The sequence below is a fragment of the Micromonospora yongxingensis genome (assembly GCF_052601155.1).
The window spans coordinates 173,015-288,357 of sequence record NZ_JBQXEO010000005.1 but is presented as its reverse complement, the minus strand read 5'-3'; the positions used below and the strand labels follow the sequence as shown (position 1 = coordinate 288,357).

Sequence of the window (115,343 nt, the reverse complement as noted above, 5' to 3'; positions counted from 1 at the left end):
GGCGTCGTAGCGGGCCGCGTCGAGGGCGTGGTGTTGGCGCCACAGTAGGGCGCCGGCGAGGGCGAGGCCGGCGAGGATCCCGCCGACGGTGGTGACGATCGTGTGCAGGATGGGAGACACTGGTGTCGCTCCTTTTCTCGGAAGGAGCACCGGGGGCGGGCGTGAGTCACCAAACTTCGACGCCTGCCCTCGGGCTACAGGGGACAGACGCCGGTCACTGGCCGCTGGTGGGGGCGAGCTGGAAGGTGGCCGGGCGTTCCACGGTTTGGATGACCTTCCCGGCGATGACGAGCTTGGCCAGGGCGTTGGCGGCCGCTCCCGCGCTGGCCTTCGCCGCACCCGTGCCGGCGTTCGCGGCGTCGACCAGCCTGCACAGCTCGCCAACCTTGTACTGCCGGTCCGGGTGGGCTTCGAGAACGTCCAGAACCGCCCCCCGCAGCGACCCGCCGACTCGCCGCGCATTGGCCGGTCGGGCCTCGGCCTGCGGTGTCTCAACGATCTCGCCACCGTTCGGCTCCAGATCCCGGGTCAGGTCGGCCGAGGGTTTACCGGCGCTGTCGATATCAGCGGAAGTGGGCGTGGCGGCGTCGTCGGTTGGCGACGCGACGGGCTCGACCTCCACCGCCGGCTCGTTGTGGTCGCCGTCCCCTGCCTGCTGATCATCGGGCGCTGCGGCCGGCGGGCAGTCCCCGTTGCCGCTGCGCTCGTCCAGCGTCTCCAGCTCAACGCTGGGGTGGGGCTCACCGGGGTCGGCAGGACGTTGCCCGCCGGATTCGCCGGTCGTGGCGGTGGCGGCGCGGCCGGCAGCGGTCAGCCGCCACAGCGCGCGCCCGTCGTCGGTGCGCAACCGCTCCACCTGCCCCGAGCCTTCCCAGGCGCGCAGCTTCGGGGTGGTCGTGGAATAGCCGAGCCCTGCGTGCTCCGCAACTGCCGTCGCGGTGGCCTCGCCGAGTTCGGCGAGCGCGGCCAGCACTTTGATCATGCTGTGCGCGGGGACGGGCTCCTGTGACGTGTCGGTCATCGGCGTGTCCTTTCTCGTGAGTAGTGGCGCCGGGTTGAGGGCCGTGCACTGATCCACGCTTCGAGCGGGGCGGTGATCAAGTGCAAGGACCGGATCTCGGGACGCCGGACGTCTCTCGCCTGGCTGCCGGCTCGCCTCTATCGGCCGACAACCAGCGCGGTTGAGCACGTGCGTGCAGGGCATCCCAGGCACGGCCGTGCGGCCGCGGGCGGGAGTGCCCGGCAGCGCGGGTGGCCGGGCAAAGGCCAGGTCGTGCGGGCGTCAGGCGTCAGCAGGGGGTGTCCGCCGGCTCGTGTGCGGGCCGTCGGAGGCGATGGAGAGGATCTGGCGAGCGCGACCGGCCAGCGCGGTCAAGCCCAGACGCATCCGGGATCGGGCCGGCATCCGGGTGGATTCGCTGTCGTGCCAGAACCACAGGTGGGCGCCGACGCTGTAGTAGCCGTCGCGGTCGGGATAGCAGCGGTCGACCACATCGAGGCGGATCCGGTCGCCGGTGTCGTACTCCTCGAGCAGGAGGAGCGTGCTCCCGTTGAAGCGCAGCCGCGGGTACTCCCCGGGCATGCTGTCGAACCGCCACGGGCCGTCGAGGTCCGCGGCGATGCGTCGGGCGGTGGGCGCGTCGAAGCGGCAAACAAGACCGTCGTTGGCGGTGGTGTAACCGTCGGCGACCAGCGCGGGGTAGCCCCAGTCGCCGACCCGCGACGAGGTGACCATCCGGGGACGCCACCGGGCCTCGGGTGCGGCGATGTCGTCGCGGTGGTCCAGGACCTGCACGCTGCCGGCGTGCAGGACCTCGCCGGGGCGAGTGTGGGGGTGGAGGAGCAGCCAGTGGTGGTCGAGGTCCCGCCCGCCGCGCAGGACGTCGATCAGCCGCCGGCGGTTGGAGTCTTGATGTCGCAGGGGCAGGAAGGCGCTGAAGGTCGGGGTGGGGGTGCGGGCGACGGTGGGGCGCCACGAAGCGCTGTGGACGCTCTGGTGCTCGCCGTGTGCGTCATGCCATGCGGGGATGCCGTTGGAGCGCAGCACGCCGGTGCCGGTGGTGTAGGTCAGGGTCAGTGCCGGCCCGTTGGATCCGCCGGCAGCGGCTTGGGCGCCGGTGAGGCGGTGGGTGGGGCAGGCGAGGGCGTGTTCTGCCAGGGGCAGGACGTCCTCCAGTCGGAACCACAGTCGGGTGGACATCAGCTTGGGTGCCTTCTGTCGATGGGGCGGGAAGAGGAACAGAGCGGCCTGTCGCAGGCCGAGCTGGGTGGGCACCCCGAGCCCGGGGTGCCCGGCGTGCTGTGTGTTCTCGCGCAGCGGCTATCGGCTCCCAGCCGGCAGTCGTAGAGGGGGCGATCGTGATGCGGTGTGCCGTGCGTCTGCGGCGTGGGGCGCTGTCTGCCGGTACGTGGCCGGCGGCTGCGCCAGCGCCCTTTGAAGGGGGCCCGGACGTGTCGCAGGATCGTGTTCCTCGCCCCTGGGCCCCGGTTCGGGCGGTGTGCGGGCCTCAGCCTGCTGCTTCAGCTGAGAGCAGCGGTGAGACGGCGGCGGTCAGCGGTGCGGGCAGGACCGGTGTTGCGCGCCGACGCAGCGGGGTGATCGGCGGGCAGCGCACGGGGTGAGCGGGTGTTACAGGGCGACGGCGATCAGCCGCTGGCTGGGCTCGACGGTGTCGAGGTAGCGCAGGGCCTGCTCGAGGTAGGTCACCCGGTGGGTGAGGGCGTCGCTGGCTGGGGACAGCTTGCGGCCGTCGGCGGTGAGCAGGGCGTCGCCGGCGATGGCGCTGGTGGCGCTGTAGTCCTGGTAGGCCATCTGGCCTGCCTGGTACATCTCCAGCTCTCCGACGCTCGGCTGTCCGGTGCCGGGGCTGGCGGCGGCGTGCATCCGCATCGCGTTCACGCGGGGTTGTGCGTGGAAGTCCGCCGCGGCGGCGTGGAGGGTGTACCTGTCGGGGTCGGCGAGGTGGCGGGCTTCGAACACCGGCCACGGGGTGGCCGGGCGGGTGCCGTGCACGGTCTGCTGCCAGATCTGGTAGCGGATGCCGGCGCCGACACCCGCGGCGTGGCGCATGCCTTGCAGGTCGAGCAGCTTGACCGGCCCACCGGCGCAGGCCGGCGGGCGGCCCTTGCGCAGGCCGACCATCTGGTGCCGCTGCCACAGACGCAGCGCGGGGACAGCCCAGAACAGCGGCTGCAGGGTGCCGGTGACACCGAAGTGCTCATCGAGGTGGTGGGCGGTGAGCGCCTCGGCAGGCAGTTCGTCGGGCAGGCACACGATGATCGTCTGGATGGTGGGGGCCGGCGTGACGGTTGGCCGTGGTGCGTTTGGGGTTGCCCGGGTGGGGGTCGGCCTGGTCGCCGGGGTCGTGGTGGCCTTGGCGGGGGCCGGCTTCGCCGGGAGGGCGGGCACGCGGCTGCCGTGACGGGTCAGCGCAGTGCCGTTGACGGTGTTGGCCATCGGTGAGGACCTCCTTCGTGCGGGCGCGCTGCGGGCGCGCAGGACGACCGGCCCACCGGGTACATGGGTCGGGTCAGGGAGTAAGAGACGAGGTGCTGCAGGTGGTGCGGTTGGTTGGTGCGACCGTCAGTGTCGCCGCGCGGTGCGCGTGCCGACCGGCCGGAGAGGCGGGTGGGCGTCGTGCACCGGTGGGTGCGGCGAGGGATCCCTGAGGTGGGACCGAACCGGGTGGAGCGATATGAGTGTGGTGTTGCCGACGAAGGTAGCGGCCGGCTCTCACAGCGCCTGCCGAGCGAATGTGCGCGGCGCAGGGGTGGTGACCTGCGCTGTGAGAGGTTTCGGCCCGCCGTGAGTGGGTGGATGCCGGTGGCGCTGTGAGAAGCGCCGGCACTCACAGATGATCTTGTTGTCTGACAGACACGGTTGGTGACGGCGTTCCTCGCAGCGGCGAACACGTCGCCGCAGGCCTCTGACCTGCCCCGTGAGGGTCTCGCCCGGAGGCCGCCTTCTTGTCGGGTCGGACCCGGGGCACGGGGTCCATGCGGGCCGCGGCTGGGTTGCCTGCCGCGGGACATCCCAGGTGCGGGTCGCTGGGCTTACGGCTCGTCGTCTGGGGCGGGGTCGCCGAGTCCGGCCAGGTCGATCAGGCGCCGTGGGGCGTCGCTGTCGCCGTGTACGAGCCACACCGCCTCGGCCGGGCTGGTCTCGTCGTCGATGCTGTCGCGGGCGGCGGTGGCCACCGGCACCCCGAGGCGTGCCTGGGCCAGCAGCTGGTGCAGGTGCCGTTCGCGGGCGGCGGTGGGCAGCCAGAACAGCACCGGCCAGGCGGGGCCGCCCTCGGCGACGTGCGCGCCGTACCCCGTCAGTTTCTTCAGGAGCACCCGGTGCCGCTCGCCGCCGGAGTCGTGTTCGAGGAAGAACGCCACCCGCCGGCCGTCCTGGGCGAACACGCCGTGTCCGTCGGGCCGGACGGGCGAAACCAGGGCGGTGCGGAACGTGCCCGGTTGCGCGCAGCGCTGCGCCGACCACCACCGTTCGAGCCTTGCCTCTGGTCGGCTGCGGGCGTAGCCGGCCAGGTCGGTGAAGAACTGGTTGACGCCCAGGTCGTGGTCCAGGGTGCGGCTGGTGGCGATGCGGCGAAGCGCGTCGACCGTTATACCGCGCCGTGGCGGCGGCTCACCGCGGCTGGCTGCGACGAACTCCGCGCCCAGCTGGTCGAGCACGTAGTGCCAGGGGAACGATCCGCCGCCGGGGCGCAGCGGCCGGAACCCGTCCACCAGGGCCAGCCGGTGCAGTCTCAGCAGGCGGCGTTGAGCGAAGTCCAGCGACCCGAACAGCGCGTGAGCGATCTGGAAGGTCGTGAGGACGCGGTGGTCGGCCAGCCAGTCCAGCAGGAGCTGGTCACGGTCGGTGAGCTGGGCGCGGACACGCAGGACGCGGTCGCCGCTAGCACGCATGGTGACCACCCCTACAGGAGGAGACCCGGAGGGTCATTCCGGTCGGCGCCGTGGTTGCCGCACACCGGGGTGGTGCTGCGCCTTCGGCGGTGCGCAGCCGTGGGTGTGGGTGTCCGTCTGAAGACCGACCAGGACACCGACCCCAGCACCCGCTGCGGCACCGACGCCAAGCCCTCCCCGGCGCCACCGGCGCCCCACCCGGCTTTGACAGAGCCCGGAGACCACGCGAGGCTGGAAACCTGCCGCTTGCGCAGTTACCATCCGCCGTCCCGCCGCGACTACCTGCGGCGCAAGGGGAGCTGGTTCGCGGTGCCCGTGTGTCGGGCGGGTCCGATTCGTGGTGCATGGTCGGGTGGACCAGCGTCCCGAGCGGGCCGACGGCCCGGAGGTGCCGCGCGTCGCCGTCGTTGATGTCGACAAACCGGCTGACCGCCTCGGTTAGGTGCGGGGTAGCCGGGCGCAGCCGGGCGGATCGGGCTGAGGAAATCAGGGTTCGGGTGGTCTGGCCGGTCGGAGGCAGGTGGTGCCGTGTGGGCCAGGCTGAGATCTGACGGTAGCGCAGGATGCGCCTGCACGATTGGTCGAGATGGTCGCGCGTGCGTGACCTGAACACGAGGGAACTCCCTGAGGGGTAGGAAAGCCGATCCCTCCTGTCGGAGGGTGTCGGGACCTGGCGGCGACTGGTGGTCTCCGGTCCGTCTGCGGCGCTGACAGGCGCCCCGCTTGGGGACCTCGCAGCGCCGACCATGGGTGGTACCCGGCAGGGTCAGGGTTTGCTGGCCATGCCGCGGGTGCCTCTAGCGGTGCTGCGAGCGTCCTTTCCAGAGCGGGAGTACTGCTCGACGAGGGCGTCCATGGCGCTGGTGTCTTGCACAGGCACCGACGCCGCCGCGACCTGCCGGATAGCGGTGGCTTCCCCGACCACGGGCTTGGGTGGGCGAGTGCGCATCGTGAACGCCGCGGTCTGCCGGCCGTCAGCGACGAGACGGGCGACCGCGGTGTAGGCATCCAGGTGGGCCAGGTCATGCTCGTCGAGCTCGGGCAGGGTGTGCCGGGCCAGGACGCGGGCGTCTTCCGGCGCGCAGGAGAAATACACCTTGTTGCGGGCGTTCGCGGACGCGGCGGCGAGCAGGTCACGCGGGAACTGCGCCAGGTCCTGGTGGGACAGGACCAGGGACAGCCGGTACTTACGGGCCTCGGCGAGCATCGAGTCGAGGCTGTTGGCGAGGGTGAGGAAGTTGTGCGCCTCGTCGATGATCAACGTGGCGTCGCGCCGCTTCTCCGGGGCGATCTTCGCCCGGGCGATGGCCGCCTGCCACACCTGCGCGAGGACGAAGGAGCCGAGCAGCTTGCTCGTGTCCTCCCCGAGGGTGCCCTTCGGGATGCGGACCAGCAGAACTCCGCCGTCGAGGACCTCGCCCATGTCGAAACTGGAATGGGGGTAGCGCATGGTGCGCTTGACGAAGTCCCGTAGGAGGAACGCCCGCAGGCGGGCAAGGACAGGTCCGATGACCTGGGAGCGCAGGGCGGGGTTGAGCTCGTCGTACCACTGCCAGAACCCGGACAGCCCGGCCGGATCCTCAAGGTCGACGGTCATCGCCGAGCGGTACTGCGCCGAGTTCAACAACGGTGGAATGTGTTGGAGGGTGACATTGGCGTGACGCAGCAGGGTCAGGCAGGCCACCCGCATCACGTCGTCCATCCGCGGCCCCCACGCCTTGGCGAAGATGTTCCCGAAGATCGACACCAGGTTGTCGACCACGAGGTCGGGGTCGTCCCCGGACAGCGGGTTGAGCGTCGGCGGGTTGGGCTGGTCCGGGTCGAACAACACCACCCGGTCCGCCACGGACACGGGAAGCCGGTCGAGGATGTCCAGGACCATGTCCCCGTGCGGGTCAATCACCACCGTGCCCCGGCCGGCGATGATGTCATCGACGGCCATGTTGACCAGCAGCGTCGTCTTCCCGGAACCGGTCGACCCGACCACGTGCATGTGGTATCTGGCATCGGGCACTGACAGCGCCACGCCGTGGCCGCCGACCTCGGCGTCGCCGAGCACCTTCACGCCGCGCCCACCGGTGGGCACCGCGACCGGCGCGGGCATCGGCTTCGCCCGGGCCCGGTCCAGGCCGGGCACCGCCAGGTCCTGCGGCAGCGCGGCGAGCGCGGCCAGCTCCGGAGTCGAGGTGAGGAACCCCGCTCCGAGGCGGCGACCGGCCAGGACCGCGACCGGCGACGGCATGCGAGCCCGGTGGCCGAGTCGGTTGCGGCCGGCGTAGACGGCGAAGCTGGAGGCGACCGCGTTCGCCACGGCCCGCAGGCGACCCCGCGGGTCAGAGCCGCTTCGCTGGCTGTCCTTCGCCACCGCGTAGCGGATGCCGGTCTGCCACAGCGGGTGTGAGGTCTTGTCCAGGATCGCCCGCACATCGCGCTGCACCCCCGGATCGCGGCGGGCCGCGGGCTGGGCACCGCGGCCCGCGCCGCCGGTGCGCCCCGGCAGGAACAGCTCGATCAGCCACAGCAACGGTGCCGCCGGATTGACCGCAGCGACGGCGGTCTTGCCGTCGCGCATCCGTCCGGCCGCCCGCCGCGCCCTGGCGGCGCGCCGCGGCGTGGCGGGGCGGGCCAGGACCTGCACGCAGGCGTGCTCGTCGGCCTTGAGCTGCGAACCGGCGGACATCAGCGCCCGCAACGGGTCGTTGTCATGGTCGGTGGCGAAGGGAAACCACTCGGCGGCGGTGGGCAGCAGATGCCCGCCCACCGCCGAGCGCACCTGCAGCGGGATCGGCGGCGACGCGTCGTCGGTGCTCGTGGCCGCACCCTGCCACGCGGCCCGCACCGCCGCCTCCGCCGCCCCCACCGGCACCGTGCCCGGCACCCACAGCGATATCAGCAGCCGCCGGCCGGTCCACGTGTACTGCCACACCACGTGTGGGCTGCCGTAGAGCAGGCGCCGACGCCGCGACGGGGTGAGTATGCCGGCGAGGTTGGCCCACAGGGCGGCGGCGCCGTGCGGGTCCACCTCGGGCGGCGGGGCGATCGTCACGACGCGGGCGCGGTCGGCGTGCCGGCGGTGCCGCCACACCTCGAGCAGGTTGCGCGCCGCGACGTAGACGACCACCGCGGCGGCGGCCACCGCGAGCAGCCACGGCCGCTGTACCGCCCACCCGCCGACGTCAACGATCCACCCGCCGGGCCCGGTCGGGGGTGCCACGAACTCGGCGCCCGGCCCGGAAGGGCTGGGCGCCGGTGTCGGTGCGCTCAGGATGATGGTGTCTGGGGGTCTCACAGGTGGTCCTCCTCGTCGTCGAGGTCGGCCAGGTCCGCCGGCCGGGTCGTGCACAGCAGGTGCTCCCTGTCGGAGGAGATGGCTTCCAAGCTGCTGCGGTTGGTGCCGGAGATGACCAGGCCTTGTCCGACGCCGGCGGCGAGGAGCAGCCGCCGTTCCCCGGCGGTGAGGCCGAACGCGTCGCCGATCGCGTCGATGGCCTGTGGGGCCTGCTTGAGCAGCACCTGGGTGGCGGCGTTGGCGACCACGGCATGGCCGAGGTCGGTGCCCAGGACGTCGGCGACGTCCTGGGTGATGACGGTCAGCCCGGCGTGGCGCTTGCGGGCGGCTTTGGACATGCGGAACAGGAACCGGGCGCCTTCGCCGTCTCGCATGAGCAGCCACGCCTCGTCGACCACGACGAGCCGGCGGGTGGACAGCCGTGCCCGGCCGGGCGCGTCAACGTCGCGCCAGATGGAGTCGAGGGCGAGCAGCGTGCCGACGGTGCGCAGTTCATCGGGCAGATGCCGCAGGGACCACACGACCAGGTGCCCGTCGGGGCGGGTGGTGGTCGGCCCGTTGAACAGGTCGGAGAAGGACCCTTCTACCCAGGGGGCGAGCCGGGCGGCGAGCTGCTGCGCCGCGGTGTCGGCGTCGGCGCGCAGGGTCGCGGCGAGGTCGCGCAGCAGCGGAGCCGGCCGGTGGTGCGTGGCCGGATCGGCGGTGATGCCGGCCTGCCGGTAGACGGCCAGGATCGCCCGGTCCAACGCGGCGCGTTCAGCCGGCGGCGGCTGCTGCCCCAACAGCACGCCGATCAGTGTGTGCAGGAACAAGCCGCGGCGGGTCAGGACGTCCGGGCGGGTGTCCCCAGCCGGCAGGTCGAGCGGGTTGACCTTCACCCCCGCGACGCCGAGGCGCACGATGGCCCCGCCGACAGCGTCGGCCAGGCGCAGGTATTCGTCCTCGGGGTCGATGACGGCGATGTGCACCCCGTCGTAGAGGTTGCGCAGGATCTCCAGCTTGACGAAGTAGCTTTTCCCGGCGCCGGAGCGGGCCAGGACAACGGAGTTGTGGTTCTCCTGCGCCCACCGGTCCCACCACACGACGCCGCCGGAGTCCGGGTTGACGCCGTAGAGCACCCCGCCCTCCGCTGGCGGATCGCCGGGCAGCGGCGCCGGCAGGTCAGCGCTGGCGAGGGGGAACGCGGCGGCCAGGGCCTGGGTGTCCATGGTGCGCCGCATCTGCAGGGAGTCCGTCGCCAGGGGCAGGGTGGTGGTCCACCCGGCGAAATGCCGCCACGTCGCGGGCTGGACCTCGATCAGGGTGGACGCGGCGGCGGCCCGGACCTGCGCGCACGCGTCGAGGAGCTCGGCCTCCGTGCGGGCGTGCACGGTCAGGTACAGCCCGACCCGGAACAGCTTCGCCGCTCCGCGTGCGAGACGTTCGGCGAGATCAGCGGCGTCGTCGGCGGCGGCCTCCACATACGGGTCAGCAAGCTTGCCCCGCTCACTATCGGCCCGTCGGCTCGACTCGAACCGGGCGCGCTGGTCGCGTAGCCGCGACGCCGCCACAGGCGCCGGCAGCGGGTCGATGTGCAGGGCCAGGTCGAGCCGGCCCGGCCAGGACAGCAGCGGCTCCAGCCAGGCCGGGCCGACCTCGGCCGGGTAGCCGGTGACCACGAGGGTGGCGGCGTAGCCGTCACCCACTCGTAGCATCCGCGGGGTGACCTCCACCGAGGCCGGGGCGACCGTCGCCGCCACACCCCCCGCGGCGCGCATCGCCAACGCGTCCGCCCGTCGTCGAGCCGTCAAGCCGGTCCAATTCATGATCGATCCCTTCGGAGTGAGGTGTTCCGGCTGCCGGCTACGGGGCCGCTGATGACGGTGTCGGGGCTGGCGAGGCCACCAGGCCTAGGCTGCCGGTACGGGTCCGCTGCGGCGGCGATCGCGGCGGTGACCGCCGCCCCGTCAAGCGCGCGGGTGGTGACCCCCAGCCCGGACAGGGCCCGCACGGTGTCGTCGGCGCGGCGGCGAGCGGCATTCTCTCCCCGCTCCCCGGTGCCGGTTTGGGTGACGATGAGGACCTGTCGGCGCAGCGGATCCCGCCGCTTGGCGAGCTGGTCGAGGAACCGGGCGTGGTCGGCCGCCGCGTCCACGAGGGCCGGGTGCGGGAGGCCGTCCGCCGTCTGCGCCAACTTGCGGGCGTGGGAGTGCAGGTCGACCGGCTGCGCGGACACGACGATTTGCGTCGGCGTCGACAGGCTGTTGAGCCACCGGCCGAAGGTGTCGACCAGCGCGGCCTGCTCGTCCGGGGTTCGCAGGGCGAGGTTGACGTTGGTGGCGGCGACCATCGCGGCGCGGCTGCCGCCGAGGCGGATCTCCCCGCTGTCGGCGATCGCGTCGGCGGGCAGCTTCAACGGCGCGGGCAGCACCACGGGTCTCTTCGGGGCTTGCACCCAGTCCGGTGTCTTCGACGTCGTGTCGGTGGTCGACAGCGCTCGCGGTGCGCGCGAGTGCCGCACGGCGGCGAGCAGCCACACGTCCAGGGGCAGCCCGTCGCGGCAGCCCACGGCGATGCCGAACACCAGCCCACCCATGACGACAGCGGCGCCGAGCAGCACCGGCGCCGGCAGCAGGTCGTGTAGGGCCCGCCAGGCGCCGTAGAAGGCGAGGGCGGCGACGGCGAGGATGGCCAGCTGCCGGAACGTGAGCCCGTAAAGCACCTTGTCGGGCGCGTCGACGTCGGCGGGCATCCGCGCCCGCCCCGGCTCTGTGTCCCGGTCGCGCCCGCTCATCGGGTCACCCCTCGGATCCGGCCCAGGCCGGGTATCGACCGGGTGACCTGCTGCACCACGATCACCCGCACCGCCGCGCCGAGCATGTTCGCGCCCCCGCCACCGCCGCTGGTGGAGACGAAGCGGCCCATCAGGGCGGGCACTCGCAGCGTGGTCCACAGCATGACCATGACCACGAACAGGTTGATCACCCCGCCCGGCTCCACCGGCAGCCCGAGCACGGGCAGCAGGTGCTCCGGGTCGGTGAGCATCCACTGCCCGGCGTAGAGGGTGAACCCCTGCACCACCGGCACCGCGAGGATGCCGGCGTAGGAGCGCCACCACAGCCGGGCGATCGGATCGGTCTGCGGCAACGCGTGACAGGCCAGGGCCAGGGGGGCGAACGCGGTCAGCACCAGCACGACGGCGAACCTGACGATCACACTGAACGCGGTGCTCGCGAGCAGGACCGCGATGATGGCCACGCAGACGACGAACAGCAGCACCGCGGTCTTGTCCTGCCCGACGGTGATGTGAGCCTTGATCGCTCGCAGCGCACCGTCGCTGTCACCCTCGTCGGTGGTCAGGGCGGCGGTGAGGGCATTGGCGAGGTCGATGAGCGTGCCGCACCACAGCTGCGAGAAGTGAGCGGCAACGAAGCCGACGATCAACCGGGGTATGAGGTCCTTGACGGTGTAGCGGGAGCCCTCGCTGCCGCCAGCGGTCATGGTGAGCACGCCGGCGGCGACGAACGCCAGGACGAACACAGTGTCCACGACGAGGACCGAACGGCCGGTCAACGCCTGCACCTGCGGCAGCGCGGTGACGTTCGGGGTGACCAGCAGCGCGCTGCTGATCACCCCGATCAGCGCGTCCAGACAGGCCAGGATTGCCGCCGCCATCCAGTCGAGGATCTGATCGAGCAGCCAACCCATTGTCAGCCTCCGACGATGCCCTGGACGATGTCCAACAGCACCGGTGCGAGGACGGCCAGGCCGTAGCCGACCAGGGCGTTCTTCAGTGCGCCCTTGGCCTTGTCGACCTGGACGGGGTCGCCGCCGGCGGTGGCCCAGTACAGACCGGCCAGGACGAGGAACAGGGTGGCCAGGGCGGCGAGGATGCCCATCAGCCACGTCTGCAGGTTGCCGATCACGACCGGCAGAGAGTTCGCCGCCAGGTACACCGGCTCGCCGGTGCCGGCGAACGCGGCCGTGGGCACGGCCAGGAACACGACGATCGCGGCCGCCACGGCGGCGGCCCGTCCGGTGAAGCGGATGACGCAATGCTGGGGGAGGGCACGCAGGCGTGCCGGGACGCGGGACATGACTAGGTCACCTCCGGCCCCGCCGCCGTCACCAGGGGTGAAGCGGCGGGGCGCTAGTGGGCGGTCAAGGGGGACCGCCGTCGGGCGCGGATGACGGGACGTGCCACGAGTCGCACTGGCCTCGGGAGGAGCTCGTCCTCCCATGCGGGTTGCGGTGTTCGATGAGGTGTCAGCGCACCAAGCACTGCGCGGCACCCGAGGCGTCCAGCTCGCGGCGCGGCCCGACGATGTCCGGGCCCGACGGCGGGCGAAACCTTCGCGTGCCCGGGCTCAGCCGGGGCGTGAAGAGTTCCACCCTCAAACCCGCATTTGTGTGCTCTGGCGAACACGGTTCCCGCTCACAGCGGCTCACAGCGCCGCCCAGATGACTTCCACCGCAGGTCACAGCGGGGTTTCCGCTCCGCGATGTGGAACCGGTCTCCCGGGGCAAGCCCCCTTGTGGCTTCGGCGCAGAGTAAAGGGCCTGCGCCTAGAGCCGCTGTGAGTGCTTGTGAGCGTCCAGGGCCTACCAGCTGACCCGTTGTCTGTCCGGAAGTACGGGGCGCAGCGAAGGTCCGGGCGGTGAGGCGGACAGATCCGGTTCGACGAGGACCGAACAGCGGTGGACCCCGACACCGTGGTCGGGGTCCATCGTGGGTCAAGGATCGACCAGCCGAACGTCCTCGCCCGCGGGCGGTGTCACCGGCGAGGACGTTCACGGGGGAATGTGGCGGCACCGCCTTGACGCGGTGCGCAGCGGTGATTCAGGCGGCGAGGGCAGCCGTCGCGGGCGCCGTCAGCTTGCTTGCGGTGCGGCGGCTGGCCGTGGCGCGGCCGGTGCGGGTGGCGGCGCGGTGCTCGGCTTGACCGGCGAGCTCGCGGGCCGCCTGCTGACTGGTGACCCCGGTGAGCAGCCCGCTGGCGAGGGCGTCGGTGAGGCGGGTGTCGATGCGTCCCAGCCGCATGCGCAGCGCGTCGACGGTGATGCCGAGGCGCGCGGCGACCGGTTCGATCGCCCGCCTCCCGAGCCGGATGTCGATGTAGGGCTGCTCGTCCTCCCGGTCGAGGATGCCCAGGCCGACCGCCCGTTGGATGAGCAGGTCCGGGTGCCCGTAGGGCAGGGTGGGGGTGCGGGGACCGGTGACGTGGTCGACGTTGTCCACCGGCGTGTACTCGCCGGCCTGTTGGCGCAGGGCGTAGCCGGCCCGAAACGCCGCCCGACACAACGCCGCGTACGGGGCGCTGCGGGACACGTCGACCCGGTCGCGCAGCGCGGTCAGGAAGCCGGTGAGGACCTCTGCCCCGATGTCGTCCGGGTCGCCGGCATAGCCGGCGCACAGGTGATTGGCGTAGCGGCGCAGCGCCGGCATCGCCATCCCGACCGCGGCGATCACCCATGCAGGCCCGTCAAGGCGGGCGCGGCGCACCAGGTCCCGCCACACCTCGTCGCGCGCCATGTAGGCGCGCGGGTGCGCCAGGAGCCAGTCCCGCAGCGCCGGCAGTGTCACGACACCGCCGGGCAGGCCGGTGACACAGTCGTACATGTCAAGGTCGAGTGTCATCGGTTCGGGGTCGCAGGTCAGTGCCGCGAACGCGGCCTCGGCAGCCTCCAGCGGGGAGGCAGGCCAGTCGATGTCAGAGGCGGTCATGTCACAACCCTCCACGTCAACGAAGATCGTCGAATGGCGCCGTGGTGGGGTGTCGCGGCGCCGGGCAGGGGCCGATTACGACACGAGCGCCTCACAAGGCCCTGACAGCGCAGGTCGCGCCGCCTCTGACATTGCCGCGTCGGCGGTGCAGCAATCTCTGATACGCGAACTCTGACATCGACCGTCATCGCTGACAGCAGTGCGTGAGGCGGCCCGTGAGCTGTAGTGGGACATCGCGACTCCGGCCATGGCGTCGACTCTCCGTGCCCGGCGGGGAGGTGTCCGCCGACCGATGGCGGCGACGATGACAACGCCGACGATGACACTCACAGCCGCTCACAAGCGCTCACCACGACCTGCGTCAGGCCACAGTGACACGGTCGCACGCCGCAATGTCACACCGGTCGCCCGTTGATGTCATCGCGGCGTCTACCGCTGTCAGGACGGGCAGGCATCGGGGCGGTGTCACCGGGGATGTCATCGGCGGCGATGTCATGACGCGGCCAGCGACGCCGCCGCCCGCACCTCCCGCGGCAGAGGCTGAGATGTCATAGGTAACCAGCTATGCCACGGGTGCGGGTGTCCCTCATGAGGTGCAGGCCGACGGAGTCCTGCTTGTCCGGCGACCTGTACGTCGACCGTCTGGCGGCGACGGATGACCATGTCAAGTGATCTCCTCCTCCCGGTTGACCCCCAAGGCCCTGTACGGGAGCATGCGGTGACGGGCAGCGGAGTCCGTCGATGCGATCGGTCACGGGGGTCGGGCTCGTGGGCACAAGATGCGTGGGGGTGACGCGGGCCCGGGCGGCGACGGCGGCATTGCTCGTCTTGCTCTGCGCCGCTTGCACCAGCGGGCACGAGACACCCCGACGGCCAGGTAATATCGGTGCGACGAGCGCGACGGCCAAGCCCTCCCCGTCTGCCGAAGCTGACCGGTATCAGATCCTGCGCCGACCGTGGGCCATCGCCCCTCCGACCGCCGGGGAACGCTGCCCGGTCACCCGGAACCGCGAGCAACCCGATCCGCGACTGGCTCCCCTGTGGGGGACCGGCCAGGCCAGGCCAGCCCTGGCCCCAGGCGGCGTCCTCGACTACCGCGACGCGGGGGACTGGAGAGACAACACCTGGGGCGGGGCGAAGATCCTGTGGGCCGTCGACCCGACGGTGACCGGCTTGGTGCTGATCCGCGGCAAGCGGCTCGATGGCCCGGGCGAACTGGCCTTCGAGGATCCCGCCATACCGGAGCTACGTATCGATGCCGACAAGTACCAGGGGCTGTCCGGGGGGTGGAAGGACTATCCGAGCTTCACCCGGCTGCGGGCGCCCGGGTGCTACGTCTACCAGATCGATACGGCGCAAGGTACGTCGACAATCGTCTTCACCGCCCGCGGCCCACGTGTGTAATGGGGCCGCCTCCCCCGGCAGCGGCAGTTGACCATCACCTATCACCTGCCCAACGAATGTGGCGGTGTGCGTCTGCCTCGGTACAGGACCGGGCCAGAGCGAAGCTGGTGCTGGGCTCCATCACCGATGAACACCCGTACATCGAGCTGATCTGGGCCGACGGCGGATACGCCAACAGCGTCGAGGCCAGCCTCATCGACTGGGCCGACCAGGAACTGGGCATCCGGCTGGAGATCGTCAAACACAACGACGACGTCAAAGGGTTCCAGGTCCTGCCGCGCCGCTGGGTGGTGGAAAGGTCATCTACCTGTCGTGGGGCGAGATCGATGACACCGGCACGTTCACGATGTTCCGGCGGGCCACACTGCGGCTCGACGGTGTTGACGCCACCACCGCGCATGCTGCGGCCGCTGCCGGCAGCCTGACGGCGAGGCCCGGGCTCACCGACGCCAAAGGACAACCTCTGCGCGCCGCCGTCCGGCCGCCGAAGGTCACCTGGTCCACCACCTAGCTTCCACGCTGGTGCCGACCACACAGCACACGGGGACGGCGAGATTCATCGGGTCTGTCGATGATCGGGGCAGAACAGACCGGGGCAACTCTGGTGGGACAACCGCTGGGCTGGGCCAGCTTAGCTGCGACACGCCCAACCTCACCCCTACGCGAATCGGGGCGGTGTGAGCGGCTGTGAGTCGCTGTGAGAACGGGGGGCGTTCGCCAGAGCACACAAACACGGGTTTGAGGGTGTCAGCGCACTGCCCGCGCGGCGCGGAGCCGACATCACATGAGCGAGCACACGCCGCAGCACCACGACCCCACCCGCCCCGTCACCCCGGACCACTCCGGCGCCGACCCGACCCTGACCGACCTCGTGGCCGGCGACCCGCCGGTTCCGATCACCGTGTGGCGTACCGCCCGCACGGCCGCCGACACCGGCCGCACCATCGGCGCCCGTCTGGCCTACCGCCTCGTGGCCGCCTACAGCCGCCCCGGTGACACGGTCGTCGACTGCACCGATGACCACGCCCTCGGCGCTGCCTGCCTGGTCGGGCGACGCCGGCACCACCCCGGCTGGTTCACCGAAGGACCGAGCTTTCTCATCGGCCCCGCCACCCGACAGGCCGACCCGGACCCGTCGGACGAACAGGACGACAACGGTGACGTGCCGGAAATGGGCGCCTGGTTCGGTGACGACCTCACCGACCCGTCCGACGCCGACCCGGCCAACGGCGCCTCACCGGAGGCAACCGGCCTGGTAGTCGCCTCCTGGCCCTTGGACGCGAACGAGGCCACGAACCGGGTGCGGCTGGCCCGTCTGCTGACGGCCTGCGCCCGGCTGCTACGCCCCGGCGGCTGCCTCGTGCTCATCGTCGCGGTCCCCGCCGGCACGATCGCCACCCCGGAGGACTTCAGCCCTCTCGCCACCGAGGCGGCAAACGTCGGACTGGGCTACCTGCAGCACATCGTCGCGGTCACCGCCGACACCGATGCCGACGCGTTCGTCTACCACGTCACCGACGAGGAGCTCCTCGCCCTCGCCCGCGACACCTCCGGGCAGCAGTGGACGCTCACGCACCACCGCGTCCACGCCGACCTATTCGTGTTCACCACCGGGTCCGCCACCGGGCCGTCGGCGCGGCGTCGCCGGGAGAGCGGTGAGCGCCGTGGTTGAGCATCCCACCACCCACGGGCCCGACGAGCCGGCACCGCCGGATGCCAGTGGCGGCCGGCACCGCGCCGCCGCCGGCGGGCGTCGCGCCTACGAGGGTCGGCACCGCGAGGACGAGGGACAGCAGCACAGCATGGCCGGGCCCGAGGGTCTATCGGTGTGGGCGACCGCCCAGCGCACCGGACCGGTGCAACGCCGAGGCCGCTACGTGCCCGAATCGGTCAAGCACCCGGCACGGATGCTGCCCGCGATCGCCGCCCACGCCGTCACCGCTTACACCCACCCCGGGGACCTGGTGCTCGACCCGATGTGCGGCATCGGCACCACCCTGGTGGAGGCCGTTCACGCCGGCCGCGACGCCATCGGCGTGGAGTACGAGTCCCGCTGGTCGGACATCGCCGACGCCAACATCACCCACGCCCACGCTCAGGGAGCCACCGGCAGGGCAGCGGTGATACGCGGCGACGCGACCCGAATCCTGTCGCTGGTTCCCGCCGCCCTCGCCGGCCAGGTGGCGCTGGTGGTGACCTCACCGCCGTACGGGCCGACCGTCCACGGCCTCGTCCGTCCCGGCGCGGACGGGGTGGCGAAGTTCGACAACGCCTACAACGACGGCACTGACCGAGGCAACCTCGCCTACCGCGACCTCACCGGCCTCGCCGACGGCTTCGCCCAGATCCTGGCCGGCTGCCACGCCCTGCTGCGCCCCGGCGGCGTCGTCGTGGTCACTGCCCGGCCGTGGCGCAAGAACGGCCAGCTGGTCGACCTGCCGTCCGCGGTGATCGGGGCGGGCATCCGCGCCGGCCTCACCCCGGTCGACCGGTGCGTCGCCCTGCTGGCCGCTGTCCGCGACGGGCAGCTCGTCGCCCGACCGTCGTTCTTCCAGCTCCAGCAGGTCCGCCGCGCCCGCACCGCGGGCACGCCGATGCACCTGATCGCCCACGAGGACGTCCTCGTGTTCACCAAGACACCGAACGCCGTGAGTTCCGGCGAACCCAAGTGCTCTCACGGCGAATCCCGGTGCCCTGGCGATCGGCGCCGTGTGGGCACAGGGGCGCCACCTGAGTGCAAGGGGCCGGCCGGGTGAGCGTCGGTGAGAAGTTCGCGGGCGTTGACCACGGCCCGCCCCGCACCCAACCCAGACAGACCGCCACGGCAAACCGGTCCTCGCACCACCTTCGTGGATTGGCTCATGGGCCTCCCGCCGTCGTGGGTCACCGAACCCACTCTCGGACTGCCGCGCACCGCGGCACTGCGCGTGCTGGGCAACGGCGTCGTCCCCGCCCAAGCCGCAGCCGCAGCCGCACTACGAATCCCGCTCTGTCCCCACCGCCACACCTGATGACCTGCAGGGCCGCTCCGCCTCTAGCTGCAGCGGCCCGTGTCGACGCAGAAGAGGCCGGTATGCCTCCGGCACCCAGCTGCGTGCGGGGTCCTCGCAGAAACCGGGACCCCGCACGCACGGAGCCGACCGATTCCTTCACGCACCACGGCCACCGAGCCGCCTTCAGCCTGAGGAGTTCTCGTTGCCCTCCAACCGCCACGGTCCCACATCGATCCGGCTTGGCTCGTGACGCTGCTGCCACAACCGTGCCCGGTCAAGTAGCGGCAGGCTGCGGCCGTGTTGGCCGACGGTGGGAGGCCATCGATCCTCCCCAACCACATCAACCGGCAGGCCCGGCTGGCCGGCGTGCGGTGGTATCGGCGGCCTCCTTGAACACCTGGCGCAGACGCCTGATCGGTGGCACGCCTGACACGCCGGTGTCGTCCCGGTAGAGCCGGCACGCCATCCCCGGACGGCAGCCGGGTTCGGCAAACGGGTCCCGGCCGTCGATCAGGACGCTGGGTGAGCCGAGGAAGCCAAGCCGCTCGGCCTCGGCCCCGCTGGTAACCACCCGAGTGGTGATCGGCACCGTCGACAGGCCCACCTCGTCCAGCGCTCGGCGCAGCCTTAGAGCGGCAGGCCCTTCGTTCGGGCAGTCCTCGACGACCAGCAGCTGTACCTCCACCCGCCCATCGTGCCCTTCCGTCGGCGGGTCGGCCAATACTCCGGCAGCCGCGACAACCTTGGCAGGTCAGGGCATGCGGGGGTTTGATCCGACGGGGTCCCACCGCAGCGCGGTCGCTGTACACAGCTGCAGCAGGTGGTCGATTCGCCGCCGCCTCGGGCAAGGTGCGGCAGCTGATCTGGGTGACTCCCACGACCAGCGCGCCGTCCAGCAGCACCCTTAGCGTGACTGAGAGGGAATACGCGAGATGTCCGGGTACGCGGTTGAGAGTCGCCTCGGCCAGCTACCTTTCCGCGTTGCGGATCAGCGGGTTGGGCTCGTGGTGGGACGAGTGTGGGGGAGCAGGTCGCCGCGGGCGTGGTCGGGTATGTCGCGGTCGGTGTGGTCGGCGTGAAAGAGCGCCTCGGCGAGCAGAGCCTGCACGTGGACGTCCGCGGCGGAGTAGTAGACGAAGGTGCCTTCGCGGCGTCCCCGTACCAGTCCAGCGAGGCGTAACTTGGCCAGGTGCTGGCTGACGGCAGTGGGGGCGGCACCGACTAGCTCGGCGAGGCATGCCACCGACGACTCACCCTGCAGCAGGGCCCAGAGGATCTTGATGCGGGTCGGGTCTGCAAGTAGCCGGAAGCCCTCGGCTGCGAGGTGGACCTGCTCGTCGTTGGGCATCTGAAAATCCGGCAGCGACGTGTGCACCCGCCCAGCCTAGCCCTAACTCCTTGGCTGCCTTCCTAGCTGATTAAGTATCTGCGAAGTCATGCAGGTAACTTGTGTGGCGTGACGCTGACGATCGACACCACCCCGGGCGCGACGTCCACCGCGCGCGTGCCTCAACGGTGGAGTGCCCGGCTGTGGTCCCTCACCGAAGTGCGGTGGGCGGCCGCTGCCACCGTGCTGTTCGCCCTAGGTGCCGTCGCGCAGCTCGCACACGCCCCGGCGCTCCTGTGGTGGACGCTGTACCTCGCCTGCTACGCGGTCGGCGGGTGGGAGCCGGCGCTGGCCGGGTTGCGGGCACTGCGCGAAAAGACTCTGGACGTGGATCTGCTGATGATCGTGGCGGCGATCGGCGCGGCCGGCATCGGGCAGGTATTCGACGGGGCGCTGCTGATCGTCATCTTCGCCACCTCCGGCGCGCTGGAGGCGTTCGCCACGGCGCGGACCGCCGACTCGGTCCGCGCGCTGCTCGACCTCGCCCCCGAACGGGCCACTCGGGTCCACGACGACGGCGCCGAGGACAGCGTCGACGCCGCGGACCTGACCGTCGATGACCTGATCCGGGTCCGCCCGGGGGAGCGTATCGGCGCCGATGCCCTCGTGGTCGACGGCGCGAGCGACGTCGACCAGGCCAGCATCACCGGCGAACCGTTGCCGGTAGCCAAGCAGCCCGGAGACGAGGTGTACGCCGGCACCGTCAACGGCGCGGGCACACTGCTCGCCCGGGTGCATCGCCCGGCCACGGAGTCAGTTGTCGCCCGCATCGTCGCCCTGGTCGAGGAGGCATCAGCGACCAAGGCCCGCACCCAGCTCTTCATTGAAAAACTGGAGCAGCGCTACTCGCTTGGCGTGGTCGTGGCAACCCTCGCCTTGTTCGCCGTCCCCTTGGCGCTCGGCGCGGCGCTGCAGCCGACGTTGCTCCGGGCGATGACCTTCATGATCGTCGCGTCACCGTGCGCGGTGGTGCTGGCGACCATGCCGCCGCTGCTGTCGGCCATCGCCCTCGCCGGCCGGCACGGCGTGCTGGTCAAGTCCGCCGTGGTCATGGAACAGCTCGCTGACACCGACATCGTGGCCTTCGACAAGACCGGCACCCTCACCGAGGGCACCCCCCGCATTGCGGAGATTCACCTCGTCCCCGGCGGCGACCACACCGAGGACACCCTGCTGCGACTGGCCGCAGCCGCCGAGCATCCCAGCGAACACCCCCTGGCAGCCGCCGTGCTCGCCGCCGCCCGTGACCGGGAACTGACCGTCCCTGCCGTCCACGACTTCGTCTCCACCCCGGGCCGAGGTGTCACCGCCACCGTCGACGGGCGACGGATACAGGTGGGCAGCCCGTCCCTGCTCGATCACCTTGCACACGACTCGCAGACGCGGGCCTTGGTCGACACCGCGCAGGCCGGGGGTCGTACTGCAGTGGTGGTGATCGTGGATGACGTGCCCGCCGGGGTGCTGGCCCTCGCCGACCGGGTCCGTCCGCAAGCCGCGGCCACGGTAACCGCATTGACCGCGCTCACCGGTGCGACGCCGGTGTTGCTCACCGGCGATAGCCCCGGCGCGGCCGGTCGCCTCGCCGCCGAGGCCGGCATCACCGATGTCTACGCGGGCCTGCTGCCCGCTGACAAGGTCGCGCGCGTACGCGCCCTGCAACGCGACGGGCGGCGAGTCCTGCTGGTCGGCGACGGCGTCAACGACGCCCCCGCCCTCGCCACCGCCGACACCGGCGTGGCCATGGGCCAGCACGGCTCGGACCTTGCGCTGCAGACCGCCGACGCGGTTCTGGTCCGCGATGACCTGCCTACCCTGCCCGCCGTCATAGCTCTGTCCCGCCGCGCCCGTCGACTGGTCACCGCCAATCTCGTCATCGCCGGCACGTTCATCACCGTGCTGGTCGCCTGGGACCTCTTCGGCCACCTGCCGCTGCCCCTCGGTGTCGCCGGGCACGAGGGCTCCACCATCATCGTCGGACTCAACGGCTTGCGGCTGCTGCACTCCCGCGCCTGGCACCGCGGCCAGAATGGCCGGTCAGCCGCAGCGCCGGACGGGAGAGGCCGGCGGCTAGGCCCTGCAGCCTGACCGTAGGCCGGGCTGCTGCGGCAACAGCACGGCTACGCCGCCCGGGGTTGATTACGCAGCCCGCCACTTCGCACAGGCGGCCGCCCTGCCGCCCAATGGGTCCGACCGCAGGAGCGCTGCTCGCCAAGGTGCAGTCCGGAGTGACCGTCGAAATTGTCGGCGCTACCGGCGGCGTCGAACCTGATTTGGTCCCTCTGCTCGCCAACGCGAAGGAACGAGTGATCCCTACCGCGACCACCGTCGGTGGCGGCATCCTGCGAGCCGTCGGCGCCGGACGAGAGACCATCGGCTACGTCAGCAACCGGGGGACACCTGCCTGCGCATGACCGTCTTCCGGTCGGACAGATCGAGGCCATCGTAAGGTAGAACAACTCCGATGGGATGTCATCTCCCTTCCGTTTGGCTGCTTCGGCGCGCACCGATACGCCGATACCAGGGGACCGCGACGATCATGACCACCAGTCCGACGGCAGCGCCGAGGCCAAGGCCGGTCAGCAGCGACATCGACGACTTCTTTTCGTCGGGGGTGACCAGGCGGCCGACGGAAGCATTCGGAGAGAGAGCGAAGCCCCAGTCGAGCAGGGCTATCGCCTCCCCCAGACTCCCCAACGGCGCGGTCTCCGCCCCGAGCAAGGTCACCGCGAGCCGTCGACCGTTGCGTTCGGCCACACCGACGTACGTCTGCCGGGCCAGTTGGGTGAAGCCGGTCTTCCCGCCCAGCATTCCCTGGTACCGGTCGAGCAGGGTGTTGTCGTTGTCGATCTCCAAGGCCGGCGTTCCCGGTTGTGCCGGTACCGTCGCCACCCTGGTTTGCATGTATCGCCGGAAGTCCTCCCGGGCGAAGGTGGTGCGCGCGATGAGTGCGAGGTCATACGCGCTTGTGTACTGATCGGGGCCGTCCAGGCCCGACGGCGTCGCCGCGTGGGTCTGATTCGCGCGCAGCCGACGCGCTTCGGCGTTCATTGCGTCGACTCCGCCCTGCCTACCGGCGCCGCCTCCGCCAACGCGGGCCAGCACGTTGGCCGCGTCGTTTCCCGACCTGAGCAAGAGCCCCAGCCACAGGCTCTCGACCGAATACCTGCCGCCCTCGACCACACCCATCAACGAACTGCCCGGATCGAGATCCTGCAGATCCTCCCGTTTCACCTCGACGACCTCCGCTGGGTCGAGGCGGGGCATCAAGGCGGCCACCAGGAGCAGCTTCTGAACGCTGGCTGGCGTTCGGCGCTCGTGCGGGCCACAGCCGCCGAGGACCTCACCACTGTTGAGATCCGCCACGAGCCACGAGGTGGCGGTCACGCCCGGCGGCGTCGGTACGTCTGGAGGGCTGGCCAAGCCGGATGTGGCCAGCGCATCCCCTCCGACTTTCCGCTCGGCGGCATCAACAGGTGGTGGAGACGGTGTGTCTGGCGGTTGCATCGGCGGCTCAACGGCCGGGCATGGGACGGCCGCCGCGGCTGCCGCCCGCATTGGTGGCATGACCGCCGCGGCGGGCACCACCAAAGCGGCACTCAACGTCATCGCTGCCACGCGCCAGGTAGTCACGTAAATGCACGGTAATCGTCATCAGAGTGCGTGCGGTCAAGTTTGCGAAAGTGATCCCGACGGCAGTGAGAATTGCTGCAGTCGCAGCCGGAGAATGGGCCTTTGGTCTAACTCATGTCCGATCACAGGCCAATTCTGCTGGCAGGGTCACCCCGGCTGGTATATCCCGTCACAGGCGTTCGCAGTCGGTTACACCCTCTTGCTCGCCCGCCGATCTGGGCATCCTATTGCGGCGTCATCGCGGCGGCCAGTCCGATTGATGTCATCCTGGCGCTCCCTGCCCTGCCTGGCGCCGCGCTAGGAGGAAGACGCAGCTTATAGGTGGGACGAACCCGGCCCGGGGTTCGAGCGCGAAGGGTGGCCGGGCTGGGCGAAAAACGCCGGCACCATCGTCCTGCAAGACCAAGGCGGGCATAGGAGGACAGTAAGTTCATTCTTCATCCACGAGGCGACTTCGGGGAAATGCTGCCCATTGCCGGGCACCTGAATCTTCCGAAAATCGGTCTACTATCGCCGGCTCGTAGAGAGAATGTGGCGAAGGGAAGTCATAACTGGGGGGACGCATCATGGAGTTGAGGCAGCGACTGACACTGTTGGCGGTAACCATCGCAGCCACACCGTTGGTCCTCGGCGGGTGCACCACCGAGCGTAAGTCGGGTGCCGGATCGGCCCCGGGGCGGGCAGCGCCGCCGGAGTTGACCGTCACACCTTCCGACGGTACGCGGGAAGTGCCGATCAGTGCCGAGGTGGGGACGGCCGTGAAGGGTGGGCGGATCAGCGCTGTACGGATCAGCGACGACAAGGGGACGCAGATCAAGGCGGAGCCTCGGGAGGACAGGTTGGCCTGGGTTCCGAGCAGGCCGTTGCAGCCCCGGCGTACCTATACCGCCGAGGTCACCGCGACCGGCGATTCCGGGCAGATCACCACCCGGAAGACGACCTTCACGACGATGCCGAAACCCACCAAACCGACGATCACCAGCACGCTCTACTTCACTGGCAATCGGATCTACGGCACGGCCATGCCGGTAACCGTCGCGTTCGATCCGCCCATCGCCAAGGAAGCCCGAGCGGATGTGCAGCGCCGCCTGTTCGTGAAGACGAATCCGCCTCAGCCGGGTGCCTGGTCCTGGGTGGAGGATGGCAGTCAGGTCTACTACAGGGCCCCCGATTTCTGGCGACCAGGCACCACGATCGACGTCCGGACCGGCCTGGAGGGCTTGCCCATCGGTAAAGACCGAGTCGGCGACGCGGACCGAAGCGCCACCTCCGAGATCGGCCGGCAGGTGTCCCTGGAAGTCGACAACGCCACCAAGCAGATGTCGGTCATGCAGGACGGCAAGCTGATTCGCAAGATCCCGGTCAGCCTCGGCAAGCCGAGCACGCCGACGTCCAGCGGCAAGATGGTGATCATGGAGAAGCACCAGTACGCGACGTTCGATACCCGGGGCGAACCGAACGGGGGCTACGTGGTCGACGTTGAGGATGCCCAGCGGCTCACCTGGGGCGGTGAGTTCATTCACGGGGCGCCGTGGTCCGAGGGGGACCAGGGGAAAACCAACGTGTCGCACGGCTGCACCAACGTCTCCGCTGCCGCGGCCGACTGGCTGATGGGCGTCACCCAGGTCGGAGACCTGGTCACCTTTAAGGGCACCGAGGTGCAATTGCAGCCGGGCAACGGCTGGACGGCCTGGAACGTCAGCTGGGACGAGTTCGTCAAGGGCAGCGCACTGCCCGTGCCCGCAGGGCTCCAGCCGGCCCCGGCGCAGGTGCCGCACCCGGGCGCCGTGGCTGGTGGATCGCCGGCCCCGGCCCCGTCCGTCACCGGCGACTGATCCGGTCCTGTCCTACACGCGTGCCGGATCGTCGGTGGCGAGCCGGCCCCCTTGTCTCTCGTCATGCGAGGACGTCCACTCCATAAGAGCCGTGACGGGGGCCGTGTTACGGCATGGGAATGCGGACGTGGTCCCTGTGGTCGGACGGGCCACTGTAGGGCTTTGAGCCCGCAGCCGGAAACCAGATCTGCCGGTACCAGGTGGCCTGCCGCGTTAGTGCCGTGACACACCCTGTCGCAATCATGGGGCAGGCAGTCTCGGAAGGCCGGCGACGGTGGCGGATGCCAGGAAGGGCAGCTCTAGGGGATTGCGGTGGGGGTCTTGTCGGTCGAGGCCGACGCAGCGAGCATCCGTGCGAACAATTGGGCCTTACGGGGGCCGGCCATGCCGCTCGCGCTGAACTGGCGGGTGGTGCCGTCGGTGCATTCGACGGTCACGGTGACTCGACCGTCGAGGGCGTCACTGCGGGCGAAGGTGACGTGAGCGGCACTCAGGCTTCCTGCGGATCGACGCTCGGCGCGCCAGATAAGAGCTCCTGCTACGGCGGTACCAATAGCGCCGGCGACGGCGACAGTCACGGTGGCGCCAATCAGCCACAGGCCAACCCGTCCATCGACGGCCCGCGTAACGCCGTTGGCGACCGTCGCAAGGCCCATCCCGACCAATACCGACCCGGCGGACCAACGCAGCAGACGTCGCCACCGCGACGCGGTCAAGGTGATAACGACTGTCCTGTCGATCAGGCGCAGGCTGACGGTCTGGCCCGAGTCCACGGTAACGGGGAACACCTTCACCCCGATACGGTATGTCATCACCTGTGACGGTCACTCGGTTGCGACGCTATTGTGGCGGTATGCCAGCTTGGTTCAGACCGCAGTGGCTGCTCGGCCACATAGTCGTCGCTGTGGTCGCGGTGGCGTGCCTGCATCTGGGCTGGTGGCAGTGGCAGCACGCGCAGCTGGGCAACGGTGCCAGTTACGGTTACGCGGCGCAGTGGCCGCTGTTCGCTGCCTTCGGGGTGTTCTTCTGGACCCGCGTGGTGCGAGAGCGCGTGAACCGCGCTGCCCGCCCGCCTGCGGCGGATTCCTTGCAGGTCACAGTGGCCGTCGGGCCTTCCTGGTCGTTTCATCGCGGGGAAACAGAGGCAGGCCCGGTGGCGCGACTAGCGCCGACCGCCGACGTCGCGCAGCAGGACGAGGACGACTGGGACGTCGCCGCGTACATGCACAGACTGCGGTGGCTCAACGTCGACTCGCGCCGGCGCCTGTCGGACTATCCCGGCTTCGACGGCCACTGACCCCGGCCGCGCGATGTCGGTGGCGGGCCGGTCTTGGCGGACAGCCGTCGGTGCCAGGTTGGCGACGCTGCCGGGCACCGCGCCGTCGCATACGAGCACCGGCACCGGTCCCGTCAGTGCGTCCGACGCGAGTCGGAGCGTCGTTCGGGTTGGAGTCCGGCAGTGCCCATCGAAGCCATCTGGTGAGCTGGGGAACCGCGCCGGACCGGGACGCCTGCGTGGCCGCTGCCCCTTCAAACTCGTAGTAGCTGTCGCCAGCTTGATTTAAGAGGCGGTGGCCTGGGCATTGGGGTGCCGATTGGCTCAACGGCAAGGAGAACCGGCAATGTCTGGTCCCTAAAGGCCAGCCCCATATCGCCCGAAAGGCTGAGTTAGTGGATCAACCTAGAGACCTCGGCATCCTGCCCCGTTTCGTGCTGACTTCTGCCCTCTAGCGATCGAGGGGTGATTTGCCGGTCTGGCGTGGCTTCTTCCCGGGTCCCCCGGAGCGGCCCTGAGACTCCCGTTGTGGCACGGCAAAGTGTGAGCACGGCCACTCGATCACCGTGGGTAACGGCACGTGCGCCTGTCTAGCCTCGTCGAATGCGTAACGACGGCAACCTCGACGACCCGCGCGGCCTCGGCGGCCCGGCTGTCCGTTCGGACGATAACCCCCCAGCCAATCAGCCAGCCAGTGTCTCCCGGCGCTGGCTCCCCGCCGGGTCCCTGCGTACCCGCCTCAGCCACTTCAGTAACCCCTTTGCCGCCCGACGCGGTCGGACCCGGATGGCGGTGGCCACCGGTGCCGTGTGCTGCCTCGGCCTGGCCGGTGTCGCTGTCATTGGTGCAAGCCCGGCCGGCGAGTCCTTCACCCCCGACCAGCGAGCGGAGATCGCCCAGCGGGCGGAAGCGGACGCCGCCTCCCGTGGGCGGGGCCGAGAGTCCGCCGCCCCCGTCACCGAAAGCCCCACCGCGGAAAGCCGCGAAAGCTCCGCTTTGCCGACGGCCAAGCCCACCCCCAAGGCGAAGGCGACGTCGAAGCCGAAGCCGAAGCGAGTCGTTCCGGTCGCGGGGCTGGACCAGGCCCAGATGAACAACGCGAAGATGATCGTGCGTGCCGGCGAGGAGATGGATGTGCCGCGCCGAGCGTTGGTGATCGCGGTGGCCACGGCGATGCAGGAGAGCAACCTTTACAACTACGCCAGCGGAGTGCTGCCCGAGTCGCAGAACTACCCACACCAGGCCATCGGCTGGGACCACGACTCCGTCGGGCTCTTCCAGCAGCGGCCCAGCACCGGCTGGGGTGCGGTGGGGGATCTCATGAAGCCGGAGTATGCGACCCGGCAGTTCCTTAGCGCACTGCTGGCGATTCCGGGTTGGCAGGACCTCCCGCTGACCGTCGCGGCCCAGTCCGTGCAGGTGTCGGCGTTCGGGTGGCTGTACGCCCAGCACGAGTGGCGTGCCAACCAGGTGGTGAACGCCATCCACGCCTGACCGCGGCTGCTGACGCCGGGCTCCTCAACGCACAGGGAACGTGTTGTCGGGGAACGTTTGCGTCGCTATCGATTTCGGCGGTTGCGGGCCGTGAAGTCCGGTAGGCGAGCGTGGCGATCCCAGCCTCAGCGGTAAGCGATGTGACTGGGCCGAACCAGCGCACCGGGTGGTCAATGGTCACCGTCTGGTCGGGCAAGACGATCATGCTGTCCTTGCGGACACCGCCGCCGACAACGGCGAGGGTGTGTCCGTGCAGGTGCATGGGTGGAACCTAATGTCGGTCGCCACGATCGTGGTGGCGCTCAACGCTCAGCTGCTGCGGCGGGTCCGCCTGACCCCGCTGCCTCGAAAAGGACGTGACGGCGGCCCAGCCTGGGCCGCCGTGACACTCTTCAGACCATCCATGAATGCGCCACTGAGCGCCGGACCGCTGCCGGTTCGGGTGTCGAGGGTCAGTAGATGGGCGAGGGTCACGACAGCGAGTTAGAGCCGCTGGGTGGCCCTGCCGCGTACCCGCCGCGCTTCAGCCGGCCCGGCACAGGTGCCGCACCTGGCCGGCAAGTTGCCAGCGCCCGCCCCGTTGATCATCGGCCGCTGACCGGGCCGTATGCGACAAGGACGCGCCAACCGGCGTGCCGTCCCGTGCTCGCCCGCGGCTGAGGCTAGAGCAATGACACATGCACGTGGTCGGTGTGGTTTGACGGTCCGCTGTAGGACTTCCAGCCGGTTGCCGGGAACCAGATCTGCCGGTTCCAGATCACGTAGTACACGCCGAGCCGGTCGGCGTTGCGGATCAGGAACGCGGCGAGGTTGTTCCCGTACATCCGGGTGTCCTTACTGCGCCAAGGGCTGAAGCCGCTGTTCTGCAGCGACCAGTCGCAGGCGAGGCCCTTGGGGTGCTCCCACGGACCGCCCGGCCGGTAGCAGCCGACGAACCGGTTGAAGCCGGCCCGCTTAACCTCCTTGTACATGTGCAGCGTGCGTGGTGTGACGCAGCCGGCGGTGGTGGGGTCCTTCTCGCTGCACCTCTCGGACTTCCAGTCGCCGTCGGAGGTGCGGCCAGGGGCGATCCGGGCAACCGGCGAGGTGGCCGACACCAGGCCACCGGTGAAGCCCTGCCCGCCCACGAGCGCGAGCGCCTTCTCCGCCTCGCGCTTGTCCCGGGCCATGTCATTGGTGAGCTTCTGCTGCTCACGCACCTCGGCGTCGAGCCCCAGCTTCGCCTGCTCGGCGCGGGTCTTGACGACGTTAACCTCGGCGAGCTGCTTCGCATTGACCATGTTCAGCTCGTCCAGCGCGACAGCACGCTGGACGAACGAATCAGGGGCGTTGCTGTCCAGCAGAATGGCGGCCGCACCGAGCCGGCCAGTTCGGTAGGACTGCATGGCGATATGACTCACCTGCGGCCTCAAGGCGTCCAGCTCCGCCTGGGCGCGGTCGACTTGCAGCGCGAGCTCAAGCTGGCGCTTCCTGGACTTCTCCAGCTTCGCCTTGGCCCGGGTGTAGGCGCGGTTCGCTCCCTCGATGACATCGGTGAGCAGCCGCGGCTCACCGTCATCCTCGTGACCCGATGGCGTCGGCGTCGAAGGTGCAGCCGTCGCCGGGACAGGGCCGGTGACGATGGCGAGAACGGTCAGGGTGGCCACCACCGGTGTCATCCAGCGGCGCAGTCGTGCCGTCACAGGTTTCCTTCCGACTGGTCAGCGTTCTCATGATCAGGTGCGTCACGGATGATGGCCGGTATCACCATTCAATATTCCGGCGTCCTCGAGGGTCGAGGCCGCTCGGCGTCGGGTCGCTGCCTGGACCGGCTCGCCCATCGGTGGGATCACCCCCGCTGAGCGCCTCGAGCGCGACGTTCCGCCTCGACGGCCACGCGTTTCCGTGCCGTTTTTTCGGGATACGAGATTGTGGAATGTTTCCACTATCGGCGGCGTCGACTGCGGGGTTGCGCCCAGCCGTGGTGACCAGCGCCGCCAGTGCGGTGGTCAGCGGTACGGCGGCGATCAGTCCGAGTGTGGCGACCGCGCTGCGGACGATCTCCTGGGCCAGGAACTCGCTGGTGAGGATCTGGCTCACCGACCGGGAGTCGGCGGTGAGCAGGAGCAGTAGCGGCAGCGAGGCGCCCGCATACGCCAGCACGATGGTGTTGACGGTGGAGGCGATGTGGGCCCGGCCGACCCGGGTCGCCGCACGATAGAGCTGCAGCCGGGACAGTGCCGGGTTGGCGTGCGCAAGCTCGGTGACCGTGGCCGCCTGGGTGACCGTGACGTCGTCGAGCACCCCGAGGGAGCCGATGATGATCCCGGCCAGCAGCAGGCCGTGCAGGTCGACGTCGGCCTGGAACATCGACAGGCTGGTGGCCTCCTCACTGCCATACCCGGTCAGGTGGGCGGCGGCGGTGGCCAGGGTGCCAAGCAGGCCGGTCAGCACCAGGCTGCCCAGCGTGCCGAGCACCGCCACCGACGTCTGCGCGGTGACGCCGTGGGTCAGGTACAGCACCACGAACATGATCAGGGCCGAGCCGGTGACTGCGATCAGCAACGGCGAGCCGCCAGCGGAGATGCCGGGCACGACGAAGGCGAGCAGGATCGCGAAGGTCGCCCCCAGCCCGGCTAGCGCCGCTAGCCCCCGCAGCCGTCCGAACGCCACGATCGCGGCCGCAAAGAGCGCCACCAGCCAGATCAGCGGCTTGCCGCGCTGGTGCTCGGCGATGTTGTAGGTGCTCACCGTCGGGTCGGCCGGGTCCGTCAGTTGAACAATGACGATCGCATCCCCGACCGCAACTTCGGGAGCGCCCGGGCCAGACGGCACGGGCATCTCCACCTGATTTCCGGTGTCCGGCCCCTGCTCGACCTGGACGGTGACCGTTCCGCACGGCCCGTCCTGCGCGGTCGGGCTGCCCTCCGGGACCTCTGACACTGGCGGGCAGGGTTCCGTCACGACCTTCGTGACCGTGCCGTGGTAACGGGGAACCGGGTCACTTTGCTCCCCGTCGGGGGTATCGCGCGGCCAGAGCACCAGGGTGGCGATCACGGTGATGACGAAGAGGGGGACCACCGTCGCGACGAGGATCCGTCGCACCCGCGGGGTGGACGGGGCGGCACGGCTGTGGTCAGCACCCACTGTGAGTCTCCCAACGGTCGAGGCGGCCGGTGTCGTCGGCGACTGGCCTGATTCCTGGTTGGAGTGCCTACCTCGACGCGCTGGGCATCACCTGTAGCGGCACTCCAGGCGCCATCACGCACGGCGACCGAGAAGTGCGCTACTCCTGCGCCGTCAAGCAAGAGCGCCAGGGTGTGTCGGTGTGGGCCGCTTGCCGACGATGGCCCCGTGGCACCAACCCGCTGCGACACGTCATCCTCGGATGCACTCCATCCCCCGTCCATTGCACCGCCTACTATCAGTAGATAGTAGGCGGCAGGAGGGTCGATCCGCGGCGGGGGTGGCACCCATCGTTGCCGACGGAGATGGCATCACCGGGCGAGCATCGTCCTCTGCTTCCAACCGTGCTTCCGGCTGTCCTCGCGCTACGCCTGCTACTGGCAGCTCGGCGGCCGGCGGAACTCTCTGCCGCACCTGACCTTCGGGTGGATATGCGCACATCGACCCTCCCGGACGGGCATGCTCCTAATGATCAGGAGGAGGCGACATGTATGCGGGAGCCGCCGCGATGGCACTGGTGGCGATTGTCTTCGTCGCCGGGTTGTACGGCCTGCACCGCCTGCTCGCCCTCGCGCCCGATCCCCTCGCGGTGCTGCCGTTCCAGTCCGGATGGAGGCCCGAGGAACACGCGTTGTCCCGGTACCACGTCCGGTGGTACCTCTCGACCCTGTTGTTTCTCGCATTCGACGTGGAAATGCTCTTCATGTACCCCTGGGCGGTCGTCGTTGCCGAGATGGGCGCCACGGCAATCGTCGAAATGTTCCTCTTCCTCGGTGCGGTTTTCGTCGCGGTGGTGTGGGCCTGGAGGGAGGGGGCTCTGCGGTGGGTCTGAGCAACGCCTTGGCCAGGTACGCGGTTAACCACGCCCACGTTCTCCTCGTGGAGGCGCCGGGACACTGGCTGACGCGCGCCGCAGCCGAGCAGCAACTCCTTGCCCGGGGCTGGCTGTTCGCCTCGTCGCCCGCGGACGCGGACGTGCTGGCACTCTGCGGCACCCCGGGCCCAGAGATAGCAGCGATCGCCGCAAGGCTGTGGGAGCAGTTGCCCGGGCCACGCGCCCGGGTCCAGATCGATGCACCGCACCTCGCGGCGGCGGCGTTTGAAAGTGCCGCCACCAAGCTCCTCGATGTGACCCTGCAGCGCGACGACAGCCAGGGCCGATCGGCCACGCCCAATGGCGAACGGCACCGTGACAACGAGTCGGAGGGGCACGACGGCGGCCACGACCACGGCGGCCACGGCACTCATGTCGGCAAGGGCGAGATGGACGGCGGTCACGCTGAACACAGCGCAATGGACCATGGTGGGTCCAGCGGTCATGGCGAAAGTGGCGATCACGGTGGCATGGGCCACGGCATGGACATGGGCCACGCCGACATGGGTCACGGCGCCACGAGTCACGGCGGCATGGATATGGCGCCGGCCGGGATCCCGATGGCCCACGGAGGCGAGGACCGCGACGGCCTAGAGCTGGACGTCCTGCACCTTCGTCTGGGTCCGGTGCTGCCGTACTGGCCGACGGGTCTTGTCCTACGCTGCTCGTTGCAGGGCGACCTCATCGTCCACGCAGAGGTCACCCTGGTCGACGCCCAACACGCGCGCCACCACGCTGGCGTGAGGTGCGCTCACCATCGTGCGGCGCGCCGCTGCGACAACGCCGCAGGACTGCTCGCCCTCAGTGGCTGGGAGGACGCGGCCGGCCGTGCCCGGCGTCTGCGTGACTGGCTGTTGAGCGACGGGGACCGGGGGACGACGGCCCGGGACCTCGACCGGCTGCATCGCCGCATCAAGCGTTCATGGCTGCTGCGGTGGTCGCTGCGAGGAGTCGGTTACCTTTCTGCGGCTGACGTCGCGCGTCTGGATTTGCCCGGCCATCTGCGCGGAGACACCCACGACCGCCTCCTTTCGATGATCCAGCGAGCGGCCGATGACATCGCCGGCTCCGCCGACGCGAGCAGCGACGCCAGCGAGCACGTGCCGATCGTCAAGATCGGTGACGTGGTGCAGGGGCTAGACATCGCCACTGCGCGGTTGGTCGTCGCCAGCCTTGACCTCGACCCGCAGCCGGCGGCGAGCGCGGTGGCGCATGCCTGACTCGACCGTCACGACGGTCTCCGCCGGGTGGGCACTCGCTGCGGCAGCGATCTTGGGTCTCCTCGTGGCCTTCGCCGCGGTCCTTGACGGGCTTTTCTCGGCGCGGACAGCGGGCGCCGGGCCGTCGGGGATGACCCGACCGCTGGGAGAGACGGCCCGGCTCGTACGGCAGCGACGCAGAACGACTGTCGCGGCCGACACGTTGCTGTGGCGGATCGGCAGTTCCGGCCTGCTGTTCATGGCGTTGATGATCGTCACGGTCGTGCCCCTGGGGCAGTGGACGCTGTTCGACCTCGACGTGGGGGTGGTGTGGTTCAACGCGATGGACGTCCTGGCCTGGGCGTTCGTGTGGCTGACCGGGTGGGGCGCCAACTCCACGCACTCGCTGATCGGGGGCTACCGCTTCCTGGCGCACGGACTGGCCTATGAACTCCCGCTGATGTTCGCGCTCGTGGCGCCAGCGGTCGCCGCATCGAGTCTCAACGTGGGGACGGTTGCGGCAGCGCAGGCGGACCTGTGGTTCGTGGTGTGGATGCCCGTCGCGTTTCTGGTCTTCTGCACTGGTGTCGTCGCGATCGCGGTCTGGGGACCGTTCACGCCAGCGCTGGGCTCCGACATCGCCGGCGGCGTCACCACGGAGTTGTCCGGCGTCGACCGGCTGGTGTTCGAGGGCGGACGCTACGCCTTACTGGCCGCGGGAGCCGCCTTCGCCGTGCCGATGTTCCTGGGAGGCGGCAACGGTCCGCTGCTACCCGGCTGGGTCTGGGTGCTGGTAAAGACGAGCGCCCTGCTCGCCGTCCTTGTATGGCTGCGCCGCCGGCTGCCCGCTGTCCGGCCGGACCTGTTCATGGAGGTCGGGTGGGTGGTGCTCCTACCCGCCGTGCTTGTCCAGGACCTCCTCGTCGCCGTCGTCGTAGTGTGGAGAACCTGATGATCACCGCCATCTCGTTCTGGGTGCTCGCCGTCGTCGCCGTGCTCAGCGGGGCCGCCGTTTTCTGGGTCAACTCGATGGCCCGGGCCAGCTACTCGCTCGCGCTGTCGTTCATCGCGGTCGGGGTGCAGGTGCTGCTGCTGCAGCAGAACTACATCGGTGTGGTGACGATCCTGATGATGGTGATGGAGATGGCCGTGATGGCCGTCTACATGGTGATGTTCATGGGCATGAACCCGGCGCTGATGCCGATGAGCATGGTCCACGACAAGCGACAGGCCTTGGCGGTCGCCGTCGGTGTGTTTGTCGCCCTGACCGCTGGGGTGCTGCTCGTTCCGTGGCCGGCCCGCCGCGGCGCCCCTGCCGAGGACGTGACGGCCGCGCTCGGTGAGGAGCTGATGGGCCCGAAGATGCTGGCGATGATCACTGTCGGCGTGGTCATGGCGGTCACCATCGTGGCTGGCGTGGTGCTGGCAGCGCACCGCACCCGCTACGACCGCTTCGGTGACGACCTGCGCCGCCGTCCCGCCCACGACCCACAACCGGGTGGGGTCGGCCGATGACCCTGCAGACCGTGCTGCTGGTGGCGGCGGCCCTGTTCAGCGTGGGCCTGTACGGCGCGCTGTCCCAGCAGGTCGTGGTGATGGTGATGATGGGTCTCGAGCTGATGCTCAACGGCCTCATCCTGGCCGCCGCCGGCTTCTGGTGGTTTCTCGCCCCGGATCCATCCGGCCAGGTGCTGCTGTTGGTGATCATCGCGGCGATGACCGTGGAGATGGCGATGGGCTTCGCGGTGGCCACCCTGCTGCACCGGGTACGCCGGGTCGATATGACCGACATGGCCGCGGACCTGTCCGGATGAGGGACCTCGCGCAGGTGTGCCTGTGGCTGCTGGTGGTCCTGCCGGCAGGCGTCGGTGCGCTGCTCGCCGCCGCCCGACGGGCGAACCGAATCGCCATTCCCATCTCCTTGGCGACCGCCACCACGATGGTGGGCCTGTCCGCGGTGGTGGCAGCCGACCGCCCGGCGGTGTCGGTGCCCTTCCTGGCCGGCACCGACCTCGCGCTGGCCGTGGACGGGCTCGCTGCCCTGATCCTGCCCACGCTCACCGTGGTGACCCTGCTGGTGCTGCTCGCCTCGACCGGGGAAATCCACGAGTCGACCGCCCGGTTCCACGGGCTGATGCTGATCTTCGCCGGGGCGGTCGCGTTCACCGCGGCGGCGGCGACACTGCCGGCGCTGCTGCTGGCGTGGGAGATCATGGGTGCCGCGTCGTACGCGTTGATCGGATTCCGGTGGCGCGACGAGGACCGGATGTCAGCCGGCCTCACCGCATTCCTCACTACCCGCGCCGCCGACCTGGGCCTCTACGCCGCCGCCGGGGCAGCGCTCGCCGGCGGCGCGGGCCTGGCCCTGGCAAACCTGTCGCAGAGCAGCCCGGGATGGCGCCACGTGATCGCCGCCGGCATCCTGGTCGCCGCATTGGGCAAGGCCGCGCAGCTGCCGTTCTCGTTCTGGCTCTCCCGGGCGATGGCCGGCCCGAGCGCGGTGAGCGCCCTGCTGCACTCGGCAGCCATGGTGGCGATGGGAGGCTACCTGCTGCTGCGGGTCCAGCCCCTGCTCGCCGCCACCGGGTGGGCGGGCCCGGTGACCACCGGGTTCGGTGCCGCGACCGCGCTGCTGCTCGCAGCGGTGGCGGTGGCGCAGCGCGACCTCAAGCAGCTTCTGGCCGCCTCCACCGCCGCCCAACTCGGTTTCGTGGTGATGGCCGCTGGCGCCGGAACGGTCGCCGGCGGCGCCGCGCACCTCGTCGCGCACGCCGCGACCAAGGCGCTGCTGTTCCTGGCCGCCGGGGTGTGGCTGACCGCGTTGGGCACCAAGCGGCTCGCCGGCCTGCGCGGGGTCGTCGGGCGGTGGCGGCTGGTCGGCTGGTCGGCCACGGTCGGTGCGCTCGCTCTCGCGGGGATCGCACCGCTGTCGCTGTGGGCGACCAAGGACGCCGTCCTCACCGCCGTCGGCGAGCAGTCGCCCTGGCTGTATGCCATCGGCCTCGCCGCGTCGGCGCTATCCGCGGCCTACGCCGCGAAGATCCTCGTCGTCATCTGGCCGCGGGTACGCGCCGACCGCCGGGCCGAAGTGGAAGCCCACGTCGACGAGGATGAGCGGGGCAACCGGCGCGTGACGCTGCTGCAGCGAGTACCTCTGGTGCTGCTGGCGGTGGGCGCCGCGTACGCCGGTCTGCTGGCGCTCCCACCGCTCGCCAGCACCGTCGTCCGAGCCGTCGGCCAGGCCGGCGGCTCTTACGTCTCCGTCCGGGAGTTGGTCGTGTCAGCGGCAGTCACCCTCGCCGTCCTGCTGGTGGTCCTCGCCCGCCGACGGCTGCCCGAGCCACGCTGGGCGCTGCGCTGGATGGGGCTGCAGTCGGCCGCGTCAGCGCTCGTGACGCGCCCCACGCTGCGCTGCGCCAATGCCCTGGCCCGGTTCGACGACCGGGTCCTGGACCGTGCAATCACCGGCGCCGCTCGGGCCGTGGTGTCGCTGAGCCGTCGCGCCGCCCGCTTCGACGACCGGGTTGTTGACCATGCCGTGACATCAACCTCCGAACTGTCGATGCGGGTCGCGGCGCGCGCGGCCCGGGCCGATGACCGGTGGCTCGACGATGCTGTGGAACACCTGGCCACCAGGGTGCGTCGGCTGGGCCGGCTGGCCCGCCGGCCGCAGACCGGCCAACTGCACCAGTACTACCTGCAAGCCGTCGTGGTCCTCCTCGTCGGCGTCGTCCTCCTCGTGACGTTGGGGTGAGCCTTGCTCAGCGTGATCATTTTCCTGCCCCTCGTCGCCGGTCTGATCCTGGCCGTCCTCCCGCGGCTGAGCGACCGGATCGCCCGCTGGGCGTGGGTGGCGGTCACCGCCGTCGACCTCGCGCTGATCGTCGGGCTCTGGCTGCGCTACGACACCCCGGCACCCGGCGGCCTGGCGTTTGAGGAGCAGGCGGCATGGATTCCCGGCGTCAACAGCAGCTATCACCTGGGCGTCGACGGCCTGTCCCTACCGCTGGTCGCGATGACCGCGGTGATCTTTCTGGCCTGCGCGGTGTACGCGCTGCGCAACCGTCACCGCCCGCGCGGGCAAGCCGCCCTGTTCCTCTTCCTGCAGAGCGTCAGCCTCGGTCTGTTCATCGCCGCCGACCTGATCCTCTTCTTCGTCTTCTTCGACCTGTCCATCGTCGGCATGTACTTCGTGATCGCCGGATGGGGCCACGGCGACCCGGGGCGCTCGGCGATGAAGTTCTTCCTCTACACGTTCCTCGGCTCGCTGGCGCTACTCGTCGGGTTCATCGGCCTGTACGTCGCCGCCGATCCGCACACCTTCGACATGCCGGCGCTGGCCGCGGCCACGCCGTTGGCCGGGCGGCCCCTCGCCGGGGGGCTGGTGCTCGCCGCGATCCTGGTCGGCCTGGCGGTGAAGACTCCCACGGTTCCCTTCCACACCTGGCTGCCGCCGGCACACACCGACGCCCCCGCCGTCGGCTCGGCGGTGCTGGCCGGGGTGCTGCTGAAGATGGGCACCTACGGCTTCGTGCGCATCGCCATGCCGATGTTGTCCCAGTCGTGGCGCGCCTGGGCCTGGGTGATCATCGTCGTTGGCGTGGTGTCGGTGCTCTACGGGGCGCTCGTCGCCCTGGCCCAGACCAACATCAAACGCATGATCGCGTACACGTCGGTCAACCACATGGGCTACATCGTCCTCGCCGTCGGCGTCGCGGGCCTGGTGGCCACCGACACTGCGCAGGCCCGGACGATCGCGGTGACCGGCGCGGTCACTCAGATGGTCAGCCACGGCCTGATCACCGCCGCGCTGTTCCTGCTCACCGGCGTCCTACGAGACCGCGCCGCCAGCTACGACATGCGGGAGTACGGCGGACTCGCCGCCACAGCACCGAGCTTCGCGGCGCTGTTCGCCGTTGGCGCCTTCGCCTCCCTGGGCTTGCCGGCGTTCACCGGCTTCATCGCCGAGTTCCAGATCTTCACCGGCAGCGTCGCCGCCGCCCCAGCCACCGCCGTGGCGATCCTCGGCATCCTGATCACCGCCGCGCTGTTCCTGCGCGCGCTGCAACGCGTCTTCACCGGCGACACCCAGGGCCATTCGGTCGGCTTCACCGACCTGCACCCCGCCGAGGTGTGGTCGGTCGGCCCTCTGCTGCTGCTCTCCCTGCTGTTCGGCGTTCTGCCGCGTCCGCTGCTCGACGTCATCGAACCCGCCGCCGCCAGCGTCGTCGACCTCGTCGGGAGGTAGCCGGTGGAGACGGAGATGATGCGGCCGCTGTTGCTGCTGCCCGAGATGCTGCTCGTCGTCGGAGCGCTCACCGCTCTGCTCGGTGGCTCGTTCGTCCCCCGACACCAGCAGTGGATGATTCGGGTCCTCACCGTCGGCGTCCTCCTCGCGGTCATCGTCACCGCCGCAATAGGGATGGCCGGGCCTGCACGGACCGCCTTCGACGACAGTTACACCGTCGACACCGCCACCGGCGTGGCCCGGATCCTCGCCTCGGCCGCGACGCTGCTGGTGCTCATGCTGGCCGCCGACGAGATCGCCGGAACGGCACGGGAGAGCGAGACCTGCGCGCTACTGCTCTTCGGCGCCGCGGGAACCGTGCTGCTCGCCGGTGCTGACGATCTGCTCGTCCTCGCCGCGGGTTTCCTCCTCGCCACCATCCCGCTCTACGGGCTCATCGGTCTCGTGTTCACCGCCCGGGGCGCCGAGGCAGCGATGAAGACATATCTCATGGGGGCGCTGTTCGGCATCCTGCTCCTAACCGGCGTGACGATCCTGTCCGGACTCACCGGTAGTACCGGCTACGCCGAACTCACCAAAGCTCTGGTTGACGTGCCACCGGCGGCGGTGACCGGGGCGGCCGTCACGCTAGTGGCCGGGCTGATGTTCAAAGCCGGCGGGGTGCCCGGCCATTTTTGGGTGCCCGACGCGGCGCAGGGTGGTAACGCCACAGCGGCGACGTTCCTGACGACGGTGCCCAAGATCGGGGCGATGGTCGCGGTGTACCGCCTGGTCGGCATCCTGCCCGACGCGGTGCCCTGGCCGGCGTTGATCGCGACCGTCGCGGTGGCGAGTATGACCCTGGGCAACCTGGCGGCGTACTGGCAGGCCGACCCGCGGCGGCTACTCGGCTGGTCGACGGTCAGTCAGGTCGGGTTCGTGCTCGTGCCCGTGGTGGTGGCTGGCAACAGTGACCTGGCGCTGCCGTCGCTGCTGGTCTACCTCACCGCTTACACGGCGACGAACATCGCCGCCTTCGCCGTCACCGCTGCCCTGCCCGAACGTCGGGACCTCGGCGATTACCAAGGCCTGGCGATGCAGCGCCCATGGCTCGCCGCCGCCCTGGTCGTGGCGCTCCTCGGACTGGTTGGCACCCCACCCACCGGCGTGTTCGTCGGCAAGCTCACCACCGCCACCGCCGCCTGGGACGGCGGCCACGGCTGGCTCGCCGTCGTCGTCTTCATCAACACCCTGCTCAGCCTGTTCTACTACCTGCGCTGGATTGTCCCCACCTACCGTCAGCCTCCACGAGACGTGTCCGCGCAAGGAGAGACCCGCTCTCGACGGCAGTGGGCCCCGCTCACCGCGGTCACGGCTGCCGCCCTCAGCCTTGCCGCCGGTCTGGCCGGGGGAGTGGTGTGGACCGTGGTCAGCGGCCCATAGGGGCATGCCGGCGGGGAGCCGTCCCCGGACGAGAATCGCCACGACCGCGGCCATGGGTTGGCGCCGGGCGGAAAGATCGGGATCAGGCGGCTTCTCATTGGCCCCGCCATGAGCACGAGGCTGCGCTCGGCGTCAATCGTGGGCAGGACGGGCCGTCACCGTCGGTACGCCAGATTCGCCATCATGCCCGCCTGCCCGTGGTACACGTTGTGGCAGTGGGTCATCCACTGACCGGGGTTCGTGGCGTCGAAGTCCACAGCGACCGTCCGGTGCGGGGTGACGATGACGGTGTCCTTGCGGGCTCCGCCGCCGGTTACGGCGAAGGTGTGCCCGTGCAGGTGCATGGGGTGGAACATCGTGGTGCGGTTGACGAATTCGAGCCGCACCCGCTCGCCTCGCTCGACCAGGAGCGGGTCAGCGTGGTTAAAGGTCACGCCGCTGATCGTCCACCGGTAGGGCGTCATCGATCCGCCCAGCACCAGCCGGTGCACCCGGTCCGGTCGCTGCCGAGTCAGTGCCACGCTGTCGGCGGCGCGCAGCGTGTGAGTGAGGAGCACACGCCGGTCCAGTTCGACCGGCCGGTCCATTGCCGAGGACGGGTCGCCCGCGCAGGTGGATACCAGGGCAAGCCCTCGCCCACGCTTCCCCTCGGCGGCGGCGACCAGCGGGAACACCCCGTCAGCGAGTTCCACTGTGACATCGACCCGCTCGCCCATCCCGAGCACGAGCGCGTCGGTCGTCGTCGGGATGACCGGGTAACCGTCAGTGTGCGTCACGGTCATCCGATGCCCACCCAGCGCCACCCGGAACGCCGTGTCGGAGCCGGCGTTGACCACCCGGATCCGCACCCGCTGTCCCGGCCTGGCGCGGAAGGTGACCGGTGCGGCGGGGACCCGCCCGTTGATCAGGTAGTGGGGGTATGCAACGTCGCCGGCACCGCCCAGCAGCGGCGAGGTCATCGTTTCCATCCCAGCCATGTCCCCGTGCCCGCTCATGTCTCCGGGGCCCATGCCGTCCATGGCGCCGTCGCCCAGGCCGGGCGTGTCGCCGCCGCCGCCATGATCCATTTCCGGCATGTCGCGGTGGCCGGACATCGCGGTTAGCGCGGTAAGCACGTCCTCCGGGGTGCGGCCGGTGCCGTCGACCCAATCGTCGAGCACGACGATCCACTCGTGGTCATAGCCGCCGGTGTCGTGCGGGTCGTCAACGACGAGAACCCCGTACAGCGCCCGGTCCAGCTGCAGCCCGGAGTGCGGGTGGTAGAAGTAGGTGCCCGGGTCGGGGGCGATGAACTCGTAGCGGTGCTGACCTCTGCGGGGGATCGGCGCCTGGGTGAGACCGGGGACGCCATCCATGTCGTTGCGCAGCGCGATGCCGTGCCAGTGAACGCTGGTGTCGGCGGGCAGTTCGTTGAGCACATCGACCCGGATAAGGTCACCGGCGCGAGCCCTGATCAGCGGACCAGGCAGGTCTTCCGCGTAGCCCCAGGTCCGCACCCGCGGTCCGCCCAGGTCGACAGTGACCGGCCGTGGATGCAGCGTTGCGGTCACCGTGCCCGCGCCCGGCCGGCGACGGCCCACCTCGACACGAGGTACCAGGTCATCGCGCGCGGTCACGAGCGGAGGGCCGACAGCGCCGTCGGCCCAGGCAGCGGTGTCGGTGCTTGCAGCCACCCCCACCGCGCCCGCCAATCCGATGAGTAACCGGCGGCGGCTGATCGCGGGTGTCATGACAGCTCCTCGGCTCGGAACGGCGGCCGGGGCGATCGCCGGCCTGGACGGTGGTGTCATGTGCGAGTTTCGCCGTGGCGGCGCGGGACATGGGGGAATTTCACAATGCGTGCCCTGTTTGGGTGCCATTTGCCGTCTCGGTGCCCGACGTCACCGTCTGAAGCGGGGCCTGCTGCGCTAGTGCCTTGATCGGCGGCGACGGCCGGCGAAATGGCAGAGATGCCTAAGTGTGGGCCTGTTGTTGCCGTGTTCGCTCGGCCGAGCATCTCCTTCGCTGCATCCTGATTCGTCGATACGCGAGGAGCCTGTCGGTAAGGGCTGCAGCCCTTATACGGGTCCTGGGTATGGGTACGTGTCAGCGTCCCGCCGCTCTGCGCGGAGTTGTATCGCCGCAGGTAGTGGCTCTTCGCCGCACGGCTGGTTGCAGGATACCCCTAGGGGGTATATGGTGCCGGTTGGAGGTGGACGGCATGAGACACGAACACACGACCCACGCCGAACCGACGGTTATCCCCGCTGAGGCGCGACACGACGGACATCAGGTGCATGTGGGCGAGCAACCCACGAGCGGATCGCACGGCGGGCATGCCGGCAGTGCCCGACCCACGGACAGCCACAAGGGCGGGCACCACGACCATGCGGGGCACGGACCCTCTGGGGGGCACGCGGGTCATGACAAGCACGCGGGGCACGACCCGGAGCAGTTTCGGCGCAAGTTCTGGCTGAGCCTCGCGCTGACGGTTCCGATCGTGGCCACCAGCCACATGGTGATGGACTGGTTCGGCTACACGCTCGACTTCCCCGGCATGAGCTGGGTTGGCCCGGTTCTGGGGTCGGTCGTCTTCTTCTATGGAGGCTGGCCCTTCCTGGTCGGCGGCGTCCGCGAGGTCCGTGAGCGGGCTCCCGGAATGATGCTGCTGATCTCGATGGCGATCACGGTGGCCTACATCGCGTCGCTGGCCACCAGCCTCGGCGCGTTCGATTTGGACTTCTGGTGGGAGCTGGCCGCGCTGGTCGCCATCATGCTGCTGGGCCACTGGCAGGAGATGAAGGCGATCGGCCATGCACAGGGCGCCCTCGCCGCGCTGGCAGCGCTGCTGCCCGACGACGCCGAGCGCATCGATGACGACCGCACCGTGCATCGGGTACCGGTGTCCGAGCTGAGGGTCGCCGACGTGGTATTGGTTCGCTCTGGTGCCCGGGTGCCGGCCGACGGCCGGATCGTCGATGGGGCCGCGGAATTGGACGAGTCGATGATCACGGGGGAGTCCCGGCCGGTTCCACGGGGCGTCGGGGACCGGGTCGTGGCCGGTACGGTGGCGACCGACTCCGCGCTACGGGTCCGGGTCGACGCGGTAGGGGAAGACACCGCACTGGCCGGCATCGGTCGCCTCGTGGCGCAGGCGCAGGCCTCCAGCGGCCGGGCGCAGGTGCTGGCTGACCGGTTCGCCGCGATGCTGTTCTACGTCGCCACCGCCGCCGCGCTGGTCACCTTCGCTTCGTGGTGGGCGCTGGGTGATCTCGACGAGTCCGTGGTGCGGACGGTGACGGTCCTGGTCATCGCCTGCCCCCACGCCCTCGGGCTGGCCATCCCGCTGGTGATCGCACTGTCCACCGCGGTGTCGGCGAAGGCCGGCATCCTGATCAAGGACCGCCTCGCCTTGGAGCGGATGCGCACCGTCGACGCGGTGCTGTTCGATAAGACCGGCACCCTGACAAAGGGCGCGCACACCGTCACCGCGACCGCCGCAGCCAGCGGCGTCAACGAGAACGACGTGTTGCGCATCGCCGGCGCGGTCGAGGCGGACAGCGAACACCCCCTCGCCAAGGCGCTGGTGAAGGTCGCGCAGGACCGCGGGCTGCGGGCGAGCGCCCGCGACTTCCGATCCCTGACCGGTAGAGGAGTTCAAGCTGTCGTCGACGACGCCACTTGGGCGGTGGGCGGCCCAGCTCTACTGCGGGAGCTTGGCGCCGCGGTTCCTGACGAGCTGGCCAGCGCAGCGCAAGGTTGGTCGGCACGCGGCGCGGCGGTGCTGCACCTGGTCCGCCTGCCGCAGGCCGGTCAGGCGACCGCGGTCGGCGCGTTCGCCCTCGAGGACGAGGTCCGTCCCGAGGCTCGCGAGGCCATCGCCGAGCTACGCGAACAGGGCGTCAAGAAAATCGTCATGATCACCGGAGATGCACGCTCGGTCGCCGAGGCGGTCGCCGCCGACCTGGGCTTCCGGCCCGGGGTGGACGAGGTGTTCGCCGAGGTGCTGCCCGCCGACAAGGACCAGGCGGTCGCTGACCTGCAGGCCCGAGGTCTGACCGTGGCGATGGTCGGCGACGGCGTCAACGACGCTCCCGCTCTGGCCCGCGCCGACGTGGGCCTGGCCATCGGTGCCGGCACGGACGTCGCGATCGAGTCCGCCGGGGTGATCCTGGCATCCTCGGACCCACGTGGTGTCACCGGCGTGATCCGGTTGTCCCGGGCGTCGTACCGCAAGATGACCCAGAACCTGGCCTGGGCCGCCGGGTACAACGTCGTGGCCATTCCCCTCGCGGCTGGCGCGCTGGCCTGGGCCGGGGTCACGCTCAGCCCGGCGGTGGGAGCGGTGCTGATGTCCGTCTCCACCATCGTGGTGGCGCTGAACGCGCAGCTGCTGCGCCGGGTCAAGCTCAGCCCCGGGCAGCACTGACTCAGGCAGAAACGGCGGCCCGATCGGAGCTATCCGACCGGGCCGCCGGCACAACGGCGACTGCAAGCCGTCTGGGCCCGGCTCAGGGCAGCATCGACTGCCACGTCACGCCCGCGTCGGGGCTGCGCAGCACCCGGCCGTCCCGGGTGGCCAGGAAGGTCACGTTCCCGTGCACGGTTAGAGCAGCCGGGGCGCCTGGTGCCCGGCCAGGGGTGGACGACCAGGTCGCCGCTGCGTCGACGGAGCGCACCAGCGTCCCGTCCGCCGTGATCGCCACCAGCTCCCGCGGGGACCAGTGCAGCAACACCGCAGGCGGACCGCCGGCCGGCGTCCAGGTGCGGCCGCCGTCGGTTGAGCGACGCAGGCCCTGGTCGGTGCTGGCCAGCAGGGTTCCCGGGCGGTGCGGGTCGACGGCCAGGTCGTAGGCCTCGAGCGTGGAGCGCGACTCCCAGGTCATCCGGTCACTGCTGGCCATCAGGGCGCCGCTGCTCGAATCGAGGCCGTACACCACGCCGCCGGAGAAGCGCAGCAGGTGAAAGTCGGCCTGCCCGGCAAGGGAGAGACCCTGCCAGGAGCGGCCGGCGTCATTGCTGTGGATCAGCCCCAGGTGCGCCGGCCCGTCCTCGTCCGGGGCTGGGTGACCGGAGGCGAGGAACTCGTTAGGGCCGGTCACCGTGAAGCCCATGGTGTCCTGTCGGCCGTCCCCGACCCGGTCCGCCGCCATGCCGGAAAGGCGGAATACTCCGTGGTGGGTGGCCACATACAGTTGCCCATCGGCGGGGTTCACGCCAAGTCCGTGCACATGGCTGAGCCGGCCGTCGGTCGCCGTCGAGGCGGTCAACGGGGCGGATTCGTCACGCCAACCAACCGCGGTGGCCACGGCTGTGACGAGCAGGAGGACGCCGACCGCGACGCCAATCCACGCCATCCGATTCTGCCCCTTGAGGGCCACAGCCGCTCCCTTACCTCGATCCGATGATCCGCGGCGGCAACGCAAGTCGATCCCGCAGCTGCCCCCCGATCGTAAGCCATCTACTATTGCCCGATAGTAGTAGCGTCGGGAGCGTCACGCTGCGGGCGTGGCAGCGATGCTCGGGTGGGCGCCTGTCGGATGGCGCGGCGAGGAGGCTACCGGTGCGTCAGGTCACGGCAGCACCTGACCGGACGATGCGGCGTGCAGCCTCAGTGGCGGTGGTTGCGGTACTGGCCGCGGCGGCGGCGTTCGTGCTGCGCTTCGATCCCACCGACCGGCTCGCCGACCCGACCGGTCCGTGCCTGTGGCACTCCCTCACGGGCATCAATGGCCCCGGCTGCGGCGGCACCCGCATGGTCTATTACCTCCTGCACGGCGATCTCACTCAGGCCGCGCGCCACCACCTGGCCGCGCTGGTAGCAGTGCCGTTCGTGGCCTACCTCGGCGTCCGGTTCGTCGCCTCGGCCTGGCTCGGACGTGAACTGCCCGCGCTACGCCTGCCAACCTGGGTCTACGGGGCCTACATCGCCGGCTTCCTGCTCTACACCACCGTGCTGCGCAACATGCCGTGGGCGCCGTTCTCCTGGTTCAACGTCCCCAACCTCACGCCGTGAGACCCGCCCCTCGAAACCCCCATGACCAACAAGTCGCCGTCACGCACCCGCTTTCCTTCAGCGCGACTGGTCGCCCCATATGCCACCTACTATCCTGGATTCGTATGAACAGGACCGGCCGCCAGCGCCGCGGCAGGCTCATCAGCCTGCCGCGGGTGCTGCTGCTCGTCCTCCTGGCGCTCGGTGTCGCCGGAATGCACACCTTCGGCCACGGCGGCGGCGGGCACACGTCGAGCGGCCGCGACGCCACCGCGGCGGTCATGCCGCACGACAGGCTCAGCGGCCCTGTTCAGGACGACTCCGGCCACCGGGCTCTGATTGCCCAGATCCGCGAGCCGCGCTCTAGCGGCAGCCCCGATCTGGGCCTCTTTACTGTCTGCCTGGCTGTGGTCGGCGCATTCGGACTGGCCATCGGACTGGCGCTACTGCGTGTGCGATCCCACCGCGAACGCTGTGATGGGCGCACGCATCTCGCAGTTCACGGCGGCGGGCGCAGCCCGCCCGCACTGTTGCTCGGCCTGCGCGTCGCCGCGGTGTCGGTGCTGCGGATATAGGAAACGCCCTCGGTCAAACCGGCCGTCGAATCCTTATTCGCACACCAACAACCTGAAAGGCATTCCTTTACCATGATGCGCACGATCGTGATGCGTCGCGCCCTGCTGACCGGCGTCACCCTGTCCGCTCTCCTCGCGAGCACCGCGGCATGCGGCGACGACATGAGCGGCATGGACCACGGCAGCGGCAACAGCCCAACGGTCACGGCTTCCGCGTCGGCACAGGCCGCCACCACCGCCAACGACGCCGACGTCATGTTCGCCCAGATGATGATCCCGCACCACCGTCAGGCCGTCGAGATGGCCGATCTGGCGCCGACCCGCGCCAACGATCCTGAGGTGAAGGACCTCGCGGCGAAGATCAAGGCCGCGCAGGACCCGGAGATCGTGACGATGACGGGCTGGCTGACCGCGTGGGGCAAGCCCACCGCCGCGCCCGAGGGGCACGACATGCACGGCACGAGCTCGTCCGGCACGTCCGCGATGGCGGGCATGGCCAACGACGGGCAGATGAACGAGCTCAAGGCCGCCAAGGGCAGCGAGTTCGACAAGATGTTCTCCCAAATGATGATCGCCCACCACAACGGCGCCATCGAGATGGCCAAGACCGAGCAGGCCAACGGCAGCAATCCGGAGGCCAAGGCCCTCGCCGCGCAGATCGAAGCGGACCAAGCCGCAGAGGTGCAGACCCTGCAGAAGATCCTCGACCGCCTGTAGCCACGAAAGGACGGCGGCCGGACCCCATCGGGTCCGGCCGCCGCCGTGTGGACCACCACACCTGGCGCCGGTGACGACCCGCCGTATCGCCCAGACTGCGACAACTGTCCAGTCCCGTACTGCCCCCTGCACGTCGCCGCAGCCTTCCCCTGCCACGAACGCGGAATGCGGGCGGACCGCCGCCGGTTGCGCCGATGTACGCCGGAGCAGCACGCCCCGGCGTTCGCCGTATCCGGCCCTTGCAGGCCAGATGGCGCGTCCCCGTGATGCCAGCCCGACATCGGTCTGGTCACCCCGAGAAAAGGTGACAGCGATGAACACGCTCAGGCAATGGACCGCGGCTCGTACCGCAGTCGCTCGCAAGAGCGCGCGCGTAGTGGCCGGAGTGGCACTCGTCGCCGCCGGCGTCGCCGCACCGGCGACCAGTGCGCTCGCCGCGCCGACGCAGGTGCCTGCCGTGCAGATGGCAGAAAAGCAGTCGGACAAACGCGTCGACTACCGCTTCCAGGAGCAGCCGAACATCTACTTCTGCGGCCCGGCGTCGACCCGCATCGCGCTCAGTGCCCAAGGCAAGATGCAGAGCCAGGACGAACTGGCGGCCAAGCTAGGCACCACCATCGCCGGGACGGCCTCGGCGTTCGACATCACCCGTGTCCTCAATCAGGAACTTGGCAAGGACGTCTACAAGACCGGCGAGATCCCCAACGACACAGCCACCGCAGACGAGGTGCAGCGCCTCAAGGCTGACCTGAGCACCGCGATCGACAACGACCGCGTTGCCGTGGTCAACGTCATCGGATCCGGCACCGACGTCAACGGGCTGTCGCGCGACTTTCCTGTCGGGCACTACGTGACCGTCGTGGCCTACGACGGCGACCAGGTGAAAATCGCCGACCCGTGGCAGCCGGTGGGCGACGGCACCTACTGGATGTCGGTCGGCGAACTGGCCGAGTGGGCTGCTTCGCGCGGCTACTCCGCCTGACATCAGCAGTTGAGCAACACACGGCGGTCCCTGAAGCACAAAAATCAGGGACCGCCGCGTTCGCCCTGACGCCGCGCTACCCGCAGACTGCGTCACGGCGACGCCGGCCCAGCGTAGGCTGGCGGAAATGTGGGAGGCGGTGTGTCGGTGAACGGTCTAGGTGAGCTGGAGGCCGCCGTCATGGATGTGCTGTGGCAGGCGGACGAGCCCCTGCGCGTACGTGAGGTGCTGGATCGACTGACCGGACGCACCTTGGCCTACACGACCGTCATGACGGTGCTGGACAACCTGCACCGCAAACAGTGGGTGCAGCGCGACAAGACCGGCAAGGCCTATCACTACCGGCCCGCCGGCACCAGGGAGGAACTCGTCGCCCGGACGCTGCGGCGCATGCTGGAGACCAGCCTCCAACCGGATGTGGTGCTGCTGCACTTCGCTCGCTCGGCCTCCGATCGGGAACTGGCGGTGCTGCGGCAGGTACTTGACGAACGGACAGACTCCCAGTGAGCCCCGCCCTCGCCCTCATCGTCGGGGCGCTCGCCGTGGCCTGGCTCGCACCAGCGCTGCTGGAACGAGCCATCGGCCCGGTCCGCGATCCGATCGCGGTGCTGCTCGCCTGGTGGGGCACCCTGGCCGCCGTGCTGCTGACCTTCGCCGCCGGCGTCACCTTGCTGCTCGCACCGGTCGACCGTCTCGGGGAGTGGGCGGAGCATGTGGCACACCACTGCTGGTTCGCGGTCAGCCATGGCCAGCTGCCCGCCCAGGACGAAGTCCTCGGTGTGGCCGGCGCGGTGGCGGTCTTCGCGCTGGCCACACGATCAGTGGTCCTGGCGTTTCGGCAGTGGCGTGCCCAGCGCGAGTCCCGCCAAGCGCACCACGACCTGGTGACGCTCCTCGGCGAAACCGTTACACCAGAACAGGAACCGGTGCTGCGGGTGCCGCACCCCGCACCGCTGGCCTACAGCGTCGGCGGCCGCCGAGGAATGCTCGTTGTCAGTGCGGGCGTCCTACGCCTACCGCCGGCGCAGCGCGCGGCCGTGCTGTGTCACGAGCGGGCGCACCTACGCGGCCGGCACCATCTGATCGTGGCCATCGCGGAGGTCCTCGCTGCGGCCGCACCGTGGGTACCACTGACCCGCCGCGCGCCTCGCGCCATGCGGCTCCTAGTCGAGCTGTGCGCCGACGCGGCTGCCGTGCGCACGTGTGGCGTGCCTGCGGTCCGCGGAGCGCTGATCGCCCTTAGCGGTGCCGCTCACCCCGCGCACGCCCTGCCCATGGCCGGAGCTGACGTGCCGACGCGGTTGCACCGCCTGCAGACAGCCACACCGCACCAGCGGATCGCGGCTCGTGTCGTTCTTCCGCTGGTCGCGGCAATCGCGCCGCCACTGATCGGTGCCATCACCGCTGTCGTCTTCTGCGCCTGAATCCAGTCAGGCGGCCAGCGTCCGCCCGTCCCTAAGCAGCCGGTGTCCATCGCCGCCGTCCCTGGCCCACGGCGATCGGTCCCTCAACGGCGGATCGACAGAACGCCGCAGAACCACCGACCGCCCAGACGTGCTGTCACACAAGCGTGTCCGGGCCCCGGCGCTGATGACCGACCTAGAGGTGGCCCCACCGCTTTTCTTGGCCATCGCGACGACCGGGATGACCCTCACCTGCGGCACCTGCTGGCCATCTCCCACGAATCCGTAGCCCGGTGACGGTCGCCGCCCCCCGACGGTGGCTGTCACCGTTGGAGCCAGCGATTGTGGCAACGTTCGTCCCTGCCGCACCCTGTTGACCGGTCAAGCGCTCGTCAGTCCGATGCGGACCCCCGCTCCCACTGATCAGCGGCACCCGTTCCTTGCCCGACCTTTTCTACTATCGGCGCATCGTAGATACCCGCTATTGTCGTTGCGTTACTGCTTGACGACAGGCTCCGGACACATGTCGCCGCTGTAGTTGATGTGGCGCGTGCTCCGGGCGGGGAGCGAGATCGATGAGTAACGGGTCTAAGCGCTCCAGGCGTTACGAGGAGAGCTTGGCAGTCCTACGTCCGGTCGCATGGTCCGCTCTACTGGCCGCCGCGGTGACGGTGACGTTCGCCAGCCCGGTGCACGCCGATCCGCCACTGCCCAACGTCGTGCCCGACACGGGAACGCGACCATCACCCGCTGGATCTGTTCAACTGCCTGGCGGCCAAGCCCCGACAGCGCCGGCCCCCGGCGGTCCAACCGCCCCGCCGCCGGCGAATCCGCTCGCAGGGCAGATCCTGGCACTGGAGACCGAGGTAGCGACCCTCGGCGAGCAACTGCTTCTGCTCCGGCAGGACCAGACACGCGAGAGCCTCTCCCTGCAGGATTCCGAACGGCAGCTACGCGCGGCGCGCGACGGTCTTCAGCAGGCACAGCAGAGCGTCGTGCCCGCTGCCGCCGACGCCCTCAAACGAGCCGCCGCGGTGCCACCCGGCACCGTCGGCGCCGACCTCAATGAACTGGGCGACCTGGCACGCGCCTACCGCGGACAGCAGGACGACGGCGATATCGACGACGCCGCCCGTGAACTACGACAAGCGCAGGCCGTCGAACAGGTGGCCTACACCCGTCACCGCGCGGCAGTCGCGGCAGAAGAGGCAGCCCGTCGCCGATACGCCTCCTTGGAGACGACCTACAAGCAACGTGAAGCGGCGTTGCTCACGCTGAAACGACGCAACGCTGACCAGTTGGCCACGATCGAGCGGCAACGCGAAGCCGCCGAGCAGCGCCTCGGCGCTGACATCACCGTAAGTGGCAGCATCGCCGGGAAGGCGGCGCACCCGCGGGCCCTGGCCGCCGTGCGGTTCGCCCTCGCCCAGCTTGGCAAGCCCTACGAGTGGGCCGCCGAAGGCCCGAATCGATACGACTGCTCCGGACTGATCTGGGCCGCCTACCGCTCGAAGGGCGCCGACTACGACCAGCTGCCCCGGGTATCACGCGACCAGTACAACGCCACTCGCAGCCGCACCGTCGACCGCAACTCGCTGCTCCCCGGTGATTTGGTCTTCTTCGCCTCCAGTACCAGTTGGAGCAGCATTCACCACATGGGAATGTACATCGGCAACGGCAAGATGGTTCAGGCGCCGACCACCGGTGACGTCGTCAAGGTCTCTAGCGTTTGGTGGTCACGGTTCTTCGCCGCCACCAGGGTCATCCAGGAGGTGCCGGCCCCCAACGCGCCCCCCGTCCAGCCCACTCCCAAGCCCACGCAATCCAAGCCACCAACCCCACGACCCACTCCCACTCCCACCCCCACACCCACCCCACGCCCGACCTCGAGCACGACGCCGAGGCCCACTCCCACAAACACCAAGCCCGGTCCAACGGAGACACCCAGCCCCACAACCACCCCCAGCGCCACCACCACCAGCACACCGAGCCCTACGCAGACCAACGGTTCAATCACGGCGACTCCGTCCCCATCGTGATCCATGCTCACGAAGATTCGGCCCGCCGGCAGCGCCTCCTCACCTCTTGCCGCCCGAGGGCATAGCTTGCGGCAGCGTCGGGCGCAGTGACTGAAGGGCTCGGACGGCCCATGCCTGGCGGGTGCGTGCACCCGCCAGGCTGCTCATCCCGGGGATGGGGTCAGCCACGTCTGCAACTGCGGGCCGAACTGAGCCATCGGCGTGGAGGAAGCCGCCCTCGTCGGATGAGGTGACTGCACAGGTCCTCATCCCTTGGCCCACCCCTCGGGCCACGGCAGCGGTCGCTACGTTGCCGGCCGGGGGACGAGCGCTCAACCAACCGCGATGCGCCGAACCTGCGGTGGTGTCTCGCCCCATCCGCCCCAGTACCGGTCGGTCCGTCATTAGCCGCCTTCCGGAGTGGACGAATGCGACAGTCCCGGGCGTGTGCACCACGAAAAGGCCCTGTTCGAGAGCTGCAGACGCCGATCACTTGACATCTGATACCCCCCGGGGGTACACATCTACCACTTACCCATACCCCCTAGGGGCATAAGGAGTGGTTGAGATGTCATACGGATCCAAGCGGTGGTGGGCCCTCGGCCTCATCGCGCTCGCCCAGTTCATGGTCATCATGGACACATCGATCATCGGCGTCGCACTACCTCGGATGCAGGCCGATCTCGGCTTCTCGCCGGAAGACCTGTCCTGGGTTTTCAACGCCTACGTCGTCGCCTTCGGCGGGCTTCTGCTGCTCGGTGGCCGGCTGTCCGACCTGTTCGGCGCCCGACGCGTGTTCACCGCCGGCTGGGTGATCCTCCTGGTCGGCTCAGCCGCCGCAGGTCTGGCCGACAGCGTCGCTGTGGAGCTGGCCGCCCGCGCCACCCAGGGCGCTGGCGCCGCCCTCATCGCACCCTCAGCGCTGACCCTGCTGATGATGCTCTTCGGCGCCGAGCCGCGAGAACTCACCAAAGCCCTGGCTCTCTACGGGGCCGCCGCACCCGCCGGTGGCACCGCCGGCGTCTTCCTCGGCGGCGTCATCACCGAGTACGTGAGCTGGCCCTGGGTGTTCTACATCAACATCCCGATCGCCCTGCTCGCCGTCCTCGCCACCCCGGCGCTGATGCCGGCCGGCGGCGCCCGCCGCGGCTCCCTCGACATCGCCGGGGCGCTCACCGTCACCGCCGGTCTCGGCGCCGCCGTCTACGCCATCGTTCGCGCTCCCGAAGTCGGCTGGACCTCTGCCCAGACGTGGACGGTCCTCGCGGGCGCCGTCGTCGCGCTGGCGGCGTTCCTCGCCATCCAGGCGGCCCGTCGTGAGCCGCTGATGCGGCTATCCATCTTCCGCGCCCCGAATCTCGCCGCCGCCAACGTCGCCCAGTTGCTGCTCGGCGCGGCGTGGATTCCGATGTGGTTCTACCTCAACCTGTACCTGCAGCAGGTCCTCGGCTACAGCGCCTTCCCCAGCGGAGCGGCGCTGCTGCCAATGACCATCCTCATCATGGTCGGAATGATCGGCCTGGCTCCGCGCGCCATCAACCGGTTTGGCCCCAAGCCCCTGGTGGTGACCGGCCTCGCGGTCCTCGCCGCCGGCCTCGGATGGCTCGCCCTGATCCGTCCCGACGGCACGTTCCTCGCCGACGTCCTGCCCGCGTCACTTGTCGCGGCGCTGGGCATGTCGCTCGCCTTCATTCCATCCCTGGGCACGGCGATTTCCAGCGCTCGGCCCGAGGAAGGCGGGCTGGCCTCCGGCATCGTCAACACCAGCTACCAGGTCGGCTCGGCCCTCGGGTTGGCCGCCATGACCGCGGTCGCCGCGTCTCACGGGGCCGACCGGCTGGATGATCTGACGGCCTTGACCGACGGCTACTCGGCCGCCTTCATCGGCGCCGGCGTCATCGCCGCCGTCGGAGCTGGCATCGCCGCGATCACCCTACGAACCGCCGCGCCCCGTCCGCAGAACATCGCTGACGCTGAAGCCGCCCGGGTCCACTGACGGCTCGCTGTGGCACCCACCGCGATCGACCCAGCCTTGAAAGAGACAGCTATGTGCAACCTTCGGCCCCGATTCAGATCACCTACGACTACGCGACGAACGCCAGCACCGCCAACGGCGCCGTCGCCGTGAATGACAAGACCAGAGGGCAATGCCGTCCTCGTCCTGCCGTCTGATCACAGTGCTGGGGCGCCGGCCTTTACGGCCGGCGCCCCAGTGTGTGCAGTGCACCGTTTGGCAAGCTGGCTCTACTCGACATCCGCCCTGCCGCAGCATCTGATGTCTTCCGGGCAGGGCGTTGAGGTGCGATTGCTCAGACGTACCCGCACTGCCTCGCCTGACTTGACGATCGACGCGGTGTCTCGGAATGCGCCAGGACGTGCCCGGTGCGGTCGTGGGCCCGATTGCATGCCCGGCTCCAAGCGACCCGGGGAAGACACCCTCTACAACGAGCAGCGGCGACAGATGCCGGTTGCGGCATCTGTCCGCTGTCCGCCTTCCTGCACAAGACCGCCCCGTCGGCGCGGCGGCGGCCGGTCACTCAGGGCAGGTGAGGCCGACGGTCTGGCCTCGATCAGCCGCGCTTCATCAGCCGGCCGACGGCGGCCATCATCTCACTGGCCATCTCGTCGGCGCGGCCCTCAGCCGCCCCCTCGTGCATGCAGTGCCGGGCGTGGCCGTCGAGCAGCCCCAGCGCCACCTTGTCCAGCGCGGCCTGGATCGCGGAGATCTGGGTGAGCACGTCGATGCAGTAGCGGTCGTCGTCGACCATTTTCTCGATGCCCCGGACCTGGCCCTCGACGCGGCGCAGCCGCGCGAGCAACTGGTCCTTGCTGGCGGTGTATCCCCGGGTCGGGGTCGGCGTGGGTGTGGTCATACAGCCAAGGATAGCGTACCCCTTGGGGGTATGCTACGGTCGTCGGGACGGATACCCCCTCCCCGTATGTGGAACGCGAAGGGGTGGGGGAGTGTCCGTCCCGTAAGTACCCCCCTGGGGTATATCGTGAGCGTGTGCGAGAGGGGAACTACATGACCACCACCACGTACCAGGTGCAGGGGATGACCTGCGGGCACTGCGTCAACTCGGTCAGCACGGAGATCGGCGCCATCTCCGGCGTCAGCGATGTCTCGGTGGACCTCGCCAGTGGGCAGGTCACCGTGACCAGCGAGGCGCCCCTGGACCCGGCGGCCGTACGGGCTGCCGTCGACGAGGCCGGCTACGACCTCGTCAACGCCTGACAATTCCCACCCACTCCGCAGAACCGAGGTGCCAGTCACATGAACACGGCGACAAAGTTGAGTGGTTTCGCCCTCGGCCTCGCGGTGGTGTTCGGCGCGGCGTACGGGGTCGGCCAGGTAGCCGACCCCGTCGCGCCGGCCGCGGAGAGCCGCCATGACACCGCCGGGCACGACGACGCCAGCCACGATGACACTGGATCCGAAGCTGCCCGGCAGATCCCCGGCGGGCTGCTGGTGTCCGACCGGGGCTACACCCTGACCCCCGTCACCGCCCCAGCGAACGAGTTCGCCTTCCGGATCAACGGCCCCGATGGGCGGGCCGTCACGACCTTCGACGAGGCGCACGACAAGCGGATGCACCTGATCGTCACCCGGCGTGACCTCTCCGGCTTCCGGCACGTACACCCCGAGATGGCCCCGGACGGCACATGGCGGGTCGCCTCGCCGCTCGGAGAGCCCGGCACGTGGCGCGCCTTCGCCGACTTCACGCCCAGCGGAGCCCAGCCGGTGACCCTCGGTGTGGACGTGCCCGTACCCGGCCCGTTCACCCCCCGCCCGCTGCCCGCCCCCGCGACCAGCAGCACCGTCGACGGCTACACCGTCACCATCGACGGCGCCCTCCAGCCCGGCCGCACCGCCAAACTGACCCTGACCATCAACCGCGACGGCGCTGCCGTGACCGACCTTCAGCCCTACCTAGGGGCATACGGGCACCTGGTCGCGCTGCGTCAAGGTGACCTGGCGTACCTGCACGTACACCCGGACGGCGTGCCCGGCGACGGGCGGACCACCTCAGGCCCGCAGGTCACCTTCTTCGCCGAGGTCCCATCCGCCGGCACATACCGGCTGTTCCTCGACTTCCAGCACCAGGGCACCGTCCGTACCGCGGCGTTCACCCTCACCGCTGGCGACGCCGCCGACGCTGGCGGACCCGCCGAACCCGCGGCGCCTGCCACGCCAACCCCGTCAGAGAGCGCCGGGCACGGCGAACCCGGCCATGGCCACAACTGAAGCGGAGCTTGTCATGACCTCACCCGCCAAGCCGCTGAGCGTTGCGCCGAACCAGATCGAACTGGCTATCGGCGGGATGACCTGCGCCTCCTGCGCCGCCCGCATTGAGAAGAAACTCAACCGCCTGGAGGGCGTGAGCGCCACCGTCAACTACGCCACGGAGAAGGCCACCGTCCGCTACGACGACACCCTCACACCGCAGGACCTGATCGCGACGGTCGAAAAGACCGGCTACACCGCGGTCCTACCCCCACCGCCCTCGGCCACGTCGTCCGACGCCGCCGAGCCAGTAGACGAGCTGCACAGCCTGCGGACCCGGCTCTGGGTGTCGGTGGCGCTCAGCGTGCCGGTGGTCCTGCTGGCCATGGTGCCGACCTGGCAGTTCAACTACTGGCAGTGGCTGTCATTGACCCTGGCCGCCCCGGTGGTGGTCTGGGGTGGGCTGCCCTTCCACCGGGCGGCCTGGACCAACCTGCGGCACGGCGCGGCGACCATGGACACCCTGATCTCGCTGGGCACGCTCGCCGCCTTCGGGTGGTCGCTCTGGGCGCTCTTCCTCGGCGACGCCGGGATGCCCGGGATGACGCATCCGTTCCGCTTCGACATCACCCGCACCGACGGCGCCGGCAACATCTACCTGGAGGCGGCCGCCGGGGTGACGGTGTTCATCCTGGCCGGCCGCTACTTCGAGGCCCGCTCCAAGCGGACCGCCGGCGCCGCCCTGCGCGCCCTGCTCGAACTCGGCGCCAAGGAGGTGGCGGTGCTCCGCGACGGGGTGGAGACCCGGATCCCCGTCGACCAGCTCGCCGTCGGCGACCGGTTCGTGGTCCGCCCAGGCGAGAAGATCGCCACCGACGGGGTGGTGGACGAGGGCACCTCGGCCGTCGACGCCAGCATGCTCACCGGCGAATCGGTCCCGGTCGAAGTGGGTCCCGGTGACACCGTGGTGGGCGCCACCGTCAACGCCGGCGGCCGACTCGTCGTCACCGCCACCCGGGTCGGCGGAGACACCCAACTCGCCCAGATGGCCAAGCTCGTCGAGCAGGCCCAAACCGGCAAGGCCGCCGTGCAGCGCCTCGCCGACCGGATCTCCGGCGTGTTCGTGCCGATCGTCATCACGCTCGCCGTCGGCACCCTCGGATTCTGGATCGGCAATGACGGTGGCCTCACCGCCGCGTTCACCGCCGCCGTGGCCGTGCTGATCATCGCCTGCCCCTGCGCGCTCGGCCTGGCCACGCCGACCGCGCTGCTCGTCGGCACGGGCCGGGGCGCCCAACTCGGCATCCTTATCAAGGGACCGGAGATGCTGGAGTCGACCCGGCGGGTGGACACCGTGGTGCTGGACAAAACCGGCACGGTCACCACCGGGAAGATGACCCTGGTCGACGTGGTCCCCGCCGACGGGCAGGACGCTGACGAACTGCTGCGCCTCGCTGGCGCACTGGAGGCCGCAAGCGAGCACCCGATCGCCCAGGCGGTCGCCGCTGGCGCCGCCAAGGCCGGCGCGCTAGCGCCGGTGGAAGGCTTCGCCAACGCCGAAGGGCTTGGCGTGAGCGGCACCGTTGACGGTCGCGAGGTACTGGTCGGTCGGCTTCGGCTGCTACGCGAGCGCGGCCTGGACGTACCGCCCGAGGTCGAGCAGGCCGCGGCCGACGCGCAGACGGCAGGTCACACAGCGGTTCTGGCAGGCTGGGGTGGTCGGGCCCGAGGGGTGCTGGTGGTCGCCGATGTGGTCCGGCCAACCAGTCGAGCCGCGATCGGCCAGCTCCGGTCACTGGGGCTGACCCCGGTGCTGCTCACCGGCGACAACACCGCCGTCGCCCGAACCGTCGCGGCGGAGGTCGGCATCGATGAGGTGATCGCTGAGGTCATGCCGGCTGACAAGGTCGACGTGGTCAAGCGGCTGCAAGCCGACGGCAAGGTTGTCGCGATGGTCGGTGACGGAGTCAATGACGCCGCCGCGCTGGCCCAGGCCGATCTGGGCCTGGCCATGGGCACCGGCACCGACGTGGCGATCGAGGCATCGGATCTGACCCTGGTCCGCGGTGACCTAACGGCCGCCGTGGACGCCATCCGGCTCTCCCGCCGAACCCTTCGCATCATCAAGAGCAACCTGTTCTGGGCCTTCGCCTACAACGTGGCCGCTCTGCCGTTGGCCGCGGCCGGTCTGCTCAACCCGATGATCGCTGGCGCGGCAATGGCCTTCTCGTCGGTGTTCGTGGTGGCCAACAGCCTCCGGCTGCGCCGCTTCCAACCCGTCAGCTAGCCCATCGCACACGAGGCGCAGCTGCCCGGCACTGTGCCCGGAGATCAGCAGGTCGAGCTGCCCCAGGACCAGGGCGGCGTCGACCCCACCGATCCTGGCGGCCCAGGAGCCACGACCGGGACCCGCTCCGTTGGTGACCGGAACACGGATACGGCCGATGTGGCAACACGCCACATCGGCCGTATCCATACCTGGGTATCTCCGTGGGCCGCCAGTCGAAGCGGGCTTTCCCGCCGTGTGCGCGAGAGAAGGACGATCTTGTTCAGCCCATCCGATCAGGGCTCCGGCGGCTCTATCGGAGTTGATCGCGCAGATCGTTCATCTCGGAGACGTCCTGCAGCTGCTCATCATGGATCTTCTTTGCCAGCTCCGCCGCCTGGCCGGTACCGGTGGCCGACTCCATGTCCGCCATCATGATCGCCGACATGTGGTGACTGCTGAACATGTCCAGCCACGCGAGGTCGAACTCGCGGCCGGACAGCGACTGCAATTGGCTCATCTCCTGCTCATTGAACCGTGACAGCGGCGGCTCCGGCGGCTGCGCGCTCATGTTGGCACCCTGGGCGACCTGCCGAAGCTCGGGCAGTTCGGCCTGCTGATTCCGCTGGGAGCGTTCGGCGATCGCCTTCACTCCCGGAGTTGAAGCCTTATCTATTGCCAGCTGCGCGAGTTCGATGCCTTCTTCATGGTGGGACACCATCATGGCGGCGAACATGGCCGATCCGTGGGTTGGTCCTGATGGCGACGGGCTAGCCGGACTGGGCGCCGCGAAGGCTGCCACGTTGCCACTTCCGCCGACGGCGACGGCCAGTGCAATCAACGCGCCTGCCCCGATGACCCGGAAGCGTCGTCTGCTCATGTCGTGCCTCCACACTGACCCCGAAGGGCCTTGATGAGGATCCGATAGCGCGAGCGGTGGCCACGCACATCGGAGAAATCTGGGCGGCAGCGCATACCCCTGCAGCCGCTGCACTAACTCGACCTCTCCGCCGGCCAGCGTCGGGCAGGGGCCACCTTGGCCGCGGGTCTCCATCGGAGCTGAACAAGCCCTAGCGACGCTCGCCGGAAACGCATCAAGCGCTCGCGACGCCGTGCTCGCCACAGCTGTGACCGTGAGCCGTCCAGCAGCCGTCCTGATGCTCAGCCCGCTTGGCGCCGCGTGGACCGGCTTGCGATGCCCGCCTTCGCTCAGGGTCGACGCGCACCCATGTACGGCATGGAGTCCAGACGCGCCATCTTCACCGGCACCCCGGCACGAGAAGCATGAACGATAAGACCATTGCCCACATACATGCCGACGTGATGCAGGTCGCTGTAAAAGAAGACCAGGTCGCCAGAGCGCAGGTCAGCCCGGGAGACAGGGGTTCCCTGGCGCCACTGGGCACCGGTGAAGTGGGTCAGCGACACTCCCGCCGCCTTCCACGCATACTGCGTCAGCCCCGAGCAGTCAAAGGAGTCCGGCCCATCCGAACCCCACACATACGGCTTGCCGATCTGCGCGCACGCCACCTTCACCGCTGTCCCGGCGGCACCGCCGGGGTTGACCGCTGGGCAGGAGCCAATCCGCAGCGACGCCGTCGACGCGCTTGATCCGCCGCCGCTCCGAGTCCGCAAAGTCTCGAGCCGGTCAACTTCGGCCTGGATCACCTTGCGGCGTCCCGCGAGTTCGGCGTCCAGCCGCTTCTGCTTCGCGACCAGCGCTTCGACGCTCTCGCGCTGACGCATCAGATCGTCACGCGCTGCCACCACCCCGGCGATCGCCCGGTTGTTGGACCGCGAAACGTAGTCGAGCATCGCTAACCGATCCGACATCGACTGCGGGTCGCCCGTCGCCAGGACGGCGTTGATGTACGAGGCGGGGCCCAGCCGATACTGCCGCGCCGCCAACCCGTTCACCTGCCCCTGAGACAGTTCAACCCGTAGTTGCAGGGGCTCGATCTTCTTCTGCAGTACCGCGGACTTGGCTTTGTTGGACTGCAGCTCCGCATGGATCCCGTTGTACTGCTCGATGACCGGTTCGAGTTTCTCCCACGCCGCATCGAGCTGCCGCTCAATCTCCGCGGCGGACGGCTCGGCTCTCGCTGGCACCGCGACGCTCACCCCGCCTGCCACGCTGACCAACGCGACCATGACCGCACCGACCAGCAGGCGGTTCACGCGTGACCTCACCACTGCACACCCTCTCGGCCGAGCGGATTCGGCTGACACGTCGTCGGGCACGTTGAGCGGCCGTCCCCACACGGCGGCATCTCCCATGCCTGAAGTGCGGGCCGGGCCGATCACACCGGAGGTTACACAGGCGCCGCTGAGCCGTCTACTACCAGCTGTTAGTAGTCGGCGGAAGCGGGTAGGCGCGGGGACCAGCGGCGACGTGAAAGCGAGGACCGAGTGATATCGACGAGTCGAGCACCGACGGCGAAAGCACCCACGTTGATCCGGATCAGCTACCCGTCGAATGATGTGCGCACCTACCGCGGGCCAGCACGCCAGGCGCGAGGCTAGGCGCCCACTGATGACACCGCGACACGAGGCTCGGCTGGCTGAGCCTCACTGCGACGCCGACGCAGTGGCGGTCATGGATGCGCCTTGCGGTGTCCGTAGCTGGTGAGCCCTCGGGGCTTGACCACAGACAGGACCAATGCCGTGAGCAGGAGCGCCACTGCTGCTCCGGCATGCAGGACGGGGGAGGGACTGCGCAGGAGATGGAGATCTGCTGGGCTGGTCGCGTTGCGGGCTAGCGTCGCCAAATTCCCCAGAGTCTGCATGTACAGCAGGAGCACGCCGACCGCGACAAGGTTCATCGCCAGCTTGGTGAGGATCCAATAGTGCCGGAACAACCCCCACCTGCTGCCTAGGGACTGTACGAGGCCGGTCAGCAGGGACGCGAGGCTCAACGGGATGAGGGCGTACCAGCCGACGACCTCCAGAACAAGGTAGGCCCCGCGCGTCATCGCAGCGTCACTAGCGAGCCACCCCGCCACGGCGAGAACCAAAGACGTCACCACCGCGCCTAGCCAGCCGACTGAACACCCGATGTGCATCACCAACGCGACCTTGCGACCACGCGGGCTCAAGCGCACGACCGGCACGCCCCGCGCCCGCTGTCCACGCCCAAGGTCGCAAGCGGAGAGGCGCCGACAGCGGCGGTCGCACCGTGCATGTGCCGGCCGGGCCCGTGACCGGCGAGCAGCATCGCGATCACCAGCAATACCAGCGCTGCCCCGACCACCGCCAGCACCTTGAACCAGCGCGGGGCCCGACCAGTCGCCGTCGCGCGAGCATCGGCCGAGTCCTTCACCGGAGGAATGGTCGAACTCTGACCGTCGCTGTTCACTGTTTGATCATCCATGGAGCATCTGCCTCTCAAGCCTCTATCGGTTTTTCGAGACAGAGTGTCGCACCTTGAGTCATGGTGACGCCAGGGGGCCACCACGTATGATTTCTTCGTGCCCAGGCTCTGGACGACCACGATCGAGGAACACCGCCGGACCGTGCAGGCCGCCGTACTCGACGCGACCGCCGACCTCGTAGCACAGCACGGACTGACGTCGGTGACGATGTCGCAGATCGCCAAAGCCACCGGAATCGGGCGGGCGACGCTCTACAAGTACTTCCCCGACGTCGAAGCCATCATGATCACGTGGCATGAACGGCGAATCGGGCACCATCTCGACCACCTCGCAGCCATCGGCTCGAAGGATGGCGGCCCGGAGCAACGGCTCCACGCCGTGCTGAATGCCTACGCGACCATCCAGCATGGGCACCGCGACCATCCGCTCGCGTCGCTGCTGCATCGAGGCCCTCATCTGCTCCAGGCACGTCGCCACCTGCGCGACTTCTTCGCCGAACTGCTCTCCGAGGCCGCGGCAGACGGACACGTCCGCGACGACATCGCGCCGAGCGAACTCGCGGACTACTGCCTGCATGCCCTTGACGCCGCGACCGAGCTATCGACCGGCGCCGCTGTCAACCGGCTTGTCGCCGTCACGGTCGCGGGGCTACGCCCCTAGGATCTGCGTCGAAAGCCGAGGCGGTGGTGGATGGAGGCATGGCCGGCGATATGCCCCTGGGCTGCCCGCGAGGCCGCCCGCCTGGCGTGTGACGCTTGGACGTCACGTTCGACTACGGTGCCTTTTCTCTGGGCTTGGGGCGGGATTCCCGCTCATGGTGGGCGTTCCTGCCGCGGAGTCGTGGGCATGGCACGCCCGGAAGGGCTGGTCCTCTCGGCACGCCTGGCCACCGGGGTGCGGGCGTGGTCGGACTGGAAGGACCTGCACAGCGAGTACGGCGGTGGTCGGGTCGCCACCGACGAGCAGTACCGGGAGTGGATTGGCCAAGGCCGGAAGCTGGCTCGGGGACTGTCGGAGGAGACCGGTGCGACGGTCGCCTACCCGGGGGATCGCGGCGAGCCGATCCCGACTCCCCGCCACTGCGCTAGGCGGAGTCGGTTACGGCCATTCGTTTGATAACCGCGGAGTGGAGGATCGCCCAGGTAGTGCGCGGCAGTTTTGTCGAACGGGTTAGCGACCGCACTTCAGCCCCCGGTCCAGGCCGGGCGGAGCTGCCCAGGTGGGACAGCGGGGCGCAGACGACCCGGCCTGGACTGCCGCGCTTTCGTCAGGCGGGGACCGCCTCGTAACCGGCTTCCTGGATCGCCCTCACGATGATGGCGTCGTCGATGTTCACGTCTGACGTCACCGTCACCTGACCGGTGGCAGAGTCCGCCTCGACGCTGGCGATGCCCTCTACCGCACCGACTCCGGCCTTCACCTTGTTCGCGCAGCCGTTACAGGTCATTCCGTTGACCTTGTAGGTCTTGGCACCCACGACCATCCCCTTTCTCCTATACCCCTACAGGGTATGCACTTGCTCGGACCCTACGTCACAGGAGTGGGACCGGACAACCCCCACCCCCTACGGGTATCCAGGCCTCCACGGCGTGCGTCGTCGGCTCACGCACCCCAGCCAGGTCCTGGCTCGGGTGCCTCAGAGCCTTCCGGCGCACACAACGGGGCCTGTCGCAGAGGCATCCTGATGCGGCGATGTCGCTTGTCCGGCGGAGACTGCTTGCCGGCCGGCGCAATCCAACGCCTGCCCTTGCCGAATGTGTCGCCGGTGGAGTCCCACCCGACCGGCGACACGTTCAGGGGTCAGCTACTGGAGCGTGGCCTGGGCGTGATGATGAAGGCCAGGCCAGCGGCGGCGGCCGCGATGATGGCGCCGGTGGTAAAACCACGGGAGAACCCTTCAGTGCTGGTCCCGGCGATACTTGCCGCGGCCATGCTCGACACGACAGCGGCGCCGAGCGATGCCCCGAACTCGTGGAACGTGCTGACAATTCCAGACGCCAGCCCGGCCTCTCGTGGATCGATCTGCCCTAGAGCAGTAGCGGATGCGACGACGAAGACCGCCCCGGTGCCGGCGGCGGCAAGGCTGACGCCGGAAACCATGGCCACGGTCCCGCCCCATAGCGCGGGGATCACGAAGCCCGCCGCAGCGAGGAGAAGTCCCAGCACGGCGAGGGTGCGCGGGCCCGTACGACCAACGACGCGGCCCGCTGCGTTGGCCCCGAGCATGGTCGCGAGCGCTACCGGGAGAAAGAGCAATCCGGTCTGCAGGGCGCCGTAGCCGCGGTGGTCCTGAAGGTAGAACGACCCGAGGAAGAAGACAGTGATCATCAGGGCGGTGGCCACCAGGATCAGCAGAGTCCCGGTCGCCACCGGTCGGCGCAACAGCAGTCGCAAATCCATGAGCGGGCTCGCCGCGAGGCGCTGACGGACAACGAAACCACCGTAGAGAGCCACCGCCGTTGCGAGGAGCGCCGCGGTCGTTGGGGTGCCCCAGCCCTGGTCTCCAGCTCTGATCAGTGCGTAGATCAGGGTTCCGGTGGCAGCGGTCACCAGCGCCGCTCCCGGTACGTCAAGCCGCCCCGGCGCCCCGGTGCTCTGCTGCGGCGGGAGTTGCGCCCGCAGGATGAGCAGCAGGACGAGTCCCACCGGGACGTTGATGAAGAACACCCACGGCCAGCCCGGTCCGGCGGTCAATAGGCCACCGAGAAGGACCCCCAGGGCGGCCCCGCTGCCACCCAGTGCAGACCAGATCCCGAGGGCCTTGTTGCGTTCATCGCCCTCGAAAATCGTGACGACCAGAGAGAGCGCGGCGGGGGACAGGATCGCCGCAGCAACGCCTTGGGCGATGCGACCGCCCAGCAGCATGGGGCCGTTGGTTGCCAGTCCGGCGAGCAGGGACGCGGCCGTGAACAGAAGGAGCCCCACGATGACAAGGCGTCGGGCTCCGAACAGGTCGGCGGCGCGGCCCCCGAGTAGCAGCAGGCCACCGAAGGCGAGGGTGTAACCGCTCACTACCCAGGTGAGGGTCTCCCGCCCGAGGCCGAGGTCCGCACCCACGTGGGGAAGGGCGATCGCGACCACTGTGACATCCAGGATCAACATCAACTGGGCGACGCCGACGAGGCCCAGGATCTTCCAGCGGTGCGGGTTGGGACCGCGGGTCGGACTCGTCGGGGCCATGGTTTCGGCCATGACTATCCGCCTCCTTCAGGTAAGTTGAACATGAGTGTTCGAGTTGTAGCGGCTACCATAACTCATACAGGTCTGTTCGACTTGAAGGAGTTGCATGTCCCACTCGGGAACCAGCCAGGCCCGCAGAGCCGACGCTCGGCAAAACGTCGAGAAGATCCTGGACGCCGCGATCACCAGCCTCAGTCGAAACGCCGACGCGAGCGTGAGCGAGATTGCCCAGGCCGCAGGAGTGGGTCGAGTGACTCTCTACGGGCACTTCCCGACTCGGGACGCCCTCATCGAGGCTGCGCTGGTACGAGTCATATCCGAGGGCGAGGCGGTCCTGGCAAGTCTGGATCTCTCAGGCAGCCCTCGACGGGCATTGCGCGTCCTGATCGAGTCAAGCTGGCTGCTGATCGCCCGGGCGAGCGCCGTCCTTGCAGCGGCTCAGGCGGCGCTCCCTCCCGGACGGATACACCAACTACACGCCGAACCTGCTCAGCGCGTAGATGAGTTGATCCGTCGCGGCCAAGCCGAAGGAGCCTTTCGAGATGACCTCCCGGCGACCTGGCTGACCAGCGTCCTGCACCACTTGCTGAAGGGCGCGGCGGTGGACGTAGCCAACGGGCTCCTAGCGCAGGTGGACGCGCCACGTCTCATCGCCGAGACCGTCCTGGCCGCCTACACGCGTGCCGACACATAGCAGCCGCTTGCGGTTCATCGGCCCCAGGCTCGACGCCGGCAAACGGAACGGGGGTCCTCCACCTCGCCTGCTGTTGCCTCGTCCAGTTCCCAGCAAATCGAGCCGGCAGCCCAGCCCCTGCTCGACGACCCCACCTTGATGGCCTCCCTGAGGACCTACATCTGTGGGGCTCGTGAGCTGCCGTGCCCGCCATCTTGGGTTGACCCGACAATCATGGCGAAGGATGGGGACTCGATCAGGGCCCATCTACCGGTAAAGAGCGACACGGCCGGTGCCGAGTCAGCTGGCAGGTGCCTAAACGATCGGTGCTGCGGGCGGTGTGGCGGCAGCGTCACCGGCGGCAGCGCGGCCCATTCATAGCGTGTGCGGTAGCACACACATCGTGATCGCAGCTGGCGTCCGAGCAGCGAGCGGCTAGCTCCAACATCCCCAGTAGACGCTCAACGCGCCCACGATCGAGCGTCCGCTCTAACTTGATCTTAACCTGTGCGGCGTGGACGGGGATTGACGGACTTCGGCTTCTTTGTGGCCGGTTTCTTGGCGATCGTGGTGGTCGCGGTGTGGACGTCGTGGGGTGGGGTGGGGTGGTTGTTGCGGCGGCCGGGTGGTCGTCCCGGTCCTGGCCGGGAGGGTTTGGGCGCCCCGGACGGGCAGGTGGGAGGCTGCCGCACAGCTTTCGATCTTCAACTGTCAACAGGTCCTCGGCCTGGCATCGTGCTGGAAGATCTTGTTCAGGTTGTGCACCGCGCCGAGGAGTTTGATCTCGGTGTCGATGGCGGCGGTGCCGCGTTGGTGCAAGCGGCGTCCGAACCGCTGGAACAGCTGGGCGAAGCCTGGTTCGACGAGGGCGACGCGGCGAGCGTAGAGCTGCCTGTCCTACCAGATACGTCGGCTCCTGGACCTGGCCGCGGGCTACGCGGGTAACGGCGGCCGTCCTGGTAGAGCCACCTGCAGAACCGCGGCCCGCCATCACATCCGGTAGCCGGCCCGCAGTCTCCCCGCGCGGTCATCGTCATGCCCGTCGACGACCAGGCGCGCCGGTTCGCCGTCGCCGCGCAGCACGCCAATGACCGCGGCTACGAGGTGACAGCCGTCGCTCCGGGCATGGTGGCGCTGCGCATGGTCCTCGACGGGCAGGCCGATGTGGTGATCGCCGCGCAGGCCCTTGACTTGCCGGAGGTGGAGATCGCCGACCGGCCGCCGCCGGTGGTCCCCCGGCAGCCCGCCTCTCCTGCTGTTGTTCCGCCGAGCCGGCGCCGGCCACGCCTGGCGAGTCGCAGGTGCGACACGTGACGGACCCGTGACTGTGAGCGCTAGGCATGTGGCGATGTTGGGTCTGCGGCCGCTGGTGGCCGCTGCCGTGGGCATGCCGCCGATGTCGTCAGCGCCGCCGTCAGATGCGGCGCGACTACCTGCGTCGAGCAGCGCCGCAGGACGCGCTACGGGACATGACTCTACGCAAGGACGATCAGATGTAACGCTGCGACCCTGACCGGCGCATGTATACCGGACGCGCGGTGTGAGCGCTCCACGCGGCAAGGGCGGGGCTGCCCACCCTCCAATCGCCCGAGGGCGACCCCGCCCTTTGCCGCGACCTGCTGAGCATTGACCGCCGCGGGGGTACGGGTGCCGGTTAGAGCTCGCCCCCGCACAGGCACAGCAAAATCAGTACGGCGGCCACCAGGGCTGCCTGCTCACCGGTCCACGCCGGCTTCACGACGACACCACCGTGGGTGGGCGTGACACGGGCCGCCGTACGCCAGTCCCGCTTGACCTAGACGCGGGTCGGGCCGCTTCATGTGGTGACGCGGAAACCGGCAGATGTAGCCACCGCAACCGCCTGGTCGATCGGCACCTGCCACGCGCGGCTGCGCACGCTGCCCCTCGGGGAGAACGGGCTATCCGGCGGGGTGGAGGTGGCGGACACGGGGACTCGAGGGGCGGCGGTGTCGAAGCCAAGCGGTCAGTCGAGCACCGTAGGTACAAGCCGCAACACGAAGCAACGGTGTGAACCGGATGTAACGGTGCATGGCCAGACGGCGCATGTACATCGGATGCGGTGCCAGCATCCACATGCGACAGGGGCGGGGCGCCCGGCCCCTCCCCGACCCCCGGAGGGTGGTCCCGCCCCTGACGCATCCTCGGCGCGCGACGCCTAGCTATTCTTCGTCGCCCGGGAAGAAGTCGTCCAGATACTGCGTGCGCATGTACTCGCGCGACCTCTCCGGCGTCGGCTTGGCGGACGCGGCCTCGGCGATCCGTGCAACGGCCTCAGTCGACAGGACGCCCGCCTGCTGAAGCTCCGCAATGAGCGTCGATGCGGGCCTCGTGGATCAGCGAATTCCGGGTTAGGGCCTCAGCCCTCGGCTGCCAGCCCATGCCGACCATGCTGCGTTGCCTCGGATCGCCCTCCTCGGTGACCAGCACCAGAAGATAGCGGGCACCCCGGCGATGCGAACCGTCGGGGTACCCGTTCAACAGACCACTACTTTATCGACTCGACCTTCGCAGCCTCTGAAAAAGAAGCCAAAGGCCATCAAAGACATAAATGCCGATGAGTAGTTGCGCTACATAGAATGGCAACTTCCATAAGCCGGGTGCCCAATGGTCAGGGCGCCACTCCTCCAGTAAATAGAAGATGCTGATCGCGCCCATGGCTCGCAGCAGCTCTGGCGCTCTTACAGGAGATTCTTTCTTGGGCTCTGACATGCTCCGCTACCAACCCCGCTCCATGCGATACCTGTTGCCCATTCCGACCACGCAGCCGCCCACTGCCCACCAACCGAAAGCCCGGAAGTTGAATTTGCGCCACTCCTTCTTGGCTCCCGTGTCGAAGAACTTGCCTAGCTGTGCCAACCCGGAACCTGCCATACACGACCGTGTGTACCTGTGATTCCAGAACTTGCGCGCCGGGCGCGAGATGTAGCGCTGCTTCCAGCGGTTGGCCTTATCACCGATCCGGTGAGCAGTGCAGTCCCAGCAATATTTCGAACGCCCCTTTCCGGTGCTGTATCCCCAACACCATTTGAAGACGCACCTGCGCTTGCCGTCAAGGTCGGTGCTGTTGGCCGGGTCTGCGCACGTGTACTCGTATCGGTTGCAGCTACCCCCGTAGACGGGGTCGGTCTGGAGGAAGCGGCCGGTGATCGTGTTGTAGAGGCGAACGCCCATGAGAATGATGCCTGACGGTGTGTCCGCTGCTCGCTGCTTGGCGCCGAGCCAGCCGTAGCGCTGCGTGCCGGTGTCGTCGGGGTTGCGCGGGGTGCCGTACTCGTCGGCTTCGGTGGTGCGAGATAGACCCTCGTCGTCGGCGTGGATCGTCGCGATCAGGTCGCCGTGCAGGTTGGTGATCTGCCAGTCGACCTGCGCGCTTTCGCTGTCGAAGATGCCGGCCATCGTCGACAGGCCGGACACCGGTCGGGTGATTTGGTCGGCGCTCTCCTGTGTCCACGACGGGCTGTCCTCGTCCCCGTCGTAGTGGTGCACCGACTGGATGGCGGTCCCGCTGGCGTTGTCGGTCCATGAACGGACTCGCTCACCGGTCACGTCCAAGACGTAATCCGTCATGCGTCCGCCCTGGGTGATCGTGTCCACCAGGTCCGTCGAGTGGTACGCGAGGGTCGCGTTCCCGCCCGACGTGACGGCGGTGTCGATCGCGGGCACCGTCGTCGTGCGGCCCAACGCGTCGTACACGTAACCGGCGGTGTTGACCCGGTCTGCCGTGTCGTAGGTCCAGGTTCGCGACGATGCCGGAGTCGACGTCTGGCACTCACCGTCGGTGCCCGGGCCGTAGGCGCTGGCCGAGGTGCGGTTCGACGAGGTGCTGAACCCGTACGAGCGGGCGGTGCACTGCCCGCCGATGGTGTCGCGCAGGGTGGTCAGCCGGCCGGCTTGGTCGTAGGTGTAGCTCTGGGTGGACAGCGTCGAGGCGTGGTCCCGCCACTGTCCATGCGTCGATTCCACGACGGACTCTGTGTAGAGGGTGCAGTCGCTCGCCGCGCAACCTGGCTTGACGTAGGTCATGCCAACCTGGGTGCCCGTCTCGTCGGTATCCGTGGTGACCTGCACGCCGTTTGGCCAGGTCTCGGATGTCATTTTGCCGTCGGCGTCGTAGCTGCCGGAGAAGGTGCCGGCTTGTGTGTCGTTGATTGAGGTGAGCAGGCCACGCCGCTCGGCGCCGTCGTCGTAGGTGTAGGTCCGGGTGGCCTTGCCGTCGTTGCTGGTCGCCACCCGCCCGAGCAGGTCGTGCGTGGTGGTCGAGGTGACTCCGTCGGCGTCGGTGTAGGACGTCTGCCGGCCCAGGCCGTCGTAGCCCTTCTCTACCTGCGCCGTGGCTAGCCCGCCGAGCACCGACTGAACGCGCAGCAGCCGCCCGGTCGCCGCCTCATACACTTTGCGGCTGATCGGCACCGCCGTGCCGAGCCCCGACGCCGCCACGCTGGTTTCGTACGCTCGGGCGGCGTTGTCGTAGGTCGTGGTGGTGGTGCGTAGGGTGCCGGCGCTGGTCTTCTCGGTGACGATCCTCGGCTGGTTGAACATGTCGTAGGTGGTGGCCTTGGCCGGCAGTTCCGGCCCGCTGGCGGCTTGGCCGCCGGGCTGTACCCGGCAGGGCAGGTTGGACCACTCCGGCTTCAGGTCACACTCGGTGTAGCCGGAACCCGAGGTCGCGCGGTAGTAGATGGTCTTTTGGGTGGCGGGCGTGTTGGTGGTGGCGCCGCCTGCCGGAGCCGTGGTTGAGGTGGTCTGGGCGGTGATCGGGTCGTACGTGGTGCGGGTGGTCTGGGCCAGCGCGGCCGGGTCGACCGTCACCACGGTCGGCTGGCGCAGCGCCCAGTCGTAAGTGGTGGTGGTGGTCTTCTGGTCGGTGTCGCTCTCCACGCCGTTGCTGTCCCAGATCCGGGCGGCGACGGCCTGGGTGGTCACCAGGTTGTACGGGCCACCTGTGGTCGGCGCTCCCTGGTCGTAGGTGTTCATGGTGTGCTTGCGCCCACGCACGGTGGTGCCGTTCGGCAGCATCACGTCGTGTTCGGGCTCCAAGGTGCTGGTGAGCCGTTGCCCGTCGGAGGAGTAGATGTTAAGGGTGGAGCGGCTGCGGGCGAGCATGCTCTCCGCCGCCGCGTCGTCTGACGAACCGGCGTTGAGTGCCCGTGCCCGGTTGCCGGCGGTCAGCGTGCGGATGGTGTTGCCCCATTGGTCGTACCAGGTGGCGCCAATGTGGTTCCCCGGTGTGGCGGTATTGACCTCTCGGGCGTTGGCGTCGAGGTAGGTCACCGTCGCCCTCTCGTACGACGACGGCAGGGTGCCCGCTTGGGGGTTACCGTCCGGGACCTGATTGGCCGGGAAGACCGCGGTGGCGTCGGTTGGTGCTTCGGTCTGGGCCCATCGGCTGGTCTGCCCGGGTGAGAGGTCGTAGGGCGCGCCGGCGCCGGAGACCGGGACCTTGTAGACCACCGTCTGCGTGGCGGTTCCGGCGGTCAGCGCCGAGCGGGTCACCTTGTGCAGCCGGCCCAGCCCGGGGTCACCCGGGATGGTGGTGTAGCTGAGCTGCCACGGCTCTTGGGCGATCGGCTTGACGACGCTGAGGATCCCGCCTGCGGTGTAGTCGTAGGTGTCCCAGAGATGCCGGGTGGTGCCGGCGTCGTTCCAGTCCAGGCGCGGGTCCCAGCTGGCCCGGAGCTTCCCAGCGTTGTCGTACGTGTACCGAGCCATCGGCACCGTCCGCATCGCGGGAGTTGCCAGGTCCGGGTCCCAGGCCGTGAAGGAGATTTCCTTCACTCGGCCCGTGTGATCGCCCCAGGATGCCTCCACCGTGCCGGTCGCGGTGGTGGTTGACGCGTAGGTGAAGGTGAGGGCTCGGCAGCCGCGGGTCAGGGTGGCGCAGTTGACACCGTCGGGCACCGGCGCCAGCATCCGGGTGGGCCGAACTATCTCTTTGTTGTTGATCGTCACCTTCTCCCAGCTCAGGGTGCTGGTCTGGTTGCTGCCCGGCGCGGTGACCGAGGTCGGGAAGTACTTGCCGGCCGCGGTGCCGGTGACCCGGGTGAACCGCACCGTGTTGCCGTCGTTGTCGGTGACGGTGTACTTGTCGCCGGCGCCGTCGTAGGCCAGCTTCAGCGATTCCATCCCGACCTCCGGATCGAAGGCCGCCGCGGTGCGTTTGGTGAACCCGATCGTGTCGCCCTCGGGTAACCCGACCTGGATGAGTGAGCCGTAGACGGTCAACGCCGTGTAGGGCGCATTGGTCTCCTCGATCACCGTGCCGGAGACCCAGCCGGGGCCGAACATGTTCGCCGCGTCGGTGTCGTTCGCCCGGCGGGTGTTGTAGGAGCGGGTGACCGTCAGGTCACTGCCGAACGAGTCCACGGACACGTCGCTGTCGGACAGACTGTAGTTACCGGTGATCAAGTTGACCGAGCCAGGCCCAATGTCCTCGGAGGCGGCGGATGCCTGGGTGCGATCGAAGGTGATTTTCACGGGGCTTGACGTGCCGCCGGTGCCGCCGGTGAAGGTGCCGCGCAGCTGCAGCGGGCCATCGCGGGGTATCGACTCCGCATCCGCGGCGGCGAGTGTCGCCTCGACGTCCCAGTTCAGCTTGGGGAATGCTCCGCCGCCGCTGGTGGCCAGCGGCCAGATGACCGCCCCGCCCCCTGCGGACACGGTTACGTGAGCGGCCGGGATGTTCAGCCACGCGTCGGCGTCTCCGCGTCGCCACTGGTAGGTGACACTGGTAGCCGAGGACTGCCCGACACCCGTGATCGCGGTTTTCGCCGCGGTGAGGTCACCCTCCTTGGGCGCGGTGATCGCCCCGGAGCCGACGTTGAAGGTGTACGTCTTGATCGCCGACTGGTTACCGGCCCGGTCGCGGGTCCGGACGTAGAGGGTCTGCGGACCGTCTGCCGTTGGGGTGATCGACGCGCTGGCGTTCGCGCCCAGGCTCGGCGCGTTCACCGTCTGGTTCGGCGGGTTGGTGTTGAGGCCGTACTCGTACGCGGCCGCGTCGGTGACGCCGGAAGCGGTGAAGGTGAAGCTACCGGCGGTACCGGCCGCTCCCGCCCACTGACCTGCTGGGTAGGTGGTTGAGGAGACCGTCGGCGCAGCCGAGGGTGCCGTGGTATCAACGATGATGGAGCAGTTGCCACTCCACGCGCCGTTGGCGATGGCGTCGTTGCCGCGGACCCGCCAGGAATAGGTGCCCCCCTCGGCGAACGCGCCGGCTGGGACGGAGGCGGCCAGCCAGGAGCCGGACGCTCCGGGCCCGACTGTGGTGCCGCCGATCCGGGTGCCTCCGCCGGTCAGCCACTCGAACTCGGCCCGGACCTGCGAGCCCTCGGCGTCATTGACCTGCGCGCGCAGCTGCGGCGTCTTCGTGTTGATGTAGGGGATGCCCGAACCGGTGACGCATGGCGTGGACGGCACGGTGGTACGCGCGTTGACGGTCGGCAGCGACTGGTACGTCAGCGTGACGTACGGATCGTTCGCCCCCTCCATCGAGTTGAACCGCTTCCACCCCAGGTTGTCGGTCTCCGAGGCCGCCCGCAGCCCGATATTCGCAGTCGACCACCCGTTACCTGCGGTCACCGCGAACACACTGGTGACAGGGACATTCACCCAGCCGTCGTTGCAGCCGGAGTTGTAGCCCTTGGTCGTCGAGGTGTAGCCGGAGCGCTCCCGCCAGACCGGCTGGTTGATCCACCGGGTGACCGTGCCGACCGCGTCGACCCGCCACGCTTCCCACTGCCGAGCGGTGCACGACCACGAGTGGTGGTTCCACAGGTAGAGAGTGGCCGCCTGCACCTGCTTGCCGGCCAACCAACTCATGCCGCTGAAGTTGAGAAACGAGCGCGCCACCAGCGTGCCGCCATCGGAGGTGCCGAGCTTCAGTTCCGTGGCAGCCGACTGGTCCGAGGTGTAGTCGGTCTGCACGAACGCGTCGTAGTTCGGCTTCAGCGTCACCGCCGGGTCGATGGTGACGGGGAAGACCGTCTTCGGGTCGGTCAACCACTGCTCATCTGGCGTCAGAGTCAGCGCAAGCCGACCGGCTTTCGCCGCCCCACCGACCTTCTTGCCGACCTTCGCCTTACGCAGCCGCTCGCCCGACTCAGGCTGCACCTGCGCATCCCACATCACCGGCTCCGGTGAAACACCCACCGTCTCGCCCGAAGCATGCTTGATCTCGAAGCCGCCACGTGTGTCGTCAACGAGGGTCAACCCCTTGCCGGTCAGCGGCAACGCCAAGCTCCGGACCTGAGACACCGCAGCCCGATCCTTGACAATCAGAAACTGCTCGAACCCCGTCCGGGTCGACTCCACCATCAGGTCAACGCCCGGACGCACCTCCGCATACGTCGCCCGGTTGCCTTCCACAGTCGGAGTGGGCAGAGAACCTGTCCAGCCGAGGGAAACGCTCTCGCCTTCGCGGCCCACGGTCACCAGGTCGTGCTCACCGGAGCCAGCGGCTCCGGACAACCTAAGTCCAGCCGGATGCGCCACCGCCGCAACCGACCCATCGAGTTGCGTAGCGAGCGAAAAATCAACCCGCTTCCACGCACCGCTCTGGTCCCGCATCCGCACCGGACCGGCGTGGACCTCCGCCTCCACCCGACCATCCGGCAGCGCCCAAAACTCCGACGTCTCCGACGTCATCCCGGTGATCCGGACCTTCTTGTTCGACAGCCGGGCGCTGGCGAGGGCCGCTGCCTCGTCCGGCCGCTCCAGCACCTGAGGTGCCGCCGGCGTCGGCCGCACCGCGGGCTTCGGCGTCGCTGCGACCGGCGGCGCCGTCACCCAGTCCGCCATCGTCGCGGCCAACACCACCGACAGACCGACGGCAAGAGCCCGCCCACCCTGACTGTGAGCCATGTGTCTGGCCCGGGAAACCGGACCCCACACGCTTCTTCGACCTGACACTGATCCTCCAGAAATCTCACAGGGAGCGATCAGGGAACTACTGCCGAGGCAAGCTGAGCATCAATCTTTCAGCTCGGCTGATCAAACGTTCAGGTATTGCTAAATGCAATTTGTTTCGTTAGGTGGCCCGCTGCGCCGCAGGCCGCAGGCATGCCCCCGCTGCGAACGGAGGTCCATGGCTTTTTTGATGTGATCAAAAACACAAAAGGCTGTCGGTATTTATTCATCGCTTCTGCGGACTTCAGCCAGCTCTCAGATGTATCCCGGCAAGGTAATGTTCACTAGGTCATCGATGAGTTGGACAAATTGCTCGTTCCCCAGTTGGTCAAGCGTGTTTTAATCGGTGGAGGTACCCATTCCGTTCACGCTGCAGATGCTGTCCGTCGTCGGTCGGCCCTTGCCTCGAGCGCGAATCGACCGGCTGGCGCGCCGGTTGGTCCAACTCACCACCCGCCCATGATGTGAACGCTCCTCATTTTCCGACCGTTTGTCACCGGAGGTACCGGCCCAGCCCGCGCCAGAGAACTGGTGGAGCTGGTGGGACTGACACCGGGCCGGGCGCTGGCGGCGTGCATGCTCACGTACAAGTGATGCCTCTCCGCCGATCGCCCCCAGGTCAGGCCTACGCGCCCGAATCACGGCGAGATGGGGGCACCGGCACCGACGTGCTGCGGCATCGTGGGCAGCGGTCCGTTGCGTGGCCGGTTGATCGATATAACTAGCATCCCCACATGATCGAAGAGTTGATCAAGAACGCGGCCGCCGAGGACGACGACGCGATCGAGAAGCTGTGCGTGATCGCGGATACCGATCCGGGCAGGCTGACTCCGTACCTGGGCTCCCTGCTCGATGTTGATGTGCTGTGGCCGGCGAAGTTGTACCGGGCGGCGAACGCCGACGTGGTCTGTCGGGTCATCGAGCGGATCGACGGCGGCCGGACGCCGGACCGGCTCAATCAGCTGCTCGTCATCCTGGCGCACACTGCTCACCCGCTCGCTGAGAGCGCCATGCGTCGCTGGTCGACGCAACCGCCGGCCGGTGCGGACGAGCTGTACGTCGGTGCGCTGAGCTACGCGCTGGAGGGCGGCTGGACGGCCGGACCGGACGGCAGCCGACGGGACCTGTGCGGCAGTGTCGCGTACCGGTGGGTCCTGCGCGAAATACCGCGAAGCGGGGACGGTCGCACCTGTCCGTGGTGCGCGTCGCCGCTGTGGGTTGCCGCGGACCTTGACGCCACGGAACCTGCTGTCGGGGCCGCGCTGGCACATACGGGCTGGTCCGGCCGGCTGGTGATCGAGGCATGCCATTTCTGCGCCTGCTATACGACGCTGTACAGCCAGGTCACGTCGGCCGGCGCCACCACCTGGTGGGCCGGCAACACCCGCCCGAGCTACCTCGGTTCAGCTGAACCGGAGGACCCGCCGGCGCTGGCGCCGGTCGTGGGCTCGGCGCGGCCGAGCCCTTACCAGGCCAGCGCTTGGAATCGGGGTGGCTCGACGCTGGGCGGCTGGCCCGACTGGATCCAGGACGCCGAGCACGCTGACTGCCCCGGTTGCGGCCAGCCGATGGACTATGTGGGTTTGATCGGCGGCGCGGACCTGGACGACTACGGCCAGGGCGCCTACTACCTGCACCTGCACCAGCCGTGCGGGTTCGCTGCGGTGAACTACCAGCAGAGCTGACCGCCGTACGTGTTCCGCCGCGGGCCGTTGTGCACCCCTCGCGCGAACACTATGGCAATGCTGCGTTCGAGTCAGGTCCACGTCCATGGGCGGATCGCGGTCAACACCCGTCCGCGCCACCGTGCGTGCCGCGGGTGGAGGAAGATCTGAATGTCCTCCAGTGCGTTGTCGGCGGTGCCGCTGGTGTGTGGCAGCGTCCGAGCTCGGCGCAGGGCGGCGACGACCTGGCGTTCGTCCAGTTGATGGTAGACCCTCGCGAGATGCCCCAGGCACGTTGCGGCGAGGGCGCTGACTTGGTGATCCTCGTGCTCGAGTAGCCGAAGGTGCAGGTCCTGCAGTTCTTTCCAGTCTCCGTCGCCGTACAGTGCGGTGCCGACCATGGCATCCAGCGCGGCAGGCAGATCTCCCCGGTCGAACGCGGCGTGTACCTCGGCCGGTGTCGACGACGGCGGGTTGTGGAAGAGGTGATGCTCATGGCGCACCGTCACATTCTCCTGCGTGGTCCGGGGGCAGGTGGCCCGGGTGGCCGTCTGCCATCTGCGGCTACTTATCTACTGGTGTTACGACCGCAGCCCGGCCAAGCTTGGTCGAGGTGACCGGCAGGGTCGCTCTTTCGGCGGCTGCCCACCGCGGTTTGGTGTGGCTCTCATCTGGCATGCGTCCTGCCGGTCACCGTGGCGCGGAGAGGCTCAAGAGGGGTCTGCCCAGCTCGAAGTAGCGCTGCCCTCCTCGCCGGATTCAGTCCTGGTCTGATCGAGGAGGACGAGCGTGGGACAGGTCATCATCGGTATGGATCCGCACAAGCGGTCCGCGACCATCGAGATCATCAACCACCGCGAGAAGGTCCTCGCGCGGGGCCGGTTCACCACCGACCGCGACGGCTATCAGACGATGCTGGAGCTCGGCCGGCAGCACAAGGACCGGATCTGGGCGGTGGAGGGCTGCAACGGCATCGGCCGGCACATCGCTCAACGCCTCGTCGCCGACGGTGAGACCGTGGTGGACGTGCCGGCGAAGCTGTCCGCCCGGGCACGGGTGTTCGACACTGGTCAGGGCCGCAAAACCGACCCGGTCGACGCCCACAGCGTCGCCGTGGCAGCCCTGCGGGCGAAAGGTTTGCGGCAGGTCACCGTCGACGATGTGACGGTTGCGTTGAGGCTGCTGGTTGACCACCGCGACGGTCTCGGCCCCGCCCGCACCGACCTGCTCAACCGCATTCACAAGCTGCTGCTGGAGCTGCTGCCCGGTGGGGCGAAGAAGTTCCTGTCTGCCGCTCAGGCGCGGACCCTGCTCAACACGATCCGACCGCGCGATCTGGTCGGGCGCACCCGCCGCCGGCTGGCCTCCGAACTGATCACCGAACTGGTCCAGGTCGACAAGAAGATCAAGGCCGCGAACAAGGAGCTGACCGAGCTCGTCGAAACCACCGGCAGCAGCCTGCAGGACCTCAACGGCATCGGCCCCTCCGGCGCCGCCCGCCTGATCGGCGACATCGGTGACATCAGCCGCTTCACCACCCGCGGGCACTTCGCCTCCTGGAACGGCACCGCACCCCTGGACGCGTCCTCCGGCGACCAGCAACGCCACCGCCTGTCCCGAGCCGGGAACCGGCGCATCAACCGAGCCCTGCACATCATGGCCGTCGTCCAGCTACGCCACGACACCGAAGGCCCGCCTACTACCGGCGCAAACTCGCCGCCGGCAAAACTCCGATGGAGGCCATGCGCGCACTCAAGCGCCGGCTGTCCGACATCGTCTACAAGCAAATGATCAAAGACGCCAAGAAAGCCGGGACGGGCCCGGGAGGACACGTGGGGACGACTCTTCAATCCAGCGCGGCCGATCAAATCCCCAAGATCGACACTTCGGAACAGTCACTTCCCGGGCCCGCCAAGCCCCAGCCTAGAACACCACTCCTCGCCGCCTCTTGACACAGTGGGGTGCCAGATGAGTTTGCGCGTCCTCGCGTTACTGGACCAAGCGCCGAACCTCGATCCGGGCACCGGGTACTTCGTCGCTCCGAACGGTGCGCTTGGTCGCCTCGAGATGATCGACCCGATCGTCTGCCGCTTGCGCTGGCCCGGCCCAATCTCGGCGCCCGAAGACGCCCTCCATCGCATCCAGCGTCGGCTTGATCAGGTTGTCCAGGTCCCACACCTCGTTGGCGTTGCGCTTCAGGCGTACGAAACTCGACGAGAACCGAGAAGCGCTCCGCCCACGGACCTAAGCCAGTCCCGGTGAATGCCTCGCGGACCGCGGCCTTCCACGCAGGCTCGGCTGCCGACGAGTACCTCGCCGGCCGGCCCACCACCTCCACGATGACGAGCGTCTCGAACCTCATGAGAGACCATGATGGCCGCCGCAGCCCCTGCAACGAAAGCTCCCGCCTCCGTCGCGGCAGATCCGTGCGTTCCGACCTGAGCGCGGCAGGCCCTGTCAGCGGTCCGCAAAACACTCATCAACTGCGCACCGGGCTGTTCACCGGTAGAGCGGCAGGTCCTGGGTGGGTTCGGCGGGAACGACGTCAAGGCGCGGGTCGGTGGTGAGTTGGGTGATCAGGGCCCGGGTCCCGCCGATCCCGGCCCAGTGCGGATCGGCGTCCTTGGTTACGCACCAGGCGTGATCGGCGGGCCAGGCGAATGCCGGCTCGGCGTTGCTGAGAGGGCGCTGGCCCGGCCACCCCGCAGCGGTGTCCCAGGTGCCGACGTCGGCTAATGGCCCTCGAAACAACCAGTACGCACGGTGGGGCACCACAACCTTGGGCGCACGCGGTGTCGAGGGCGGGGCAGCGGGTCTGGGTGCCAGTCCCGGCTGGCCGCCGAGCCGCTCGAGCGGGGCGCCGGTGTTCTGCTTGTCGATGTAGACGGCGCCGTCGTCGGCTGCGACGTCGGCGTCGCCGAAGCCTTCCCAGACGCAGAAGTAGCAGTCTTCGGGGGTCGTGGTGCGGGTGGCCAGCACCTCGAAAAGGATGGGCAGCTGGTCGATGGGCCAGTCGGCGTCGATGTCATTCTCGCTCTGGCCGGGGTATGTCGGATCGGGCAGGAACCGAAGCCGCGCGTAAGCGTCGAAGCCCGCGGGGCCGAGTCCCACAAGCTGCTGCCACGGCAGGTCGCTGTGGGCGATCCAGTCGGCGGCCGACAGTTCCCGACAGAAGCTGAGTGTCACCCATACAGGAAACGCCAAGGAACGCCCGGACGGCGGCAGATCCGGATGTCTGCGAGGGCACCCTCACCTCCGGCACCCGCTACTACCAGTTCGCCGGCAGCGCCGTCGCCTCACGCACCGGAAGCGGCCTCACCTGGCTCTTCGGCCACCAAGGCACCCAAAACCTAGCCGTCGACGCGCTGAAGCAAACCGTGACGGTCCGGCGACAAACTCCGTACGGCGCCCCGCGCAAGAACCAACCGACTCCCTGGGTCAACCGGAAAGGCTTCGTCGGCGGTGACATCGACAGCAACGGTCTGACTCACATCGGAGCTCGAGAGTACGACCCACAACTGGGTCGGTTCATATCCGTGGATCCGGTGCAGGACCTCGCCGACCCACAACAGTGGAACGCCTACGCCTACAGCAACAACAGCCCCATCACATTCTCCGATCCCACCGGCCTCAAGGCATGCTCCGACGACGCCTGCGCACCCGGCGCCGACTACGAGGACATCAACGGCGTCTACCACTGGACCCCAGGACACAACGACGGTTGCAACGGCTGCAGATTGATGTGGAGCGTCGCGAAGGAGCTTGCTGGAGTCCGCCGCGGTTCCGTCATCTGAGACGCCGATCCCACGGGCAACGCCCTGACCAGCCCTTTCAGGCGGGCGACCTCTTCGGCGGAACCGAAGAGGTCAACACCGCAGCTAGACTTGCGCGAGCTTCAGAGTTGCGCTGAGCGTCAACGGCGGTGGGGCAATGGGTCGTGTCGCCCCTCGGACACATTATTTCCACACGAACTGTGATGGTTGTTCGTGTTTTGCGTGATCCCCGTCCCGTTGGGCGGGGATTTTTGCTGTGCGGGTCAGGACGCTCGTCGGGGCGCCGCTGCCGCTTGCGCACGATCTGCGGCTCGAACGTGCCCGCCCGGTCCCGCGGCACGTCGATCTGCACCGGCCCGTTGGCCTCGGTCAGCACCGTCTTCGCCCTGGTGCCGTTGCAGACGTTGCCCGATTCCACCCCAGCCGACTCATGTTTCTCATAGCCGAGGTGCTCGGTCATCTCCCCGTTCAACGCGGTCTCGAGGACCGTCTTGGTCAACTGCCGCAGCAACCCGTCCGGGCCGGTCAACGACAGCCCTTGCTCCTTAGTCGCCCGGACCAGCTCGGCTGCGGCCTTCGCCTCCGCCGACGGCTCCGCCCGCTTCTTACGTCCGGTCTGATCGTTCAGTGTCGCCGTCATCACGGACCCTCCTCACCAGGCACAACGCCCGATGAGTCAGGCCGAAAACACCGTTAGATCCACACTCCCTGATGGGAAGTTTGCCTCTGCAAGCCGGATCCGATCGCGCCCCCACCGAGCCCTGTAGGTGAGGACGTCAAGTCCGGACGCGTCGAGCAGCTCTGATTGGTTGGACGTTGGCGGCCGGGCAGGTTGGCGGGTTTGGTGAGGTCTCGCGGCGGGGCACCCTGGATTCGCGGTGCTGCCCGTCCGGGCCCCGTCAGGATCACACCCCCGGGGAGACGAGATGGGCTGGCTACAGAGGCTGACCGGTCGGGCGGAGTCGGCGCAGCAGGACGTCGCGGAGCTGTTGAGCACCCCCCGCCTGTTCCGGGTCACCTCCGAGACGGTGTCGCTCGACGATCGGGAGACGGTCCGACGGTGGCTGCGCGAGCTCGACCCGGATCTTCAGCAGCAGGTGCACATCCGCCGTCCGTGGGGTGCCATCGCCGCGGTCAGCGATCGCCGCGAGCCGGTGGGTGTGGTGATGACCGACAACGAGGGGCGCTCGTGGGGCGCCTACGTGCCGGGCGCGGACGACAGTGAGCAGTTGACGCCGCAGCAGGTTGAGGACGTCATGCTCGCCGCGCTGACGTCGACGGAACGGCCCGTCGGCCCCGACTGGCGACGGCTCGCGTGAACCGCCGGTGGCGCTGGCAGCGACGCCCGGTCGTGGGTCTGTGTGATTGTCTTGCCGTCGAGGAAGCCATCCAGGCACATGCCGAGCGCCCACACAGAAACTTGCTGGCTGAAGGGGTGGGTCAGAACTGCAGCGTCCTCGGTGAACGGATCCCCGTGGGTGATCGCGTTGCGCATTCGCTTGAGCCGAAGTAGCCATCCGGACCAGGAGTTCTCCAGATCGCTTCGCCAAACGGTGTGCGCTGAGATCGACTGCGGCGCGCACCGTTTGCGTTTCCGGCTGGTAAGTCGGAGGCCGAGTTACCGGCAGACCCGGCGCTGTCGGCGGGAGCCGCGTTCCGGAGAGTCTTCACGTCTTGGCAGCGGCGTGCGCCTCCGCTACCGTCCATGGGAACGCTCCCATGAAGTTAGAAACATCTATGTGATCAGGAGGCAACACGTCGTGCCTACCCTCTCCTCGCTCCGCCGCAGATCGGCGGCCATCAGCGTGGCGGCCGTCGGGGCCGCCACCGCCGTCGGCGTCTGCCTCGCCGTCGGCAGCGCCTCCGCTGGCACGCTGTCCGGATCGCTCTACCGCGACCCGAGCTCGGCCGTCGTCCGCTGGGTCGCCGCCAACCCCGGGGACTCGCGTACCGCTGTCATCCGCGACAAGATCGCGAGTCAGCCGCAGGCCCGCTGGTTCGCCAACTTCAACCCGTCGACCGTGCAGTCCGAGGTCTCCGAGTTCGTCGGCGCCGCCAACGCGGCGCAGCAGCTCCCGGTGCTGGCGGTGTACGAGATCACCAACCGGGACTGCGGCGGGGCCAGCGCCGGTGGGGCCCCGGACCTCAACCAGTACCAGACGTGGGTGTCCAACTTCGCCAGGGGACTGGGCAACCAGACGGTCTTGATCATCCTGGAGACCGACTCGCTCGCCCTGCAGACATGCCTGAGCAGCGCCGAACTCAACGCACGCAACCAGGCGATCACGACGGCCACCCGGACCATCAAGTCGGCCAACCCCAACGCCAAGGTGTACCTCGACGGCGGTCACTCCACCTGGAACAGCGCAGGTGAGACCGCCAACCGGCTCCGGGCGGCCGGCGTGCAGTACGCCGACGGCTTCTTCACCAACGTCTCGAACTTCAACTCCACCTCCGGCGAGGCGAACTTCGGCCGCTCGGTCATCTCCGCCCTCGCCGGCATGGGCATCGCGGGCAAGCGCCAGGTCATCGACACCAGCCGCAACGGGGGTGCCAGCGGGGACTGGTGCGGCGACGACAACACCGACCGGCGCATCGGGCAGTACCCGACGACCAACACTGGCGACGCCAACATCGACGCGTACCTCTGGGTGAAGCCGCCGGGGGAGGCGGACGGCTGCCGCTACACGGCCGGCTCGTTCCAGCCCGACCTGGCCTACAGCCTGGCCAACGGCGCGCCCAATCCGCCCACCGCCCCTCCGACCACGACCCCGCCGCCGACCACGGAGCCCCCCACCACCCCGCCGCCGACCGGTAACGGCTGCGTGGCGTCGGTGGCGGTCAACCAGTGGTCCGGCGGTTTCACCGCGAGCGTGACGGTCACCGCCGGCTCTGCGGACATCAACGGCTGGACCGTGACCATCACGCTGCCCGGCGGTGCCGGGGTCACCAGCACCTGGAACGCCCAGGCCAGCGGCACCAGCGGAACCGTCCGGTTCACCAACGCGGGCTACAACGGACAGGTAGCCGCCCGGCAGTCGACCAACTTCGGCTTCCAGGGCACCGGCACCGGCCCGGGCGCGACGGCCACCTGCGCAGCCGGCTGACACCGCCCCGATGCCGCGGCCCGGCGCGGAGGATCACTCTCCGCGCCGGGCCCCTCCCCGTCCTGCGGTGCGGGCTGGTCGGTCCGTCGCCGGCGCTCCCTACGCCACAGGTGCGCCGGAGCGCCGCTGATCGGGTTCGCGCTGACGGCGGCCTGGGAGTGATGGTCACATCCGTGGGTAGAAGGGTTGATCTCGTCCTGTTTTCGTTGCGGGAGGTGTGATGATCAGGCACAGAACGTTTCGTGACGCCGTGGTCCTGATCACGGGGGCGTCGAGTGGAATTGGCCGCGCGACCGCGTTGGCGTTCGCTGCCGAAGGCGCCAGCTTGGTACTCGCCTCACGCAGTCAGGACGCCCTCGCGGAGGTGGAACACGACTGCCGCGCACGAGGCGGGCAGGTGCTGGCTGTGCCCACCGACATTGCGGATCCAGCGGCCGTAGAGCGGTTGACCCGGCTGGCGGTGCAGCGGTTCGGGCAGATAGACGTCTGGGTCGAGTCGGCGGCCGTCGGCATTGCCGGGCCGCTGGGCTCCGAGTCGGTGGACGAGATTCGCCGCCTGGTGGACACCAACGTGTTCGGCACCGCGCTGTGCGCCCGCGCCGCCCTGACCACCTTTCGGGCGCAGGGCAAGGGCGTCCTCGTGCTCCTCGGGTCGTTGCTGTCTGTGTTTCCAAACCCGCTGGTCCCGCTCTACTCCATGACCAAGTTCGCCATCAGGGGGCTGGCCCTGAACCTTCAGCAGGAGGTCGCCGGTCATCCTCGGATACAGGTCTGTCTCGTCTTACCCGGGCCGGTCGACACGCCGTTCTTCGAGCGGGCCGCCAACCATTCGGGCCGCCAACTACGAGCTATTCCGCCGGCGTACGCACCGGAGCGCCTCGCTGCCAAGATCGTCGCATGCGCCCGCCGCCCGCGCAGGCAGGTGACAACCGGCGTGGTCTCACACCTGGCCCTGACCGCCCACCGGATGGCTCCGCGTGCCACCGAGTCGCTGGTCGCACGGTGGAGCGCGACGTTCTTGACCAGGCCCGCCGCAGCCGCACCCGGGTTGGGATCGCTGTTCGATCCGCCACCGACCGGGGCGGTGAACGGCGGATATCGCCGCGGCCGGGTCCGCCGCCGGCTCGGCGAGTGGTTGGGTGTCCTGCACGTACGCAGAGGGTCGACCGACTCGGGCTGACCGCCCGTATGACGCCCGGCAGGACAGGTTCGCTGACGCAGATGCGGTGTCGTTGTTGCTGATCCGTTGGAAGGCCGGCAGGGCAGGGTTGGTCAGGGTCGGGCTGGGGCGCTGATGGCCATGACAGCGGTGTCGTCGGTGAGCCCGGCGCCGAAGGTACCGAGCAGGTCGGTGACGGCGGTGACGGCGTCGGCGGCGTTGGTGGGTGCGAGCTGGGCGGCGAATCGGGCGAGGGCGGCCGTTCCGTAACGGCCATCGGCGGTCTCGCTGCTGGCGGGACGGGCCTCGGTGAGCCCGTCGCTGTAGAGGAGCAACGTGTCGCCGGGGTTCGCTACGACGGTGGTGTTGGTGTATTGGGTGGTCGGGAACGCCCCCACGATGCGGCCCTTCGTCTGTTGGTAGTGGACGGAGCCATCGGCCCGTAGCAGCAGCGGTTCGGGGTGCCCGCCGCTGGCGATGACCGCGGTGAACCCGCCCGCGGCCGGTGTGGGTGTGAGGATGCCGAACACGACGGTGCAGTAGCGGGCGTCCTCGCGGTATTCCTGCCAGAGCACCGTGTTGAGGCTGCGCAGCGCGGTGGCCGGGTCCGGGTTGTAGACGGCTGCGGCGCGCAACGTGTAGCGGGCCAGGGCGGTGACGGCGGCCGCTTCGACGCCTTTGCCGCTGACGTCGCCGAGGAAGAATCCCCAGCGGTCGTCGTCGAGGGGGAACAGGTCATAGAAGTCGCCGCCGACTTCGTCGGTCGAGGCCATCCGGTAGTACGCGGCGCTTTCCAGTCCGGGCGGGGTTTGCAGCACGGCGGGGAGCAGACTGCGTTGCAGTTTGCTGATGAGTTGCCGTAGCCGCTCGTCCTCGCGTTCGGCGGCTCTGCGGGCGTTGAGGAGCTCCTGTTCGTAGGCGCGGCGCATTCTGGCGTCGAAGATGGCCGTCCGGATGAGTTGGGGTTGGCCTTCGCTGCTGGCCTTGACGACAGAGGTGACGAGGACCGGCATGCGGGAGCCGTCCTTGGCGCGAAGTTCGAGGGAGACACCGCCGATCTCGCCCTGCATGGCCAGCATCGGTGCGAAGTGGGTCTCGTGGTAGATACGGCCCCCGCCGGTGAGAAGGTCGCTGAAGCGGCGCCGGCCGACGAGTTCCTCGCGGCTGTAGCCCAGCCATGCCAGCAGGGTGCCGTTGATCTTCGCGATGGTGCCGTCGAGGAGGGTGGACAGGCTCCCGCAGGGCGCATTCTCGTACAGGTCTTCGAGGTTGTCTTCCAGCAGCGCAGGGAACCCCGCCTCGCTCGGTTGGGCGCTCCCGTCATCGCCTGGACCTTGGCCGTGAGGATCACGCCCGGCGGTGGCGGTCATCGGTAGGCGGCCCGGATGAACGACGTGATCTCCGCGGCCGTGGCCTCCGGCGCGCTCAACTGCGGGCAGTGCCCGGTCGCGTCCAGGGTGACCAGCCGACTTCCGGCGATCTGCGCGTGCACGAACGCGCCGACTTCAGGCGGCGCGATGGCGTCCTGGGCACATTGCAGGATCAGGGTGGGCACGCTCACCGCGGCGAGGTCGGCGCGGTTGTCGGACAGGAACGTGGCGCGGGCGAACACCTGCGCCATAGCGGGGTCCGTCCGACAGAAGCTCGCCGTCAGCTCTTCACCCAGCTCCGGCCGTTCGGGATTGCCCATGATCAGGGGTGCCATGGTCGACGACCAGCCGAGGTAGTTGCTGTCGAGTGACTCGAGCAACTCGTCGATGTCATCGCGGGTGAAACCGCCTCGGTAGTTCCCGTCATCGATGTAGCGCGGTGACGGGGTGACCAGGACCAGCGCGGAGAAACGATCCGGTTCGCGGTTCGCGGCGAGCACGCCGATGCTCGAACTGACCGAGTGCCCGACGAAGACCGGCTGCCGAAGGTCCAGGTCATCGCAGATGGCCAGCACATCATCGGCGTAGCCGTCGAGGGAGGCGTACCGGTCGGCGTCCCACGCCGCCGGATCAGCCTGGCCTGATCCGACGTGGTCGAACAACACCACCTGGGCCCATTGTCCGATTTCGGCAGCCACGTGGCGCCACATGTGCTGATCGCAACCGAAGCCGTGCGCGAGCACAACGGCGGGACCGTCCTCACGGCCGGCCAACACCACGTTGTTGCGGTTCCGTACACGCATTCACCTATCCTCCACCACCCGCACCTCGGGGCCAACTGCTGCTCACCTGCGCGAACGTTGCCGCGGACCCGCGGTGCCCGCGTCGCCGACGCCAGGTGTGGGCATCCGCTCATGCCGCCGACACGGCACGGCTCGTTCGGGGGCGGTCGTCGTCCCATGCGGCCGCGCTGATGCGCCAGCCGGCGTCGGTGCGCACGAACTGCATCGACTTCATGCCGCCGCCGGCGTGGGGGGCGCCGTTCACGCGGCCCTGCTTGGAGTACCTCCCGAACCACTGCGCGATGTCGCCGAACAGGTCCAGTCGGCCCGACCGGGCTTCCTCGTGGAAGTCGGTGAGCGTGCCGTCGGTGAGCATGGCTCGCCGCGGCTCGATGAACGCGTCGACGTCGTACACCGCAGGATTCATGCCGCACGTTCGGACGATGATGGCGCCGGGCAGCATCGCGTCGCGCAGTGCCGCCATGCGTTCGTCGACTCCGGAACCGGAGGTGAAGGCGTCGAAGTAGCAGCGGATGAGGGCGTGGATCTCCTCCTGGTCACTGCTGGCCCCTGCAGGCGTTCGCCAGTCGCCTTCGGTCAACGCGAAAACGAGCTGGGTGGCCCAGCGGCCCTTGAACCAGATGTTGTCGACCAGCCGCGCTTCCTGGACGAAGCCCAGGCGTCGCAGGAGGCGGGCCGAGGGCTCGTTCTCGTCGACGCACACCGCGGTGACGCGGTGCAGGCCCAGATCCTCGAAGCCCAGGCGCAGCATCTCGGCGGCGGCTTCGGCGGCGTACCCCCTGCTCTGATGGGCACGCCCGAAGGCGAAGCCGAGCTCCCCCTGCTTGTGCTCGGCGCTGGCCCACTTCAGGAGGACCTCTCCGATCACGGTCTTCGTCTCGCGCAACTCCACGGCGAGCACCAGCCATTGGCCCGGTTCGGTGAGGGTCGCCTGGTCCAGCTTCGCGGTGAGCGCAGCGTTCGTCGCCTCCCGGTCGCGGAGGGGCCACGGAAGGAATCGCACGACCTCGGGATCGCCGTGGAACTCGAGCAGGTCGTCGAGGTCGTCAACGCGGTGCGGCCGCAGCGCCAGCCGCGGCGTCAGGATCGGGTAGTCGGGTCGAAAGGCTTCGTGCATCATGCGACTCCTCTGGTCGTCCTCAGGGTCATGGCCGGATCGCGATCTTGACTGCCTGGCGTGTGTCCATGGCTTGGTAGGCGGTGGCGACGGCATCGAGGGGAATCTCGGCCGAGAAGACGGGCGACGGGTCCAGCCGCTCGGCAAGGACGTCGGCAAGGAGGGGCTCCATGTAACGGCGGGCCGGGGCGACCCCCGCCCTCAGGCTGATGTTGTCGCGGAACAGCCGGTAGAGGTCGACACGGTCCACACCGTTTGGCACGCCGACGGACCCGATCGTGCCGCCGGACCGGACGAGGTCGATCGCGAGGTCGAGGGCGGACTGGGTTCCTGCGCATTCGGCAACACCCGGCACGCCACCCTCGGTCGCCTCCCGGATGAGGCCGACGGTCGCGGGGTCGTCCGCGGAGAGAACGTCAGTCGCCCCCATGCGTGTGGCGAGAGCGCTCCGGTCGCGGTGACGGCCCACGAGGATGACCCGTGCTGCTCCCGCGCGGCGTGCGGCGAGCGTTGCGCAGAGCCCGACGGCACCGTCGCCCACGACGACGACGGTCGCACCAGGTTGGACTCCGGCCAGCGCGATGGCGTGGGCGCCGGTCGCCATCACGTCGGTCAGCGGCAGCAGCCGGCGCAACAGCTCCGCGTCCGCATCCGCACGCACCGGGACGAGCGTCGCGTCGGCGAACGGCACGCGGACCGCCTCGGCCTGCCCTCCGCCGTTGCCGCCACCCCAGAAGCCGCCGGCAGGGCAGGAGGTGAACCAGCCTTCGCGGCAAGCGGGGCAGGTGCCGTCCGCGAAGGCGAACGGGGCCAGGACGAGATCGCCTGGCCGGACACGAGCGACGTCGGCGCCGACCTCCTCGACGACCCCGACCCACTCGTGCCCCATGCGATCGCCGGGCGTGAACGACTCCTGCCCCCGGTACGGCCACAGATCTGAACCGCACACGGCCGCCAGGGACACCCGCACCACAGCGTCACCAGGATGCTCGATCGCCGGGTCGGGGACGTCGATGACGTCCACCCAGCCAGCCGCGTGCAGCACCGTTGCTTTCATGGTGGATGACAGTAGGCTGCAGCAGGCCCTCCGCCCATGCCACTTCGACGGCATCAGCGGGAACCGACCGTCGATAAGGAGTTGATCCCTCATGGCAGCCGACAAATCGTCATTGTGGGATGCGGCGGACCTCGCGATCATCCGCGAGCTCTCCCGTGACGGTCGGATCAGCGTCGCCGAGCTGGGCCGCCGTGTGTCGCTGAGCCGCCCCGCAGTCGCTGAGCGGATGCGCCGCCTCGAGGACCTCGGCGTCATCAAGGGCTACGGGGTCCACCTCGACCTCGCCCGGCTCGGGCTGGGCCTGCGCGCCCATGTGTCCCTGCGTCCCCGGCACCGTTCCGTCCGCAATGCCCAGGGCGTGCGGGAGCAGCTGCTCACCATCGGGCACGTGCTCTCCTGCGTCCATGTCACCGGGCACAACTGCTACGAGCTGACCATCGCCGTGCGGGACGCGGCGCACCTGGAGCAGGTCATCGAGCGCCTCACGGAACTGGGCGACACCACCACCAGTGTCGTCCTCTCCGAACCCGTACACCCACGTGACGTCGACATCGCCGCATGGATCCCCGAGAGACGGCCGGGCCACGCCGCTATCGAATAGCGTGAGCGCATTCGGCTGTTCCTGACGCCTCCGCCGCCTGCCCGGCGGTGCGGCCGCGGCGCGCGTCCACGACGAGCAGCGTGAGGGCGGCCAGCGTCAGCAGCCCGCCGACGAGTGCCAGCGGGCGTGCCCCCGTGGTGGACAGGAGGGCGCCGCCGAGCAGCGATCCGCCGGCGATGCCGGCGTTGAAGGCGGTGCTGACGCCGGCCGACGCGATGTCGGTGCTGCCCGGGGCCAGTTGCAGCATCCGGCTCTGCACGGCGGAGCCGAACGCCGCGTAAGCGAGACCGATCCCGGCGAGGAGTGCGACCGCGCCGGGCCGGAGCGCGCCGAGCGCGTACAGGCCGAACAGCGACGCCGTGCCGATGCTCAGCGGCGTCAGCAGGGAAGCGATCGGCCGGGTGTCCAGGGTCCGGGCCGCGGCCAGGGTGCCGACGACGCCGGCCGCACCGGAGACGAACAGCAGCGGCGCCAGCACCGCGTCGGCGAAGCCGCTGACGTCGAGCAGGAACGGCGTGACGTAGGTCTGCAGGGTCATGAAGCCGCCGATGCCGAGGGCGGTCGCGATCAGCAACAGGGCGAAGCGCCGCCCGTCCGGTGCGGTGCCCCGGGCGGCGCCGCCAGCGGCCGGGGGATAGGAGGGAAGCAGGACGAGCACCGCGGCGGCGATCGCCAGACCGACCCCGGCCAGCACCGCGAACGCCGCGCGCCAACCGGCCTGTTGTCCGAGCCAGGTGCCGAGGGGTACGCCGAGCACCGGGGCCAGCGTCGCCCCGGTCGCGAACAGCGCTATCGCCCGGCCGCGCACCGCGACCGGGAAGGGCCCGGCCACGGTCGCCGTGGCGATGGACCAGAACAGCGCCTGGGCGAGGGCGGTCACGACACGGGAGCCGGCCAGCACGGTGTACGTCGGCGCGAGCGCGGCCGTGGCGTTCGCGGCGGCGAACAGGAGCATCGTGGCCCCGAGCAGTTGACGGCGGGGGATCCGCTGGGTCAGCCGGGCCAGCGGCACGGAGGCCAGCACGACCACGACGGCGTACCCGCTGACCAGCAGACCCACCTGCGTACGGGACCGGTCGAGGTCGGGTGCGATGTGGGTCAGCAGGCCGACGGGCAGCAGCTCGGTCGTGATGAACGCGAACGCGGCGAGGGAGAGCGCGACGAGCACGGCCCTGGCCCTTCTCGGCGACACCTCCGGCGCCATGGCCACCCCCTTTGATGGTCACCGTATCGAGGGCGCCCGACCATCACTCAACCCGGGTGTCGTGCACCGCTGTAGCGACGGCGACTGTCAGCGGCCCGTAGCACCTCCGCTTTGTGACATCGGGCGTGGCGTCACCGGTTCAGACCCGGGTGATCCGCACCGCGTCGGCGACCACGATTCCGGTTCCGCTGGTCCAGCGGCTCACGCCGACCTTGTTGCCCGTGCCGGCGGCCAGCGTGAACACGCCGATGGAGACCCACCGACCGCCGTTGGCCCGCTGGTCGACGGACACGGACCTGTTCCCTGTGGTGGTCGCTACCAGGTACGGCGTCTGGTTGTTGTAGCCGGCGTCGGCCGGGTACCAGACCGAGATCTCGTAGTTTCCGGTTGCCGGGATGGTCGACCGGTACCAGGCGACGTCGCTGGAGGACAACGGGTTGGCGAATCGGTAGTCGGTGCCGAACCGTTGGCCGGAGTAGGCCGACGTGCCCCATTCGGTGCTCGCCGTGAACCCGCCCGAGGTGCTGTTGTCGATGGTTGCGGTCCACTGCTGCGGCGGGGTCTGGGTAACGCTCACGTCGAGGTAGTTGCGGTCGATGTTCATCGTCACGCCGCCCCACGTCTCGGTGACGTCGCCGGCGTACTGGTGCAGGCGCTGGTGGTTCGCGTAGTAGGCGTCGGCGCAGTAACTTCCGGCGTCGGTGTCGGCCACCCCGTTCCACCAGGCGATCCAGATCTGGTCGAGCCGGGTGTAGGTCGGGTTGCCGTACGCGTCGCAGACGTCCTTGATGCCGGACGAGCCGCTGGAGTACATGCCGGCGAGGTAGCCGCGTACGTGCAGTTGCTCGACCCAGCCGGACAGGAACGACAGGACGGCGGCCCGGCACGACGCGTTCGACGGGTACTGCTCGATGTCGTTGTAGATGGTGCTCGCGCTGCCGATGCCCAGTGCCTGGGCGGCATTCGCGGCGCTGTTCGCCGCGGAGGCGCCCTGTGACCGGGCGGTGGTGGGGTCGGCGGACATCTTCGGCGTGCGGGTGCCGCACGGTGCCTGGTACCCCAGTTCGATGGGGATCAGCCGCCATCCGTTGCTCGTCTGGTTGGCCACCCAGGTCGCGGTCAGGTTGGGCTGGGCGCAGGAGCGGCTGGCACCGCTGATGTAGATGCCGATCGCCCCGTAGGGCGAACTGGCCCGCCACGCGTTCATCGCAGCCTGTGAGGGAGCGGCGCAGGTGTCGAATCCCCGGCCGGTGAAGGTGCCGGGTTGCGGGCCGGTGGCCAGGGGCGCCACTGCGGTCGATGCCTGTGGTTGTGTGGCGGCAACAGCAGTCGACGTGGCCGGTGCCACCAGTCCTGCGGCAACGGTGAGACCGGCCAGCCATCCAGCAATGATCCTCATCGTCGCCTCCACATGAAGGAATTCTTGCTACCCAGTAGGCGTTGCGAAGATTCTTACCATGAATCGATGAGTGGCGATAGCTGGTCGGGTCGCCTCGGGGCGCGCGGACGCCGGTGGGGGCCAGGCGGATCGCCTGGCCCCCACCGGTCGGTCTGGTCTGTCAGCCGAGGTACTTCTCCCACGGGCCGGTGATGGCCAGGGTGAGGCCCGGGTCCTGCATGTTGACGAAGAGCACCCTGCCGTCGCCGGTGAAGGTCGGCCCGCAGAACTCCGAGTCGTTGAGCTGGTTGCGGGCGATCGCGTACGTCGGGCCGCCCGGAACCGTGCTCAGCACGTGGGAGGCGCCCGACCCGTCCTCGGCCAGCACGAGGCTGCCCCACGGGGTGACGGTCACGTTGTCCGGGCCGTCGAAGGTGAGGTCGTTGTACTTGACCGGCGTCCCCTCCTCCGAGGCGGTCTGGTGCGGGAAGTACGTCACGAGCTGGATGGTCTGGGCCTTGTAGTTGTAGAACCAGACCATGCCGTCGTGCGGAGCCGCGTCCGCCGGCAGGTCACCCTCGTCCCAGGCGTAGGAGTTGACCACGTACACGCCCTCGTCGGTGCCCCACACGCCCTCGAACTTGCGCCCGCGGGTGACCTGGCCATCGGTGAACTGCTCGCGTACGGGCTTGTTCCGCGCGTCGCGGTCCGGCACCTCGATCCACCGTACGGGGAAGGGGCGGTTCAGCTGGGCGGAGGTCAGGTAGGCGACGTCCGGCAGCACCGAGCCGTCGTCCATGATGATCTGCATCGCGGCGAGGACGCCGGCGTTCGGGGCGAGGCGGGTGAGCACGCCTGGACCCAGCTTGACACCGCGCGGCGCACTCCAGCGGTAGAAGAGACCGTTGGGCTCGTCGGCGTCCTCGGACAGGTAGATGCTGGTGCGGTCCTTGTCGACCGCCAGGGCCTCGTGCGAGTAGCGGCCCAGGCACTTGATCGGCCTCGGGTCGGCGCTACCGTCGGCCCACACCTCGAAGACGTACCCGTGATCCTTCTGGTAGACGCCGGACCGGCCGTCCTCTTCCCACTCGTCGCCGGCCCGGTCCTCGGTCTCCTCGCAGGTGAGCCAGGTCCCCCAGGGGGTCGGCCCGCCGGCGCAGTTGGAGATGGTGCCGGAGAGGGCGACGAACTCACCCAGGTTGCGGCCCGCACGGTCCGTCGTGATCACGGTGCAGCCGCCGGCGTCGACGGCGCCCGCGTCGTAGACCGTTCCCTTGATGTGCGGTACGCCGAACTCGGCACCCGGGTCGATCTCGTGGTTCTGGATCAGGTGGTAACGGCCGTGACCGGCGTCGTAGACGGCCATGCCGTCGTGGTCGGCCGGGGTCACGCCCTGGCCGCGGTCGAGCCGGGTCACGCCGGTCCGGGTCACCACCGTGTAGCTGAAGCCCTCCGGCAGGGCCAGGATGCCGTCGGGGTCGTCCACGAGTGGCGGGAAGGGCACATTGCCGGCCTTGACCGGCGGGTGCGGCCGGCCCGGGCTGGCCTGGGCGAGGGACGGCAGGCCGCCGGCGACGGCAAGGCCCACGCCGGCGGCGGCGCCGCCAGCGAGGAAGGTACGACGAGAGGAAGGCACGTGGATCAGCTCCTGGTCACGACAAAGTGCGGCGACTGACAGCCAACTCCGGCGGACGGACACCGACACGTCGCCTGAGGGATCGCCTGGTGACATCGGAGTGAAGAATCAGGGCTACTCAGGCACCGCCAGGCCGGCGGCGTACGACCTGCGACGACACGGCGAAGCGCGACGGTGCCCGCCCTGTGTGTGACCAGGACGGGCACCGTCGCCGCTACCGAGGCGGGTCGCTCAGGTGCTCGCGCCCCGAACCGTGACAGCGTGGCTGGTGTAGGCGTATGCGTAGGTGGCATCGCCGTCGAAGCGGACGTGGTACGTGTACTGGCCGGCCACCGGGGGCTTGTCGGTGATGGTGAACGAGCCGTCGGCGGCGAGCGGCACCAGCGGCAGGTCGGCCCCGACGGAACCATTCTTGTTGGTGTATACCCGGTACACCACGATCGACCCGGGGGCCGGCGTGGGGACGTTGCCGGCGGTACTCATCTGACCCGTGAGCGTGAGCGGCTTCGTGGCGGTGCCGGTCGTCGGGCCGGTCACGACCAGCGAGGTGGGGTGCTGGGCCACGTCGACCCTGGTCGTGGTCTGTGACCAGCGGAAGGCGGGGCTGCCGTCCCAGATGGCGGTGTAGCTGACGCTGCCGCCGACCGGTGAGGCGTCGGTGACGGTGAAGGTGCCGTCCTCGGCGGTGGTCACGCCGGGCAGGGTGGCGGTGGTGCCGTTGGGCAGCGTGCGGGTGATCTCGATCGGCTGTGCGCCCGGCGCGGAGTCGTCGGGGAGGGCGAGCCGACCGGTCATGGTGAACGGGTCCAGCGCGGTCGCCGCGGTGGTGGCCGACAGGCTCAGCGTGGACGTCGGCAGGAGGGCGCCCTCCACGCGCCACAGGTAGTACCGGTTGTACGGCCAGTCGTTGAGCAGGGCGTAGAGGTCATCGCCCAGCACGGAGAGACTGCCGGTGACCAGGTCGCCCTTGTAGGTCATCTGGGCCTGCGTGGTCTTCGCCCCGGTGGCGGCGTTGTACACCTCGGCGTAGGGGCCGTAGTTCGCGCCGTAGAAGGCGGTGGCGACGTTGGCGCCGTTCGGGCTGAGCGCGACCGCGCCCGGTGCGCCCGGATGGTCGGCCCTCGATCCGTAGCTGCGGACCTTGGTCAGGGTCGTGGTGTCCCAGACATCGAAGCCGGAGGTGGCGAAGACCGAGATGGCCTGGGTGCCGTCGGGCGTGATGGTGAGGTCGGTCAGGTTCGACAGGTCGTTGTCGGCGCCGTCGATGACGCCCCGCAGCGTCGCCGGGATCGTGCTGACGTCGTACACCCGGGGGCTGGCGGGGTTGATCCCCGCCTCGGCGGTGAAGACCGTGTCGCCGGCGCCGGCGACCAGGGGTGCGCCGTACATGCGGGTGGCGACCTGGACGGGCGTGGGCGCCGCCAGGGACAGGTCGAGGCCGAGGACGCCGCCGACAAAGTCGTTCTTGATGCCGTAGCCGACCCAGAGCTGGTCACCGTCGAGGGACAGGTTCGCCGGGGACCGGTACCCGGCCAGGTTGATCCGTCGGACGACGGCGAGGGTGGCCGCGTCGATCTCGGCGATCTCGTTCGAGCCGGACAGCGCGGCGTAGACCCGGTTGCCGTCGGGCGTGACGGCCAGGCCGGTCGGGCTGGCCAGGCCGGTGATGCTGCCGGTGAGCGTGCCCTGGGAGTCGGCGACCACGATGCGGTCGTTCGCGGAGACGAAGACCCGGCCGCCGGCCGCGGCCGTGTCGACGACGCCGGTAACGCCCTGGATCAGGGTGGCGGTGTCCCTGGCGGCGGCGGGTGCGGTGGTGGCGACGAGGCCGACTGCGGCGGCCATCGTCGATGCCAGGACTGAGCCGATCACTGTGCGGAATCGCACGTGCGGTCCCCTTTCGGTGGTAACCCCGTTGTGCCGCGGCGACCGGCGGAGCCGGTGCCGGGCCTGCGACAAGATCGTCGCGTCATGGATTAGGCGACCCTCCGGCCGGCAGCGTTACACAGTGGACGAAGTTCCAGGAACGTGCGGGGCGATTCGGGGATGGATGGTGACCGGTCGCGCCCGCCCGGCGCGACCGGTTGCCGCCTCAGGGGCAGGGCCCTCCCGCGCAGACGTCGATGATCTTGCCGGTGAGCAGGAACGTCGCCTTCTGCTCCTGCGCTCCAGGCTGGGCGCGCGGGAACTCGTGCGAATCCTCGCCGTACTCCGGGCCGGCCGGGGCGAGGTTCGTCGTCGGCGGTGCGTAGGTCGCCCCGCTGTTCCAGATCACGATCGCCGAGCCGGTGTACGGATACGCCCGGATCGGTTTGATACCCCAGTACGGCTTCACGTCGAGTGACCAGCCGTCGGCGAGGGCAGGGGTGTGCAGGCGGGCACCGATGGTGCGAGCCTGCACCTCGGCCGCGGCGGGGGAGACCTGGTGGTCGCCGAAGGCCACGTGCATCAGCACCTGATGCGCCGGGGTGCCCGGCAGCGGATTGCCGGTCATGTGCTGGGCGTACCCGTTGGCCTCGGATCGGTCCCAGAGCATCTGCAACAGCGCGAAGATCAACTGCTGGTCGACCTCGTCCGGGTAGTACCCGTCCATGACCGATTGGAAGGGGGCGAAGTCCACGCTGCGCTGCAGCAGCGTGGAGTAGTTCATCGCCGGCACGCCGAGCACCGACCGGGTCCAGTCCTGCGCGATGGCGGTGAGCGCCCCGCCGTTGATGCCGCCCTGGCTGTTGCCGTCGTAGTGCAGCCCGCCGGCCACGTCGATCAGCGGCTGCCCGACGGCATCCTGGAACGCCGGGTCGGCGGCGAACCCGTCCGGGTGGATCATCGCCCGGCCCAGGAAGAGGAAGTTCAGGAAGCTCTGTTGCAGCCGGTCGGCCACCGCGGGAAAGGCGCTGAGGTCGGAGAAGGCGCCAGCCACGTACGGGACGTCGGCGGCGGCCATGCCGATCCAACTGGTCGCGCAGAAGGTGAAGTCGTACGTGGCCGACATGGCCTTGACGTTGCCGGCGTTGATCTCGGTCGGCCTGCCCAGCAGGCCGTGGCCGTAGAGCGACAGGTGTGCGGGATCGGCGGCGGTGGCGCTGCGCGGGATGTTGCAGACGAAGTCCGCCCGCAGCGTCGCGCCGGACGGCGTGGGCAGCGAGTCCGCCGCAGGTGCTGTCCCGTCGCCGTCGGCCGGCCCGTAGTGCAGCCGCGAACCGGGTTCGCCGTTTCCGACCAGATAGGACGGTACGCCGATGCTGCCGGTCACCTGCCGGGCGATCCGCGCATCCTGCTGGGGCGGGTAGTCGGTCACCTGGGTGACGGTGAACGACGGTGCCGCCTCGCCCAGGGCTGCGAAGGCGCCGTCACGGATCGCCAGCATTCGCCCGGTCAGACCCTGCCGGCTGGCCACGGTGAAGTCCCAGGCCAGGTGCAGGCTGTGCCGCTTGACGCCGACCCTGCTCAGGTCGGCGAGGACCCGCTTGATCTGCGGGGTGCGGCGGTCCCGGGGGCTGAGGCCGGCGCCGGTGACGTACTTCCGGAACGCGGTCGGCGCCGGGATCAGCTCCCTGCTGCGGTCGCGCATGCCACGCAGGCCCACGACGTACCGGGTGCCCTCGGCCAGCGCCACCGCCGGCCGAATGATGAGCAACTGCCGGTCGGGCTGGCCGGCGGCGTGCGCGTCCAGCTCCGCCCAGTACGGTGTGCGTTCGCCGGTGACCGTGTTGAGCAGCACGATCGGCGCGTCCGGCGCCAGCGAGCGACCGATGTCGGTGACCGGGGCGATCCCCGTGGCCGCTGAGTTCAGCCCGGCCACGTGCACCAGGATCGGCGAGCCGGGGCTGAACCCGTCCTGTCGGTTCCATTCGGTCGGGTCGATCGGGGTGCCGTGCACGTTGGCGGGCATCGAGGACGCCGCGAGTCGTACCCGCTTGCCGGTGCGGCTGGCTGGATCCGGCACGGTGAAGTAGTCGTTCGGGAACGGCAACAGGCAGGCGGTCGGGTCGATCGGGTCGCAGACACCGTGCGTGGCCGGGTGCATCGGCACCGCGGGCGGCGCGGCGGCGGAGGCCGTGCCGAGCAGTACGGCACCGGCGGTCACCAGCGCGGACACGGCGAGACGGAGCCGTACGGGGGTGGTCACACGCATCTCCTTTGATGGTGGACAAAGTGGACGGACCCACGGGCCGAGGGTGATGGGCGGAGCGCAGGTGTCCAGTTCTTCCTACGCCGCACGGGGGATCGCGGCAAGGGCGAGGGCACTGTCCCGCGTACGCTGCCGTGGTGCAGATCGACCTGGTTGCCCTGATCGTCGACGAGTACGACCCCGCGATCGCGTTCTTCACCGACGTCCTCGGCTTCGACCTCGTCGAGGACTCCCCATCGCTGACCAATGACGGTCGACCCAAGCGGTGGGTCGTCGTGCGGCCGCCGGGCGCCCAGACCGGGATCCTGCTCGCCCGCGCCGACGGAGACCACCAACGCGCCGCAGTCGGTAACCAGGTGGCCGGCCGGGTCGGGTTCTTCCTCCGCGTCGACGACTTCGACGCCGCTTACCGGCGGATGGCCGAGGCCGGTGTCACCTTCGTCCGGGAACCTCGCACCGAGTCCTACGGCCGGGTCGCGGTCTTCCTCGACATCGCCGGCAACCGGTGGGACCTGCTCGGGGCCAGCTGACCGTCAAGATGAGGGGCGGGAGCAACGAGATCGCAGTCAGCGACAGCGCCGTCCACCGCCGGGACCACCGCGAGACGCGCGCCACCGCGCAGCGCGAGCGTCCGCACCGGACTACTCTGCGCCGTCCGCCGGCAGGCGCTCCGGCAGCCCGAGCCGCGGGAACTGGTCCTCGTGGAACGTGACGATCTCGGTGATCGCCCCGCCGGTGACGCGCAGGACGTCGATCGTCAGCGGCAGGTACGCGGCCTCCCGCTCCTGCCACAGGTAGAAGGCGACGGCGGGCTGCCGGTTCACCGAGCTGGGGACCCCGCGCAGACCCTTCATGCCATCGAATCCATCCTCGATCCAGCTGTTCACGACCGCGTCGCGGCCGACGTACAGACCCGGCGTGGGCGGCATCGAGGAGCGGACGTCGTCCCGCAGCATGGCCGCGAGCACGTCGACGTCCGTGGCCACACTGGCGTCGGTGAAGCGGCGCACCAACTCGCGCGTCCCGGCGTCCTCCTCGCCGCCGGTCCAGTCCTGCCGCTCGGCGGGCAGGTGCTCCCGCATGCCGGCACGGGCGCGCTGCAGCGCGCTGTTCACCGAGTTCACGGAGTCTCCGAGGAGCTCCGCGACGTCCTTCGCCGGCCAGCCGAGCACGTCCCGCAGGATCAGCACGGCCCGCGGGCGCGGCGCGAGGTGCTGGACCGCGACCAGGTACGCCAACTCGATCGTCTCCCGCGCGACGGCGACCGTCTCCGGCTCGTCCGCGTCGCCCGCGGGCAGCTCGTCGAGCAGCCGGTCCGGGTAGGGCTGCAACCACGGCACCTCGCCGCCGGTCGCGGGTTGCGGGCGGCGCCTGGCGAGCAGGTCCAGGCAGGCGTTGGTGGCGATCCGGTACAGCCAGGCCCGGAACGTCGACCGCCCCTCGAAGGTCTCCCGACGCCGCCAGGCACGGAGGAACGTCTCCTGCACGGTGTCCTCGGCGTCCTCGAACGACCCGAGCATCCGGTAGCAGTGCACGTGCAGCTCCCGCCGGTGCCGCTGCGCCAGCCCCGAGAACGCCGGCTCGTCGACCTCGCCCAGACCGCTCACGCCCAGCTCCTCCAGCCCTGTGTTCGCACTCATCACGTCATCCTTCCGTCCGATGGTGTCCCGACGTAGGTGTGACGGCTGCGGGCGCGACAACTCATCACCAGGGCGGCCTGATCAGGGTCTTCTAGCGCCAGGCGGGGTGACCCCGACCTGAGATGCGGCGATCAGGGCCGGCCCCATCGTGGGTTGCGCCACGAGTACGGCACGGGCATCCACGCGATTTCCTACGTCGGCTGATCGACGGATGACCGTGCACCGATCTGCCGCTGAGGGGCGTTGGCGGATCCGCCCGGGGACACGTCCGGATTCGCCGAGAACAGCGCGCCGCTTATACGGCCGGTCTGCTCGTCTCGGGCCTCATATCAACCCATGTTGTTAGGCAGAACGGATGACCGGCCGGGTCCGCGTACACGTAGCATTGCTCGCTGTTGGGCTGGAACTCGTACTTCGTCGCTCCCGCCTTCAACACGCGCAGTTCTGCGGCGACGCGGTCTTCGACGTAGAACTCAAGGTGCAGCTGGATGGGCGATGGGGGATCGGGCCACGTCGGGGGCGTGTAACCGACCACCCGCTGGAAGTCCATGCGGCCGGTCCGGCAGATGACCGTGGCCCAGTGCTCATCCAGATTGGTGATCGTGCCACCGGTGATCTCCGCATAGAAGGTCGCCAGCTGCTTCGTATCGAGACAGTCCAGCGTGACCGAGGCGAGCCGGATGGAGTCGGACATGGTCGTCTCCCTGCGAGGAAAGTGCGTCCTACCCTAGGCGACGTCAGCCGACAACACCCGCACCCATCGATGATCAACCACGGCTTTGTGTCACGGCCCCGAGGCATCCACTCATGCCGCTGGCAGCGGGCGCTCGACGATCCGGCCGGGGACGGGCGTCAGGCGCTGCCAGGGGCCGGGTGGGCACTATCGTTCTGGCGTGCACATCCGTTTTGACGTCCCAGCCGATCCCACCTACCCGGGCCGCGTGGCCGCCGCACTCGCCAGTGCTCGGCTGCGCACGTCCGGCTATATCGGCGCCGTGCTGGCGGTGGTCGGGGCGATCGGTCTCGCCGTCTCGCGGGGGTTCGCGTGGGGCGAGCAGATCTCGCCGCTGTGGTTGGCGATGGTCGTGGGCGGTGTGCTGTCGATGCTGTACTCGCCGTGGGTGCGGTGGCGCGCCCGTCGCCGCTCCAGTCGCTACGCCGTCGAGGGCGCCTACGACATCACCGACGACAACATCATGATGCGCAGCGGCTCAGAGTCCGGCGGCATCGCCTGGGACGGGGTCGCCCAGGTAAGGGACACCCCTGACTTCTGGATCGTGTACGTCGGCCGGATGCCGGCGACCGTGATCCCACGCCGGTTGATGTCCGCCGAGGATGCCGAGGCGTTGCAGGCCTATATGGCCAAGCGTGGGCTGCTCCGAGTGCGGTGAACTCAGCGAAGCGCTTTCTCCATGACCTGTTCCCTGGTGACGCCGTCGGACAACAGGCCCCCGAGCTGTTTGGTGACGACGAAGCCATTGCGTCGATAGAGGGTGATGGCGGCTTCATTGCCCGGGATCACCGCGAGCTTCAACGTCCTCGCGTCTGATCGCAGAGCCCAGGTTTCGACGGCAGCTATCAGCCGGTCCCCAACACCACGCCCCCGAGCCTCAGGGCCGACCCACACGGACCTCAGCTCGCTGACACCGTTGTCACCGGGAAGGCCGGCAGCCATGCCAACGGCTTGGTCGTCGAGCATCGCAACGATGTTGTGGCTGCCGGGCATCTCCAGGCGCGAACGCCACCGCTCCTCCCCACCGCTGTGCCACTCGGCGAGCCGAGACTTGAACGCGTGTGGCGCGTCGGCTAGCGCGGCGAGGCGGACCTCCCGCCACAACGGCCAGTCGTCGATCGAGACCGTACGCAGACTCAGCACACTGACAATCCTCCCGGACCTGGGTTCAGGGGGGGGCGAGGAGGCTCTTCTGCCGGGACGTGCGTCACTGATGCCCCGCCTGACCGCTGCTCTGGGAGGGCCTGACAGCGGCCTTCAGCCGAGCAGGTACGCGTTCAGCCGGTCGGCGAGTTGCTTCGGGTGGCTGAGTGCCACTGAGTGGCATCCGTCGATCTCATCCGGGGTGGCGCCGAGCCGGTCGGCGGCCACCCGGCGTTGGAAGTCCGCCGTGAAGAACCGGTCGTCGCGGGCGACGAGGACCTTCGTCGGCACGTCCGGCCAGGCCTCCAGGGGCCACGGCTCGTTCCCTTCCGCGCTGACCTGGTCCCGGCTGTGCGCCGCTGCCTGCGCGACGATCTCGGCCGGCACACCGTTGTAGAACTGCTGCTCCTCGCTGAGCCCTTCCGCGCCGCGGTATCCAGTGTTGCCCCACCAGTCCGCGGGCCTCTCGCCGGGCGCCGGGACCATCGGAGTGAGCAGGACGATCAGCCGCACAGGCAACCTGTCGGCGATCAGCGGCGCGGTGAACGCACCATAGGAGTGTCCGACGACCACAAGGTCGCTCCGGTCGCCGACAGCGTTGACGACCGTTGCGCAGAACTCGGCGAACCCCGCGGAGCTGTCCTCGATCGGCAGTTCCGGCACCACCACGTCGTGGCCGCGGTTGGTCAGCTCAGGGACCAGAAGGTGCCAGTCCCAAGCGCTGCCCCCGCCGCCGTGGATCAGAACGAAAGTCGCCATGACCCGAAGCCTCACAGCCGGGTGTGACAACCCGCCACTCGGCCCGGTTCGCCACGGCAGCACCGGTGGTGGCTCGGGTCCGGGCGGTCGGCGGCGGCCCGCCGACCGGGGCCACCGGTCAGCGGCGGCCGGTGGCCAGGGCGACGAGGTACTGTCCGCCGCCTGCGTCGACGCTTGCCGTCACCGGCAGTCCGGGCACCAGCCGGGAGAACCGGTCGACCAGCCAGTCCGCCGTCTCCTGGGCGTCCTTCCTGCTCGCACAGCGGGCGACCAGCTCACGGCCACCCTTGCGGTCGAGTCGCTCCGCGACGGTGATCAGCGGCGCGGGCTCCACCACGTGCAGACGGTCCGGCCAGGCGATGACCACCTTGACCGCGCCCTTGCGAGTGTTGCAGGCACGGTGCGCGAGTCGCTCGGCGACCTTGGCCTTCCTGTCGGCGGTGCGGCTGTCGACGCTGGGACCACGCGGGTCGTTCACCGACATGTCGGCGTCGACCGGCTCGTCGCACACCCAGCACCGCCAACTGTCACGCCTGCCGACGTCCTCGAGGAGACTCATCCGAGCAAACTAGCCTGTCAGCTCGCGGCCAGCGAGCGACAGCCCTGGCCGCGGGCACCGTCAATCTCACGGCCGAGCAGGTCGCCGCCCGGCCCAGGGTGCGGTCCTGGACTGCCCGTACGCGGCATGGCCGGTCATCGCCCGGCTGCCTCTCCTCGTGGCCGGGCTCGTTCGGCTACGCCGGGGGTGGGGCGGTCGTGCGGCGGACGACGAGAGCTGGCGAGAGCTTGATCTGGGCGGTGGGCCGGCCCCGGTCGGCGATGCGGTGGAGCAGGAGCCGGGCGGCGTCGGCGCCGATCTCGCGGCCTGCCTGGTCCACGCTCGTCAGTGAGATCGGCCGGAAGGCGGCGAAGGTGGTGTTGTCGTAGCCGGCGACGGAGATGTCCTCCGGCACGCGGAGCCCGGCCTCGGCGATGGCGTCCAGCGCGCCCATGGCGACGATGTCGGCGCCGGCGAAGATGGCGGTGGGTCGGACCGGCCGGTCGAGCAGCTGCTGGGTCCCGAGGTAGCCGCCCTCCTGGTTGTATCGGGTGGAGGCGATGTCGATCTCGTCGGCGAGGCCGCGAACCCGCATGGCCCGCCGGTAGCCGGCGGCCCGGATGGCGTTGGGCATCTCGGCGAGGCAGTCGGCGCTCGTCTCGTGGTGCTCGATGTGCGCGATGCGACGGTGCCCCAGGTCGGCGAGGTGGTCGACGACCAGCGCGGCGCCGGTGAGGTCGTCGTCGGCGACGGTGTCATAGGTCTGGGACCGGCCGTGCCGACCGACGACGACGGTGGGTACGACGGTGGCGACCTGTTCGAGACGAGCCCGGGTCGAGATGGGCGCGATGAGGATCATGCCGTCCATACCGCGGTCGATCATGGCGTGGATGACCCGGGCTTCGGCCTCCTCGCCGTTGCAACCAGAGCCGAGAAGCACCTGGTAGTCGGTGCCGGCGATCCGGTCGGTGAGTCCGTCGAGGATCTCGGCGAAGAAGGGATTGCGGATGTCGGGCAGCATGACGCCGATGGTGTACGTCTGCCCCCGCATGCCACGCGCGGCGGCGTTGGGCCGGTAACCGAGCTCGCTGATCGCCTGGCGCACCTTCGCCTGCATCGTGGGGCTGACGCCGTAGGCGTTGCGCAGGACCTTGGACACCGCAGTGGTGGACACCTGGGCGTGCCGCGCCACGTCGACGATGGTGGCCCGTCGGGTTGCTGTTGTTGGGCTGTCCATCTGTGGCCTCCGTGCACGTGAAACGTTGCCCACAGCCTAGGTCTCTGAGCATCCCCATGCCAGGGCGCGGACCTATTGACGTCGGGTGGGTGAACTCCTAGGGTCAGGCGCAACATTTTGGAAAACGTTGCCCACACCACACCCCCTCCGCCCCGCAGGCGCTCGGCTGATCCATCCCCTTTTGCGGCCGCGCCTTGAAACGTTTCAAGGAGTGGACACGCGGATGACAGTTGCCCCCACCGGTCGCCGGACCGCCTCCACCAGCGGCCTTCGCCCAGCCGCCACGGCCTCCACCGCCAGCGGTCGCCCGGCGCCTCCCTGGTGGTTCGCGGCGCCGGCAATGCTCCTGTTCGCCTTCGTGGTCCTCGTGCCGAGCGCCCGGGGCGTCTACTACGCCTTCACCGACTGGGACGGACTGAGCCCCGATTTCGCGCTCGTCGGGCTGGACAACTTCGTCGGCATCGCCCGCGACCCCGACGCTGTCCAGGCCGTCCGGCAGACGCTGGTGATCGCGGTGGCCGTCACGATCATCCAGAACGGGATCGGGCTCCTGCTCGCGCTCGGGGTCAACACGGTCATCAAATCCCGCAACGTGCTGCGGGTTCTCCTGTTCGCCCCGGCGGTGGTCACCCCGATCGTGACCGCGTACCTGTGGCGCAACCTGCTCGGCCCGGACGGCGCGGTCAACAGCCTGCTGGGCGCCGTCGGGCTGACCTCGTGGCGGCAGGACTGGCTGGGCGATCCCGGGCTGGCCCTCTGGGCGGTCGTCGCCGTGGTGGTCTGGCAGTTCGCCGGCTACTCGATGGTCATCTTCCTGGCCGGGCTGCAATCCGTGCCGAAGGAACTCTACGAGGCCGCCGCGATCGACGGCACCGGACCGGTCCGGCGGTTCTGGTCGGTGGTCCGGCCCCAGTTGGCGCCCGCCATCACGATCAACCTGATGCTGTCGATCATCGGCGGCATCAAGCTCTTCGACCAGGTGTACGCGTTGACCGGCGGTGGACCCGGGCACGCCACGGACACCATCTCCACCCTGATCTACAAGGAAGCGTTCACGCTCGGCGAGTTCGGCTACAGCATCGCCTTGGCGGTGGTGCTGACGGCCATCGTGACGATCGCCTCGACGGGCCAGTACGTGGTGCTGGCCCGCAACGAGAGGGCGGCGTCGTGAACCGCTACCGGTGGCGCACCTTCGGTTTGGAACTGCTGATGATCGCCGCCGCCGTGGTGATCGCTTTCCCGGTCTACGTGCTGGTGAACCTGGCCGTACGCGCACCGTCGGACACCTCGTCACCGATCCGTCCGACGACGTCGCCCACCCTGGCCAACTTCGCCCAGGCGTGGAGGGAGGGCGGGCTCGGCGGTGCCCTCGTCAACAGCGCCCTGGTCACCGCCGTCAGCGTCGTGGTCGTGCTGGCGGTCTCCGCGCTGGCCGCGTACCCGCTGGCCCGAGCCACTGCCCGCTGGTCCCGGGGCATGTTCCTGCTGATCATGCTCGGGCTGGTGCTGCCGTTCCAGCTCGCCGCGCTGCCGCTCTACCAGACCATGCGTGACCTGGGCCTGCTCGGCAGCGTCTGGGCGCTGGTCCTGTTCTACTCCGGCCTGCAGGTGCCGTTCACCACGTTCCTCTACACCGGATTCATCCGGGCGCTGCCGCACGACTTCGAGGACGCCGCCCTGATCGACGGCTGCCGACCGTGGGACGCGTTCCGGCACGTGGTCTTCCCGATGCTCAAGCCGGTCACGGTGACCGCCCTGGTGCTCAACGCGATCGCCGTCTGGAACGACTTCTTCACGCCGCTGCTCTACCTCAGCGGGAGCAGCCAGCAGACCGTGCCCGTGGCGTTGGCCGGCTTCGTCGGCCAGTACGTAGCCGACTGGAACCTCATCTTCGCGGCGCTGGTGATCAGCATCGTGCCGATCCTGCTCCTCTACTTCGCGCTGCAGCGCAGCATCATCAACGGCTTCGCCGGAGGGCTGAAGGGATGAGACCGTACGACCTGGAGACCGAACAGCGGCGCGAGCCCCTGGGTGTGGGGGAGCGGTGTCCCCGGCTGTCCTGGAAGCTCGCCTCCGAGCGGCGCGGGGCCGCGCAGCGCGCGTACCGGATCAGCGCCGCCGAACGGGCGGCGGACCTGACCGACCCCGACCGGCTCATCTGGGACACCGGCCGCCGCGAGTCGACCGACACGCTCCTGGTGCCGTGGGACGGGCCGGTCCTGCGGTCGGCGACCCGCTACCACTGGCGCGTACAGGTCTGGGACGAGACCGGCGCCGAGGCTGGCGCGGCGCAGAGCTGGTTCGAGACGGGTCTCCTGCATCGCGACGACTGGTCTGCACGCTGGATCGGCCGCGACCCGGCGGTGCTGCCGCACGTCGACCCGCCGGGCGACGACGAGCGTCCCCCGCTGGAGTCACCACCGCTGTACCTGCGCCGGGAGTTCCACCTCGACCGCCCACCGGTGCGGGCCCGGCTCTACGCCACCGCGCGCGGCGTGTACGAGCCCCGCCTCAACGGGGCCCGGGTCGGTGACGCCGAGCTGGCGCCGGGCTGGACCGAATACCACCGCCGGCTGCATTACCAGACCTACGACGTCACCGCCCTGCTGCGTCCCGGCGGCAACGCGCTCGCCGCGATCGTCGCAGACGGGTGGTGGTGCGGGTACGTCGGGTTCGACGCGCGCCGGCCCGCGCAGCACTACGGCGACCAGCCGGCGTTCCTGGCCCAGCTCGTCGTGGACTTCGCCGACGGGTCCCGGCAGGTGGTGGTCACCGACGGCGGCTGGGGCGAGCGGCCGGGCGCGATCCGTGCCGCCGACCTGCTGATGGGCGAGTACGTCGACCGCCGCCACCACGTGCCGGGCTGGGACAGCCCCGGCTGCGGCGGCTTCCAGCCCGTCGTCGTGCTCGACGCCGAGCCCGGTCCGCTGGTCGCCGAGCCGGACCACCCGATCCGCGTCACCCGCGACGTGCCGGCGGTCGAGGTGCACCGCCGTGGTCCTGGCCGCTACGTCGTCGACTTCGGACAGAATCTCGTCGGCCGGGTTCGGCTGACCGTCCGCGACGCCCCGGCCGGGCACCGGATCGTATTGCGGCACGCGGAGATGCTCACCGACGGCGAGCTGTACGTGGACAACCTGCGCACCGCCCGGGCGACCGACGTGTACCTCGCCGGCGGCGACGGCGTCGGGGTGTTCGAGCCGCGGTTCACCTTCCACGGCTTCCGGTACCTGGAGGTCGACAACCTTCCCGGTGGGCTGGACTGCTCTGAGGTGGTCGCCCGCGTGTTGCACAACGACACGCCGTTCACCGGGCGGTTCGAGTGCTCCGACCCGATGGTCAACCAGTTGCAGTCCAACATCACGTGGGGGCAGCGCGGCAACTTCGTGGCCGTACCGACCGACTGCCCGCAGCGCGACGAGCGGCTCGGCTGGCTGGCCGACGCGCAGATCTTCGCCCCGACCGCCACCCGCAACGCGGACGTGTCCGCGTTCCTGGCCCGATGGCTGCGAGACGTGGTGGACGGGCAGGACACCGAGGGCGCGTTCCGGGACGTCGCCCCGGTCATCGACATGCGCCGGGCGGCCGCCCCGGCCTGGGGTGACGGCGCGGTGATCATCGCGTGGCACCTGTGGCGCGTCTACGGCGACCGCCGGGCGCTCGAACGCTGCTACGACGCCATGCTCGCCTGGGTCCGCTACGTCCACCGGCACAATCCCGACCTGCGCTGGCGCCACCGCACCGGCAACTCGTACGGCGACTGGCTCCAGATCGACGTCACCACGCCCCGCGAGGTGCTCGCAACCGCCTACTTCGCCCGCAGCGCCCAGCTCACCGCCGAAACGGCCACGGTGCTGGGCCGGCACGACCGGGCAGCCGAGCTGCGTAGCCTGCACGCGGCGATCCGTGCGGCGTTCATCGACGCGTACGTCGGTGACGACGGCACGGTCGAGGGGGGCACCCAGACGGGGTACCTGTTGGCGCTCGCGTTCGGACTCCTGCCGCCGCAACTCGTGCCCGCAGCTGTCGAGCACCTGGCCGCCGACGTCGAGAAGCGGGACCACCGACTGACCACCGGCTTCGTGGGGGTGGCCCTGCTGTGCCCGGTACTGGCCGACCACGGCCGCGCCGACCTCGCCTACGCCCTGCTGCACCAGGAGGAGTTCCCCTCCTGGGGCTACTCCATCCGGCACGGCGCGACCACGATCTGGGAACGCTGGGACGGCTGGACCGACCACGCCGGCTTCCAGTCACCGGCGATGAACTCGTTCAACCACTACAGCCTCGGCAGCGTCGGCGACTGGCTCTACGGCCGAGTCGCCGGCATCGACCAGACACCCTCCTCGGTGGCGTACCGCGAGCTGCTGCTGCGCCCCCTGCCCGGCGGCCGGCTCACGTGGGCGCGTGCCGAACAGGAGACCACGCGGGGGCACGTCGCCTGCGGCTGGTCGATCTCCGACGGCCGGCTCACCGTCAGCGCCACGGTGCCGCCCGGCTGCACCGCCGTACTGCAGATCCCCACGCCGGACCCGGACAGCGTGCGCGAGGACGACGCGCCCGCCGCCGACCGGCCCGGGGTTCTCGGGGTCGAGACGTACGCCGCAGGGGTCACCCTGCGGCTCATGTCTGGCCGCTACACCGTCACCGCCACGGCACCCGACGTGGTGCCCTAACCGCTCCTCCACCAGGGAGACACCATGAAGCGCACCAGCAGACTCGCGGCCATCGCGGCCGCGATGACGATCACGGTCGCGACGACCGCCTGCAGCAGTGGCACCAACGCCGGCTCAGGCGATCCGAACACCCTCACGCTCGCCTCGGTCGACCAGGGGTCCGTCGAGGACGTCGTGAAGGCGTTCGAGGCGGCGAACCCGGGGGTGAAGGTCAATCTCACCACGAGCGGCGCTGACCAGCACCAGCAGCAGATCCGCACCCAACTGGCATCCGGCACCGCGCCGGACGTGATGTCGGTCTGGCCGGGCAACGGCAACCCCGGCGCCACCTTCGTCCTGGCGAAGCCGGGCTACCTGCTCGACCTGTCCGACCGGCCCTGGGCGGCGAAACTGCCCGACACGGTCAAGAGCGTCGCCCAGTACGAGGGCAGGACGTACAACGGGGTGTTCGGGCTGAACGGCATCGGCGCCGTCTACAACGAGGAGGCCATGCGGAAGGCCAACCTCACACCGCCGGGCACCTGGACGGAGCTGCTGGCCTTCTGTCGGGCCGCCGCGGGCAAGGGCACCCCCGCCTTCGCGCTCGGCATCCAGGACAACTGGGTCACGCAGCTCGTCCTGTACGCGCTGGCCGCAACCACCGTCTACGCAGGTGACCGGGAGTTCGACGCCAAGATGCAGGCAGGTCAGGCGACCTTCGCGAACTCCGCGTGGGCCACGGCCATGACCAAGTACCAGGAGATGAACGACACCGGTTGCTTCCAGAAGAGCCCACTGAGCACGAGCTACGAAGCCAGTCAGGAACTCGCCGCCACCGGCAGAACGCTCGGCCTGGTCCAGGGCAACTGGGTGGTGGCCCTGCTGAAGGGCAAGAACCCGAGCGGCACCTTCGTCCTCAAGCCGTTGCCCGCCGCCGACGACCCGGCCACGATCGTCATGCCCGTCGCCGCCGGAATGGGCTACGGGGTGAACGCCAAGGCCAAGAACAAGGACCTGGCGCTCAGGTTCGTCGACTTCGTCATGTCGCCCGAGGGCATGAAGCTCTTCAACACCAAGCAGGGCAGTCTGCCCACGCTGCCCGACAACCGCTCGGCCGTCGACCCGGCCTTCGGAGAGCTGACCACCTTCATCACCGACGGCCGCACCGTGCCGTTCATGGACCAGCTGTGGCCCAACGCCAAGGTGCAGCAGACCATGCTCTCCGGTCTCCAGGAGATCTTCAGCAAGCAGGCCACGCCGCAGGAGGTCCTCACCTCCATGGACACCGACTACCGGGCAGGCACCTGACCGCGTACGCACGAGCGGAGCCGGCGGGTCGGAGCATGCCGTCCCTGAGCTGCCGGGCGTCCGCGCCAGCCAGTCCCAGACGTATCAGTCGCAAGCGTCGCCGGCGCCCCGTGCGCCGGCGGGAGGGAGCTAGCAGTGCCGAGACACGGATATCGCGTGCGGGTGTTGGCGGGAGCGGGCCTGTGCCTGGCCCTGGTCGCGCCGCAGGCCCTGACCGCCACACCGGCCGCCGCCGGTGGTGGACCCACCAACGTCCGCGTCGTCAACCTCAAGGTCGACGGCCGGGACGACCGTCCGCTGGGTATCGACAACACCAGCCCCACCCTCGCATGGCAGATGACCCAGACACCGCAGGCGGCGTCGCACCCGTGCTACCGCCCCCGGTCGAGGGTGGCCTGCCCGGGTGACCGACAGACCGCCTACCAGGTTCAGGCCGCGACCAGCGAGTCGAACCTGAAGCGGAGCCGGCTGGTCTGGGACTCCGGCCGCGTCCCGTCCACCGCGCAGACCGACATCCGTTACGCCGGGGCGCCCCTGAAGTCCCGGGACCGGGTCGTGTGGCGGGTGCGGGTCTGGGACGCCGACCGTCGCGCCTCCGACTGGAGCGCGCCGTCCTCATGGGAGGTCGGCCTGCTCAAGCAGAGCGACTGGGCGCCGGCCAGCTGGATCGAGTACCCGGGACGCGTCGAGAACCAGGCGATGCCGATCTTCGCGCGGCAGTTCTCGGTCGACCGCCGCAAGCGGATCAGCGCCGCACGCCTGTATCTGTCCGGCGTCGGCCTGCACAAGCCGACCCTCAACGGACGCACGCTCACCGACGAGGTCCTGGCGCCCGGCAACTCCAACTACCAACTCTCCAGCGAGTACCGCACCTACGACGTCACGGACGACCTGCGTACCGGCGCCAACACCCTCGGCGTGCAGCTCGGCAACGGGCCCGCGTACGTGCGTCGCAGCGTCACCAACCCAGCCGTCGGCCGTACCGCGCCGTACTCCTGGTGGCAGAGCCAGCTCAAGGGCAGCGGCGCTCTGGCCGTGGGCGTCGCGGCCGGCGCCACGACGGTGAAGCTGGACACCGTCGCGAACTACCACGTCGGCGGCACCATCACCATCGACACCGGCGACGGCGGTGAACGCCTCGAACCCCGCACGATCACCGCAATCGGCACCGCCGGTGCGGATGGCACCGGCATCACCTTCACCCCCGCCCTGGCCCGCCCACACGCCGCCGGGGCGCTGGTCACCGGCTCCGGAAACAACATCGCCGCGAGCGACCCGAGCGCAGGGGCGGCGGTCACGCCGCGTCTCATCGCCCGGTTGGAGATCTCGTACGTGAACGGGCCGTCCGACGTCATCGTGTCCGACCGCAACTGGCGCTCGGCGCTCGGCGCGCTGGTCACGGACGCGTGGTACTCCGGCGCCGACTACGACGCCCGCCGCGAGCAGCCCGGCTGGGACCGGCCTGGCGCCGACCTGTCCGCCACCGCGAAGCGCCGCGACGGCACCCCCACCGGCTGGATCGCCGCCGGCATCGCGCCGCCGCCGAACCTGGCCACGAAGCTCGTCGCCCGCGCGGGCGAGCCGGTCAAGGTCGTGGAGACGTTCGAACCGGTCTCGGTGACCAGTCCCGTACCGGGGACGTGGGTCTTCGACTTCGGGCAGAACATCGTCGGGTGGCCGGAGCTGCGCCTGCGCGACGGCGTTCCCGCCGGCACCACCATCCGCATGTCCCCGGCCGAGTCGCTCGCCGCGGACGGCACCGTCGACCAGGCGTCGTTGATGGGCGGCGGGGGCAGCCGCGGTCGTGACCTCTTCAACACGTACACCACCGCCGGCCTTCGTGGCGGTGAGACCTGGCACCCCGACTTCAACTACTTCGGCATGCAGTGGGTGCAGGTCACGGGTCTACCTGACGGGTACGTCCCCGACACCCGCACGATCCGCGCGCTGCGCGTGCAGGCCGACACCCCGGTTGCGGGGGAAGTCACCACCTCCAACGCCCGCATCAACCGCATCCACAAGATGGCCCGGTACTCCTTCGCGGGCAATGTCATGTCGGTGTTCACCGACTGCCCCGGCCGGGAGAAGTTGTCGTATCCGGCGGACTACACCATGCCGATGGGTGCCATTCACCGCAACCACGACCTCGCGGCCTACCTGCGCACCACCATGCACCACCTGGTGGAGGGCCAGTCGCTCGCCGACACCCCGATGTACGGCAACGTGGCCCTGAAGACCCCCGTCTACGACTGGGGTTACAGTGGCCGCTTCGGCGACGAGATCAACTGGGGCAACGCCATCGTCCTCGTGCCCGCGATGCTGTACGAGCTCTACGGGGACACCCAGACGATGGCCAACTCCTACGACCGGATGGTCGCCTTCGTCGAGTACGTCCAGCGGCAGAAGGTCGGCACCGGCGCCAACGCGCACATCGTCGACGCCGCCCTCGCCGACTGGGTGGCGGCGGACCAGACCTCGGGGCGGATCACCGGCACCTGGGGCTACTACGTCATGATCAGCAAAATGGCGATGATGGCGGAGCTGACCGGCCACGGCGCAGACGCGGAGAAGTACCGTGCCCTGGCGGCCGACATTCGGACCGCCTTCAACGCAGCCTTCTACAACAACCAGCTGCGCCGGTACACCGCCAACGGGAACGCCGGCGCCACCGGCGCGACACAGACCGCGCAGGCTCTCGCGCTCGACGCCGGGCTCGTCCCGGACAGTGAGCGTGGCGCCGTCCTCGACGCCCTCGTCGAGCTGGTCCACGCGTTCCATCCGAACGGCGACGGTCCGCACTTCAGCGGAGGCACCATCGGCATGGCCCCCACCGTCCGGGCCCTGGCCGCCGGCGGCCGCGACGACGTGCTGTGGGACCTGTTGCAGGAGGACGACCAGCCCAGCTACGGCTACTTCATGGCGTCCACCACCGCGAACCCCGGTGGAATGACCACCATGGGCGAACGGTGGAACCTCGCCGACTCCAAGAACCACATGATCCTCGCCCAGATCGAGGAGTGGTTCCACAGCGGGCTCGCCGGCATCCGGGCGGCGGACGGCAGCGTCGCCTACCGAGACCTGGTCATCCAGCCGAAACTGGCCGGCGACCTGACCTTCGTCAAGGGCAGCTACACGACGCCCGCCGGGGTCGCCCGGTCCGAGTGGTCCAGGAGCGACCACCGTTTCCGGCTGTCGGTGACCGTACCCACGAACACCACCGCGCAGGTCTGGGTGCCGCTGCAGGGTGGCCGGGTGGTCGAGGCGTCCCAGCGCGCCGACTTCGTCCGGACCGACGGTGACCACGCCGTCTACCGGGTGGGGTCCGGCGCGCACAGCTTCACGGTCAACCGATAGGCAGGCGGGCCTGGCGTCCGGAACCGGGCGCCAGGCCCCGCCCCGACCGACGGGAGCACCATGGACAGCGACTTCCCGGCCGGCTTCCTCTGGGGGAGCGCCACCTCGGCCCACCAGGTCGAGGGAGGAAACGTCAACAGCGACTGGTGGGAGTTCGAGCACCGGCCCGACACGCCCGCCCGCTGGTCGTCCGGTGACGGCATCGACCACTACCACCGCTACGCGGACGACTTCGCGTTGCTTCGCTCCCTGGGCCACACCGCCCACCGGCTGTCGCTGGAGTGGTCCCGCATCGAACCCGCTCCCGGTGAGTTCAGCCGGGCCGCGACGACCCACTACCGGCGGGTGCTCACGGCGCTCGCCGACACGGGCATGACCGCGTTCGTCACCCTGCACCACTTCACGCTGCCCCGATGGTTCGCCGATGCCGGGGGCTGGCTCGCACCCGACGCGATCGACGTGTTCGCCCGGTACTGCCGGTACGTGGCGGTGGAGCTGGGCGAGCTGATGCCCTTCGTGTGCACGATCAACGAGCCGCAGATGGTGGCGCTGCACGGCTACCTGGAGGGCTACCACCCGCCGGGGCTCACCGACGACCGGCTCTGGCGGCAGGTCGGCCGCCAACTGCTCCGCGCCCACTTCGCGGCGGTCCGCGCCGTACGTGGGGCGGGGAAACAGTCCCAGATCGGTCTCGCCGTGCAGGTGCCGCTGCTGGCCCCGGCGCGGGACGACGAGGAGTGCCGCGCGCTGCACCGACTCCTGCGCACCGAGATCGTCGACCGCTACCTGGACGGGCTCATCGGGCCCGACCGCGGCGACTTCCTCGGTGTGCAGTACTACCGCAAGCAGTGGGTCGACCCGCGCTCGCCGACCCGGTTCGCCGAACCACCGGCGGGTTTTCGCCGCACCCAGATGGGCTGGGCCGTCCACCCCGACGGTCTCCGGCAGGTCCTGCACCGCGCCGCCGAGACGGGCCTGCCGCTGTACGTCACGGAGAACGGCATTGCCACCGAGGACGACGCCGAGCGGGTCGACTACCTGCACGCCCACCTCGGCGCCGTCGCGGCCGCGCTGACCGAGGGCGTCGACGTGCGGGGCTACCTGCACTGGTCGGCGTTCGACAACTTCGAGTGGAGTGAGGGCTACCGCCCGAAGTTCGGGCTCATCGCCGTGGAGCACGACAACGACTTCGCCCGGGTGCCGAAGCGCAGCGCGTATGCCTTCGCCGAGGTGGCGGGAAGTGGCCGGCTGGGTCTACAGCCCGTCGTCCAATGTCCGCCCGACCAGTTGCTCCGGTGACGCGACACGCGCCGCGAGGAGGCCGCCGATCCCGGGGATGAGCGCGAGCAGCCACACCCGGTGGCGCCGGTCCATCACGAGGATGGCCGTGATGACCGTGGCGGTGTAGGCAAGGCCGTGCACAGGACCGAGGACACGTGAGACGTCCGGCAGGTGGACGGTGACGACGTTCATGAGCATCAGCACGAGGGTGACGAGTTCTGCCGTGCCGACGATCCGCAGGACGCGACGCGGGCTCACAGTCCGACTCCCGTGGTCGAACCAGGACGGTAGATCATCAGGACGACGACGATCGCCCAGAGCAGGTTGAACACGCCCGTCAGCATCCCGAGTTGGCGTGCCATCCCGTCAGGCGCCACCTCGCGGGTGTCCTCCACGCTCGTGTCGAGCACGCGGACGACGCGCCTCTGACCAGGCAGGATGAACGCCACCAGCACCGCGGCCGCAGCGGCAGTCAGGATCATGGACACGATCAGCCAGGTGTCGCCGAGCACGCCGATACTCGCGCCCGTAGCGAGGCCGAACACCGGAACGAGCACGCCGATCACCGCATAGACGCGCGTGATGCGGTGCAGGATCCGCACCGCAACAGCTTTCCTCGGGTCGTCGGGTGCCGCGAGGGCGAGACGCGCGTAGCGCGGGAACATGCTCGCCGCGATGGCGACCGGGCCAATCGTGAGAATGGCCGCGAGCACATGGACCGAGAGCAGGAACGCACTCACGCGCTGGTCCGCGCGGTGGCCGTCAGGGTGATCCGCGGATTGCCGGATCGCACCACGCCGGGGCCGCTCGCGCTGACGAGATCCACCGCGAGCGCGCCACCGAGCAGATCGCTCCCGGCGGTAAGCACTTCGAACGGGGCGACGACGTCGAGCGGGTCGAACCCGTCGAAGAGCACGAACTGGGCGTGGAGTTGAGGCATGAAGGATCCCCTCGGTGGACGGTCCCTCCATGTTCGCGATCCACGCAGGGGACGCCAATGGCTGTCGGGACAGATTGCGCCTGTATCTGGCCACCCGCGAAGTGCCTATCCTGTAGGGGTGTACACCGTCGTCGTGCTCGCGCTCCCCGATGCGATTGCCTTCGATATGGCCACCCCCATCGAGACCTTCGGGCGGGTACGCCTGCCGGACGGCCGCCCGGGATACCGGCTCGTCGTCGCCGGGCACGAGCCGTCCGTCCAGGCCGGTCCGCTGCGCCTGGCCGTTGATGAGGACCTGGACGCGATCGAGCGCGCGGACCTCGTCATGGTGCCCGGACGGAACGACCCGTTGCGGCCGTCGCCGCCCGCTGTCCTCGCAGCCCTGCGGGCGGGAGCGGAGCGCGGGACCCGAATCGCGTCGATCTGCGTCGGCGCGTTCACGCTGGCCGAGGCGGGCCTGCTCGATGGCCGAGACGCGACGACCCACTGGCTCGCCGCGGACGAGCTCGCCCGACGTCATCCCGCTGTCCGGATGAACGCCGACGTGCTCTACACGGACAACGGGAGCATCCTGACGTCGGCCGGAGCCGCGTCCGGCCTCGACCTGTGCCTGC

General features: G+C 69.4%; 96 protein-coding genes and 2 pseudogenes (2 of these 98 running past the window's edge). 49 read left to right on the top strand and 49 right to left on the bottom strand.

The genetic code is table 11. The features are described from left to right. From ACTWLT_RS09870 to ACTWLT_RS09820, 11 genes are all read right to left on the bottom strand, one after another. Nucleotides 1–120 carry the 5' end (the start) of a GGDEF domain-containing protein gene (locus ACTWLT_RS09870; RefSeq protein WP_445318035.1) on the bottom strand. Its footprint begins 525 nt before the window's first position, so the window shows 120 of its 645 coding nt (coding positions 1–120); its start codon is at nt 118–120; its stop codon lies off the left edge, out of view. Nucleotides 121–214: 94 nt separating this feature from the next. After that, entirely contained in the window at nt 215–1,021 is an 807-nt protein-coding gene (locus tag ACTWLT_RS09865) for a MarR family transcriptional regulator (RefSeq protein WP_445318034.1), read from the bottom strand. A gap of 261 nt (nt 1,022–1,282) precedes the next feature. Next, a complete protein-coding gene (locus ACTWLT_RS09860; RefSeq protein ID WP_445318033.1) occupies nt 1,283–2,200 on the bottom strand; it encodes a hypothetical protein in 918 nt (305 codons plus the stop codon). 429 nt (nt 2,201–2,629) lie between these two features. Continuing rightward, nucleotides 2,630–3,457: a hypothetical protein gene (locus ACTWLT_RS09855; RefSeq protein ID WP_445318032.1), complete on the bottom strand. Its 828-nt coding sequence runs from the start codon at nt 3,455–3,457 to the stop codon at nt 2,630–2,632. Between the two features lie 596 nt (nt 3,458–4,053). Further along, nucleotides 4,054–4,914 (bottom strand): replication-relaxation family protein, encoded by an 861-nt coding sequence (locus ACTWLT_RS09850; RefSeq protein ID WP_445318031.1) that lies wholly within the window; start codon nt 4,912–4,914, stop codon nt 4,054–4,056. Nucleotides 4,915–5,680: 766 nt separating this feature from the next. Continuing rightward, complete coding sequence (locus ACTWLT_RS09845) at nt 5,681–8,128, bottom strand: type IV secretory system conjugative DNA transfer family protein (protein ID WP_445318047.1); 2,448 nt, start codon at nt 8,126–8,128, stop codon at nt 5,681–5,683. Nucleotides 8,129–8,199: 71 nt separating this feature from the next. Further along, on the bottom strand, nt 8,200–9,960 hold the full coding sequence (locus tag ACTWLT_RS09840; protein ID WP_445318046.1) for a VirB4 family type IV secretion system protein: 1,761 nt from the start codon (nt 9,958–9,960) through the stop codon (nt 8,200–8,202). A 44-nt stretch (nt 9,961–10,004) separates the two neighbouring features. Next, nucleotides 10,005–10,976: a PrgI family protein gene (locus ACTWLT_RS09835; RefSeq protein ID WP_445318030.1), complete on the bottom strand. Its 972-nt coding sequence runs from the start codon at nt 10,974–10,976 to the stop codon at nt 10,005–10,007. Beyond that, complete coding sequence (locus tag ACTWLT_RS09830) at nt 10,973–11,890, bottom strand: TrbL/VirB6 family protein (RefSeq protein ID WP_445318029.1); 918 nt, start codon at nt 11,888–11,890, stop codon at nt 10,973–10,975. The genes ACTWLT_RS09835 and ACTWLT_RS09830 overlap by 4 nt, the downstream gene beginning before the upstream one ends. Before the next feature lie 2 nt (nt 11,891–11,892). Further along, the gene (locus tag ACTWLT_RS09825; protein ID WP_445318028.1) at nt 11,893–12,279 is read right to left on the bottom strand and encodes a pilin; all 387 of its coding nucleotides are present in this window, start codon (nt 12,277–12,279) and stop codon (nt 11,893–11,895) included. A 743-nt stretch (nt 12,280–13,022) separates the two neighbouring features. Further along, on the bottom strand, nt 13,023–13,907 hold the full coding sequence (locus ACTWLT_RS09820) for a hypothetical protein (protein ID WP_445318027.1): 885 nt from the start codon (nt 13,905–13,907) through the stop codon (nt 13,023–13,025). 789 nt (nt 13,908–14,696) lie between these two features. On the opposite strand from ACTWLT_RS09820, the gene ACTWLT_RS09815 reads away from it, so the two are divergent. From ACTWLT_RS09815 to ACTWLT_RS09795, 5 genes are all read left to right on the top strand, one after another. Then, nucleotides 14,697–15,311, top strand: a complete 615-nt coding sequence (locus ACTWLT_RS09815; RefSeq protein WP_445318026.1) for a hypothetical protein — start codon at nt 14,697–14,699, stop codon at nt 15,309–15,311. Beyond that, on the top strand, nt 15,311–15,736 hold the full coding sequence (locus ACTWLT_RS09810; protein WP_445318025.1) for a transposase: 426 nt from the start codon (nt 15,311–15,313) through the stop codon (nt 15,734–15,736). Before ACTWLT_RS09815 ends, ACTWLT_RS09810 begins: the two co-directional genes overlap by 1 nt. Beyond that, nucleotides 15,658–15,822: a DUF5990 family protein gene (locus tag ACTWLT_RS09805; protein ID WP_445318024.1), complete on the top strand. Its 165-nt coding sequence runs from the start codon at nt 15,658–15,660 to the stop codon at nt 15,820–15,822. Before ACTWLT_RS09810 ends, ACTWLT_RS09805 begins: the two co-directional genes overlap by 79 nt. A 273-nt stretch (nt 15,823–16,095) precedes the next feature. Next, nucleotides 16,096–16,983: a hypothetical protein gene (locus ACTWLT_RS09800; protein ID WP_445318023.1), complete on the top strand. Its 888-nt coding sequence runs from the start codon at nt 16,096–16,098 to the stop codon at nt 16,981–16,983. Continuing rightward, a complete protein-coding gene (locus ACTWLT_RS09795) occupies nt 16,967–18,067 on the top strand; it encodes a TRM11 family SAM-dependent methyltransferase (RefSeq protein ID WP_445318022.1) in 1,101 nt (366 codons plus the stop codon). Before ACTWLT_RS09800 ends, ACTWLT_RS09795 begins: the two co-directional genes overlap by 17 nt. A 577-nt stretch (nt 18,068–18,644) precedes the next feature. Here the strand turns inward: ACTWLT_RS09795 and ACTWLT_RS09790 are convergent. Beyond that, complete coding sequence (locus tag ACTWLT_RS09790; protein ID WP_252418196.1) at nt 18,645–18,989, bottom strand: hypothetical protein; 345 nt, start codon at nt 18,987–18,989, stop codon at nt 18,645–18,647. 303 nt (nt 18,990–19,292) lie between these two features. Then, nucleotides 19,293–19,652 carry an ArsR/SmtB family transcription factor gene (locus ACTWLT_RS09785; protein WP_256483074.1) on the bottom strand — a complete coding sequence of 120 codons (360 nt, stop codon included), beginning with the start codon at nt 19,650–19,652 and terminating at the stop codon, nt 19,293–19,295. Between the two features lie 108 nt (nt 19,653–19,760). Between ACTWLT_RS09785 and ACTWLT_RS09780 the strand changes: the two genes are divergently transcribed. Both ACTWLT_RS09780 and ACTWLT_RS09775 read left to right on the top strand, forming a co-directional pair. Next, nucleotides 19,761–21,776, top strand: a complete 2,016-nt coding sequence (locus ACTWLT_RS09780) for a heavy metal translocating P-type ATPase (RefSeq protein ID WP_374558759.1) — start codon at nt 19,761–19,763, stop codon at nt 21,774–21,776. A gap of 140 nt (nt 21,777–21,916) precedes the next feature. After that, nucleotides 21,917–22,102: a hypothetical protein gene (locus tag ACTWLT_RS09775; RefSeq protein WP_252418194.1), complete on the top strand. Its 186-nt coding sequence runs from the start codon at nt 21,917–21,919 to the stop codon at nt 22,100–22,102. 58 nt (nt 22,103–22,160) lie between these two features. Here ACTWLT_RS09775 and ACTWLT_RS09770 read toward each other — a convergent pair whose 3' ends face one another. Beyond that, nucleotides 22,161–23,321 carry a D-alanyl-D-alanine carboxypeptidase family protein gene (locus tag ACTWLT_RS09770; protein ID WP_374558757.1) on the bottom strand — a complete coding sequence of 387 codons (1,161 nt, stop codon included), beginning with the start codon at nt 23,319–23,321 and terminating at the stop codon, nt 22,161–22,163. Nucleotides 23,322–23,887: 566 nt separating this feature from the next. Here ACTWLT_RS09770 and ACTWLT_RS09765 point away from each other — a divergent pair. Continuing rightward, nucleotides 23,888–25,156, top strand: a complete 1,269-nt coding sequence (locus ACTWLT_RS09765; RefSeq protein ID WP_445318021.1) for a L,D-transpeptidase — start codon at nt 23,888–23,890, stop codon at nt 25,154–25,156. A gap of 299 nt (nt 25,157–25,455) precedes the next feature. Here the strand turns inward: ACTWLT_RS09765 and ACTWLT_RS09760 are convergent, their stop codons facing one another. Then, nucleotides 25,456–25,950 carry a hypothetical protein gene (locus ACTWLT_RS09760; protein ID WP_445318020.1) on the bottom strand — a complete coding sequence of 165 codons (495 nt, stop codon included), beginning with the start codon at nt 25,948–25,950 and terminating at the stop codon, nt 25,456–25,458. 59 nt (nt 25,951–26,009) lie between these two features. Here ACTWLT_RS09760 and ACTWLT_RS09755 point away from each other — a divergent pair, with 59 nt between their 5' ends. Further along, on the top strand, nt 26,010–26,453 hold the full coding sequence (locus ACTWLT_RS09755) for an SURF1 family protein (protein WP_252418191.1): 444 nt from the start codon (nt 26,010–26,012) through the stop codon (nt 26,451–26,453). 582 nt (nt 26,454–27,035) lie between these two features. Beyond that, entirely contained in the window at nt 27,036–27,926 is an 891-nt protein-coding gene (locus ACTWLT_RS09750; protein WP_445318019.1) for a peptidase M23, read from the top strand. Nucleotides 27,927–28,588: 662 nt separating this feature from the next. On the opposite strand, the gene ACTWLT_RS09745 is transcribed toward ACTWLT_RS09750, so the two are convergent. Both ACTWLT_RS09745 and ACTWLT_RS09740 read right to left on the bottom strand, forming a co-directional pair. Continuing rightward, entirely contained in the window at nt 28,589–29,608 is a 1,020-nt protein-coding gene (locus ACTWLT_RS09745; protein WP_252418189.1) for a coiled-coil domain-containing protein, read from the bottom strand. A 61-nt stretch (nt 29,609–29,669) separates the two neighbouring features. Further along, complete coding sequence (locus ACTWLT_RS09740) at nt 29,670–31,052, bottom strand: YibE/F family protein (protein ID WP_445318018.1); 1,383 nt, start codon at nt 31,050–31,052, stop codon at nt 29,670–29,672. 547 nt (nt 31,053–31,599) lie between these two features. Between ACTWLT_RS09740 and ACTWLT_RS09735 the strand changes: the two genes are divergently transcribed. From ACTWLT_RS09735 to ACTWLT_RS09700, 8 genes are read left to right on the top strand one after another with little or no spacing between them, the layout of a single operon-like run. Then, nucleotides 31,600–31,923 carry an NADH-quinone oxidoreductase subunit A gene (locus ACTWLT_RS09735; protein WP_252418327.1) on the top strand — a complete coding sequence of 108 codons (324 nt, stop codon included), beginning with the start codon at nt 31,600–31,602 and terminating at the stop codon, nt 31,921–31,923. After that, a complete protein-coding gene (locus tag ACTWLT_RS09730; protein ID WP_445318017.1) occupies nt 31,914–33,185 on the top strand; it encodes a hypothetical protein in 1,272 nt (423 codons plus the stop codon). Before ACTWLT_RS09735 ends, ACTWLT_RS09730 begins: the two co-directional genes overlap by 10 nt. After that, nucleotides 33,178–34,116, top strand: coding sequence for an NADH-quinone oxidoreductase subunit H (locus ACTWLT_RS09725; RefSeq protein ID WP_445318016.1), 939 nt, complete (start codon nt 33,178–33,180; stop codon nt 34,114–34,116). The genes ACTWLT_RS09730 and ACTWLT_RS09725 overlap by 8 nt, the downstream gene beginning before the upstream one ends. After that, the gene (locus ACTWLT_RS09720) at nt 34,116–34,679 is read left to right on the top strand and encodes an NADH-quinone oxidoreductase subunit J (RefSeq protein ID WP_252418186.1); all 564 of its coding nucleotides are present in this window, start codon (nt 34,116–34,118) and stop codon (nt 34,677–34,679) included. Before ACTWLT_RS09725 ends, ACTWLT_RS09720 begins: the two co-directional genes overlap by 1 nt. Then, nucleotides 34,676–34,978, top strand: coding sequence for an NADH-quinone oxidoreductase subunit NuoK (locus tag ACTWLT_RS09715; protein ID WP_252418185.1), 303 nt, complete (start codon nt 34,676–34,678; stop codon nt 34,976–34,978). Before ACTWLT_RS09720 ends, ACTWLT_RS09715 begins: the two co-directional genes overlap by 4 nt. Then, nucleotides 34,975–36,918, top strand: coding sequence for a proton-conducting transporter transmembrane domain-containing protein (locus ACTWLT_RS09710; protein ID WP_445318015.1), 1,944 nt, complete (start codon nt 34,975–34,977; stop codon nt 36,916–36,918). The genes ACTWLT_RS09715 and ACTWLT_RS09710 overlap by 4 nt, the downstream gene beginning before the upstream one ends. Before the next feature lie 3 nt (nt 36,919–36,921). Further along, the gene (locus ACTWLT_RS09705; RefSeq protein ID WP_445318014.1) at nt 36,922–38,412 is read left to right on the top strand and encodes a complex I subunit 4 family protein; all 1,491 of its coding nucleotides are present in this window, start codon (nt 36,922–36,924) and stop codon (nt 38,410–38,412) included. Nucleotides 38,413–38,415: 3 nt separating this feature from the next. Then, on the top strand, nt 38,416–39,834 hold the full coding sequence (locus tag ACTWLT_RS09700; RefSeq protein WP_445318013.1) for an NADH-quinone oxidoreductase subunit N: 1,419 nt from the start codon (nt 38,416–38,418) through the stop codon (nt 39,832–39,834). A gap of 155 nt (nt 39,835–39,989) precedes the next feature. Here the strand turns inward: ACTWLT_RS09700 and ACTWLT_RS09695 are convergent, their stop codons facing one another. Further along, nucleotides 39,990–41,564, bottom strand: a complete 1,575-nt coding sequence (locus ACTWLT_RS09695; protein WP_445318012.1) for a multicopper oxidase family protein — start codon at nt 41,562–41,564, stop codon at nt 39,990–39,992. Nucleotides 41,565–42,034: 470 nt separating this feature from the next. Here ACTWLT_RS09695 and ACTWLT_RS09690 point away from each other — a divergent pair, with 470 nt between their 5' ends. Further along, nucleotides 42,035–44,242, top strand: coding sequence for a heavy metal translocating P-type ATPase (locus ACTWLT_RS09690; protein ID WP_445318011.1), 2,208 nt, complete (start codon nt 42,035–42,037; stop codon nt 44,240–44,242). An 82-nt stretch (nt 44,243–44,324) separates the two neighbouring features. On the opposite strand, the gene ACTWLT_RS09685 is transcribed toward ACTWLT_RS09690, so the two are convergent. Beyond that, nucleotides 44,325–45,170, bottom strand: coding sequence for a F510_1955 family glycosylhydrolase (locus ACTWLT_RS09685; protein WP_445318010.1), 846 nt, complete (start codon nt 45,168–45,170; stop codon nt 44,325–44,327). A gap of 206 nt (nt 45,171–45,376) precedes the next feature. Between ACTWLT_RS09685 and ACTWLT_RS09680 the strand changes: the two genes are divergently transcribed. The 8 genes from ACTWLT_RS09680 (at nt 45,377) to ACTWLT_RS09645 (ending at nt 53,499) form a co-directional block, all read left to right on the top strand. Further along, complete coding sequence (locus tag ACTWLT_RS09680) at nt 45,377–45,829, top strand: DUF2752 domain-containing protein (RefSeq protein ID WP_445318009.1); 453 nt, start codon at nt 45,377–45,379, stop codon at nt 45,827–45,829. 104 nt (nt 45,830–45,933) lie between these two features. Next, nucleotides 45,934–46,383, top strand: a complete 450-nt coding sequence (locus ACTWLT_RS09675; RefSeq protein WP_445318008.1) for a hypothetical protein — start codon at nt 45,934–45,936, stop codon at nt 46,381–46,383. Between the two features lie 75 nt (nt 46,384–46,458). Beyond that, nucleotides 46,459–47,100: a DUF305 domain-containing protein gene (locus ACTWLT_RS09670; RefSeq protein WP_445318045.1), complete on the top strand. Its 642-nt coding sequence runs from the start codon at nt 46,459–46,461 to the stop codon at nt 47,098–47,100. Nucleotides 47,101–47,413: 313 nt separating this feature from the next. Continuing rightward, complete coding sequence (locus tag ACTWLT_RS09665) at nt 47,414–48,082, top strand: C39 family peptidase (RefSeq protein ID WP_445318007.1); 669 nt, start codon at nt 47,414–47,416, stop codon at nt 48,080–48,082. A 141-nt stretch (nt 48,083–48,223) separates the two neighbouring features. After that, a complete protein-coding gene (locus ACTWLT_RS09660) occupies nt 48,224–48,589 on the top strand; it encodes a BlaI/MecI/CopY family transcriptional regulator (protein WP_445318006.1) in 366 nt (121 codons plus the stop codon). Further along, entirely contained in the window at nt 48,586–49,506 is a 921-nt protein-coding gene (locus ACTWLT_RS09655; protein WP_445318005.1) for a M56 family metallopeptidase, read from the top strand. The genes ACTWLT_RS09660 and ACTWLT_RS09655 overlap by 4 nt, the downstream gene beginning before the upstream one ends. Before the next feature lie 644 nt (nt 49,507–50,150). Further along, nucleotides 50,151–51,524, top strand: coding sequence for a C40 family peptidase (locus ACTWLT_RS09650; protein WP_445318004.1), 1,374 nt, complete (start codon nt 50,151–50,153; stop codon nt 51,522–51,524). Nucleotides 51,525–52,071: 547 nt separating this feature from the next. Continuing rightward, complete coding sequence (locus tag ACTWLT_RS09645; protein WP_445318003.1) at nt 52,072–53,499, top strand: MFS transporter; 1,428 nt, start codon at nt 52,072–52,074, stop codon at nt 53,497–53,499. Between the two features lie 574 nt (nt 53,500–54,073). On the opposite strand, the gene ACTWLT_RS09640 is transcribed toward ACTWLT_RS09645, so the two are convergent. Next, nucleotides 54,074–54,376 (bottom strand): metal-sensitive transcriptional regulator, encoded by a 303-nt coding sequence (locus tag ACTWLT_RS09640; RefSeq protein ID WP_269683478.1) that lies wholly within the window; start codon nt 54,374–54,376, stop codon nt 54,074–54,076. A 152-nt stretch (nt 54,377–54,528) separates the two neighbouring features. Here ACTWLT_RS09640 and ACTWLT_RS09635 point away from each other — a divergent pair, with 152 nt between their 5' ends. The 3 genes from ACTWLT_RS09635 to ACTWLT_RS09625 are packed head-to-tail and all read left to right on the top strand — an operon-like array spanning nt 54,529 to nt 58,015. Continuing rightward, nucleotides 54,529–54,738 (top strand): heavy-metal-associated domain-containing protein, encoded by a 210-nt coding sequence (locus ACTWLT_RS09635; RefSeq protein ID WP_445318002.1) that lies wholly within the window; start codon nt 54,529–54,531, stop codon nt 54,736–54,738. A 39-nt stretch (nt 54,739–54,777) separates the two neighbouring features. Continuing rightward, nucleotides 54,778–55,749, top strand: coding sequence for a DUF8832 domain-containing protein (locus tag ACTWLT_RS09630; protein ID WP_445318001.1), 972 nt, complete (start codon nt 54,778–54,780; stop codon nt 55,747–55,749). A 13-nt stretch (nt 55,750–55,762) separates the two neighbouring features. Then, nucleotides 55,763–58,015, top strand: coding sequence for a heavy metal translocating P-type ATPase (locus ACTWLT_RS09625; RefSeq protein ID WP_445318000.1), 2,253 nt, complete (start codon nt 55,763–55,765; stop codon nt 58,013–58,015). Nucleotides 58,016–58,307: 292 nt separating this feature from the next. On the opposite strand, the gene ACTWLT_RS09620 is transcribed toward ACTWLT_RS09625, so the two are convergent. The 4 genes from ACTWLT_RS09620 to ACTWLT_RS09605 form a co-directional block, all read right to left on the bottom strand. Next, the gene (locus ACTWLT_RS09620; RefSeq protein WP_445317999.1) at nt 58,308–58,874 is read right to left on the bottom strand and encodes a DUF305 domain-containing protein; all 567 of its coding nucleotides are present in this window, start codon (nt 58,872–58,874) and stop codon (nt 58,308–58,310) included. 329 nt (nt 58,875–59,203) lie between these two features. Further along, a complete protein-coding gene (locus tag ACTWLT_RS09615) occupies nt 59,204–60,172 on the bottom strand; it encodes a C40 family peptidase (RefSeq protein WP_445317998.1) in 969 nt (322 codons plus the stop codon). Between the two features lie 416 nt (nt 60,173–60,588). Continuing rightward, nucleotides 60,589–61,059 (bottom strand): DUF2269 domain-containing protein, encoded by a 471-nt coding sequence (locus ACTWLT_RS09610; protein WP_445317997.1) that lies wholly within the window; start codon nt 61,057–61,059, stop codon nt 60,589–60,591. 26 nt (nt 61,060–61,085) lie between these two features. After that, nucleotides 61,086–61,349: a hypothetical protein gene (locus ACTWLT_RS09605; protein WP_445317996.1), complete on the bottom strand. Its 264-nt coding sequence runs from the start codon at nt 61,347–61,349 to the stop codon at nt 61,086–61,088. Between the two features lie 112 nt (nt 61,350–61,461). Here ACTWLT_RS09605 and ACTWLT_RS09600 point away from each other — a divergent pair, with 112 nt between their 5' ends. Continuing rightward, nucleotides 61,462–62,025: a TetR/AcrR family transcriptional regulator gene (locus ACTWLT_RS09600; protein ID WP_445317995.1), complete on the top strand. Its 564-nt coding sequence runs from the start codon at nt 61,462–61,464 to the stop codon at nt 62,023–62,025. 607 nt (nt 62,026–62,632) lie between these two features. On the opposite strand, the gene ACTWLT_RS09595 is transcribed toward ACTWLT_RS09600, so the two are convergent. Both ACTWLT_RS09595 and ACTWLT_RS09590 read right to left on the bottom strand, forming a co-directional pair. Continuing rightward, the gene (locus ACTWLT_RS09595; protein ID WP_252417997.1) at nt 62,633–62,842 is read right to left on the bottom strand and encodes a heavy-metal-associated domain-containing protein; all 210 of its coding nucleotides are present in this window, start codon (nt 62,840–62,842) and stop codon (nt 62,633–62,635) included. A 323-nt stretch (nt 62,843–63,165) separates the two neighbouring features. Continuing rightward, nucleotides 63,166–64,557, bottom strand: coding sequence for an MFS transporter (locus tag ACTWLT_RS09590; protein WP_445317994.1), 1,392 nt, complete (start codon nt 64,555–64,557; stop codon nt 63,166–63,168). Between the two features lie 94 nt (nt 64,558–64,651). Between ACTWLT_RS09590 and ACTWLT_RS09585 the strand changes: the two genes are divergently transcribed. Continuing rightward, the gene (locus tag ACTWLT_RS09585) at nt 64,652–65,239 is read left to right on the top strand and encodes a TetR/AcrR family transcriptional regulator (RefSeq protein WP_445317993.1); all 588 of its coding nucleotides are present in this window, start codon (nt 64,652–64,654) and stop codon (nt 65,237–65,239) included. A 690-nt stretch (nt 65,240–65,929) separates the two neighbouring features. Here ACTWLT_RS09585 and ACTWLT_RS31555 read toward each other — a convergent pair. Further along, nucleotides 65,930–66,097: pseudogene (locus tag ACTWLT_RS31555) on the bottom strand (hypothetical protein); the annotation flags it as partial. 156 nt (nt 66,098–66,253) lie between these two features. Here ACTWLT_RS31555 and ACTWLT_RS09580 point away from each other — a divergent pair. Then, nucleotides 66,254–66,532, top strand: coding sequence for a hypothetical protein (locus tag ACTWLT_RS09580; protein ID WP_445317992.1), 279 nt, complete (start codon nt 66,254–66,256; stop codon nt 66,530–66,532). Nucleotides 66,533–67,954: 1,422 nt separating this feature from the next. Here ACTWLT_RS09580 and ACTWLT_RS09575 read toward each other — a convergent pair. Continuing rightward, on the bottom strand, nt 67,955–73,492 hold the full coding sequence (locus ACTWLT_RS09575; RefSeq protein ID WP_445317991.1) for a DNRLRE domain-containing protein: 5,538 nt from the start codon (nt 73,490–73,492) through the stop codon (nt 67,955–67,957). A 1,385-nt stretch (nt 73,493–74,877) separates the two neighbouring features. Here ACTWLT_RS09575 and ACTWLT_RS09570 point away from each other — a divergent pair. Continuing rightward, entirely contained in the window at nt 74,878–75,828 is a 951-nt protein-coding gene (locus ACTWLT_RS09570) for a hypothetical protein (protein ID WP_445317990.1), read from the top strand. Nucleotides 75,829–75,899: 71 nt separating this feature from the next. Here the strand turns inward: ACTWLT_RS09570 and ACTWLT_RS09565 are convergent, their stop codons facing one another. Further along, on the bottom strand, nt 75,900–76,310 hold the full coding sequence (locus ACTWLT_RS09565) for a hypothetical protein (RefSeq protein WP_445317989.1): 411 nt from the start codon (nt 76,308–76,310) through the stop codon (nt 75,900–75,902). A gap of 286 nt (nt 76,311–76,596) precedes the next feature. Here ACTWLT_RS09565 and ACTWLT_RS09560 point away from each other — a divergent pair, with 286 nt between their 5' ends. Further along, the gene (locus ACTWLT_RS09560; protein WP_445317988.1) at nt 76,597–77,598 is read left to right on the top strand and encodes an IS110 family RNA-guided transposase; all 1,002 of its coding nucleotides are present in this window, start codon (nt 76,597–76,599) and stop codon (nt 77,596–77,598) included. Nucleotides 77,599–78,306: 708 nt separating this feature from the next. Here ACTWLT_RS09560 and ACTWLT_RS09555 read toward each other — a convergent pair. Next, nucleotides 78,307–78,993, bottom strand: coding sequence for a hypothetical protein (locus tag ACTWLT_RS09555; RefSeq protein ID WP_445317987.1), 687 nt, complete (start codon nt 78,991–78,993; stop codon nt 78,307–78,309). Between ACTWLT_RS09555 and ACTWLT_RS09550 the strand changes: the two genes are divergently transcribed. Further along, nucleotides 78,987–79,601, top strand: coding sequence for an RHS repeat-associated core domain-containing protein (locus ACTWLT_RS09550; RefSeq protein ID WP_445317986.1), 615 nt, complete (start codon nt 78,987–78,989; stop codon nt 79,599–79,601). The genes ACTWLT_RS09555 and ACTWLT_RS09550 overlap by 7 nt on opposite strands. A gap of 259 nt (nt 79,602–79,860) precedes the next feature. Here ACTWLT_RS09550 and ACTWLT_RS09545 read toward each other — a convergent pair. Then, nucleotides 79,861–80,220 (bottom strand): annotated as a pseudogene (locus tag ACTWLT_RS09545) (transposase); the annotation flags it as partial. Nucleotides 80,221–80,506: 286 nt separating this feature from the next. Here ACTWLT_RS09545 and ACTWLT_RS09540 point away from each other — a divergent pair. From ACTWLT_RS09540 to ACTWLT_RS09530, 3 genes are all read left to right on the top strand, one after another. Next, nucleotides 80,507–80,899, top strand: coding sequence for a hypothetical protein (locus ACTWLT_RS09540; RefSeq protein WP_433262121.1), 393 nt, complete (start codon nt 80,507–80,509; stop codon nt 80,897–80,899). Between the two features lie 441 nt (nt 80,900–81,340). Continuing rightward, complete coding sequence (locus tag ACTWLT_RS09535; protein ID WP_445317985.1) at nt 81,341–82,687, top strand: glycoside hydrolase family 6 protein; 1,347 nt, start codon at nt 81,341–81,343, stop codon at nt 82,685–82,687. A gap of 220 nt (nt 82,688–82,907) precedes the next feature. Next, on the top strand, nt 82,908–83,867 hold the full coding sequence (locus ACTWLT_RS09530) for an SDR family NAD(P)-dependent oxidoreductase (protein WP_445318044.1): 960 nt from the start codon (nt 82,908–82,910) through the stop codon (nt 83,865–83,867). A gap of 92 nt (nt 83,868–83,959) precedes the next feature. Here the strand turns inward: ACTWLT_RS09530 and ACTWLT_RS09525 are convergent, their stop codons facing one another. The 4 genes from ACTWLT_RS09525 to ACTWLT_RS09510 form a co-directional block, all read right to left on the bottom strand. Beyond that, nucleotides 83,960–85,216 carry a PP2C family protein-serine/threonine phosphatase gene (locus ACTWLT_RS09525; protein WP_445317984.1) on the bottom strand — a complete coding sequence of 419 codons (1,257 nt, stop codon included), beginning with the start codon at nt 85,214–85,216 and terminating at the stop codon, nt 83,960–83,962. Continuing rightward, nucleotides 85,213–85,995, bottom strand: a complete 783-nt coding sequence (locus ACTWLT_RS09520) for an alpha/beta fold hydrolase (RefSeq protein ID WP_445317983.1) — start codon at nt 85,993–85,995, stop codon at nt 85,213–85,215. The genes ACTWLT_RS09525 and ACTWLT_RS09520 overlap by 4 nt, the downstream gene beginning before the upstream one ends. A gap of 133 nt (nt 85,996–86,128) precedes the next feature. Beyond that, complete coding sequence (locus ACTWLT_RS09515) at nt 86,129–87,232, bottom strand: GNAT family N-acetyltransferase (protein ID WP_445317982.1); 1,104 nt, start codon at nt 87,230–87,232, stop codon at nt 86,129–86,131. Continuing rightward, nucleotides 87,165–88,193 carry an alcohol dehydrogenase catalytic domain-containing protein gene (locus ACTWLT_RS09510; RefSeq protein ID WP_445317981.1) on the bottom strand — a complete coding sequence of 343 codons (1,029 nt, stop codon included), beginning with the start codon at nt 88,191–88,193 and terminating at the stop codon, nt 87,165–87,167. Before ACTWLT_RS09510 ends, ACTWLT_RS09515 begins: the two co-directional genes overlap by 68 nt. A gap of 91 nt (nt 88,194–88,284) precedes the next feature. On the opposite strand from ACTWLT_RS09510, the gene ACTWLT_RS09505 reads away from it, so the two are divergent. Beyond that, the gene (locus tag ACTWLT_RS09505) at nt 88,285–88,794 is read left to right on the top strand and encodes an Lrp/AsnC family transcriptional regulator (RefSeq protein WP_445317980.1); all 510 of its coding nucleotides are present in this window, start codon (nt 88,285–88,287) and stop codon (nt 88,792–88,794) included. Here ACTWLT_RS09505 and ACTWLT_RS09500 read toward each other — a convergent pair. From ACTWLT_RS09500 to ACTWLT_RS09480, 5 genes are all read right to left on the bottom strand, one after another. Further along, nucleotides 88,784–89,998 (bottom strand): MFS transporter, encoded by a 1,215-nt coding sequence (locus tag ACTWLT_RS09500; RefSeq protein WP_445317979.1) that lies wholly within the window; start codon nt 89,996–89,998, stop codon nt 88,784–88,786. The two genes, ACTWLT_RS09505 and ACTWLT_RS09500, sit on opposite strands and share 11 nt — an antisense overlap. Nucleotides 89,999–90,137: 139 nt before the next feature. Then, nucleotides 90,138–91,397 (bottom strand): glycoside hydrolase domain-containing protein, encoded by a 1,260-nt coding sequence (locus ACTWLT_RS09495; RefSeq protein WP_445317978.1) that lies wholly within the window; start codon nt 91,395–91,397, stop codon nt 90,138–90,140. A 160-nt stretch (nt 91,398–91,557) separates the two neighbouring features. Then, nucleotides 91,558–93,012 (bottom strand): alkaline phosphatase PhoX, encoded by a 1,455-nt coding sequence (locus ACTWLT_RS09490; protein ID WP_445317977.1) that lies wholly within the window; start codon nt 93,010–93,012, stop codon nt 91,558–91,560. 231 nt (nt 93,013–93,243) lie between these two features. After that, nucleotides 93,244–94,899, bottom strand: a complete 1,656-nt coding sequence (locus tag ACTWLT_RS09485; protein ID WP_445317976.1) for a YncE family protein — start codon at nt 94,897–94,899, stop codon at nt 93,244–93,246. A 205-nt stretch (nt 94,900–95,104) separates the two neighbouring features. Next, entirely contained in the window at nt 95,105–97,147 is a 2,043-nt protein-coding gene (locus tag ACTWLT_RS09480) for a hypothetical protein (RefSeq protein WP_445317975.1), read from the bottom strand. A gap of 131 nt (nt 97,148–97,278) precedes the next feature. Between ACTWLT_RS09480 and ACTWLT_RS09475 the strand changes: the two genes are divergently transcribed. Beyond that, the gene (locus ACTWLT_RS09475) at nt 97,279–97,674 is read left to right on the top strand and encodes a VOC family protein (RefSeq protein ID WP_252418042.1); all 396 of its coding nucleotides are present in this window, start codon (nt 97,279–97,281) and stop codon (nt 97,672–97,674) included. Nucleotides 97,675–97,785: 111 nt separating this feature from the next. On the opposite strand, the gene ACTWLT_RS09470 is transcribed toward ACTWLT_RS09475, so the two are convergent. Next, nucleotides 97,786–98,784, bottom strand: a complete 999-nt coding sequence (locus tag ACTWLT_RS09470) for an RNA polymerase subunit sigma-70 (RefSeq protein WP_445317974.1) — start codon at nt 98,782–98,784, stop codon at nt 97,786–97,788. Nucleotides 98,785–99,079: 295 nt separating this feature from the next. Further along, entirely contained in the window at nt 99,080–99,478 is a 399-nt protein-coding gene (locus ACTWLT_RS09465; RefSeq protein WP_445317973.1) for a VOC family protein, read from the bottom strand. A 199-nt stretch (nt 99,479–99,677) separates the two neighbouring features. Between ACTWLT_RS09465 and ACTWLT_RS09460 the strand changes: the two genes are divergently transcribed. After that, the gene (locus tag ACTWLT_RS09460; RefSeq protein ID WP_445317972.1) at nt 99,678–100,175 is read left to right on the top strand and encodes a YcxB family protein; all 498 of its coding nucleotides are present in this window, start codon (nt 99,678–99,680) and stop codon (nt 100,173–100,175) included. A 2-nt stretch (nt 100,176–100,177) separates the two neighbouring features. On the opposite strand, the gene ACTWLT_RS09455 is transcribed toward ACTWLT_RS09460, so the two are convergent. The 4 genes from ACTWLT_RS09455 to ACTWLT_RS09440 all read right to left on the bottom strand — a co-directional run bounded on the left by ACTWLT_RS09455 (nt 100,178) and on the right by ACTWLT_RS09440 (nt 103,194). Further along, nucleotides 100,178–100,660, bottom strand: coding sequence for a GNAT family N-acetyltransferase (locus ACTWLT_RS09455; protein ID WP_445317971.1), 483 nt, complete (start codon nt 100,658–100,660; stop codon nt 100,178–100,180). Nucleotides 100,661–100,774: 114 nt separating this feature from the next. Continuing rightward, complete coding sequence (locus ACTWLT_RS09450) at nt 100,775–101,419, bottom strand: alpha/beta fold hydrolase (RefSeq protein ID WP_445317970.1); 645 nt, start codon at nt 101,417–101,419, stop codon at nt 100,775–100,777. Between the two features lie 118 nt (nt 101,420–101,537). Further along, nucleotides 101,538–101,978, bottom strand: coding sequence for a hypothetical protein (locus ACTWLT_RS09445; RefSeq protein ID WP_445317969.1), 441 nt, complete (start codon nt 101,976–101,978; stop codon nt 101,538–101,540). Between the two features lie 175 nt (nt 101,979–102,153). Further along, entirely contained in the window at nt 102,154–103,194 is a 1,041-nt protein-coding gene (locus ACTWLT_RS09440; RefSeq protein WP_445317968.1) for a LacI family DNA-binding transcriptional regulator, read from the bottom strand. Between the two features lie 223 nt (nt 103,195–103,417). Between ACTWLT_RS09440 and ACTWLT_RS09435 the strand changes: the two genes are divergently transcribed. From ACTWLT_RS09435 to ACTWLT_RS09410, 6 genes are all read left to right on the top strand, one after another. Continuing rightward, nucleotides 103,418–104,365: a carbohydrate ABC transporter permease gene (locus tag ACTWLT_RS09435; protein ID WP_445317967.1), complete on the top strand. Its 948-nt coding sequence runs from the start codon at nt 103,418–103,420 to the stop codon at nt 104,363–104,365. Further along, on the top strand, nt 104,362–105,183 hold the full coding sequence (locus tag ACTWLT_RS09430) for a carbohydrate ABC transporter permease (RefSeq protein WP_445317966.1): 822 nt from the start codon (nt 104,362–104,364) through the stop codon (nt 105,181–105,183). The genes ACTWLT_RS09435 and ACTWLT_RS09430 overlap by 4 nt, the downstream gene beginning before the upstream one ends. Then, entirely contained in the window at nt 105,180–107,867 is a 2,688-nt protein-coding gene (locus tag ACTWLT_RS09425; RefSeq protein WP_445317965.1) for an alpha-L-rhamnosidase, read from the top strand. The genes ACTWLT_RS09430 and ACTWLT_RS09425 overlap by 4 nt, the downstream gene beginning before the upstream one ends. Nucleotides 107,868–107,891: 24 nt before the next feature. Then, entirely contained in the window at nt 107,892–109,154 is a 1,263-nt protein-coding gene (locus ACTWLT_RS09420) for an ABC transporter substrate-binding protein (RefSeq protein WP_445317964.1), read from the top strand. Nucleotides 109,155–109,310: 156 nt separating this feature from the next. Continuing rightward, nucleotides 109,311–112,508 (top strand): family 78 glycoside hydrolase catalytic domain, encoded by a 3,198-nt coding sequence (locus ACTWLT_RS09415; RefSeq protein ID WP_445317963.1) that lies wholly within the window; start codon nt 109,311–109,313, stop codon nt 112,506–112,508. A 60-nt stretch (nt 112,509–112,568) separates the two neighbouring features. Then, a complete protein-coding gene (locus ACTWLT_RS09410; RefSeq protein ID WP_445317962.1) occupies nt 112,569–113,807 on the top strand; it encodes a glycoside hydrolase family 1 protein in 1,239 nt (412 codons plus the stop codon). On the opposite strand, the gene ACTWLT_RS09405 is transcribed toward ACTWLT_RS09410, so the two are convergent. Genes ACTWLT_RS09405 through ACTWLT_RS09395 form a run of 3 tightly spaced genes read right to left on the bottom strand, consistent with a single transcriptional unit; the run spans nt 113,763 to nt 114,729 of the window. After that, complete coding sequence (locus ACTWLT_RS09405; protein WP_445317961.1) at nt 113,763–114,047, bottom strand: DUF3817 domain-containing protein; 285 nt, start codon at nt 114,045–114,047, stop codon at nt 113,763–113,765. The two genes, ACTWLT_RS09410 and ACTWLT_RS09405, sit on opposite strands and share 45 nt — an antisense overlap. Next, nucleotides 114,044–114,529 carry a DUF2269 family protein gene (locus tag ACTWLT_RS09400; protein WP_445317960.1) on the bottom strand — a complete coding sequence of 162 codons (486 nt, stop codon included), beginning with the start codon at nt 114,527–114,529 and terminating at the stop codon, nt 114,044–114,046. Before ACTWLT_RS09400 ends, ACTWLT_RS09405 begins: the two co-directional genes overlap by 4 nt. Then, nucleotides 114,526–114,729, bottom strand: coding sequence for a type 1 glutamine amidotransferase family protein (locus ACTWLT_RS09395; protein WP_445317959.1), 204 nt, complete (start codon nt 114,727–114,729; stop codon nt 114,526–114,528). Before ACTWLT_RS09395 ends, ACTWLT_RS09400 begins: the two co-directional genes overlap by 4 nt. Nucleotides 114,730–114,847: 118 nt before the next feature. Here ACTWLT_RS09395 and ACTWLT_RS09390 point away from each other — a divergent pair, with 118 nt between their 5' ends. Continuing rightward, nucleotides 114,848–115,343: the 5' portion of a GlxA family transcriptional regulator gene (locus ACTWLT_RS09390; RefSeq protein WP_445317958.1), read on the top strand. 476 nt of this gene lie beyond the right edge of the window; the window shows 496 of its 972 coding nt (coding positions 1–496); it begins with the start codon at nt 114,848–114,850; its stop codon lies off the right edge, out of view.

Excerpts from the sequence above, each read along its gene's own strand:
- ACTWLT_RS09720 (WP_252418186.1), top strand. The coding sequence starts at position 34,116 with ATGATCACCGCCATCTCGTTCTGGGTGCTCGCCGTCGTCGCCGTGCTC.
- ACTWLT_RS09445 (WP_445317969.1), bottom strand. The coding sequence starts at position 101,978 with ATGAGTCTCCTCGAGGACGTCGGCAGGCGTGACAGTTGGCGGTGCTGG.
- ACTWLT_RS09495 (WP_445317978.1), bottom strand. The coding sequence starts at position 91,397 with ATGAGGATCATTGCTGGATGGCTGGCCGGTCTCACCGTTGCCGCAGGA.
- ACTWLT_RS09785 (WP_256483074.1), bottom strand. The coding sequence starts at position 19,652 with ATGCCCAACGACGAGCAGGTCCACCTCGCAGCCGAGGGCTTCCGGCTA.
- ACTWLT_RS09685 (WP_445318010.1), bottom strand. The coding sequence starts at position 45,170 with ATGGCGTGGATTGGCGTCGCGGTCGGCGTCCTCCTGCTCGTCACAGCC.
- ACTWLT_RS09470 (WP_445317974.1), bottom strand. The coding sequence starts at position 98,784 with ATGAGTGCGAACACAGGGCTGGAGGAGCTGGGCGTGAGCGGTCTGGGC.
- ACTWLT_RS09450 (WP_445317970.1), bottom strand. The coding sequence starts at position 101,419 with ATGGCGACTTTCGTTCTGATCCACGGCGGCGGGGGCAGCGCTTGGGAC.
- ACTWLT_RS09735 (WP_252418327.1), top strand. The coding sequence starts at position 31,600 with ATGGCACTGGTGGCGATTGTCTTCGTCGCCGGGTTGTACGGCCTGCAC.
- ACTWLT_RS09765 (WP_445318021.1), top strand. The coding sequence starts at position 23,888 with ATGGAGTTGAGGCAGCGACTGACACTGTTGGCGGTAACCATCGCAGCC.
- ACTWLT_RS09635 (WP_445318002.1), top strand. The coding sequence starts at position 54,529 with ATGACCACCACCACGTACCAGGTGCAGGGGATGACCTGCGGGCACTGC.
- ACTWLT_RS09850 (WP_445318031.1), bottom strand. The coding sequence starts at position 4,914 with ATGCGTGCTAGCGGCGACCGCGTCCTGCGTGTCCGCGCCCAGCTCACC.
- ACTWLT_RS09690 (WP_445318011.1), top strand. The coding sequence starts at position 42,035 with ATGAGACACGAACACACGACCCACGCCGAACCGACGGTTATCCCCGCT.
- ACTWLT_RS09585 (WP_445317993.1), top strand. The coding sequence starts at position 64,652 with ATGTCCCACTCGGGAACCAGCCAGGCCCGCAGAGCCGACGCTCGGCAA.
- ACTWLT_RS09510 (WP_445317981.1), bottom strand. The coding sequence starts at position 88,193 with ATGAAAGCAACGGTGCTGCACGCGGCTGGCTGGGTGGACGTCATCGAC.
- ACTWLT_RS09820 (WP_445318027.1), bottom strand. The coding sequence starts at position 13,907 with ATGACCGCCTCTGACATCGACTGGCCTGCCTCCCCGCTGGAGGCTGCC.
- ACTWLT_RS09665 (WP_445318007.1), top strand. The coding sequence starts at position 47,414 with ATGAACACGCTCAGGCAATGGACCGCGGCTCGTACCGCAGTCGCTCGC.
- ACTWLT_RS09625 (WP_445318000.1), top strand. The coding sequence starts at position 55,763 with ATGACCTCACCCGCCAAGCCGCTGAGCGTTGCGCCGAACCAGATCGAA.
- ACTWLT_RS09695 (WP_445318012.1), bottom strand. The coding sequence starts at position 41,564 with ATGACACCCGCGATCAGCCGCCGCCGGTTACTCATCGGATTGGCGGGC.
- ACTWLT_RS09505 (WP_445317980.1), top strand. The coding sequence starts at position 88,285 with ATGGCAGCCGACAAATCGTCATTGTGGGATGCGGCGGACCTCGCGATC.
- ACTWLT_RS09395 (WP_445317959.1), bottom strand. The coding sequence starts at position 114,729 with ATGCCTCAACTCCACGCCCAGTTCGTGCTCTTCGACGGGTTCGACCCG.
- ACTWLT_RS09640 (WP_269683478.1), bottom strand. The coding sequence starts at position 54,376 with ATGACCACACCCACGCCGACCCCGACCCGGGGATACACCGCCAGCAAG.
- ACTWLT_RS09840 (WP_445318046.1), bottom strand. The coding sequence starts at position 9,960 with ATGCGCGCCGCGGGGGGTGTGGCGGCGACGGTCGCCCCGGCCTCGGTG.
- ACTWLT_RS09440 (WP_445317968.1), bottom strand. The coding sequence starts at position 103,194 with ATGGACAGCCCAACAACAGCAACCCGACGGGCCACCATCGTCGACGTG.
- ACTWLT_RS09755 (WP_252418191.1), top strand. The coding sequence starts at position 26,010 with ATGCCAGCTTGGTTCAGACCGCAGTGGCTGCTCGGCCACATAGTCGTC.
- ACTWLT_RS09530 (WP_445318044.1), top strand. The coding sequence starts at position 82,908 with ATGATCAGGCACAGAACGTTTCGTGACGCCGTGGTCCTGATCACGGGG.
- ACTWLT_RS09800 (WP_445318023.1), top strand. The coding sequence starts at position 16,096 with ATGAGCGAGCACACGCCGCAGCACCACGACCCCACCCGCCCCGTCACC.
- ACTWLT_RS09810 (WP_445318025.1), top strand. The coding sequence starts at position 15,311 with ATGGGGCCGCCTCCCCCGGCAGCGGCAGTTGACCATCACCTATCACCT.
- ACTWLT_RS09865 (WP_445318034.1), bottom strand. The coding sequence starts at position 1,021 with ATGACCGACACGTCACAGGAGCCCGTCCCCGCGCACAGCATGATCAAA.
- ACTWLT_RS09645 (WP_445318003.1), top strand. The coding sequence starts at position 52,072 with ATGTCATACGGATCCAAGCGGTGGTGGGCCCTCGGCCTCATCGCGCTC.
- ACTWLT_RS09420 (WP_445317964.1), top strand. The coding sequence starts at position 107,892 with ATGAAGCGCACCAGCAGACTCGCGGCCATCGCGGCCGCGATGACGATC.
- ACTWLT_RS09570 (WP_445317990.1), top strand. The coding sequence starts at position 74,878 with ATGATCGAAGAGTTGATCAAGAACGCGGCCGCCGAGGACGACGACGCG.
- ACTWLT_RS09425 (WP_445317965.1), top strand. The coding sequence starts at position 105,180 with ATGAGACCGTACGACCTGGAGACCGAACAGCGGCGCGAGCCCCTGGGT.
- ACTWLT_RS09855 (WP_445318032.1), bottom strand. The coding sequence starts at position 3,457 with ATGGCCAACACCGTCAACGGCACTGCGCTGACCCGTCACGGCAGCCGC.
- ACTWLT_RS09830 (WP_445318029.1), bottom strand. The coding sequence starts at position 11,890 with ATGGGTTGGCTGCTCGATCAGATCCTCGACTGGATGGCGGCGGCAATC.
- ACTWLT_RS09715 (WP_252418185.1), top strand. The coding sequence starts at position 34,676 with ATGACCCTGCAGACCGTGCTGCTGGTGGCGGCGGCCCTGTTCAGCGTG.
- ACTWLT_RS09675 (WP_445318008.1), top strand. The coding sequence starts at position 45,934 with ATGAACAGGACCGGCCGCCAGCGCCGCGGCAGGCTCATCAGCCTGCCG.
- ACTWLT_RS09620 (WP_445317999.1), bottom strand. The coding sequence starts at position 58,874 with ATGAGCAGACGACGCTTCCGGGTCATCGGGGCAGGCGCGTTGATTGCA.
- ACTWLT_RS09630 (WP_445318001.1), top strand. The coding sequence starts at position 54,778 with ATGAACACGGCGACAAAGTTGAGTGGTTTCGCCCTCGGCCTCGCGGTG.
- ACTWLT_RS09835 (WP_445318030.1), bottom strand. The coding sequence starts at position 10,976 with ATGAGCGGGCGCGACCGGGACACAGAGCCGGGGCGGGCGCGGATGCCC.
- ACTWLT_RS09515 (WP_445317982.1), bottom strand. The coding sequence starts at position 87,232 with ATGCCGTCGCCACCGCCTACCAAGCCATGGACACACGCCAGGCAGTCA.
- ACTWLT_RS09590 (WP_445317994.1), bottom strand. The coding sequence starts at position 64,557 with ATGGCCGAAACCATGGCCCCGACGAGTCCGACCCGCGGTCCCAACCCG.
- ACTWLT_RS09860 (WP_445318033.1), bottom strand. The coding sequence starts at position 2,200 with ATGTCCACCCGACTGTGGTTCCGACTGGAGGACGTCCTGCCCCTGGCA.
- ACTWLT_RS09435 (WP_445317967.1), top strand. The coding sequence starts at position 103,418 with ATGACAGTTGCCCCCACCGGTCGCCGGACCGCCTCCACCAGCGGCCTT.
- ACTWLT_RS09750 (WP_445318019.1), top strand. The coding sequence starts at position 27,036 with ATGCGTAACGACGGCAACCTCGACGACCCGCGCGGCCTCGGCGGCCCG.
- ACTWLT_RS09805 (WP_445318024.1), top strand. The coding sequence starts at position 15,658 with ATGTTCCGGCGGGCCACACTGCGGCTCGACGGTGTTGACGCCACCACC.
- ACTWLT_RS09725 (WP_445318016.1), top strand. The coding sequence starts at position 33,178 with ATGCCTGACTCGACCGTCACGACGGTCTCCGCCGGGTGGGCACTCGCT.
- ACTWLT_RS09710 (WP_445318015.1), top strand. The coding sequence starts at position 34,975 with ATGAGGGACCTCGCGCAGGTGTGCCTGTGGCTGCTGGTGGTCCTGCCG.
- ACTWLT_RS09580 (WP_445317992.1), top strand. The coding sequence starts at position 66,254 with ATGCCCGTCGACGACCAGGCGCGCCGGTTCGCCGTCGCCGCGCAGCAC.
- ACTWLT_RS09410 (WP_445317962.1), top strand. The coding sequence starts at position 112,569 with ATGGACAGCGACTTCCCGGCCGGCTTCCTCTGGGGGAGCGCCACCTCG.
- ACTWLT_RS09500 (WP_445317979.1), bottom strand. The coding sequence starts at position 89,998 with ATGGCGCCGGAGGTGTCGCCGAGAAGGGCCAGGGCCGTGCTCGTCGCG.
- ACTWLT_RS09480 (WP_445317975.1), bottom strand. The coding sequence starts at position 97,147 with ATGCGTGTGACCACCCCCGTACGGCTCCGTCTCGCCGTGTCCGCGCTG.
- ACTWLT_RS09525 (WP_445317984.1), bottom strand. The coding sequence starts at position 85,216 with ATGACCGCCACCGCCGGGCGTGATCCTCACGGCCAAGGTCCAGGCGAT.
- ACTWLT_RS09540 (WP_433262121.1), top strand. The coding sequence starts at position 80,507 with ATGGGCTGGCTACAGAGGCTGACCGGTCGGGCGGAGTCGGCGCAGCAG.
- ACTWLT_RS09465 (WP_445317973.1), bottom strand. The coding sequence starts at position 99,478 with ATGTCCGACTCCATCCGGCTCGCCTCGGTCACGCTGGACTGTCTCGAT.
- ACTWLT_RS09670 (WP_445318045.1), top strand. The coding sequence starts at position 46,459 with ATGCGCACGATCGTGATGCGTCGCGCCCTGCTGACCGGCGTCACCCTG.
- ACTWLT_RS09825 (WP_445318028.1), bottom strand. The coding sequence starts at position 12,279 with ATGTCCCGCGTCCCGGCACGCCTGCGTGCCCTCCCCCAGCATTGCGTC.